Annotated in this window: 106 protein-coding genes, 1 tRNA gene, 4 pseudogenes and 2 riboswitches (2 of these 113 cut by a window edge); of the genes and pseudogenes, 56 read left to right on the forward strand and 55 right to left on the reverse strand. The window is 71.2% G+C overall.

Going from position 1 to position 110,871, the window contains the following annotated elements:
* Together J2S22_RS09330 and J2S22_RS09335 are read left to right on the forward strand one after the other, a co-directional pair.
* A protein-coding gene (locus J2S22_RS09330; protein ID WP_272779454.1) for a hypothetical protein crosses the window boundary here: on the forward strand, positions 1–181 show its 3' end. Its footprint begins 791 nt before the window's first position; 181 of the gene's 972 nt are visible here — the last part of the coding sequence; the start codon falls outside the window, past its left edge; the stop codon is at positions 179–181.
* Positions 182–280: 99 nt separating this feature from the next.
* The gene (locus J2S22_RS09335) at positions 281–697 is read left to right on the forward strand and encodes a DUF6640 family protein (protein ID WP_272779455.1); all 417 of its coding nucleotides are present in this window, start codon (positions 281–283) and stop codon (positions 695–697) included.
* Positions 698–746: 49 nt separating this feature from the next.
* On the opposite strand, the gene purH is transcribed toward J2S22_RS09335, so the two are convergent.
* The 4 genes from purH to htpX form a co-directional block, all read right to left on the reverse strand.
* On the reverse strand, positions 747–2,339 hold the full coding sequence (purH, locus tag J2S22_RS09340) for a bifunctional phosphoribosylaminoimidazolecarboxamide formyltransferase/IMP cyclohydrolase (RefSeq protein WP_272779456.1): 1,593 nt from the start codon (positions 2,337–2,339) through the stop codon (positions 747–749).
* 124 nt (positions 2,340–2,463) lie between these two features.
* Positions 2,464–4,230: a heparinase II/III family protein gene (locus J2S22_RS09345; protein ID WP_272779457.1), complete on the reverse strand. Its 1,767-nt coding sequence runs from the start codon at positions 4,228–4,230 to the stop codon at positions 2,464–2,466.
* A 104-nt stretch (positions 4,231–4,334) separates the two neighbouring features.
* Positions 4,335–5,675: an RsmB/NOP family class I SAM-dependent RNA methyltransferase gene (locus J2S22_RS09350; RefSeq protein WP_272779458.1), complete on the reverse strand. Its 1,341-nt coding sequence runs from the start codon at positions 5,673–5,675 to the stop codon at positions 4,335–4,337.
* Between the two features lie 204 nt (positions 5,676–5,879).
* The gene (gene htpX / locus J2S22_RS09355; protein WP_272779459.1) at positions 5,880–6,848 is read right to left on the reverse strand and encodes a zinc metalloprotease HtpX; all 969 of its coding nucleotides are present in this window, start codon (positions 6,846–6,848) and stop codon (positions 5,880–5,882) included.
* A 192-nt stretch (positions 6,849–7,040) separates the two neighbouring features.
* Here htpX and J2S22_RS09360 point away from each other — a divergent pair, with 192 nt between their 5' ends.
* The 3 genes from J2S22_RS09360 (at position 7,041) to J2S22_RS09370 (ending at position 8,968) form a co-directional block, all read left to right on the forward strand.
* Positions 7,041–7,265: a DUF1674 domain-containing protein gene (locus J2S22_RS09360; RefSeq protein ID WP_272779460.1), complete on the forward strand. Its 225-nt coding sequence runs from the start codon at positions 7,041–7,043 to the stop codon at positions 7,263–7,265.
* A gap of 214 nt (positions 7,266–7,479) precedes the next feature.
* The gene (locus J2S22_RS09365; protein WP_272779461.1) at positions 7,480–7,962 is read left to right on the forward strand and encodes a thermonuclease family protein; all 483 of its coding nucleotides are present in this window, start codon (positions 7,480–7,482) and stop codon (positions 7,960–7,962) included.
* Between the two features lie 289 nt (positions 7,963–8,251).
* Positions 8,252–8,968 (forward strand): OmpW/AlkL family protein, encoded by a 717-nt coding sequence (locus J2S22_RS09370; RefSeq protein WP_272779462.1) that lies wholly within the window; start codon positions 8,252–8,254, stop codon positions 8,966–8,968.
* A 197-nt stretch (positions 8,969–9,165) separates the two neighbouring features.
* Here the strand turns inward: J2S22_RS09370 and J2S22_RS09375 are convergent, their stop codons facing one another.
* Together J2S22_RS09375 and acs are read right to left on the reverse strand one after the other, a co-directional pair.
* Positions 9,166–9,669 (reverse strand): L,D-transpeptidase, encoded by a 504-nt coding sequence (locus J2S22_RS09375; RefSeq protein ID WP_272779488.1) that lies wholly within the window; start codon positions 9,667–9,669, stop codon positions 9,166–9,168.
* Positions 9,670–10,032: 363 nt separating this feature from the next.
* Positions 10,033–11,985, reverse strand: a complete 1,953-nt coding sequence (gene acs, locus J2S22_RS09380; protein WP_272779463.1) for an acetate--CoA ligase — start codon at positions 11,983–11,985, stop codon at positions 10,033–10,035.
* A 609-nt stretch (positions 11,986–12,594) separates the two neighbouring features.
* Between acs and J2S22_RS09385 the strand changes: the two genes are divergently transcribed.
* Complete coding sequence (locus J2S22_RS09385) at positions 12,595–14,334, forward strand: caspase family protein (protein WP_272779464.1); 1,740 nt, start codon at positions 12,595–12,597, stop codon at positions 14,332–14,334.
* A gap of 116 nt (positions 14,335–14,450) precedes the next feature.
* Here the strand turns inward: J2S22_RS09385 and J2S22_RS09390 are convergent, their stop codons facing one another.
* Positions 14,451–15,524: a Gfo/Idh/MocA family protein gene (locus tag J2S22_RS09390; RefSeq protein WP_272779465.1), complete on the reverse strand. Its 1,074-nt coding sequence runs from the start codon at positions 15,522–15,524 to the stop codon at positions 14,451–14,453.
* Between the two features lie 162 nt (positions 15,525–15,686).
* On the reverse strand, positions 15,687–17,108 hold the full coding sequence (locus J2S22_RS09395; RefSeq protein WP_370878193.1) for an AmpG family muropeptide MFS transporter: 1,422 nt from the start codon (positions 17,106–17,108) through the stop codon (positions 15,687–15,689).
* Positions 17,109–17,277: 169 nt separating this feature from the next.
* Between J2S22_RS09395 and def the strand changes: the two genes are divergently transcribed.
* Entirely contained in the window at positions 17,278–17,796 is a 519-nt protein-coding gene (gene def, locus J2S22_RS09400; RefSeq protein ID WP_272779466.1) for a peptide deformylase, read from the forward strand.
* A gap of 118 nt (positions 17,797–17,914) precedes the next feature.
* On the opposite strand, the gene J2S22_RS09405 is transcribed toward def, so the two are convergent.
* Positions 17,915–18,403, reverse strand: coding sequence for a pyridoxamine 5'-phosphate oxidase family protein (locus J2S22_RS09405; RefSeq protein WP_272779467.1), 489 nt, complete (start codon positions 18,401–18,403; stop codon positions 17,915–17,917).
* 96 nt (positions 18,404–18,499) lie between these two features.
* Between J2S22_RS09405 and J2S22_RS09410 the strand changes: the two genes are divergently transcribed.
* From J2S22_RS09410 to J2S22_RS09420, 3 genes are read left to right on the forward strand one after another with little or no spacing between them, the layout of a single operon-like run.
* Positions 18,500–19,726, forward strand: coding sequence for an acyl-CoA dehydrogenase (locus tag J2S22_RS09410; RefSeq protein ID WP_272779468.1), 1,227 nt, complete (start codon positions 18,500–18,502; stop codon positions 19,724–19,726).
* A gap of 38 nt (positions 19,727–19,764) precedes the next feature.
* Positions 19,765–19,914: an OadG family protein gene (locus J2S22_RS09415; protein WP_272779469.1), complete on the forward strand. Its 150-nt coding sequence runs from the start codon at positions 19,765–19,767 to the stop codon at positions 19,912–19,914.
* Between the two features lie 15 nt (positions 19,915–19,929).
* Positions 19,930–21,165 (forward strand): sodium ion-translocating decarboxylase subunit beta, encoded by a 1,236-nt coding sequence (locus J2S22_RS09420; protein ID WP_272779470.1) that lies wholly within the window; start codon positions 19,930–19,932, stop codon positions 21,163–21,165.
* Between the two features lie 152 nt (positions 21,166–21,317).
* Here the strand turns inward: J2S22_RS09420 and J2S22_RS09425 are convergent, their stop codons facing one another.
* From J2S22_RS09425 to J2S22_RS09450, 6 genes are all read right to left on the reverse strand, one after another.
* Positions 21,318–21,815, reverse strand: coding sequence for a DUF3574 domain-containing protein (locus tag J2S22_RS09425; RefSeq protein WP_272779471.1), 498 nt, complete (start codon positions 21,813–21,815; stop codon positions 21,318–21,320).
* A gap of 59 nt (positions 21,816–21,874) precedes the next feature.
* Positions 21,875–23,272 carry an NAD(P)(+) transhydrogenase (Re/Si-specific) subunit beta gene (locus tag J2S22_RS09430; protein WP_272779472.1) on the reverse strand — a complete coding sequence of 466 codons (1,398 nt, stop codon included), beginning with the start codon at positions 23,270–23,272 and terminating at the stop codon, positions 21,875–21,877.
* Between the two features lie 155 nt (positions 23,273–23,427).
* A complete protein-coding gene (locus tag J2S22_RS09435; RefSeq protein ID WP_272779473.1) occupies positions 23,428–23,751 on the reverse strand; it encodes a proton-translocating transhydrogenase family protein in 324 nt (107 codons plus the stop codon).
* Between the two features lie 74 nt (positions 23,752–23,825).
* A complete protein-coding gene (locus J2S22_RS09440) occupies positions 23,826–24,959 on the reverse strand; it encodes a Re/Si-specific NAD(P)(+) transhydrogenase subunit alpha (RefSeq protein ID WP_272779474.1) in 1,134 nt (377 codons plus the stop codon).
* 70 nt (positions 24,960–25,029) lie between these two features.
* Positions 25,030–25,182 (reverse strand): aa3-type cytochrome c oxidase subunit IV, encoded by a 153-nt coding sequence (locus tag J2S22_RS09445; protein ID WP_272779475.1) that lies wholly within the window; start codon positions 25,180–25,182, stop codon positions 25,030–25,032.
* A gap of 309 nt (positions 25,183–25,491) precedes the next feature.
* Positions 25,492–25,566, reverse strand: a tRNA-Gly gene (locus tag J2S22_RS09450).
* Positions 25,567–25,777: 211 nt separating this feature from the next.
* Between J2S22_RS09450 and J2S22_RS09455 the strand changes: the two genes are divergently transcribed.
* From J2S22_RS09455 to J2S22_RS09465, 3 genes are all read left to right on the forward strand, one after another.
* On the forward strand, positions 25,778–27,856 hold the full coding sequence (locus J2S22_RS09455) for a sensor histidine kinase (protein WP_272779476.1): 2,079 nt from the start codon (positions 25,778–25,780) through the stop codon (positions 27,854–27,856).
* Positions 27,857–28,345: 489 nt separating this feature from the next.
* Positions 28,346–29,473 (forward strand): 2-keto-3-deoxygluconate permease, encoded by a 1,128-nt coding sequence (locus J2S22_RS09460; protein ID WP_272779477.1) that lies wholly within the window; start codon positions 28,346–28,348, stop codon positions 29,471–29,473.
* Between the two features lie 232 nt (positions 29,474–29,705).
* Entirely contained in the window at positions 29,706–31,652 is a 1,947-nt protein-coding gene (locus tag J2S22_RS09465) for a sigma 54-interacting transcriptional regulator (RefSeq protein ID WP_272779478.1), read from the forward strand.
* A 3-nt stretch (positions 31,653–31,655) separates the two neighbouring features.
* Here J2S22_RS09465 and larB read toward each other — a convergent pair whose 3' ends face one another.
* The 5 genes from larB to J2S22_RS09490 form a co-directional block, all read right to left on the reverse strand.
* Positions 31,656–32,318: a nickel pincer cofactor biosynthesis protein LarB gene (larB, locus tag J2S22_RS09470; protein ID WP_272779479.1), complete on the reverse strand. Its 663-nt coding sequence runs from the start codon at positions 32,316–32,318 to the stop codon at positions 31,656–31,658.
* Positions 32,315–33,175, reverse strand: a complete 861-nt coding sequence (gene larE / locus J2S22_RS09475) for an ATP-dependent sacrificial sulfur transferase LarE (RefSeq protein ID WP_272779480.1) — start codon at positions 33,173–33,175, stop codon at positions 32,315–32,317. The genes larB and larE overlap by 4 nt, the downstream gene beginning before the upstream one ends.
* Positions 33,172–34,533, reverse strand: coding sequence for a nickel pincer cofactor biosynthesis protein LarC (larC, locus tag J2S22_RS09480; RefSeq protein WP_272779481.1), 1,362 nt, complete (start codon positions 34,531–34,533; stop codon positions 33,172–33,174). The genes larE and larC overlap by 4 nt, the downstream gene beginning before the upstream one ends.
* Positions 34,526–35,818 carry a nickel-dependent lactate racemase family protein gene (locus J2S22_RS09485; RefSeq protein WP_272779482.1) on the reverse strand — a complete coding sequence of 431 codons (1,293 nt, stop codon included), beginning with the start codon at positions 35,816–35,818 and terminating at the stop codon, positions 34,526–34,528. The genes larC and J2S22_RS09485 overlap by 8 nt, the downstream gene beginning before the upstream one ends.
* A 202-nt stretch (positions 35,819–36,020) precedes the next feature.
* Complete coding sequence (locus J2S22_RS09490; protein ID WP_370878195.1) at positions 36,021–37,127, reverse strand: 2'-deoxycytidine 5'-triphosphate deaminase; 1,107 nt, start codon at positions 37,125–37,127, stop codon at positions 36,021–36,023.
* 115 nt (positions 37,128–37,242) lie between these two features.
* Positions 37,243–37,322: riboswitch (SAM riboswitch) on the forward strand.
* A 49-nt stretch (positions 37,323–37,371) separates the two neighbouring features.
* Here J2S22_RS09490 and J2S22_RS09495 point away from each other — a divergent pair.
* Positions 37,372–38,613, forward strand: coding sequence for an O-succinylhomoserine sulfhydrylase (locus J2S22_RS09495; RefSeq protein WP_272779484.1), 1,242 nt, complete (start codon positions 37,372–37,374; stop codon positions 38,611–38,613).
* Positions 38,614–38,624: 11 nt separating this feature from the next.
* Here the strand turns inward: J2S22_RS09495 and mepA are convergent, their stop codons facing one another.
* From mepA to J2S22_RS09515, 4 genes are read right to left on the reverse strand one after another with little or no spacing between them, the layout of a single operon-like run.
* Complete coding sequence (mepA, locus tag J2S22_RS09500; protein ID WP_272840304.1) at positions 38,625–39,575, reverse strand: penicillin-insensitive murein endopeptidase; 951 nt, start codon at positions 39,573–39,575, stop codon at positions 38,625–38,627.
* 56 nt (positions 39,576–39,631) lie between these two features.
* Positions 39,632–40,528, reverse strand: a complete 897-nt coding sequence (locus J2S22_RS09505; protein ID WP_272777046.1) for an NAD-dependent epimerase/dehydratase family protein — start codon at positions 40,526–40,528, stop codon at positions 39,632–39,634.
* 7 nt (positions 40,529–40,535) lie between these two features.
* Positions 40,536–41,816, reverse strand: a complete 1,281-nt coding sequence (gene queG / locus J2S22_RS09510; protein ID WP_370878196.1) for a tRNA epoxyqueuosine(34) reductase QueG — start codon at positions 41,814–41,816, stop codon at positions 40,536–40,538.
* Complete coding sequence (locus J2S22_RS09515) at positions 41,813–42,505, reverse strand: glutathione S-transferase family protein (RefSeq protein ID WP_272777146.1); 693 nt, start codon at positions 42,503–42,505, stop codon at positions 41,813–41,815. Before J2S22_RS09515 ends, queG begins: the two co-directional genes overlap by 4 nt.
* Before the next feature lie 357 nt (positions 42,506–42,862).
* Here J2S22_RS09515 and J2S22_RS09520 point away from each other — a divergent pair, with 357 nt between their 5' ends.
* Positions 42,863–43,669, forward strand: coding sequence for an undecaprenyl-diphosphate phosphatase (locus J2S22_RS09520; protein WP_272777047.1), 807 nt, complete (start codon positions 42,863–42,865; stop codon positions 43,667–43,669).
* A gap of 116 nt (positions 43,670–43,785) precedes the next feature.
* A complete protein-coding gene (locus tag J2S22_RS09525) occupies positions 43,786–46,197 on the forward strand; it encodes a xanthine dehydrogenase family protein molybdopterin-binding subunit (RefSeq protein WP_272777048.1) in 2,412 nt (803 codons plus the stop codon).
* A 72-nt stretch (positions 46,198–46,269) separates the two neighbouring features.
* Here J2S22_RS09525 and J2S22_RS09530 read toward each other — a convergent pair whose 3' ends face one another.
* The gene (locus tag J2S22_RS09530; RefSeq protein ID WP_272777049.1) at positions 46,270–47,343 is read right to left on the reverse strand and encodes a mannonate dehydratase; all 1,074 of its coding nucleotides are present in this window, start codon (positions 47,341–47,343) and stop codon (positions 46,270–46,272) included.
* 23 nt (positions 47,344–47,366) lie between these two features.
* The gene (locus tag J2S22_RS09535; protein ID WP_272777147.1) at positions 47,367–48,059 is read right to left on the reverse strand and encodes a GntR family transcriptional regulator; all 693 of its coding nucleotides are present in this window, start codon (positions 48,057–48,059) and stop codon (positions 47,367–47,369) included.
* Positions 48,060–48,284: 225 nt separating this feature from the next.
* On the opposite strand from J2S22_RS09535, the gene J2S22_RS09540 reads away from it, so the two are divergent.
* The gene (locus J2S22_RS09540) at positions 48,285–49,277 is read left to right on the forward strand and encodes a Bug family tripartite tricarboxylate transporter substrate binding protein (protein WP_272777050.1); all 993 of its coding nucleotides are present in this window, start codon (positions 48,285–48,287) and stop codon (positions 49,275–49,277) included.
* 78 nt (positions 49,278–49,355) lie between these two features.
* On the opposite strand, the gene J2S22_RS09545 is transcribed toward J2S22_RS09540, so the two are convergent.
* The 3 genes from J2S22_RS09545 to J2S22_RS09555 all read right to left on the reverse strand — a co-directional run bounded on the left by J2S22_RS09545 (position 49,356) and on the right by J2S22_RS09555 (position 52,449).
* Positions 49,356–50,183 (reverse strand): transporter substrate-binding domain-containing protein, encoded by an 828-nt coding sequence (locus J2S22_RS09545; protein ID WP_272777051.1) that lies wholly within the window; start codon positions 50,181–50,183, stop codon positions 49,356–49,358.
* 182 nt (positions 50,184–50,365) lie between these two features.
* A complete protein-coding gene (locus J2S22_RS09550) occupies positions 50,366–51,157 on the reverse strand; it encodes an enoyl-CoA hydratase (protein WP_272777052.1) in 792 nt (263 codons plus the stop codon).
* A gap of 101 nt (positions 51,158–51,258) precedes the next feature.
* Positions 51,259–52,449 (reverse strand): CaiB/BaiF CoA transferase family protein, encoded by a 1,191-nt coding sequence (locus tag J2S22_RS09555; RefSeq protein ID WP_272777053.1) that lies wholly within the window; start codon positions 52,447–52,449, stop codon positions 51,259–51,261.
* A 296-nt stretch (positions 52,450–52,745) separates the two neighbouring features.
* Here J2S22_RS09555 and J2S22_RS09560 point away from each other — a divergent pair, with 296 nt between their 5' ends.
* The 9 genes and pseudogenes from J2S22_RS09560 to phoB all read left to right on the forward strand — a co-directional run bounded on the left by J2S22_RS09560 (position 52,746) and on the right by phoB (position 62,453).
* Positions 52,746–53,819, forward strand: a complete 1,074-nt coding sequence (locus tag J2S22_RS09560) for a lysylphosphatidylglycerol synthase domain-containing protein (RefSeq protein WP_272777054.1) — start codon at positions 52,746–52,748, stop codon at positions 53,817–53,819.
* A gap of 65 nt (positions 53,820–53,884) precedes the next feature.
* The gene (locus J2S22_RS09565; protein WP_272777055.1) at positions 53,885–55,234 is read left to right on the forward strand and encodes an ATP-binding protein; all 1,350 of its coding nucleotides are present in this window, start codon (positions 53,885–53,887) and stop codon (positions 55,232–55,234) included.
* 293 nt (positions 55,235–55,527) lie between these two features.
* On the forward strand, positions 55,528–56,583 hold the full coding sequence (locus J2S22_RS09570; RefSeq protein WP_272777056.1) for a PstS family phosphate ABC transporter substrate-binding protein: 1,056 nt from the start codon (positions 55,528–55,530) through the stop codon (positions 56,581–56,583).
* 147 nt (positions 56,584–56,730) lie between these two features.
* Positions 56,731–58,098 (forward strand): phosphate ABC transporter permease subunit PstC, encoded by a 1,368-nt coding sequence (gene pstC / locus J2S22_RS09575; RefSeq protein ID WP_272777057.1) that lies wholly within the window; start codon positions 56,731–56,733, stop codon positions 58,096–58,098.
* Positions 58,091–58,573, forward strand: a pseudogene (locus J2S22_RS09580) (DUF3333 domain-containing protein); the annotation flags it as partial. The gene pstC and the pseudogene J2S22_RS09580, both read left to right, overlap by 8 nt.
* A gap of 483 nt (positions 58,574–59,056) precedes the next feature.
* Positions 59,057–59,932 (forward strand): annotated as a pseudogene (gene pstA, locus J2S22_RS09585) (phosphate ABC transporter permease PstA); the annotation flags it as partial.
* 32 nt (positions 59,933–59,964) lie between these two features.
* Positions 59,965–60,777 (forward strand): phosphate ABC transporter ATP-binding protein PstB, encoded by an 813-nt coding sequence (gene pstB, locus J2S22_RS09590; RefSeq protein ID WP_272777148.1) that lies wholly within the window; start codon positions 59,965–59,967, stop codon positions 60,775–60,777.
* A 56-nt stretch (positions 60,778–60,833) separates the two neighbouring features.
* Positions 60,834–61,547: a phosphate signaling complex protein PhoU gene (gene phoU, locus J2S22_RS09595; protein WP_272777059.1), complete on the forward strand. Its 714-nt coding sequence runs from the start codon at positions 60,834–60,836 to the stop codon at positions 61,545–61,547.
* Positions 61,548–61,748: 201 nt separating this feature from the next.
* Positions 61,749–62,453, forward strand: a complete 705-nt coding sequence (gene phoB / locus J2S22_RS09600) for a phosphate regulon transcriptional regulator PhoB (protein WP_272777060.1) — start codon at positions 61,749–61,751, stop codon at positions 62,451–62,453.
* Positions 62,454–62,696: 243 nt separating this feature from the next.
* Here the strand turns inward: phoB and J2S22_RS09605 are convergent, their stop codons facing one another.
* A complete protein-coding gene (locus J2S22_RS09605) occupies positions 62,697–63,197 on the reverse strand; it encodes a GcrA family cell cycle regulator (RefSeq protein WP_272777061.1) in 501 nt (166 codons plus the stop codon).
* A 382-nt stretch (positions 63,198–63,579) separates the two neighbouring features.
* On the opposite strand from J2S22_RS09605, the gene J2S22_RS09610 reads away from it, so the two are divergent.
* The 3 genes from J2S22_RS09610 (at position 63,580) to J2S22_RS09620 (ending at position 66,814) form a co-directional block, all read left to right on the forward strand.
* Positions 63,580–64,800, forward strand: a complete 1,221-nt coding sequence (locus J2S22_RS09610; RefSeq protein ID WP_272777062.1) for an aspartate aminotransferase family protein — start codon at positions 63,580–63,582, stop codon at positions 64,798–64,800.
* Entirely contained in the window at positions 64,797–65,720 is a 924-nt protein-coding gene (gene argF / locus J2S22_RS09615) for an ornithine carbamoyltransferase (protein WP_272777063.1), read from the forward strand. Before J2S22_RS09610 ends, argF begins: the two co-directional genes overlap by 4 nt.
* Before the next feature lie 92 nt (positions 65,721–65,812).
* Positions 65,813–66,814, forward strand: coding sequence for an Hsp33 family molecular chaperone (locus J2S22_RS09620; RefSeq protein ID WP_272777064.1), 1,002 nt, complete (start codon positions 65,813–65,815; stop codon positions 66,812–66,814).
* A gap of 244 nt (positions 66,815–67,058) precedes the next feature.
* On the opposite strand, the gene J2S22_RS09625 is transcribed toward J2S22_RS09620, so the two are convergent.
* The 5 genes and pseudogenes from J2S22_RS09625 to J2S22_RS09645 form a co-directional block, all read right to left on the reverse strand.
* Entirely contained in the window at positions 67,059–67,286 is a 228-nt protein-coding gene (locus tag J2S22_RS09625) for a cysteine rich repeat-containing protein (RefSeq protein ID WP_272777065.1), read from the reverse strand.
* 43 nt (positions 67,287–67,329) lie between these two features.
* Entirely contained in the window at positions 67,330–67,665 is a 336-nt protein-coding gene (locus tag J2S22_RS09630) for a hypothetical protein (RefSeq protein WP_272777066.1), read from the reverse strand.
* An 82-nt stretch (positions 67,666–67,747) separates the two neighbouring features.
* Entirely contained in the window at positions 67,748–68,200 is a 453-nt protein-coding gene (locus J2S22_RS09635; protein ID WP_272777067.1) for a periplasmic heavy metal sensor, read from the reverse strand.
* Complete coding sequence (locus J2S22_RS09640) at positions 68,197–68,661, reverse strand: hypothetical protein (protein ID WP_272777068.1); 465 nt, start codon at positions 68,659–68,661, stop codon at positions 68,197–68,199. Before J2S22_RS09640 ends, J2S22_RS09635 begins: the two co-directional genes overlap by 4 nt.
* Positions 68,648–69,226, reverse strand: a pseudogene (locus tag J2S22_RS09645) (RNA polymerase sigma factor); the annotation flags it as partial. The gene J2S22_RS09640 and the pseudogene J2S22_RS09645, both read right to left, overlap by 14 nt.
* Before the next feature lie 150 nt (positions 69,227–69,376).
* On the opposite strand from J2S22_RS09645, the gene J2S22_RS09650 reads away from it, so the two are divergent.
* On the forward strand, positions 69,377–69,715 hold the full coding sequence (locus tag J2S22_RS09650) for a hypothetical protein (RefSeq protein WP_272777070.1): 339 nt from the start codon (positions 69,377–69,379) through the stop codon (positions 69,713–69,715).
* Positions 69,716–69,729: 14 nt separating this feature from the next.
* On the opposite strand, the gene J2S22_RS09655 is transcribed toward J2S22_RS09650, so the two are convergent.
* Together J2S22_RS09655 and J2S22_RS09660 are read right to left on the reverse strand one after the other, a co-directional pair.
* Entirely contained in the window at positions 69,730–70,050 is a 321-nt protein-coding gene (locus J2S22_RS09655) for a hypothetical protein (RefSeq protein ID WP_272777071.1), read from the reverse strand.
* A 130-nt stretch (positions 70,051–70,180) separates the two neighbouring features.
* A complete protein-coding gene (locus J2S22_RS09660; RefSeq protein WP_272777072.1) occupies positions 70,181–71,470 on the reverse strand; it encodes a L,D-transpeptidase family protein in 1,290 nt (429 codons plus the stop codon).
* 448 nt (positions 71,471–71,918) lie between these two features.
* On the opposite strand from J2S22_RS09660, the gene J2S22_RS09665 reads away from it, so the two are divergent.
* Positions 71,919–72,524, forward strand: coding sequence for a UbiX family flavin prenyltransferase (locus J2S22_RS09665; RefSeq protein WP_272777073.1), 606 nt, complete (start codon positions 71,919–71,921; stop codon positions 72,522–72,524).
* Between the two features lie 129 nt (positions 72,525–72,653).
* Here J2S22_RS09665 and J2S22_RS09670 read toward each other — a convergent pair whose 3' ends face one another.
* The gene (locus J2S22_RS09670; RefSeq protein WP_272777074.1) at positions 72,654–73,721 is read right to left on the reverse strand and encodes a tartrate dehydrogenase; all 1,068 of its coding nucleotides are present in this window, start codon (positions 73,719–73,721) and stop codon (positions 72,654–72,656) included.
* A 295-nt stretch (positions 73,722–74,016) separates the two neighbouring features.
* Here J2S22_RS09670 and J2S22_RS09675 point away from each other — a divergent pair, with 295 nt between their 5' ends.
* The gene (locus tag J2S22_RS09675) at positions 74,017–74,427 is read left to right on the forward strand and encodes a DUF3775 domain-containing protein (protein WP_272777075.1); all 411 of its coding nucleotides are present in this window, start codon (positions 74,017–74,019) and stop codon (positions 74,425–74,427) included.
* 99 nt (positions 74,428–74,526) lie between these two features.
* Here J2S22_RS09675 and apaG read toward each other — a convergent pair whose 3' ends face one another.
* Complete coding sequence (gene apaG / locus J2S22_RS09680; RefSeq protein WP_272777076.1) at positions 74,527–74,922, reverse strand: Co2+/Mg2+ efflux facilitator ApaG/CorD; 396 nt, start codon at positions 74,920–74,922, stop codon at positions 74,527–74,529.
* Positions 74,923–75,152: 230 nt separating this feature from the next.
* On the opposite strand from apaG, the gene J2S22_RS09685 reads away from it, so the two are divergent.
* From J2S22_RS09685 to J2S22_RS09705, 5 genes are all read left to right on the forward strand, one after another.
* Complete coding sequence (locus J2S22_RS09685; RefSeq protein ID WP_272777077.1) at positions 75,153–76,307, forward strand: OpgC domain-containing protein; 1,155 nt, start codon at positions 75,153–75,155, stop codon at positions 76,305–76,307.
* The gene (locus J2S22_RS09690) at positions 76,304–77,056 is read left to right on the forward strand and encodes an SGNH/GDSL hydrolase family protein (RefSeq protein WP_272777078.1); all 753 of its coding nucleotides are present in this window, start codon (positions 76,304–76,306) and stop codon (positions 77,054–77,056) included. The genes J2S22_RS09685 and J2S22_RS09690 overlap by 4 nt, the downstream gene beginning before the upstream one ends.
* 3 nt (positions 77,057–77,059) lie before the next feature.
* Complete coding sequence (locus J2S22_RS09695) at positions 77,060–77,881, forward strand: SGNH/GDSL hydrolase family protein (RefSeq protein WP_272777079.1); 822 nt, start codon at positions 77,060–77,062, stop codon at positions 77,879–77,881.
* Between the two features lie 149 nt (positions 77,882–78,030).
* Entirely contained in the window at positions 78,031–78,210 is a 180-nt protein-coding gene (locus J2S22_RS09700) for a hypothetical protein (protein ID WP_272777080.1), read from the forward strand.
* Between the two features lie 35 nt (positions 78,211–78,245).
* On the forward strand, positions 78,246–78,848 hold the full coding sequence (locus J2S22_RS09705; RefSeq protein ID WP_272777081.1) for an SCO family protein: 603 nt from the start codon (positions 78,246–78,248) through the stop codon (positions 78,846–78,848).
* Here J2S22_RS09705 and J2S22_RS09710 read toward each other — a convergent pair.
* The 3 genes from J2S22_RS09710 to J2S22_RS09720 all read right to left on the reverse strand — a co-directional run bounded on the left by J2S22_RS09710 (position 78,845) and on the right by J2S22_RS09720 (position 81,941).
* The gene (locus J2S22_RS09710; RefSeq protein WP_272777082.1) at positions 78,845–79,732 is read right to left on the reverse strand and encodes a sulfotransferase family protein; all 888 of its coding nucleotides are present in this window, start codon (positions 79,730–79,732) and stop codon (positions 78,845–78,847) included. The two genes, J2S22_RS09705 and J2S22_RS09710, sit on opposite strands and share 4 nt — an antisense overlap.
* Before the next feature lie 119 nt (positions 79,733–79,851).
* Positions 79,852–81,405, reverse strand: coding sequence for an NAD(P)/FAD-dependent oxidoreductase (locus J2S22_RS09715; RefSeq protein ID WP_272777083.1), 1,554 nt, complete (start codon positions 81,403–81,405; stop codon positions 79,852–79,854).
* Positions 81,402–81,941, reverse strand: coding sequence for a GtrA family protein (locus J2S22_RS09720; RefSeq protein ID WP_272777084.1), 540 nt, complete (start codon positions 81,939–81,941; stop codon positions 81,402–81,404). Before J2S22_RS09720 ends, J2S22_RS09715 begins: the two co-directional genes overlap by 4 nt.
* A 145-nt stretch (positions 81,942–82,086) precedes the next feature.
* Between J2S22_RS09720 and J2S22_RS09725 the strand changes: the two genes are divergently transcribed.
* Entirely contained in the window at positions 82,087–83,874 is a 1,788-nt protein-coding gene (locus tag J2S22_RS09725; protein ID WP_272777085.1) for a hypothetical protein, read from the forward strand.
* Here J2S22_RS09725 and J2S22_RS09730 read toward each other — a convergent pair.
* On the reverse strand, positions 83,843–85,165 hold the full coding sequence (locus J2S22_RS09730) for a glycosyltransferase family 87 protein (protein WP_272777086.1): 1,323 nt from the start codon (positions 85,163–85,165) through the stop codon (positions 83,843–83,845). The genes J2S22_RS09725 and J2S22_RS09730 overlap by 32 nt on opposite strands.
* Positions 85,166–85,565: 400 nt before the next feature.
* On the opposite strand from J2S22_RS09730, the gene dnaK reads away from it, so the two are divergent.
* From dnaK to J2S22_RS09745, 3 genes are all read left to right on the forward strand, one after another.
* Positions 85,566–87,479: a molecular chaperone DnaK gene (gene dnaK, locus J2S22_RS09735; RefSeq protein ID WP_272777087.1), complete on the forward strand. Its 1,914-nt coding sequence runs from the start codon at positions 85,566–85,568 to the stop codon at positions 87,477–87,479.
* 184 nt (positions 87,480–87,663) lie between these two features.
* Positions 87,664–88,779, forward strand: coding sequence for a molecular chaperone DnaJ (gene dnaJ / locus J2S22_RS09740; RefSeq protein ID WP_272777088.1), 1,116 nt, complete (start codon positions 87,664–87,666; stop codon positions 88,777–88,779).
* A 115-nt stretch (positions 88,780–88,894) separates the two neighbouring features.
* Positions 88,895–89,497, forward strand: a complete 603-nt coding sequence (locus tag J2S22_RS09745) for a class I SAM-dependent methyltransferase (protein ID WP_272777089.1) — start codon at positions 88,895–88,897, stop codon at positions 89,495–89,497.
* Positions 89,498–89,553: 56 nt separating this feature from the next.
* Here J2S22_RS09745 and J2S22_RS09750 read toward each other — a convergent pair whose 3' ends face one another.
* The 3 genes and pseudogenes from J2S22_RS09750 to J2S22_RS30900 all read right to left on the reverse strand — a co-directional run bounded on the left by J2S22_RS09750 (position 89,554) and on the right by J2S22_RS30900 (position 90,124).
* The gene (locus J2S22_RS09750) at positions 89,554–89,742 is read right to left on the reverse strand and encodes a DUF4926 domain-containing protein (protein WP_272777090.1); all 189 of its coding nucleotides are present in this window, start codon (positions 89,740–89,742) and stop codon (positions 89,554–89,556) included.
* Between the two features lie 47 nt (positions 89,743–89,789).
* Positions 89,790–89,900, reverse strand: a pseudogene (locus J2S22_RS30895) (DUF6883 domain-containing protein); the annotation flags it as partial.
* Positions 89,855–90,124 carry a DUF6883 domain-containing protein gene (locus J2S22_RS30900; RefSeq protein WP_367618323.1) on the reverse strand — a complete coding sequence of 90 codons (270 nt, stop codon included), beginning with the start codon at positions 90,122–90,124 and terminating at the stop codon, positions 89,855–89,857. The pseudogene J2S22_RS30895 and the gene J2S22_RS30900, both read right to left, overlap by 46 nt.
* 109 nt (positions 90,125–90,233) lie before the next feature.
* On the opposite strand from J2S22_RS30900, the gene pyrF reads away from it, so the two are divergent.
* The 3 genes from pyrF to dapB all read left to right on the forward strand — a co-directional run bounded on the left by pyrF (position 90,234) and on the right by dapB (position 92,254).
* Entirely contained in the window at positions 90,234–90,941 is a 708-nt protein-coding gene (gene pyrF / locus J2S22_RS09755) for an orotidine-5'-phosphate decarboxylase (protein WP_272777091.1), read from the forward strand.
* Between the two features lie 2 nt (positions 90,942–90,943).
* A complete protein-coding gene (locus J2S22_RS09760; RefSeq protein WP_272777092.1) occupies positions 90,944–91,246 on the forward strand; it encodes a DUF1330 domain-containing protein in 303 nt (100 codons plus the stop codon).
* A 192-nt stretch (positions 91,247–91,438) separates the two neighbouring features.
* Entirely contained in the window at positions 91,439–92,254 is an 816-nt protein-coding gene (dapB, locus tag J2S22_RS09765) for a 4-hydroxy-tetrahydrodipicolinate reductase (RefSeq protein WP_272777093.1), read from the forward strand.
* A 125-nt stretch (positions 92,255–92,379) separates the two neighbouring features.
* Here dapB and gpmI read toward each other — a convergent pair whose 3' ends face one another.
* The 3 genes from gpmI to J2S22_RS09780 all read right to left on the reverse strand — a co-directional run bounded on the left by gpmI (position 92,380) and on the right by J2S22_RS09780 (position 95,542).
* Positions 92,380–93,897, reverse strand: a complete 1,518-nt coding sequence (gpmI, locus tag J2S22_RS09770) for a 2,3-bisphosphoglycerate-independent phosphoglycerate mutase (RefSeq protein WP_272777094.1) — start codon at positions 93,895–93,897, stop codon at positions 92,380–92,382.
* Positions 93,898–94,077: 180 nt separating this feature from the next.
* On the reverse strand, positions 94,078–94,980 hold the full coding sequence (locus J2S22_RS09775; RefSeq protein WP_272777149.1) for a bifunctional helix-turn-helix domain-containing protein/methylated-DNA--[protein]-cysteine S-methyltransferase: 903 nt from the start codon (positions 94,978–94,980) through the stop codon (positions 94,078–94,080).
* A gap of 19 nt (positions 94,981–94,999) precedes the next feature.
* The gene (locus J2S22_RS09780; RefSeq protein ID WP_272777095.1) at positions 95,000–95,542 is read right to left on the reverse strand and encodes a DUF2244 domain-containing protein; all 543 of its coding nucleotides are present in this window, start codon (positions 95,540–95,542) and stop codon (positions 95,000–95,002) included.
* Between the two features lie 108 nt (positions 95,543–95,650).
* On the opposite strand from J2S22_RS09780, the gene nth reads away from it, so the two are divergent.
* The 4 genes from nth to J2S22_RS09800 all read left to right on the forward strand — a co-directional run bounded on the left by nth (position 95,651) and on the right by J2S22_RS09800 (position 98,043).
* Positions 95,651–96,439 (forward strand): endonuclease III, encoded by a 789-nt coding sequence (gene nth, locus J2S22_RS09785; protein ID WP_272777096.1) that lies wholly within the window; start codon positions 95,651–95,653, stop codon positions 96,437–96,439.
* Between the two features lie 89 nt (positions 96,440–96,528).
* A riboswitch (Fluoride riboswitch) is annotated at positions 96,529–96,600 on the forward strand.
* Between the two features lie 70 nt (positions 96,601–96,670).
* Positions 96,671–97,066, forward strand: a complete 396-nt coding sequence (crcB, locus tag J2S22_RS09790; RefSeq protein ID WP_272777097.1) for a fluoride efflux transporter CrcB — start codon at positions 96,671–96,673, stop codon at positions 97,064–97,066.
* 11 nt (positions 97,067–97,077) lie between these two features.
* Positions 97,078–97,422 (forward strand): DUF190 domain-containing protein, encoded by a 345-nt coding sequence (locus J2S22_RS09795; protein ID WP_272777098.1) that lies wholly within the window; start codon positions 97,078–97,080, stop codon positions 97,420–97,422.
* 36 nt (positions 97,423–97,458) lie between these two features.
* On the forward strand, positions 97,459–98,043 hold the full coding sequence (locus J2S22_RS09800; RefSeq protein ID WP_272777099.1) for an NAD(P)H-dependent oxidoreductase: 585 nt from the start codon (positions 97,459–97,461) through the stop codon (positions 98,041–98,043).
* A 25-nt stretch (positions 98,044–98,068) separates the two neighbouring features.
* On the opposite strand, the gene J2S22_RS09805 is transcribed toward J2S22_RS09800, so the two are convergent.
* Positions 98,069–98,386, reverse strand: coding sequence for a hypothetical protein (locus J2S22_RS09805; protein ID WP_272777100.1), 318 nt, complete (start codon positions 98,384–98,386; stop codon positions 98,069–98,071).
* A gap of 48 nt (positions 98,387–98,434) precedes the next feature.
* A complete protein-coding gene (locus J2S22_RS09810; protein WP_272777101.1) occupies positions 98,435–98,653 on the reverse strand; it encodes a hypothetical protein in 219 nt (72 codons plus the stop codon).
* A gap of 246 nt (positions 98,654–98,899) precedes the next feature.
* Here J2S22_RS09810 and J2S22_RS09815 point away from each other — a divergent pair, with 246 nt between their 5' ends.
* The gene (locus tag J2S22_RS09815) at positions 98,900–99,133 is read left to right on the forward strand and encodes a hypothetical protein (protein ID WP_272777102.1); all 234 of its coding nucleotides are present in this window, start codon (positions 98,900–98,902) and stop codon (positions 99,131–99,133) included.
* Between the two features lie 39 nt (positions 99,134–99,172).
* Here the strand turns inward: J2S22_RS09815 and J2S22_RS09820 are convergent, their stop codons facing one another.
* Both J2S22_RS09820 and J2S22_RS09825 read right to left on the reverse strand, forming a co-directional pair.
* A complete protein-coding gene (locus J2S22_RS09820) occupies positions 99,173–100,870 on the reverse strand; it encodes a formate--tetrahydrofolate ligase (RefSeq protein ID WP_272777103.1) in 1,698 nt (565 codons plus the stop codon).
* 93 nt (positions 100,871–100,963) lie between these two features.
* Positions 100,964–101,686: a GntR family transcriptional regulator gene (locus J2S22_RS09825; RefSeq protein ID WP_272777104.1), complete on the reverse strand. Its 723-nt coding sequence runs from the start codon at positions 101,684–101,686 to the stop codon at positions 100,964–100,966.
* 195 nt (positions 101,687–101,881) lie between these two features.
* Between J2S22_RS09825 and J2S22_RS09830 the strand changes: the two genes are divergently transcribed.
* From J2S22_RS09830 to J2S22_RS09860, 7 genes are read left to right on the forward strand one after another with little or no spacing between them, the layout of a single operon-like run.
* Positions 101,882–102,871: an ABC transporter substrate-binding protein gene (locus J2S22_RS09830; protein WP_272777105.1), complete on the forward strand. Its 990-nt coding sequence runs from the start codon at positions 101,882–101,884 to the stop codon at positions 102,869–102,871.
* Entirely contained in the window at positions 102,868–104,307 is a 1,440-nt protein-coding gene (gene hydA / locus J2S22_RS09835) for a dihydropyrimidinase (protein ID WP_272777106.1), read from the forward strand. Before J2S22_RS09830 ends, hydA begins: the two co-directional genes overlap by 4 nt.
* Positions 104,298–105,059 carry an SDR family oxidoreductase gene (locus J2S22_RS09840; RefSeq protein ID WP_272777107.1) on the forward strand — a complete coding sequence of 254 codons (762 nt, stop codon included), beginning with the start codon at positions 104,298–104,300 and terminating at the stop codon, positions 105,057–105,059. Before hydA ends, J2S22_RS09840 begins: the two co-directional genes overlap by 10 nt.
* The gene (locus tag J2S22_RS09845; RefSeq protein WP_272777108.1) at positions 105,052–105,858 is read left to right on the forward strand and encodes a D-glutamate cyclase family protein; all 807 of its coding nucleotides are present in this window, start codon (positions 105,052–105,054) and stop codon (positions 105,856–105,858) included. Before J2S22_RS09840 ends, J2S22_RS09845 begins: the two co-directional genes overlap by 8 nt.
* Positions 105,855–106,280, forward strand: a complete 426-nt coding sequence (locus J2S22_RS09850) for a GlcG/HbpS family heme-binding protein (protein ID WP_272777109.1) — start codon at positions 105,855–105,857, stop codon at positions 106,278–106,280. Before J2S22_RS09845 ends, J2S22_RS09850 begins: the two co-directional genes overlap by 4 nt.
* On the forward strand, positions 106,277–107,167 hold the full coding sequence (locus J2S22_RS09855) for an ABC transporter ATP-binding protein (protein WP_272777110.1): 891 nt from the start codon (positions 106,277–106,279) through the stop codon (positions 107,165–107,167). Before J2S22_RS09850 ends, J2S22_RS09855 begins: the two co-directional genes overlap by 4 nt.
* On the forward strand, positions 107,164–107,943 hold the full coding sequence (locus tag J2S22_RS09860) for an ABC transporter permease (protein WP_272777111.1): 780 nt from the start codon (positions 107,164–107,166) through the stop codon (positions 107,941–107,943). The genes J2S22_RS09855 and J2S22_RS09860 overlap by 4 nt, the downstream gene beginning before the upstream one ends.
* 70 nt (positions 107,944–108,013) lie before the next feature.
* Here the strand turns inward: J2S22_RS09860 and J2S22_RS09865 are convergent, their stop codons facing one another.
* Both J2S22_RS09865 and J2S22_RS09870 read right to left on the reverse strand, forming a co-directional pair.
* Positions 108,014–109,411 (reverse strand): alpha/beta hydrolase, encoded by a 1,398-nt coding sequence (locus tag J2S22_RS09865; RefSeq protein WP_272777112.1) that lies wholly within the window; start codon positions 109,409–109,411, stop codon positions 108,014–108,016.
* Positions 109,412–109,454: 43 nt separating this feature from the next.
* Positions 109,455–110,871 carry the 3' portion of a carboxylesterase/lipase family protein gene (locus J2S22_RS09870; RefSeq protein ID WP_307155820.1) on the reverse strand. 242 nt of this gene lie beyond the right edge of the window, so 1,417 of the gene's 1,659 nt are visible here — the last part of the coding sequence; its start codon lies beyond the right edge, outside the window — the gene reads right to left on this strand; the stop codon is at positions 109,455–109,457.

A 110,871-nucleotide genomic window follows, 5' to 3' on the forward strand; every position in this document is an offset into this window, starting at 1 on the left:
CTACCACACGCTCGAGGTCACCGGCTTCCGCGACACGCGGATGCGGCTGGTCCCCGGCGTTCAGCGTCTGCAGGTGATGGGCGAAACCGAGGTCCACGCAGTGCGCGTCATCGTCGACCCCGACATGCCCGGCGTCTTCTCCTTCGTGCCGCTGATCGTGCCGGAGAACGTGAAGCCGTAGCCGCCGCAATGGACCGCGTGGCGGGGCCGGGGCCGGGGCCGGCGATCGAAAGCACGGCCCGTGCGTTGAGGGACAGACCCTCGCACCGGGACCGCCGCCATGCTCCTCGTGTCTCGCCTGCTGATCAGCGTCGTCGCCCTGACCACGCTGTCCGGCAACATCGCCGACTGGAACACGACCCACATCTTCAGCGAGCTGTGGTCGCCGCACGCGCGCTTCCACGGCGCGTGGTTCGTGATCGCGATGACGCTCCTGTCGGCGGTCTCGCTGTGGCTGACCTGGTCGGGCCGGCGGCGCACCGAGCGGGCCGGCATCGCGATCCTGATCCAGGGCGCGATCTGGCTCGCCTTCTTCCCGGCCATGCTGGTGCCGGACACGCTGCTCGCCGATCCGGGCAAGGAGGTCCGGCTCGCCGGACTCGATCTCAACCTGCTCGGCGCGATCGTGAACATGGTTCTGCTCGCGACCGCCGGGTGGCTGCTCCGGCGCCCGCGCATGGCGGTTCGATCGCCCTGACCGAAGCGAGCCGCCCGGCCGGCGAGCCAGCTGCCGCAGGTCGTTCCGCTCAGTGCCGGAAGTGGCGCACGCCGGTGAGGACCATGGCGACGTCGTGGTCGTCGGCCGCCTTGATCACCTCCTCGTCGCGGATCGACCCGCCCGGCTGAACCACCGCGGTGGCACCGGCCCGGATCGACACCAGCAGCGCGTCCGGGAACGGATAGAAGGCGTCGGAGGCGACCACCGAGCCCTTGGTGAGCGGCTCCGGCAGCTCGAAGAAGCGCGCCGCGGCCTCGGCCTTGCGGACCGCGATCGCCGCCGAATCAACGCGGCTCATCTGGCCGGCGCCGACCCCGACGGTGGCGCGGTCCCGGGCGTAGACGACGGCGTTCGACTTGACGTGCTTGGCGACCCGGAAGGCGAACCTGAGGTCGGCGAGCTCGGCCTCGGTCGGCGCCCGCTTGGTCACCACCTTGAAGTCGAGGTCGTCGGCGACGGCGTTGTCGCGCGACTGCATCAGGAAGCCGCCCGCGACGGTCCGCATGGTGAAGCCGCGGGCGCGCGGATCCGGCAGGCCGCCCGCCAGCATCAGGCGGAGATTCTTCTTGGCACGGACGATCTCGATCGCCTCGTCGGTCGCGTCGGGGGCGATGATCACCTCGGTGAAGATCCCGGTGATCATGCGGGCCGCCTCGGCGTCGAGCGTGCGGTTCACCGCGACGATACCGCCGAAGGCGGAGTCCTGGTCGCACATCAGCGCCTTGCGATAGGCTTCGACGAGCGTCTCGGCCTCGGCGACGCCGCACGGATTGGCGTGCTTGATGATGGCGCAGGCGGCGGTGCGCCGCGGATCGAACTCGGCGACGCATTCGTAGGCCGCGTCGGTGTCGTTGATGTTGTTGTAGGAGAGCTGCTTGCCCTGCACCTGGCGGGCCGTGGCGACGCCGAAGCGCACCTCCGGCGAGCGGTAGAAGGCGGCGACCTGGTGCGGGTTCTCGCCGTACCGCATGGTCTGGATCAGCTTGCCGCCGAGCGCCCGCCAGTCCGGCGTCGGCTCGTCGAGCGTCTCGGCGAACCAGCCCGAGATCGCCGCGTCGTAGGCGGCGGTGCGCCCATAGGCCTTGGCGGCGAGGCGCTTGCGCAGCGCCAGGGTGGTCGCTCCACCGTGCTGGTCCATCTCGCCGAGCACCACCGCATAGTCCTGCGCGTCGACCACCACGGTGACGTCGGCGTGGTTCTTGGCCGCCGCGCGCACCATCGCCGGACCGCCGATGTCGATGTTCTCGATGCACTCCTCGAAGCCGGCGCCCTTCGCGACCGTCGCCTCGAACGGATAGAGATTGACGACCAGCAGATCGATCGGCGCGATGCCGTGCGCCGACATGGCGCCGACATGCTCGGCATTGTCGCGGATGGCGAGGAGACCGCCGTGCACCCTCGGGTGCATGGTCTTGATACGGCCGTCCATCATCTCCGGGAAGCCGGTGAGCTCGGAGACGTCGCGCACCGCGAGGCCGGCCTCCGCGAGCGCCTTCCTGGTGCCGCCGGTCGACACCAGCTCGACGCCGTGCCCCGCGAGGGCACGGGCGAAGTCGACGAGGCCGGACTTGTCGGAGACGGACAGGAGAGCGCGGAGAATGCGACGCGGTTGTTCGGTCATCACGTTATATCGGTCTGGTTGATGCGGGTCGGCGGCATATTGGGCCGCAGCCCCCGCCTTGGCTAGCGCATTTTCCGGGTTCGACACAGCCGCTCGCCGCCGATCCGCCGGCGCCGGCGGCGCCTCACCGCGACAGCCCGGAGGCCTGCTCGCGGCCCCCGCGCGAGGACGCGCCGGTCGGCAGCGTCTCGCTGGTCAGCGCGAAGGTCCATTCGATCCGCGGTGCCCGCCGGGCGTTGCCGTGGATGACGAGCTGCACGGTGCGGCGCGGGCCGGTGCGGCCGCCGAGAAAGACGCTCTCCTCGATGTCGACTCGGTCCTCGTGCGCCAGGAAGGTCCACACGTCCCTGTTGGCGAGCGTCAGCATCACGCCGTGGCCGTCGTCGACCGGCGAGACCCGGATGCTCGGATGCAGGTGGAAGCGCACCGCGAACTCGTCCGGCGTCTTGGCCGGCAGGGCCTCGCCGCGGGCCGGCAGGAAGATGTCCTCGCCCTCCAGCCGCCGGCCGTCGGCGGTCAACGTGACGGTGCGCTGGTGGATCACGCCGAAGCGGCCGGCATAGCCGTCGTGGCTGACGCGGACCTGCTCGGCGTGGTCGTCGGCGTCGCGGGTGGCGACGATGCGGCTCGGGCCGCCCGAGATCAGCGTCCCGAACACCCGCCGCATGAGCCGCGTGTCGTAGAAATCGCAGGACGAGGTCTGATTGAACGTGACCGTGGAATGCGCCGCCGTGGCCCGCGCCAGATGGCGCCAGTTGCCCTTGCCGGTCGCCGGCAGACCGCAGTTCACGACGATGCGCTGCTGGCGCGACGACAGCTCGAACGACAGGCAGCCGGCATGCGCGTCGGCGGACAGCGCGAGCGGCGGCGGCGCGCCCGTGTCCATCAGCACCACGGTGTCGCGCGCCTCGATGCGCTGGTAGCCCGAGTGGACCGCGTTGGCGACCGGCGTGCCGCGGGCGTCGTCGTAGGCCAGGATGGTGGCCAGCAGATCCTGGGCGGTCGGCCCCATCCCGTTGAACAGCGCGAAGGTCTTGTCGGAGTGCCGGAAGAACCGCAGCATCGGCATCATGCGGTCGACCGCATTGAGCAGCGCCGGCGGCGGCGCGACGTTGCGGGCCGTGAAGGCCTGGGCGAGCGGCAGCAGATCCGCGAGGATCTGGATCAGGGCGCCGGGATTGCGACTGACATGACCGCCGTCGGCGAGGATCTGGCGCTCGAGCTCGGCCGAGAGGCGGCGCGTCGCGCGCTTGAGGTGGCGGAGCTGCCCGGTCATGCACAGCGCCGCGTAGGTGAGCGCGATCGCAGCCTGCAGGCGCGGCACGCCGTCCTGGGCGTCGGCGGCGGTCCAGCGCAGGAACCGCACCTGCCGGCCGAGGCTGCGCAGGAAGCGGCGATAGAAGCGCACGTCGGCATCGGCCAGGATCAGGCTCGCCTGGGTCAGCCAGGAGACGATCCGGCGCGACAGGATCTCGGGCCGCCAGGCGATCCCGTGCCAGCCGCCCTGCAGGGCGATCCACTCGTCGACCAGGGCGCGGGCATTGGCGCGGGCGGCGGCCGATTCGGCGGCGCGCAGGTGGCGCAGCCAGCCGAAGCCGAGCAGCGACGCCGCCCAGTCCGCGGTCGGCGGCTCCATCTCGAAGGGCGAGCGGCCGTCGCAGATCACGATCTTGCCGGCGAGCGCGAAGCGGCCCGCATAGATCTCGCTCGCCCGGGTCGGATCGGAGGTGCGCAGCGACTGCGGCGCGATGGCGATGCGCTCGCCCCGGCCGGTCCAGCGGAACAGGTCGAGCACGCGCAACGCCGCGAGCCGGCCCGCCACATGGGCGAGACCGCGCCGCACCGCGTACCAGATCAACCTTCCGCGGTCCGCGATCGCTACGCGGGACATCGAAACCCGGGCCCCTTCCGCTGACGCGTCCCGCCGACGCGTGGCGGACACCATAACGAACGGAAATTTCAGGGCAACACTTCCGGCGGCCCGCCGGGCCCGGCTCAGCGGCGCACCAGGCGGGCCGCGAAGAAACCGTCGAGTCCGCCCATGCGGGGCTCGGGATCCGGCCACGCGGCCGGTAGCGTTCGCAGCTCGCCCGCCGGTCCGACGAGGCCGGCGAGACCGGGGATCTCGTCGTCCGAGACCGGCCTGCGGACGACCCGCGGATCGCGATCGAGCAGCGCCGCGATCTGCTGCTCGCCCTCCTCCGGCTCCAGCGAGCAGGTGCAGTAGACGAGCGTGCCGCCGTCGCGCAGCAGATCGACGGCGCGGTCGAGCAGCGCCGCCTGCAGGCCGGCGAGGGCGACGAGGTCGGCCTCGGTCTTGCGCCAGGGAATGTCGGGATGGCGCCGCATCGTGCCGGTCGACGAGCACGGCGCATCGAGCAGCACCGCGTCGAACGGCCCGGCCCGGAACTCGGTCACGTCGGCGGCCACCGTCTCGGCGGCGAGCCCGACCCGGGCGAGGTTCTCGCGCAGGCGCGCCAAGCGGGGCTCGGAACGGTCGATCGCCGTCACGCGGGCGCCGGCGGCGGCGAGCTGCAGCGTCTTGCCGCCCGGCGCGGCACAGAGATCCGCGACCGCGAGCCCGGCGACCGGCCCGAGCAGACGGGCGGGCAGCGCCGCGGCGGCGTCCTGCACCCACCACTCGCCCTCGGCATAGCCGGGAAGGCCGGACACCGGCCCGTGCGGCACCAGCCGGACCGATCCGGTCGGCAGCACCTTGCCGCGCAGCCGCGCGGCCCAGGCTTCGGGATCGCTCTTCACGGTGAGGTCGAGGGCCGGCTCGCCGGCATGCGCGGCGGCGATCGCCCGGGCCGTCTCGGCGCCGTAGCTGCGGCTCCAGCGGTCGAGCAGCCAGGCGGGCGTGTCGAGCGTCACCGGATCGCGGTCGGCCATCAGCTCGGCGCCGCTGCGGGCGATCCGGCGCAGCACCGCGTTGACGAGCCCGGCATAGCGGGCGGACCGGCGGTCGGCCTGGACGAGCCGGACCGAGAGGTCGACGGCGGCGTGGTCCGGAATGTCGAGGACGTGGATCTGGGCGGCGCCGACCAGCAGGGCGCTCTCCAGCCGCGCCGCCTCGGCCGGCAGGCCGCGGTCGAGGCAGCTCGTCACCAGGTGGCGCAGGGTGCCGAGCCGGCGCAGCGTGGTCCCGACGATGCGGCGGACCAGCGCGCGGTCGCGGTCGGAGAGGAGCCCCAGCCCCTGGTTGGCGGTCGCACCGTCGAGCTGCTCGTCGAGCGAGCGGCCGCGATGGAGCACCCCCTCGACGATCTCGGCGGCGACCCGCCGTGCGGCGAAGCCGGGCGCTTGGGAGGGCGGCGAATAGGCGGGACGTGGCATGTGCTTCGGGGCTCCGACCGGACGACGGGCGCGGACCGGCGCGGGCCGCACCGGGGTTCCCCGGTAACGCGAACGAGAACACGCCGGTTCGGCGACCGGCAGGAGCCTAATAACAGATTGCGAGCGGCCGAAGGCAACCCGCCTCCGACCGCGTCGCGGACCCGGTATGCCCGCACCCGGTACGACGATGGTGTCGGCGCCGCATCAGCCCCACGGGCCGCGGCGCGCTCCGCCGCTCCACGGACCGGAGCTCGGGCGGCTGCCGGCCGGCCGGGCGGCCGGGCGGGCGGAGCCGCCGCCGAAGCCGCCACCGAAACCGCCGCCCATCTCGGCGGCGAACCGCTGCAGCGCCGCGATGCGGTTCTCGGTCGCCGGGTGGGTGGTGAACAGGTTGTCCATCCGGGCCCCCGACAGCGGGTTGATGATGAACATGTGGGCCACGGCCGGGTTGCGCTCGGCCGCCTCGTTGGGGATCTGGTGGGCGGCGTTGTCGATCTTGGCGAGCGCCGAGGCGAGCCAGTCGGGACGGCCGCAGATCTGGGCGCCCATGCGGTCCGCCGCGTATTCGCGGGTCCGGCTGATCGCCATCTGCACCAGCATGGCGGCGATCGGGGCGAGGATCACCATCGCCAGCGTGCCGACGATGCCGAGCCCGCCGCCGTTGTTGTCGCGGTTGCCGCCGCCGAAGAACAGGCCGAACTGCGCCAGCATCGAGATCGCGCCCGCGATCGTCGCCGTGATCGTCATGATCAGGGTGTCGTGGTTCTTCACGTGGGCGAGCTCGTGCGCCATCACGCCCGCCACCTCCTCGCGCGACAGCATGTTCAGGAGGCCCGTGGTCGCCGCCACGGCGGCGTTCTGCGGGTTCCGGCCGGTCGCGAAGGCGTTGGGCTGCGGGTCGTCGATCAGATAGACGCGCGGCATCGGCAGCCCGGCGCGCTGCGACAGCTCGTGCACCATGGCGTACAGCTCGGGCGCGGTGCGCGCGTCGACCTCGTGGGCGCCGGTCATCGACAGCACCATCCGGTCGGCGTTCCAGTAGCTGAACAGGTTCATGCCGGCGGCCACCAGGAATGCGATGGTCGCACCAGCCTGGCCGCCGATCAGGTAACCGACGCCCATGAACAGGGCGGTCAGCCCCGCCAGCAGGATCGCGGTCTTCAGGTAGTTCATCTTAGCCCTCGTCGCGGGCCGCCCGTCGCGGGCGGCCGTGTCGCCTCCGATATGGGAAAGGCGGAAAATCCCGACAAGCATACCGCGCGCCCGCCCACCGCGGCCGAGCGTCGCGCTTCTTTCCCGGCCGCGGCCGCCGGCGGCAGGTCGCCGGGGGTTGACGTCGGCGCCGGCCGGGCTTCTCTAGCGGACATGAGCGACAAGAACGCCCCGACCACCGACGACACCGTCCCGACCGAGCCGCCGGCCAGGCTGCTGAGCCCGGCCGCCCAGCGGGCGCTCGCCGAGGCGGCCGCCCGCCGCGCCGAGATCGACCAGCGGACCGCCGGCCGGCCGAAGGAGCTCCGCGGCCGCGGCGGCCTCGAGCCCGACCGCTACGGCGACTGGGAAGTGAAGGGCATCGCCAGCGATTTCTGACCCGGCTCGTCTCGGACGCGTCGGTGCGACAGGGATCCGCCGCCTTCGACCCTCATGGTGAGGAGCGCTCGCGGAGCGCGTCCCGCACCATCAGGACCGGGTCGCGCCTCGCGGTCGCCGCCGCATTGCCGGTCCCCCGGCGAATCGCTACCCTGGGACTATGATCCGAGGCGCCAGAAGATATTCCGTAAAGCGCTCGCCCGCCGACCGGCTGGTGGTCAGCGTGCTGGTCGCGTTCGCCGTGCTCGGCCTCGCCGCCCTGAAGTCGTGGTGGGACGGCGAGCCGCTGATCCGCGGGCGGGCGCCGGCCCCGCATGCCGACCTGCGCGGCGCTCCGGCCCGCATGGCCGTGGACGTCGTCTACGTGGTCGACGGCGACACCTTCGACGCCCGGATCCATGTCCGCGACGACCGGACCGTCACCGGCCGGGTGCGGCTGCGCGGCGTCGACACCCCGGAGCTGCACGGCCAGTGCGAGGCCGAGCGGGTGAAGGCCGAGGAGGCCCGGGCGGTGCTGCGCCGGCTGCTGGCGGAGGGCGAGGTGGCGATCTCGGCCGCCGGCGAGGAGAAGTACGGCCGGGTGCTGGCCGACGTGGCGACGCGAAAGACCCCGAACGTCGCCGCCGCCCTGATCGCCGCCGGCGTCGCCCGCCCCTATGGCGGCGGCCACCGCTTCGGCTGGTGCGGCCGCGGGTGACGGCCGGACGCGACCGGGACGCGTGCCGTTTTCCACGGCAAAGTGTAAGCCGCCCCTGACATCCACCGTAAATATATTCACATTTTTGTATCCCTGACGCCACGAGGCGCCGCTCTCGCGCAACTTCCACGATCCGGACGGTAGGTCCCTACTGGCCGAACGCCGCGCGATCGGCTTAGCTCCGGTCACCCCCGGTTGAACTCGTCCTGCTCGAAATCACCGCGCTCCGAACCACCGCGCCGCGAGCCGTCGTGCGCACGCGCCATGTCGCTTGCCTGAAGGGGGACTCATGCACGCTCGAACCACAGCCCGGACCACCGTCGTTCTGCTCGCCGCCGCCTCCGCCGCCGCCCTCGCGGCCGGCACCGCCGCGGCCGCCGACCTGTCCGCCAGGCCGGTCTACAAGGCGCCGCCCGTCATCGAGGCGCCGAGCCCGTGGCAGATCCGCCTGCGCGCGCTCGGCGTGATCACCAACGACGGCGGCACCGTCGACCAGGTCCCCGGCTCGGACCTCAAGACCTCCGACACGGTCGTGCCGGAGCTCGACATCACCTACTACTTCACCCCGAACATCGCGGCCGAGCTGATCCTCGGCGTGACCCGCCACCACGTCACCGGGACCGGCACCATCGACAGCCTCGACGTCGGCAAGGCGTGGCTGCTGCCGCCGACCCTGACGCTGCAGTACCACTTCACCCAGTTCGGCGCGTTCAAGCCCTATATCGGCCTCGGCGTGAACTACACGGTGTTCTTCAATCAGGATGCCGGCAACACCTGGCTGAACGGCGTCGCCGTCACCGAGAGCAAGCTCAAGAACACGTTCGGCGTCGCCGGCCAGATCGGCTTCGACTACATGATCGACCGCCACTGGGGCGTGAACTTCGACGTCAAGAAGCTCTATCTGCGGCCCGAATGGGAGGGCACGCTCAACTACGTCGTCCCGGTCACCGGCAAGGTCGAGCTGGACCCCTGGCTGATCGCCGGCGGCGTGACCTACCGGTTCTGACCGGTTCCGACCGGCGGCTTCGGCCGCCGGTCCGGCGCGCGCCGGCAGCCCCCGACCCTCCGCGAGCGCGAGCCAGCGGGCGCCCCAGGGCGCCCGCTTCGCGTTTCCGACCTGCCGGCGCGCGCGGCCGCGAAACGAAACGGGCGCCCGCGGGCGCCCGTGGAACCCGTCCGGCGATCCGAGGCCGGTCGCGGCGGTCAGCGCGTGACCACCACGGTGGTGCCGACCGTGACGCGGCCGTAGAGGTCGGTGATGTCCTCGTTGAACATGCGGATGCAGCCGTAGGACACGAATCCGCCGATCGAGCGCGGCACGTTGGTGCCGTGGATCGCGTACTCGCCGCCCGACAGCGTCATGGCCGCGACCCCCATCGGGTTCTGCGGCGTGCCGCCCTTGATCAGGTCCGGGATGCGCGGGTTGTCGCGCTTCACCTCGGCGGGCGGCGCCCAGTCCGGCTTGACGTACTTGCCGGTGATGCGGCTCACCCCGCTCCACTGCTTGCCGGCCTTGCCGACCCCGACCGGATAGCGCAGCGCGGTGCCGTCGCCCAGCACCAGATAGAGCCGGCGCTCCTTGGTCTTCACCACGATCGTGCCGGCCTCGTAGCCGGCATCCCGGAACGCGACCTGCTCGCGCGCCGAGGCGCTCTGCGGTGCCGCCAGTGCGACCACCATGCCGGCCGCGACCGCGACGGCGGCCATCCGTGACCCGATGCGTGCCATGGTTCCCCCTGCGAAAATGCCAGACGATGTCGACGTCCACACCGTGGCCCGTCGTCCACGGATCAGACGACGTCACCATTTGATATTCGGTGAGTTCGGGGCAACCCCTTCAAAGCGTTCGTGATCGAAGTAAACGACAGGTGCAGCAGAAACGTCACAGTTGCTGTGGCGGATTTACCCGGAGTGGCTACGACAATGCTGTCGGCGGGTCTGAAAGCGCGTGCAACGGCTCGAGAGTCGCGCGGATCGTGATCACGCGCCGTCCGTAAACCGGGCCATGACGACGACGCCCCCGCCGGCAGGCCGGCGAGGGCGTCACGTCCTTCGAAACGGCGAAGCGCGTCAGGCGGCGCCGCGCTGGGAGGCCTGGCGGTTGTTGACCAGATCGTCGACCACGGTCGGGTCGGCGAGCGTCGAGGTGTCGCCGAGATTGCCGAACTCGTTCTCGGCGATCTTGCGCAGGATGCGGCGCATGATCTTGCCGGAGCGGGTCTTGGGCAGGCTCGGGGCGAACTGGATCACGTCGGGCGAGGCGATCGGGCCGATCTCCTTGCGCACCCAGGCGACCAGCTCGGCGCGCAGCTCCTCGCTCGGCTGCTGGCCCGTCATCAGCGTGACGTAGGCGTAGATGCCCTGCCCCTTGATGTCGTGCGGATAGCCGACCACGGCGGCCTCCGAGACCTTGGGATGGGCGACCAGCGCCGACTCCACCTCGGCGGTGCCGAGCCGGTGACCGGCGACGTTGATCACGTCGTCGACGCGGCCGGTGATCCAGTAGTAGCCGTCCTCGTCACGGCGGCAGCCGTCGCCGGTGAAGTAGCGGCCCACATAGGTCGAGAAATAGGTCTGCACGAAGCGCTCGTGGTCGCCGAACACGGTGCGCATCTGGCCCGGCCACGAGTCGGCGATGCACAGGCTGCCCTCGCACGGGCCCTCGAGCGGGTTGCCGGCCGGATCGACGATCTGCGGCACGACGCCGAAGAACGGCCGCGTCGCCGAGCCGGGCTTGAGCTTCGTCGCGCCGGGCAGCGGCGTGATCAGGATGCCGCCCGTCTCGGTCTGCCACCACGTATCGACGATCGGGCAGCGGTCGTCGCCGACGACGCGGTGATACCACTCCCACGCCTCCGGATTGATCGGCTCGCCGACCGAGCCCAGGAGCCGCAGGCTCTTGCGCGAGGTCTTCTTTACCGGCTCGTCGCCGGCCTGCATCAGCGCCCGGATGGCGGTCGGCGCCGTGTAGAAGATGTCGACCTTGTGCTTGTCGATCACCTCCCAGAAGCGCGAGTTCGACGGGTAGTTCGGCACGCCCTCGAACATCAGCGTGGTGGCGCCGTTGGCGAGCGGGCCGTAGACGATGTAGCTGTGGCCCGTCACCCAGCCGACGTCGGCCGTGCACCAGTAGATGTCGCCGTCGTGATAGTCGAAGACGTACTGGTGGGTGATCGCGGTGTAGACCAGATAGCCGCCGGTCGTGTGCAGCACGCCCTTCGGCCGGCCGGTCGAGCCCGAGGTGTACAGGATGAACAGCGGATCCTCCGCCCCCATCTCCTCGCACGGGCAGTCGGCCGAGACGGTCTTGGCGATCTCGTCGTAATAGACGTCGCGGCCTGCCTGCATGGGCACGGCCGCGTTGGTGCGGCGGACCACCAGGATGGTGTCGACGCCGCCGGCGCGCGTCGCCGCCGCGTCGGCATTGGCCTTCAGCGGCACCTTGCGGCCGCCACGCACGCCCTCGTCCGCCGTGATCACCACCGAGGACTTCGCATCCTCGATGCGCCCGGCGAGCGAATCCGGCGAGAAGCCGCCGAACACGACCGAGTGGACGGCCCCGATGCGGGCGCAGGCCAGCATCGCCACCGCGGCCTCGGGGATCATCGGCAGGTAGATGGTGACGCGGTCGCCCTTCTTGACGCCGCGCGCCTTAAGCACGTTGGCGAAGCGCGACACCTCGGCGTGCAGCTCCCTGTAGGTGATCTTGCGATCGTCCTTGGGATCGTCACCCTCCCAGATGATCGCGACCTGATCGCCGCGGGTGGCGAGATGACGGTCGATGCAGTTGTGGGCGACGTTGGTGGTGCCGTCCTCGAACCACTTGATCGAGACGTTGTGCGGGTCGTAGGAGGTGTTCTTCACCTTGGTGAAGGGCTTGAACCAGTCGATCCGCTTCCCGTGCTCGGCCCAGAAGCCGTTCGGGTCGGAGATCGACCGCTGGTACATCTCCTGATACGCGGCGTCGTCGAGATAGGCACGCTTCGACCAGTCGCCCGGAACCTCGTACACTTTTCCCGTCATCTGCTGCTCCCTCCGCGGCGCCGTTGATTGCGGGGCCTCGCCCCGACCGCGCCGTTCCGTTTCCTCGTTCCACAATCAATAGGCTGTGTGGGGCGGGCGCCACAAGACGGGCGCTCCTCACACTTTGGTCGACACGTCCGTCTCGCGGTCGGCGCAGGGCGGTGCCGCGGCATGGTGCAGCGGCGCCGGCACGCATCGGCGACGCGCCGGTGTCCGCCGGAGCGGGCCACGGGACGCAGCATCCGGAGCCGTCTCGTCTATCTGGCAAGCCTCCCGCAATCGCGCCGGCTTGGCAACTGGCGGCGACGCCGCGCCGGGAGACCGGCGCCCGACGGCCCCGGAGAAAGAGGAACTGTCGTTACCTGGGAATTCCGTGCTGCGGCGCAGCGCGGCGACGCAGCCAGCCGTGATCACGTCCGTCTCACGCCCGCGTGAGACGGCGCGCTCGTGTGAGGCCTCTCACAGTGTCGACCGGTCCCGAGCGGTCACCTTGGCGCCGCGATGCGAACCGTGGGCTTCCGGGCGGACCCAACCGCCGGAGCAGCACCGGGCCCGCCGGCTCCGCCGGGGCGCCCATCGGGGAGAACGACGATGTCACGAGGTGCGGTCATGTCCTGTCGGTCGGTTCTGTTCGCGGGCGCCGTGGCGCTCCTGTCCTGCACGGCGCTCGGCGGCGCGCTCGCCGAGAGCCGCGTCGCGCTGGTGATCGGCAACGCGTCCTACAAGGCCGTCCCGGTGCTGGACAACCCGGCGAACGACTCGAAGGCGATGGCCGACCTGCTGCGCTCGGCCGACTTCGAGGTGATCACGGCGCGCGACCTCGGCCAGACCGAGATGCGCCGCGCCATCGGCGACTTCGCCCGCACAGTCCAGGCCAAGGGCTCCGACACGGTCGCGCTCGTCTACTACGCGGGCCACGGCCTCCAGGTGGACGGCGACAACTATCTGGTCCCGGTCGACGCCCAGATCCGCCAGGAGACCGACGTGCCGCTGGAGACGGTGCGGCTCGCCGATCTCATGAACGCGCTCGCCGCCGTGCCGGTGAAGACCCGCATCGTGATGCTCGACGCCTGCCGCAACAATCCGTTCTCGGCGGTCGGCCGGAGCGGCGGCCGCGGGCTGGCCATCGTCGACGCGCCGAACGGCACCATCGTCTCCTATGCGACGGCGCCAGGCTCCGAGGCCGAGGACGGCGATGGCCGCAACAGCCCCTACACGGCCGCCTTCCTGAGGGTGGCGAAGGAGCCCGGCCTGCCGATCGAGCAGGCGTTCAAGCGGGTGCGCTACGCCGTCCACCAGGAGACCGACGGGCGCCAGACGCCGTGGGAGAGCTCGTCGCTGACCGGCGACTTCTCGTTCTTCAAGGGCCCGGCCGAGACCACCGGGGTGGCCGACGCCGCCACCGGCCCGACCGGCGGCGCCGGCGGCCCGACCGGCGGCGCCGGCGGCGGAACCGCCGCGGCCGGGACCCAGGTCGCCTCCCTCGGCGGCGCCCCGCTGACCCGCTCGGCCGACGGCTGGCGCTCCGAGCTGCAGCCGAAGTCGGCCCGCGAGGCCTACGAGATCGTCATCCGCGAGGACCGGCTCGAGGCCTACCAGGCCTATCTCGACCTGTTCCCGGCCGAGAGCTACGCGCCGCGGGTGCGCGGCCTGCTCGACCGCCGGCAGGAGCTGGTCGCCTGGCACGAGGCCGCGACCATCAACACGCCGGCGGCCTACCGGGCCTTCCTGGCCGAGTTCCCGACCAGCGACTACGCGAAGACGGCCCAGCGCCTGCTCGAGCGCACCGGCCGCTCGGCCGGCGCCGAGGCGCGCGACCGCGCCTGCGGCACGCCGACCATCCGGCGCCGCACCGACCTCGCGGGTCCGACCCGCCATGCGCTGGCCGACCCCGGCCCGGCCGGGCCGGCCCTGGTGGCCCCGGTGATCTCCGCCCCCGGGATCGTCGACCGCCCGCTCGACCGTCCGTTCTTGGGCCGGCCGCATTTCGGCCACCGCCCGCTGCCGCCGATCGGCGGCAAGCCCCACAACGGCAAGCCGCATGACGGCAAGCCCGGCGGCGACAAGCCGGTGATCGGCCGGCCGGGCAAGCCCGTGATCGACAAGCCGATCGTCGGCCGTCCGGTGATCGACAAGCCGAAGCCGGTCGTCCGTCCGATCGTCGGCAAGCCGGTGATCGGAAAGCCCGTGGTCGGAAAGCCGATCATGACCCGGCCGGTCGTCGGCAAGCCCGTCATGGGTCCGCGCCCGATGATCGGGCGCCCGGCGGGCGGCATGGGCGGCGGCATGAAGATGGGCGGCGGTGGCGGCATGCGGTTCGGCGGCGGCGGCTTCGGCCGGTTCCGCTGATCCCCGGGCCACGGAGCACAAACCAGAACGGCCGGGCGTCACGTCCGGCCGTTTCGGTTTCTCCTCGGTCCGGGGCGGCGGGCCTCACGGTCCCGCGCCCCGGAACGGCTCGGCAGTCACCGTCGCCGGTCCCACTCGGCGATGCGGGCCAGCGCCTCGTTGTCCAGCGGCATGTTCACCGGCTCGTTGCGCTCCGCCGACAGGTCGGCGGCCGTGTAGGTCTCCATCACCATGCGGGCGTGGACGGGCTGCACCATCACGGGCCGGTCGAGCAGGCAGCATTCGAGGAAGTGGATGGTCTCCGGCCCGAGCTGGCCCGCATACATGTGGTCGACCTGCTCGCCCGGCATGGTCGACATGGGATAGCGGGTGCCGCCCTCGACCGTGTTGAGCCAGTTGTCCCGGTAGGTGCCGTCCAGGATGAGAGCGCCCTCGGTTCCGGTGATCTCGATCCAGGTGGACGAGTAGTTCGGGTAGCCGGGCGGCAGGTTCCAGCCGCCCCCGACCACCACGACGGCGCCGTTGTCCATGGTGACCGTGTTCCACATGCAGTCGAAGGAGCCGTTGAGCGGCTTCATCACGCCGTAGGCGCCCTGCGAGTAGACCCGCACCGGCTTGGCCGGCTCCAGCATCCAGAACACGAAGTCGAGGTCGTGGGTCGATTCCATGGCGGCGGGCGACAGCTTCGTCCGGTTGGCGATCTTCTTGCCCAGGCTGCGCGACAGGTGGCGGCTGACCATCACGGAGACGATGTCGCCGAGCTTGCCTTCGCGGATCTGCTTCTTGGCGTAGGCGATCTTCGAATTGAAGCGCTGCGAGTAGCCGATCGTGAACTTGACGCCGTTGCGCTTGGCGAGCTCGATCAGCTCGTCGGCCTCCCAGAACTCCAGGGCGATCGGCTTCTCCAGCAGCACGTGCTTGCCGGCCTTCAGGCAGTCGCGGGCGATCGGGAAATGGGTCGGCTCCGGCGCCGTGCAGACATAGACGATCGAGATGTTCTCGTTCCTGATGATGTCCTGATAGTCGAGCGTCGCCGTCGCCGGCTTCGTGATCTGCTTCATCTCGGCGAGGCGGTCGGGACGGATCTCGCAGATGTGGAGCTTGTCGACGAGCGCCGAGCGCGACAGCGTCTCGGCCCGCATGCCGCCGATCCAGCCCGTACCGATGACTGCGACTTCGACCTGCTTCACGGAACATCTCCCCCGTTTGATTGTCTTGTTTGGCGGTCCGGCGACCGGGCCGGTCGCGCGGCGACGCGTGCCGACGGTGCGGACACGGATCGCGCGCACGGCGGATTCGGGTAAATCACGAAGCCTGCGGGTTGGAAAGCCGGGCGGAACCGCCCCGGACGCCTAGGTGTTCTGCGCGGAACGCTTGGCCGCGGAACTCTCGGCGAGCGCGGCGAAATGGCCCCGGCGCTGCAGCCAGACGAGCAGGACGAAGCTCGGGATCGCCGCGATGGCGCTCGACAGGAAGAACGTCACCCAGCCGGTCGCCTCCGCGACGAAGCCGGCGCCGGAGGAGAGATAGGTGCGCCCGATGGCGGCGAGCGCCGTGAGCAGCGCATATTGCGTCGCGGTATGGAGCGGGCTGTTGCACAGCGCCGAGAGGTAGGCGACGAAGACGACCGTCCCGATCGCGCCGGTGAAGTTCTCGACGATGATCGACACGGTCAGGGCCCAGAGATTCACCCCGACCACGGCCTGCCAGGCGAACACCATGTTGGAGAGGCTCTGCAGGAGCGCCCCGATCCACAGCGCCGTCACCAGCGGATAGGCACGCGCGAGCGTGCCGCCGGCGAAGCCGCCGATCAGGGTGGCGGCGAGGCCGACGCCCTTGACGATCGCCGCGTAGTCGTTGCGGGAGAAGCCGAGATCGATGACGAAGGGCGCCGTCATGGCACCCGCGAAGGCGTCGCAGAACTTGAAGAAGATCACGAAGGCGAGGACCAGGACGGCGTTCTCGCGGGTCAGGAACTCGGAGAAGGCGCCGACCGCCGCGACCATCACGCGGCGCGCCGGGTTCTCGATCCGGTGCGCCGCGTCGTGCAGGGCCCGATCGGACGCCGCCGGCTCGGTCGCCAGCAGCGTCGTCACGATCCCGATCACGACCATGGCGGCCATGGTCACGTAGCCCCACATCCAGGCCTCGCCCTTGGGAAGACCCGCCGCCTCGAAGCCGCTGACCATGAACAGGGCGCCGGCCGTCGAAGCCAGCATGCCGATCCGGTAGGCGGCGACATAGGAGGCCATGCCGGCGGCCTGCTCGTTCTCGGGCAGACTCTCGACCCGGAAGGCATCGATGACGATGTCCTGGGTGGCCGAGGCGGCGGCGACCATCAGGGCGCCGACCGCGACCAGCCACGGGGTCTTGGCCGGGTCGCACAGGCCGAGCAGCACGATGGCGGCGATCAGCAGGATCTGGGTCAGCACCAGCCAGCCGCGGCGGCGGCCGAGCAGGCGGGACAGGACCGGCACGTCGAGGGCGTCGACGATCGGGGCCCAGGCGAACTTCAGGGTGTAGGGGGTGCCGACCAGGGCGAACAGCCCGATGGTGCCGAGGTCGACCCCGGTCTCGCGCATCCACACCAGCAGGGTCGAGCCGGACAGCGCCAGCGGCAGGCCCGACGAGAAGCCCAGGAACATGACGATGAGCACCCGCGGCCGCAGATAGACCGTGAAGGTCTCGGCCAGCGACGGCCGGGCGGGCGCCTCGGCCGGGGCGGGGCCGGCCGGAGCGGCGGGGGCAGGCGTGGTCGGCGTCGTCGTGGTCATGGTCCCGGTATGGGTGACGGCGGGATTCGGCACAAGCCTGCAGGGCGATCGGGTTCTTTTTGGGTCGGGCGCAGGCGGAGCCCCGCCGCCGTGCCGGCCGGTGGCCCTCCCGGCCCGGTCGTAGCAGACCGGATTTGACGCCTCGCGAGGGATTCCTTACATCGCGGCCATGGCGATCCGTGACATCATCATCCTACCCGACAAGCGCCTCCGGCTGGTCTCCGAGCCGGTGACGGCGATCGACGACGCGATCCGCACCCTGGTCGCCGACATGTTCGAGACCATGTACGACGCCCCCGGCATCGGGCTCGCGGCCATCCAGGTGGCCGTGCCGAAGCGGGTCGTCACCATGGACCTCTCCCGCAAGGACGAGGAGAAGCAGCCCCGCGTCTTCATCAATCCGGAGATCGTGTGGACCTCCGAGGAGGCCAACCTCTACGAGGAGGGCTGCCTGTCGATCCCGGAGGTGCACGAGGACGTCGAGCGCCCGGAGCGGGTGCGGGTCCGCTGGACGGACCTCGACGGCCAGACCCGGGAGGAGACGGCGGACGGCCTGTTCGCCACCTGCATCCAGCACGAGATCGACCACCTCAACGGCGTCCTGTTCATCGACCACATCTCGCGCCTGAAGCGGCACTTCATCACCAAGAAGTTCACCAAGATGGCCGCCCGCCGCGCGGCGGAGTGAACGGCCGGCGCAGCCCGACGGGCGAAGCGGCATCCCCGTCTCTCGGCCGCGTGCCCCGGACGAGGCGCATGGGGCCGGAGACCCGCGGCGCCGCAGAGCCGGGCCCCGGCGCGCCCGCCTAGTCGCTGCGCCGCAGCACCAGCGTCTCCTTGTGGCCGAAGCCCCTCGCATTGTCGATCAGCACCGCCTCGTCGGGATCGAGCCGGTAGACGGCGACGCGGGCGACCGCCTCGCGCAGCCTGTCGGGTAGCGCCTCGAGCCGCTGCAGGAACGGGTAGCGCGCGGCGAGCAGGCCGCGCAGCCGCGCAGCCTCGTCCGGATCGTCGACCCGGACCGCCCGGCCGTGCATCTGGACCCCCCGCACCGCGGCGAAGTCGGCCGTGTCGGCCGCCACCGTCGCGGCGACCGCGGGCGAAGCCGCGAGCTCGCGCGAGTGGCGTGTCCCCTCCTCCGAGACCCAGACCAGCCCCAGCCCGCCGCCGGCCGATCCGTCGCGAGCATAGAACAGCGTCGCCGCGTGCGGCCCCGACGGTCCCGCCGTCGCGAGCGACATCACGTGATGCAAATCCAGAAATGCAGCCACGCGGTCGGAAAGCAAAGCGGACATGGGGTTTTCACTGTTCCTGACGCCTATTCGGCTGCGTTATCATCGAACAGCACGCGGGATATTGGTTTCGGGCCGTCCGGACAAGGGGACGTTGCGATGAGCATTGCCGAGCACGACCCCGCCCCGCAGGCTCCGGAGCCGCTGGGCGGCTCCTTTCGATGGGACGACCCGTTCGGGCTCGACGACCAGCTCACCGACGAGGAGCGGCTGATTCGCGACACCGCACGGGCCTACGCGCAGGACCGCCTGATGCCGCGCGTGGTGCGCGACTATCTCGACGAGACCACGGACCGGGCGATCTTTCGCGAGATGGGCGAGCTCGGCCTGCTCGGCGTCACGCTGCCCGAGGCGCAGGGCGGCGCCGGCGCCAGCCATGTCGGCTACGGCCTCGTGTCGCGCGAGCTCGATCGCGTCGATTCCGGATTCCGAACGCTGATGAGCGTGCAGTCGTCGCTGGTCGCCTGGCCGATCTTCCACTACGGCTCCGACCACCAGCGCTCCGCCTTCCTGCCCGGCCTGGTGAGCGGCGAGCGGATCGGCTGCTTCGGCCTGACCGAGCCCGACGCGGGCTCCGACCCGGCCGGCATGCGGACGCGGGCCGACAAGGTCGCGGGCGGCTGGCGCCTCACCGGCGAGAAGACCTGGATCACCAACGCGCCGATCGCCGACGTCTTCCTGGTGTGGGCGCGCTCGGCCGCCCACGACGGCACGCTGCGCGCCTTCCTGATCGAGCGCGGCGCCACCGGGCTCTCCACCGGCAAGATCGCGGGCAAGCTGTCGCTGCGCACCTCGATCACCGGAACCGTGGTGCTGGACGACGTCTTCGTGCCCGAGGACGCGCTGCTGCCGGGGGTCGCCGGCATGGCCGGCGCCTCGCGCTGCCTGGCGCCGGCCCGCTACGGCATCGCCTTCGGGGTGATGGGCGCGGCCGAGGACTGCTGGTTCCGGGCGCGCGACTACGTGCTCGCCCGCAAGCAGTTCGGCCGGCCGCTCGCCGCCGCCCAGATCGTCCAGAAGAAGCTCGCCGACATGCAGACGGAGATCGCGCTCGGCCTGCAGGGCGCGCTGCGGCTCGGACGGCTGATGGACGAGGGACGCGCCTCGCTCGAGCTCGTCTCCCTGATGAAGCGCAACAACTGCGGCAAGGCGCTCGACATCGCCCGCGCCGCCCGCGACCTGCACGGCGGCAACGGCATTCAGGTCGAGTATCACGTCATGCGTCACGCTCAGAATCTCGAGACCGTGAACACCTACGAAGGGACGCACGACATCCACGCCCTGGTTCTCGGCCGGGCGCAGACTGGCATCAAGGCCTTCGGCTGAACGGGGTGTTACGGACCGCCACAATCACGGGGAACAGCATGGACAAAGCGACCTTCGGACTAACCATGATGGTGGTGGGCATAGGGGGAACGTTTCTCACCCTGGCGATCCTCATCTGGTCCATCCAGCTCCTGAAGAAGATCTTTCCGCTCTCGGCCGAGGACGGAAGCAAGGCCAACCGCGGCTAGACGGGAACATCCACGATGATCGAGGGCATTTTCACCGGCCTCCTGGGCCTGACCGACGGCGTCCAGGCGCTGGTCACGCTCGCCGGCCTCAAACAGATCGTCATGCTGGCGATCGGCGGCACGCTGATCTTCCTCGGCGTCAAGAAGGACGTCGAGCCGCTGCTCCTGGTGCCGATCGGCTTCGGCTGCCTGCTCGTCAACATTCCGGGCAGCGAGCTGATGCACCAGGGCATCGACATCGGTGCCAAGCAGGTGCTCGAGGCCATGGGCCCGGCCGCGCCCGAAGCCCTCAAGGCGATGGCCAAGGACGACACCGGCTTCATCCGCAGCATCTACAACATGGGCATCGCCAACGAGCTGTTCCCCCTGTTGATCTTCATCGGCATCGGCGCCATGACGGACTTCGGCCCGCTGCTGGAAAACCCGAAGATCCTGCTGTTCGGCGCCGCCGGACAGTGCGGCATCTTCCTGACGCTGCTGCTGGCGCTCGCGCTCGGCTTCCCGCATCTCGAGGCGGTCTCGATCGCCGTGATCGGCGCCTGCGACGGCCCGACCGCCATCTACGTGGCCTCGCAATACGCGCCGCAGCTGCTCGGGCCGATCTCGGTCGCCGCCTACTCCTACATGGCGCTTGTGCCGATCATCCAGCCGCCGATCATGAAGGCGCTCACCACCGAGAAGGAGCGCACGACGACCATGCCGGTCGTCAAGCGCAGCGTCTCGGCCAACACCAAGCTGCTGTTCCCGATCGTCGTGACCGTCGTCACCGGCCTGATCGCCCCGAAGGGCCTGCCCCTGATGGCGTCGATCATGCTCGGCAACTTCATGCGCGAATGCGGCGCCGTCACCCGGCTCACCAAGGCATCGGAGAACGAGATCGCCAACATCGCGACCCTGTTCCTCGGCATCGCCATCGGCGCCACCATGGCGGCGGAGGACTTCCTGAAGCCGACGACGCTCGCCATCTTCGCCCTCGGCTTCGTGGCGATCTGCCTCGACACCGTGGTCGGCGTCGGGTTCGGCAAGCTCTGGTACGTGCTGTCGGGCGGGCGGATGAACCCGCTGATCGGCGCCGCCGGCATCTCGGCCTTCCCGATGGCGGCGCGCGTCGTGCAGGCGCAGGGCCAGCGCTACAACAAGAAGAACTTCCTGCTGATGCACGCGATGGGCGCCAACTGTGGCGGTCAGATCGGCTCGGTGGCGGCCGCGGCCGTGATGCTGTCGGTGCTCAAGGGGCTGGGGCTGATCTGAAGCCCGTCAGGCGCGCCGGTCCGCCGGCGCCTCCGTCACGACCCAGGCGCGGGCTCCGGCCCGCGTCTTCTTGTTTCCCCGAGCGCGGGCTCGGCCCGGCGTCGCACTCTTTCGGACGCGAAGGGAACGGCCGGCGTGCGGTGGCCGTCCCGTCAGAACCGGGCGCAGGCGGAGCGGGTCAGGACCAGCACGGATTTCTGGCGGAAGCGGCGCTTGTAGGCATCGACGATCGCCGCGACGCGATCCTCGCGGCGCGGGCCGGCGAGCACCGACGCGGCCGCGGTCGCCCCGGCGGTCGCGACCGAAGTGCCGGCGACCGCCGCCCCGGGGGCGGCCGGCGCCGCGGCATCGGCCGGCGTCACCAGGAGCAGAACCTTGGTCGCCTCGCGGGCGAGCCGGCCCTTGGCATCGCGCCACTGGCCGCGCGCGTCGTAGACGGTCAGGCCGTCGGGAAAGCGGGGCGTCACCTCGCGGGCCAGGAAGTCGGCCCAGTCCGCCTCGGAGACGACGCGGCGCCCGTCGGCGTCGCGTCCGAAGAACAGCTCGGTGACGACCGACACGGTCTCGTCCGCCGGACAGCCGAGCGTCTCGGCGCCGGCCTCCGGAGCGGCGAGGCCGGCGAGCGACGCCGCCAGGACGACGCACAGCAAAAGGGCACGGCCTGCGAAAGGCCGTGCCCGATCCGTCGTCGCGATGTCGCGCGGTGCGATCACCCGAGCGCCTTCACGATCTCCTCGGTCATCTTCTTGGCGTCGCCGAGCAGCATCATGGTGTTGTCGCGATAGAACAGCGTGTTGTCGATGCCGGCATAGCCCGAGGCCAGCGAGCGCTTCGAGAACATCACGGTGCCGGCCTTCCACACCTGCAGGACCGGCATGCCGAAGATCGGCGACTTGGGGTCCTCCTCGGCGGCCGGGTTGGTGACGTCGTTGGCGCCGATCACGAACGCCACGTCGGCCTGGGCGAACTCCGAGTTGATGTCCTCGAGCTCGAAGACCTCGTCGTAGGGCACGTTGGCCTCGGCGAGCAGCACGTTCATGTGGCCGGGCATGCGGCCGGCGACCGGGTGGATCGCGTACTTCACCTCGACGCCTTCGGCCTTCAGCTTGTCGGCCAGCTCGCGCAGCGCGTGCTGGGCCTGCGCCACCGCCATGCCGTAGCCCGGCACGATGATGACCTTGCCGGAGTTCTTCATGATGAAGGCCGCGTCGTCGGCCGAGCCGAGCTTCACGGGGCGCGCCTCGGCGCCCGCCGCCGGGCCCGCGACCTCGCCGCCGAAGCCGCCCAGGATCACCGAGATGAACGAGCGGTTCATGCCCTTGCACATGATGTAGGACAGGATCGCGCCCGACGAGCCGACCAGCGCGCCCGTGATGATCAGGGCCGAGTTGCCGAGCGTGAAGCCGATGCCGGCGGCCGCCCACCCCGAATAGGAGTTCAGCATCGAGATGACGACCGGCATGTCGGCGCCGCCGATCGGGATGATGATCAGCACGCCGAACAGGAACGAGGCCAGCGTCAGGGCCCAGAAGGCCGTGTAGCTCTCGGTCTGCGCGAACACCACGACCAGGGCGACGATGGCGGCGAACAGCGCGATGTTGATGACGTGGCGGCCGGGCAGCATGATCGGCGCGCCGCTCATCCGCCCCGACAGCTTGGCGAAGGCGATCACCGAGCCCGTGAACGTGATGGCGCCGATGGCCACGCCGAGCGACATCTCGATCAGGCTGGCGCCGTGGATGTGGCCGACCGTGCCGATGTCGAAGGCGGCCGGGGCGTAGAGAGCACCGGCGGCGACCAGCACGGCGGCCATGCCGACCAGCGAGTGGAAGGCGGCGACCAGCTCCGGCATCATCGTCATCGGCACGCGCCGCGCGATCACGGCACCGATGCCGCCGCCGATGGCGATGCCGGCCCCGACCAGGATCCAGGCGCCCATGCCGGCCGGCGGATGCGCCGCCAGCGTGGTGGCGACGGCGATCAGCATGCCGATCATGCCGAAGTAGTTGCCGCGGCGGCTCGATTCGGGGCTGGACAGCCCGCGCAGAGCCAGGATGAACAGCACTCCTGCCACAAGGTACAGAAGCGCGGCGATATTCGCGTTCATGTCACATCGTCCTCATTCAGCGCTGCGCAGCGCGACCGCCGTCGACCCGAGGCGGAACGAACGGCCGGATGAGGGAGGCTGCGAGAACCCTGTGCGGCGATCCGGCCCCCCTCGCCCGGAGTCGCCCGTCATGCCACGAGCGGCGAACGCCGCGCTCACTTCTTCTTCTTCGTGTACATCGCCAGCATGCGCTGGGTGACCAGGAAGCCGCCGAAGATGTTCACCGAGGCGAAAACGAGCGCGATGAACCCGAGCACACGGGCGAGCAGCGGGCCGTTGTCGTCACCGACCAGGGCGACGCCCACCGCGAGCAGCGCGCCGACCACGATCACGGACGAGATCGCGTTGGTCACCGACATCAGCGGCGTGTGCAGGGCCGGCGTGACGGCCCACACGACGTAGTATCCGACGAACACCGCCAGCACGAAGATCGACAGCCGGAAGATGAACGGGTCGATCGCACTTGCCACATGCTCCATCGCAAATCTCCTTGAACCGGGCGACCTTTCCGCGGCCGGAAAGGCCCGTTGTTGCGGTGCGGGCCGCGGCGGCGTCAGGCTGCCGTCTTCGGCGCGAAATTCGGGTGGACGACGGCGCCGTCCCGGGTGAGGCAGGTCGCCTTGAGGATCTCGTCCTCCCAGTTGAGGGCGAGCTCCTTGGTCTTCTTGTCGATCAGCACCTCGAGGAAGGCGTAGAGGTTCTTGGCGTAGAGCGCCGACGAGGACGCGGCGAGGCGGCCGGCCACGTTGAGGTGGCCGACGATCTTGACGCCGTTCACCTCGACGACCTCGCCCGGCTTGACGCCCTCGACATTGCCGCCGCGCTCGACCGCCAGGTCGACGATCACCGAGCCCGGCTTCATCGAGGCGACCATCTCGGCGGTGATCAGCCGCGGCGCCGGACGGCCCGGGATCAGCGCCGTCGTGATCACGATGTCCTGCTTCTTGACGTGGTCGGCGACGAGCGCCGCCTGCTTCGCCTGGTACTCCTTGGACATCTCCTTGGCGTAGCCGCCGGCGGTCTCGGCCTGCTTGAACTCCTCGTCCTCGACGGCGATGAACTTCGCCCCGAGGCTCGCCACCTGCTCCTTCACGGCGGGGCGGACGTCGGTCGCCGTCACGATGGCGCCGAGACGGCGGGCCGTGGCGATCGCCTGCAGGCCGGCGACGCCGACGCCCATGATGAAGGCCTTGGCGGCCGGCACGGTGCCGGCCGGGGTCATCATCATCGGGAAGGCGCGGCCGTACTCGGCGGACGCGTCGATGACGGCGCGGTAGCCGGCGAGGTTCGCCTGGCTCGACAGCACGTCCATCACCTGGGCCCGGGTGATGCGCGGCATCAGCTCCATGGCGAAGGCGGTCACGCCGGCGCGGGCGAGCGCGGCGAGCGCGGCCTCGTGCCCGTACGGGTCCATGATGGCGACGACGAGGGCGCCCTTCTTATAGCCGGTGAGCTCCATCTCGTTGGGACGGCGCACCTTCAGGACGATGTCGGCGTCGCGCGCGGCGTCGCGCGAGATCGTCGCGCCGGCGGCCTCGTAGTCGGCGTCGAGAATGCCCGACTTCAGGCCCGCACCCGGCTCGACCGCGACGTCGGCGCCGAGCGCCTTCATCTTCTTGACGGTTTCCGGCGTCCCGGCGACCCGCGGTTCGGCAGCGTCGGCCTCGGCACAAATCGCGATCTTCATGGTGTCTCCTGCACAGGCATGACCGGACGGGCGCGGCGACCGTCGCGTGCGGCGCCGTCCGGAATGGTCGTCAGACCAGGAAAATGGCCATCAGGACGAGGACGAGGGCGGTGGAGCCGACGCCCCATTTCACGAGTTGCAGGAAGCCCCGATAGGTCGCTTCGTGCTGGGCGAGGTCGTTGCCCGGCGCAGTCTCGTAAACCACGGTGGCGTGATCGGCCATCCGTCCCTCCAGGTCACGAATTTCCCGAGTGGGCGGCTTAGCGCAATTAACGCATCAGGGCAATGGAGTGGCGGTTTCCGGGCGGCACCCGAGCGGCCGCGCCGCGGCCCGCGGCGGGCGCCGGAAATCGCGGTGCCGCAGGCATTTGTGGGCTCCGCGCCGCGCGCGCGCACGACCCGGATGGCGGCGCGCCGCGGGTCCGTAGAATCCCGACGCCGCGCATGGCAGCCCGGCGCCGAACACGCGACTGCGGGCCGGCGCGGGAGACCCGCGGCGGGTCGACGGACGGATCGCGATCAGGAGGGGCGCTGGAGCGGGCGATGGGAATCGAACCCACGACATACAGCTTGGGAAGCTGTCGTTCTACCACTGAACTACGCCCGCGCGGCGGAGAGATTACCCGGGGCGACCGGGGCGCCGCAAGGGGCGATGCGCCACCCGACCGCAGGTCGGCCCCGCGCCGGCGGGCGGCCCGCGCCGGTGGCCGCGGCGGTCGCTGATGTCACGGTAATTGCCTCCGATGTGAAAGCTCCATACATTTGCGAACGGTTCGCGGGGCAACGAGGGGTCGTCGGCGGGCCGGTGGGGAGCGCGTTTGAGTCGAGACACGGCAGGACTGCCGGACCCGAACGGCTGGACCCTTTCGCGCGCCCCCACGATCCGCACGCGGCTGATGGTGCTGGTGGCGGCGACGCTGCTGCCCGTGCTGGTGTTCGCCGGCGCCGTGATCGTCGAGCAGGCCCGCAACGAGCGCGCCGAGCTGGAGCGCCGCTCCGAGGAGATCGCGGCGGCGACCAACCGGCTGATCGACGCGCATGTGCTGGCGACCGAGCAGGCGCTGCGGGTGCTCGCCGGCCTCGTGCCGGAGGCCGCCGACGGGCGCGCCGAGTTCCACCGTCACGCCGCCGAGACCGCCGCCCGCCTCGGCAAGGCGATCGTGCTGCTCGACCGCGACGGCCGGCACCTGGTGAGCACCCGGGCGGGCGCCGACACCGGGCCGCCGGGCCGCACCGACATGGCGCCGCTCGCCTCCGCCTTCGCCGCCGACCGCCTGGTCGTCACCGACCTGATCGGCGGGACCTCGACCAGCGGGCCGGTCGCGCTCGTCGCCGTCCCGGTCCGGCGGAGCGGCCGGACCGACATGGTGCTGGCGGCCCACATGCCTCCGACCGACCTCGACGACGTGCTGCGCGAGGCGGGGCTGCCGCAGCCGTGGATCGCCGCCGTGGTCGACCGCCAGGGCATCTTCGTCGCCCGCTCGCACGAGCCCGAGATCTTCCTCGGCACCCCGGCGCGGCCCGAGCTGGTCGCGGCGGCGGCCGGCGAACGCATGGAGGGCCGCTTCGACAACGTCACCTGGGAGGGCGTGGCGCAGACCAACGCGTTCCGGCGCTCGGCCGTGACGGGCTGGACCGCCGTGATCGGCATTCCGCACGAGGTGATCGCGGCACCGCAGCGCCGCGCCTGGGCGCTGCTCGCGACCGGCGCCGCCTTCGCCGGGCTGGCGCTCGCCTTGGCGGCGTTCTTCGCCAACCGCATCGCCCGCCCGGTGCGGGCCCTGCAGGGCGCGGCCCTGGCGCTCGCCCACGGCGAGCCGCCGCCGCCGGAGCCGCCGCGCATCCGCGAGCTCGTCGAGGTCCGGCAGGCGTTCGAGACCGCCGCCGCCATCGTGCGGGAGCGCAACGCCGCCCAGGCGGAGCTCGAGCGCACCACGGCGCTGCTCGCCGCGGTCAGCGCCTCGACGCCGGACCTGATCTACGCCAAGGACCGCGAGAGCCGGATCCTGATCGCCAACGAGGCGGTCCTGGCGGTGATCGGCAAGCCGCTGGACGCCGTGAAGGGCAGCAACGACTTCTACGGCGATCCGGCGCAGGCGGCGGCGATCCGGGCCAACGACCGCGCCGTGATGGAGAGCGGCGAGACGCAGAAGCTGGAGGAGACCTTCACCAGCCCGGACGGCACCACCCGGGTCTTCCTGTCGACCAAGTCGCCGATGCGCGACGCGTCGGGCGCCGTCGTCGGCCTCGTCGGCGTGTCGACAGACATCACCGCGCGCAAGCGGCGGGAGGAGCATGTCGAGCTCCTGATGCACGAGCTCTCCCACCGCACCAAGAACCTGCTCGCCGTGATCCAGGCCCTCGCCCGGCAGCTGATGCGGGCGAGCAGCGACCCGGCCGACTTCGAGCAGAAGTTCATGGCCCGCATCCAGGCGCTGGCGCGCGCCCACGACCTCCTGGTGCAGCAGCACTGGCAGGGCGCCCAGCTCGCCGACGTGGTCGGGGCGCAGCTCTACCCGTTCGTCGGCGGCGAGGGCGACCGCGGCCGCGTCGCCCTCGACGGGCCGCCCCTGATGCTGCGGCTCGAGGCGGTGCAGAACCTCTCGCTGGTGCTGCACGAGCTCGCCACCAACGCCTCCAAGTACGGCGCCCTCTCGGTGCCGACCGGCACCATCGCGATCGCTTGGCGGATCGACGGCGATGCGCTCGTGTTCGAGTGGCGCGAGGCGGGCGGCCCGCCCGTGACTCCGCCGACGCGGCGCGGCTTCGGCCATACCATCATCGAGCGCATGCTGGCGCAGGGGCTCGAGTCCGAGGTGTCGCTGGAGTATCCGCCGGAGGGCGCCCGCGCCACGCTGCGCATACCCAGGGCCCAGGTCGCGACGGACACGACCTGACGGGAACCGGTGGAGGCGCGCTGCCCGGCGCCCCGGTCCGGACGCTGGCCGTTTGCCGCAAAGGTGTGGCATTTTGCATCAGAAGGCGCGGTCGGCTGGTCGCTTACTGATTGTAAATCAAGTGTTTGCGCGATGGCACAGCGATTGCTGAAAAGGCGACGTCACCGCCTCTCGTCGCCTCCTGGTCATCTCCTGGTCACGCGTATTGTCCCGATGACGCCTGGACGTCCCAGCCGATCCCCCAATGTCCCGTGGTCCGCGACGCCGCGCCGCTGCGGCGGTCCGCCGCCTCGGCGGCAGCGAGAATGCACCGGCCCCGGCCCGGGCGATCGCGCTCCACGGACGTCCGGCACACTCCTTCCGCCCCCGCCGCTTCGACGGCCTCCGGTTCCCGCCAGGGACCGGCCGCCGTCCCCCGCTCGATCGACCCCACCCGCCGAGGGCCGCTGACCGAGTGCCCCGGTCCACGATTTCAGAACGGAGGACGTCATGCCAATCCTGAGAACGATCCAGAGGGTCCCGGGCGGCCTGATGGTGGTGCCGCTGCTGCTCGGCACGCTTCTCAACACGATCGACCAGATGCACCTCGGCGTCGTCCAGGACCTGCTGGGCTGGCTGGGCGCGCCGAAGACGGCGAGCGGCCATTACGAGTTCCTGCGGATCGGCGGCTTCTCCGAGCAGCTGTTCAAGACCAGCGCGCTCACCCTGATCGCCCTGTTCCTGTTCTGCTCGGGCAGCCAGATGAACCTGCGGGTCGGCGGCCGGGCGATGAAGAAGGGCGTCATCCTCACCACCGCCAAGTACCTGACGGGCCTCGCCGTCGGCGTCCTGGTCGGCTGGACGCTGGATCCGTGGACCGGCCTGTTCGGGCTCTCCACCATGGCGATCATCGCGGCCATGACCAACGGCAACGGCGGCATGTACGCGGCGCTGACCAGCCAGTACGGCAACCGCTCCGACACCGCGGCCGTGGCGGTGCTGTCTCTCAACGACGGCCCGTTCTTCACGCTGATGTCGCTCGGCCTGCTCGGCTCGCACTTCCCGTTCATCGCCTTCGTCGCGGTGCTGCTGCCGATCGCGCTCGGCATGCTGCTCGGCAATCTCGATCACGAGATGCGGGCCTTCCTCAAGCAGGGCGAGATCCTGCCGGTGCCGTTCTTCGCCTTCGCGCTCGGCGCCAACATGAACCTCGCCGTGTTCTTCAATCCGACCGTGGTGGGCGCCGGCCTACTGCTCGGCGTGATGACCACGGTGCTCACGGCACTGGCCGGCATCCTGGCGTTCAAGCTGTTCCGTGAGAAGAGCGTCATCGCGCCGGTCGCCGAGGCGACCACGGCCGGCAACGCGGTCGGCACCCCGGCGGCGATCGCCGCCGCCGCGTCGGTCGCCGCCGCCTCCGGCATGATGAGCGCCGCCGAGGCGCAGGCCTATCAGGCCCTGGTCCCGATCGCGACGCTGCAGATCTCGATCTCGACCATCTCGACCGCCATCATGGGCCCGCTCGCCGTGATCCTGGTCGACCGCTGGCAGCGCAGCCGCGGCATCGACGGCCGGCTCGAGGACGACGCGCCGGAGATGGTCGCGGCGGCCGAGACGGCGCCGGTCGCGCACGGCTGACCGGCCCGGTCCGGCGCCCGCGCGGGCGCCGGCTACCGCCGGACCGTGCACGCCACGTGAGATCGGGGTCCGCCGCACCGGCCGGTGCGGCGGACCTCGTCGCATCCGGCAATCCGGCCTCCCGGCAGCGAGGCTTCTCGCGGCGGAGACGACGGCCTATGGTCGGCGGATCCCGCGGGGGCCCCGTCCCGGGTGCCCGCGCGGCCGCCCCCGCGAGGAGTACGGCCCGACGATGGCCCGCCGGATCTGCCTGGTCGCCCCCTACAAGGATCTGTCCGAGGTCGCGCGCTCCTGCGGCGAGATGCTCGGCTGTGGCTTCGAGGTCGAGACCGCCAATCTCGAGGACGCGGTGGCACGCCTGCCCGCGCTCGAGGCGCGCGGCTACCGGGTGCTGATCAGCCGCGGCCGCACCGCGCAGCTGCTCCGCCGCAACTCGACGCTGCCCGTCATCGACATCCGGATCAACAGCTACGACGTGCTGAACGCGCTGCGCGACCTGGTCGGCACGCCGCGCCGGGTCGCCTTCGTCGGCCATGCCAGCGTGATGCGCGACTGCAAGAAGATCGCCGACCTGCTCGGCATCGCCTCGTGGGCGATCCTGTTCGACGACGATGCGCCCGACTACGAGGTGCTGCAGGAGGCGGTGCGCAAGCGGCTGGAGCGCGACCCGATCGACGTGATGATCGGCGACACCATCCCGCAGAGCCGCTTCGCCCATCTGTGCGACGAGTTCCGCCTCGTTTCCTCCGGCCCCGAGGGCGTGCAGGAGGCGGTGGAGCGGGCGACCGCGCTGGTCGACGCGCTGGAGCGCGAGCGGGTCACCCGCGACCACCTCTCGACCGTGCTCGACATGTTCGAGAAGGCGGTGTTCTCGCTCGATCACGCCGGCCGCGTCACCCACGCGAACCGCGCCGCCGCGACTATGTTCCAGAAGAGCCGCACCGAGATGATGGGTATGCCCATCGAGGCGATCGACCCGGCCCTGGTGATCGCCCAGGGGGCCATCGCGGACGGCATCTGGGAGGTCGGCCAGGTGGTCGAGACGCGGCACGGCCGCATGCTCTGCTACCTCTACCCGATCGACGGCGGCACCGGCCCGCGCAGCATGGTGTTCGCGCTGGAGACCGTCGACCGCCTCTACACGATCGAGCAGAAGGTCCGCTCGCAGGAGCGGCTCGACAGCCGCTTCGTCGCCCGCCAGCGGCTGGAGGACTACGTCACTTACGATGCCCGCGTGAAGGCACAGCTCGGCTTCGCGCGGCGCTACGCCGAGACCGACGCGACCGTGCTGATCGTCGGCGAGAGCGGCACCGGCAAGGAGCTGCTGGCCCAGGGCGTCCACCACGCGAGCCCGCGCGCGAACGGCGCCTTCGTCGCCGTCAACTGCGGCGCGCTGCCGCCGACGCTGCTGGAGAGCGAGCTGTTCGGCTATGTCGAGGGCGCCTTCACGGGCGCCTCGCGCAAGGGCAAGAAGGGCCTGTTCGAGCTCGCCCATCGCGGCACGCTGTTTCTCGACGAGGTGAGCGAGCTCGACGTCTCGCTGCAGGCGCGGCTCCTGCGCGTCATCCAGGAGCGGCAGCTGATGCGGCTCGGCTCCGAGCACCAGATCCCGGTCGACGTCCGCATCGTCGCGGCGACCAACCAGGATCTGGAGGAGATGGTCGAGCTCGGCACCTTCCGGCAGGATCTGTTCTACCGGTTGAACGTGCTGAAGCTGGAGACGCTGCCGCTGCGCCTGCGGCCGAAGGACATCGTGCCGAGCGCGCTGCTGCTCCTGCGCAAGCACGCCCGCGCCCACGGCACCGCCGTGGTCGACCTCGACGCCGATCTCCGCCAGGTCCTGATGGACTACGACTGGCCCGGCAACTTCCGCCAGCTCGGCAACATCATGGAGCGCATCGCCGTGACCGCGCAGGAGCCGACGGCCCGGCTGGCGAACGTCGAGTTCGCGATGCGCGACCTGCGCCGGCCGGCGCGGCGGCGCAAGCCGGCGGGCGGCGATCACGAGTTCATCACCGGCAGCATGGACGAGATCCGGCTTCGCGTGGTCGCCCGCGTGCTGGAGGAGGAGAACAACTCCAAGACCCGCGCGGCGCGCCGGCTCGGCGTCGACCGCACCACCCTGAACCGCTGGCTCAAGGAGATGTCGGGCCGGCCCGGCGAGGGCGGCCGCGCCTGACGCTCAGCCCGGCGCGTCCGACGCGGCCATGCGGTTGAGGATGCGCAGCGCCGCGCAGGCGGCGCCGAAGCCGTTGTCGATGTTGACGGCCGTGATCCCGGTGGCGCAGGAGGCGAGCGCGCTGTGCAGCGCCGTGGTGCCGCCGGTCGCCACCCCGTAGCCGACCGACACCGGCACGGCGATCACGGGCGCCGCGACCAAGCCGGCGATCACGCTGAACAGCGCCCCCTCCATGCCGGCGACCGCGATCACCACCGGGAAGGCGCGGATCTCGTCGATCCGCCGCATCAGCCGCCACAGGCCGGCGACTCCGACATCGGCCACGACGGTCGAGCACCGGCCCGAGAACGCCAGCGTGCGGGCCGCCTCGCGGACGACCGGCATGTCCGAGGTGCCGGCGCAGACGATGCAGGGCCCCGGCAGGGTCGGCGCCTCGACCGCCCCGTGGAACGCAGTGGCGGACAGCGGGTCGTGGTCGAGCGCGGCGCGATGGCGGGCGGCGAGCCGGGAGAGCTTGTCCGCGTCGAGGCGGGTCAGCAGCAGACGGCGGTCGTCGGCGGCGTCCAGGATGGCGTCGATCTGGGCCGGCGACTTCGACCCGCACAGCACGGCCTCGGGGATGCCGATGCGGGCCTCGCGCTGCCAGTCGAGCTCGAACTCGGTCATTCGGCGGCCGATCGCAGGAAGGCGGCGCCGCGCCGATACGGCCGCAGCCCGGCGAAGCGGCGGCCACGGCCTTCGCAGAACGCCGCAGCCCAGGCTTCCAGGCGCGTGCGCGCGGCGCCCTCGGGCAGCGTGCCGCATTCGATGCGCACGCCGTCGCGGGTGATGCGGCAGCGCAGCGCCGGCTCGTCCGGCATCAGCGCGGCGAGCGCCGCCTCGGCCGCCTCGACGAAGGCGAGCGCCGTCTCCTCCACGCCGATGCCGGTCTCGATGCGGCTCGCGAGACAGGGCTGGGCCGGCAGGGCGGCGAGGTCGTCGAGCCCGTGGAGGCGGGCGAGCGCGTAGATGTCGGCCTTGGCGAGACCGGCCTCGACGAACGGGTGGACGACGTCGTGGCGGCGCGCCGCCTCGAGGCCGGGCCGGTAGTCGCCGAGATCGTCGAGATTGGTGCCGGAGGCGATCGGCAGCCCGGTGACGGCGCGGATGCGGCCGTAGAGATTGGTCTTGCAATAGTAGCAGCGGTCGACCGGATTGGCCCGGTAGCTCGGATCGGCGAGCTCGCCGGCGTCGATCAGCTGCAGGCGCCAGCCGTGGCGGCGGGCATGCGCCTCGACCCGCGCCGTCGCGACCGCCGGCACCGCCGGCGACACCGCGTGCACGGCCGTGACGGCGGCGCGGGACCAGCGATGCGCCACATAGGCCAGCACCATGCTGTCGACGCCGCCGCTGACCGCGATGGCGAGCGCGTCGTGGCGGTCCAGCACGGCGACCAGGCCGGCCTGCCGCGTGGCGGACTCGTCGTCGTCCGCCCGGCCCGTTCCGGCCCGACCGATGTCCGCCTGCCACATGTCGGGGGTCATGCGTCGTCTCCCTGCTCGCCGCGGGTCTTCATGGCACGGCGCGCGACGAGACCGTCCAGCCCGGTGAGGTCGTCGCTCTCCACCTTCACCGAATCGCCGCCGGGCCGCATCGCCCGCTTGCGGCGCAGTGTCGTGCCGTCGACCACGACGGTCTCGGCGCGGCGCGGCAGGCACAGGCGCTGCTCGCGCCGGAAGCGCAGCCCGATGGTCGAGGTCTCGGCGAAGCAGGCGGCCGCGACGGCCTCGAAGGCGGCGGGCCGCACCAGCAGGCGGACGTCCGCGGCGCTGCGACCCTTCTTGCCGGCCCGGCTGCCGATCGTCAGATCGATCACGCCGGCGGTCGCCCGCAGCCGGTCGGCCGCCACCGCGATCTCCTCGCCGGTCATGTCGTCGAGGTCGAAGCACAGCACCACGACCTCGTCGGCCGCGGCCGACGAGGTCGACGCCTCGGCAGCGCCGGTGTCGAGCACCAGGGCGCGAAGGATGTTCGGCATGCCGGGCAGGTCGCGGGTGCCGGCGCCGGAGCCGCTCGCCACCAGCACGCCGGCCGGTGCCGGCGCGCCGCAGACCGCCGCATCGACCAGATGCGCCACGATCGCGGCGCCGGTCGGGGTGACGCGCTCGCCGGCGATGCCGTCGTCGCGCCAGCGGAAGCCGCGCAGGATCTCGGCGGTCGCCGGCGCCGGCACCGGCAGCAGGCCGTGCTGGGTGCGCACCAGCCCCTGCCCCTTCGGCAGGTCCGAGACGCTCCAGGTCGCGCCGTCGAGCGCCGCCGCGATGCTGCCGGCCGCCACCACGTCCATCAGCGAATCCCAGTCGGCGAGCTCGTGGAAATGCACCGCGTCGAGCGGAACGCGGTGCATGCGGCTCTCCGCCTCGGCGATCCGCCGCAGGATCGCCACCGCCTGCCCGGCCGTGCCGGGTGACAGGTCCGCGGCCTCGATCATCCGCACCAGATCGCGGAAATGCGCCGGCGCGCCGTCGTGGTGGTGGTGATCGTGGTGATGGTCGAGGTGGTGATCGTGATCAGAATGGTGGTGATGAGAATGGTCGTGATTGTGGTGATGGTGGTGATGGTGCCCGTGGTGATCGTGCGAATGGGCATGTGACGACGCTGGCCCGTGGTCACGATGACCGGGCGCCGCCGCGCCGTCCTCGAGGCCGAAGCGCAGCACCGCGATGCCGCCGCTCAGCCCCTCGCGCAGCAGCGGCCGGCCGCAATCGGCCGGCAGCACGGCGGCGAGGTCGGCCATCACGCGCGGGCGCAGATCCGGCAGGGCGTCGAGCAGCGCGGCGACGAACATGTCGCCCGCCACGCCGCCGACCGCGTCGAGATGAAGGTGACGGCGCTCAGCCATGGGCGCCGAGCACCGGGACCACATAGGGCCCCTCCGGGATCACGGCGAGCGACGGATCGCCGTGCCGGTGGAGGCTCGCCGCCACGGCGGCGTCGACCGACGCGACGATCTCGACCCCGGTGACGCGCCGCTCCTCGGCATCGAGTCCGGTGGTGTAGAGCTGGACGCGGCTCATCCGCATCGGCTTCATCTGCATCTCGGTCTGCCACTCGTCGATCTCGGCGAAGGACTTCGCCTTCAGGGTGGCGAGGAACCGCTCCGGCCCCATCTCGACCATGCGGCGCTGGGCGTCGAAGAACTCGGGCGAGCCGAAGCCCTCGGAGCATTCGGACGCGATGATCAGCGTGCCGCCGGGCTCCAGGATGTCCATCGGCGTCACCATGCCCTTGACGGTCTGGTAGTAGGTCTTGTCGAGCGGATAGCCGGCCGACGAGGTGACCACCGTCTTGAACCGGCGCGGGTACTTGATGACGGTCGAGTCGGTGACGAAGTCGACCGCCGCCGCGTGGCTCGCCACCACCTCGCCGAAATTGACGAAGACGAGGTCGCGCTCCTCGTCGATGATGGTGTTGACGGCGTAGACCTCGCCGATCTTCTTCACGATCGCGAGCTGCTCCTCGTGCAGCGGATTGCCGACCAGGTTGCACTGGATGGCGAGCGGATCCTCCATGAAGCGGGCATTGTGGAAGGTCCGGATGGTCTCGTGATGGGCGACGCCCGGCGAGATCACCTTGCGGCCGCCCGACCAGCCCGCCATGAAGTGCGGCTCGATCAGGCCCGAGACGATGCGCAGATCGGCGTCGACGAAGCGGCGGTCGATCTTCACCGGGGTGCCGCGCGCGGTCGGGCCGAGATCGACATGATCCTCGTCGTTGCGGGCGTAGTGGTTCTCGACCCGAACCGTCTGCAGCACCCACGGGTCGCCGACCAGCTCCTCGAGCTCGGCGCCCTCGTTGGCGCGGTGCAGGCCGGTGGCGACGACGATGCGGATCTGCTCGGCCGGCATGCCGGCGGCCATCAGCCCCTCGACCAGCGGGCGCAGGAACAGCCGGTTCGGCACCGGCCGGGTGATGTCGCAGATCAGGATGCAGGCGCTGCGGCGGTTCTTCACCAGCTCGGCATAGGGCGGGGCGGCGACCGGGGCCTGCAGCGCGGCCAGGACGGCCGCCCGCGGGTCGGCAATCTTCGGCAACGGCGTCTTGCGGATGATGGTCGGCTCGGCGGCGGCCGGGAGCGTCACGGTCAGCTGGCCGCGCCCGAAGGCGAGCTCGACGGTCTTGCTCATCGCATGTCCTCCTGGCGCGACACCGGCGCCGCTGCGAACGCCCCAGGGACGTCCGCGACCCAATGCCGTCGGATTTTGCAAGCGATATGCCACGCCCCAAGGCTCTGGCCAGCAAAGAATTTTCATGCCGGCCCGGCGCCCGGGCGATGCAGGGCGCCGCGGTCGCGAGGCAAATTGCCGCGAGCCGGCCGCAGCCCCGCCCTCACGCCCGGAAGTGCTTGGAGAGCTTGAGGCCCTGGGCCTGGTAGTTGGAGCCGATGCCTTCGCCGTACAGCTGGTCGGGCTGCGCCAGCATGTGCTCGTAGACCAGCCGGCCGACCGTCTGGCCGTGCTCCAGGATGAACGGCACCTCGTGCGACCGCACCTCCAGCACGGCGCGCGAGCCGTGGCCGCCGGCCTCGTCGCAGCCGAAGCCGGGATCGAAGAAGCCGGCGTAGTGGACCCGGAACTCGCCGACCAGCGGATCGAACGGCACCATCTCGGCGGCGAAGTCGGGCGGCACCGTCACGGCCTGCTTGGAGGCCAGGATGTAGAACTCGTCCGGATCGAGGATCAGGGTCCGGCCGCGATTGGCGTGCAGCGGCTCCCAGTACTCGGCGACATCGTAGCGGGCGCGGCGGTCGACGTCGATCAGGCCGGTGTGGCGCTTGGCCCGGTAGCCGATCAGCCCGTCCGGGCCGAAACCGGCGAGGTCGACCCCGACGGCGACGCCCTCGGCGAGGTCGGCACCCTCCTCGTCGACCAGCATCTCGCGCGCCTGCAGGTCGACGAGGTCGTCGCCCGTGACCAGCACGCGGCTGCGGTGGAACCGCATCTGCGACAGCCGCGAGCCCTCGCGCACCAGCACCGGGAAGGTGCGCGGGCTGATCTCGAGATAGAGCGGGCCGTGATAACCCGGCTCGATGCGGTCGAAGCCGCGCGCCGCGTCGGCGATCACCCGGGTGAAGACGTCGAGCCGTCCGGTCGAGCTCTTCGGGTTGGCGGCGGCGCCGAGATCGGCCGGCAGCGCCAGGCTCTCGAGCAGCGGCACGATGTAGACGCAGCCGGTCTCCAGCACGGCGCCGTCGCCGAGCGCGATCTCGTGCAGCTTCAGGAGATCGATGCGCTCCGCCACGGTGGCGCGCGGCCCGGGCAGGAAGCTCGCCCGCACCCGGTAGGCGACCTCGCCGAGCCGGAGGTCGAGGCTGGCCGGCTGGATCTGGTCGTCGGCGAGCGGCACGGCCGTGATGATCCCGCCCGACGAGGTCAGCGCGGCGATCATCCGGTCGGGCAGGATGCCCCGGTCGGTGGGGCCGAAGGCGAGCGGCACGGGCCCTCCTCGTACGCTCGCCGGCGAGATGCCGGCGCTACTCGAAAACATGCGTAATCTTCGGTCTGTAGCCGATGCCCGCCTTGACGGAAAGGCCGCCCGTCGCTAAGAGCCCGCGTTATCCCGTGGTCATTTGAGCCGGCCGGCTTGCCGCCACGTTAAACAAGGTTGCTAAAAGGCCGGGGACGCGCGCGCCCGGCCTGGACCTGTCCGGCCGGGTTTTTTGCGCCCAGGAGGCCGCGTCATGCCTGCGTCCGACCCTACCGACGATCGTCCCGCCACCGACGGGCCCGCCGCCGATTGCCCCACCGGCACCGGCTGGCGCCCCGAGACCCGGCTCGTCCATGCCGGCACGCTGCGCTCGCCCTTCGGCGAGGCCTCGGAGGCGATGTTTCTCACCCAGGGCTTCGTCTACGGCAGCGCCGAAGAGTGCGAGGCGCGCTTCGCCGGGCCCGCCGGCGGGTTCCTCTACTCGCGCTTCTCCAATCCGACCGTGGCGATGTTCGAGGCCCGGATGGCGGCCTTCGAGGGCGCCGCGGCGGCGCGCGCCACGGCGAGCGGCATGGCGGCCGTCACGGCCGCGCTGGTCGGCCCGGTGAAGGCGGGCGACCACGTGGTGGCGGCCAAGCAGTTGTTCGGCTCCTGCCGCTGGATTCTCGAGGACTACCTGCCGCGCTTCGGCGTCGCCTCGACGCTGGTCGACGGCCGCGACCTCGACCAGTGGCGCGCCGCGGTGCGGCCGAACACGCGGCTGTTCTTCCTCGAAAGCCCGACCAATCCCACCCTTGAGGTGATCGACATCGCCGCCGTCGCCGCGATCGCGCATGCGGCCGGCGCCGTGCTGGTGGTCGACAACGTGTTCGCCACCGCGGTGTGGCAGCGCCCGCTGGCGCTCGGCGCCGACTGCGTCGTCTACTCGGCGACCAAGCACATCGACGGCCAGGGCCGCTGCATGGGCGGCGTCATCCTGGCGTCCGAGCAGTTCATCCAGGATCACGTGCACATGCTGCTGCGACAGACCGGGCCGTGCCTGTCGCCGTTCAACGCCTGGGTGATGCTGAAGGGCCTGGAGACGCTGTCGCTGCGCATCGAGCGCCAGACCGCCACGGCGGCCGCGGTGGCGGACGCCCTCGCCGGGCACCCGAAGATCGAGCGGCTCACCTATCCGGGCCGCGCCGACCACCCGCAGGCCGACGTGGCGAGGACGCAGATGCGCGCCGGCTCGACACTCGTCGCCTTCGACGTCGCCGGCGGCAAGGCCGGCTCGTTCCGCTTCATGAACGCCCTGAAGCTCGCCGCCATCACCAACAATCTCGGCGACTCCAAGAGCCTGGTGACGCATCCGGCGATCACCACGCACCAGCGCCTCACCGCGGCCGAGCGCGCCGAGCTCGGCATCGGCGACGGCCTGATCCGCTTCTCGGCCGGGCTCGAGCACCAGGACGACGTGGTGGAGGATCTCCTGCAGGCGCTCGAGGCGGTGTGACGAACCCGACCTCACGGCTCCTGCAGCACCACCCGGCAGGCGGGCGGGAGGTCGGCCATGGTGAGGGGCGGCCGCGGCTTGGGCGGCTCCTTGGGCGGCGGCGGGTGGAGGACCGAGTCCTGGAACCACCAGTCGAGCTCGTTGCAGCCGTCGCCGGCCGGCACCGGCGGCTGCGGCTTGCAGCCGCCGTCGCCGGCCGGGCAGACGATGCGGATGTGGAAGTGGTAGTCGTGCCCCCAATAGGGCCGCACCTTGTTGAGCCAGCCGCGGTCGGCGCCGGGGTCGCGGCACAGCGCCTTCTTGATCGCCGCGTTGACGAAGATGCGCTCGACCTCCGGGCGCTTCGCCGCGGTGCGGATGACGGCGACATGGCCCGGCGTCCACACCGCCGGGTCGACATCCTTGCGGTCGCGCGCGACCACCATGGTGGCCGACATCTCCTCGCGCTCCCTGCGGGTCAGCTCGCGGTCCGGCATCGGGGTGAGCCAGATGTCGGCGTCGAGGCCGACCTGGTGGCTGGCATGGCCGGTGAGCATCGGGCCGCCGCGCGGCTGCGACAGGTCGCCGACCAGGAGGCCCGGCCAGCCGACCTTGCGGGCGTCGACCGCCAGCCGTTCCAGCATCGCGACGAGGTTCGGGTGACCCCAGTTGCGGTTGCGGGACAGGCGCATGACCTGCCAGGCCGGCCCGTTGACCGGCAGCGCGATGCCACCGGCCAGACAGCCCTTGGAGTAGAAGCCGATCGACCGCGCCTCCATGGACGACGGCGTCGCCTTGCGCCCGAACAGCGCCTTGGCCGGCGTCTTCGGGTCGTCCGGATGGGCGAGCGGCGGCAACGGCTTCGGGTCGACGGTGCCGCGGTCCTGCGCCGCCGCCGGGGCGGCGGCCAGGACCGGAACCAGGACCAGCACCGCGGCGGCCAGCGCGGCCGCTGATGCGGCGATGATGCGATTCGGCGTCATGCCCCTGGTTTTACCGCATCCGGGTTGCAGCCGAAACGGGTCCGGCCGGCCGTGCCTCACCCTGCCGGCTGGCGGGCCGCCAGGTCGGCCTTCAGCCCCTCCCGATAGGTCGGGTGGCGGAGCGTGACGCCGAGCTCGCGCTTGAGCTTGTCGTTCCTGGCCCGCTTGCACTCGGCGTAGAAGCTCGCGGCCATCGGGGGGAGATGCTTGACGGCCTCCTCGAACGGCCATTCGGGCGGCGGCTCGCGGCCCAGCAGGCCGGCGGCGAAGACGATCGGGTCGCCCGGCGGGGTCGGCTCGTCGTCGGCGACGTTGAAGACGCCCGCCGCGCGCTTGTCGAAGGCCGCCTCGATCGCCTGGGCGATGTCGGCGACATGGATGCGGTTGAACACCTGGCCCGGCTTGACGATCCGCCAGGCGCGGCCGCGCTCCAGATTGGCGATGGCGTCCTGGCCGGGCCCGTAGATGCCGGCGAGCCGCAGCACCGCCACCGGCACGCCGGTGCGGGCACCGAGCGCCGCCCAGGCGGCCTCGGCCTCGACACGGGCGCGGTTGCGCTCGCCGACCGGACGCAGCTCCGCCGTCTCGTCGACCCAGGCGCCGCCGTGGTCGCCATAGACGCCGAGCGTGGACAGCAGCACGACGCTCCGCAGCGCGGACGACCTGGCGATCTCGTCGCCGAGCGCGGCGAGGACCGGATCACCGGCGTCGCCGGGCGGGGTCGAGATCAGCAAAGCGTCGGCCTCGCGCACCGCGGCGATCAGCTCGGGCGACGGCGCCGTGCCGTCGAACACCAGCATCTCGACCGTGCGTCCGCCGTAGCGGCGGGCTTCGTGATCGGCGGCGCTCTCGGCCGTGCGGGTGGTCCCGACGATGCGGTCGAAGCGGGCGCCGCAGGCGGCCACCCAGTGCTGCGCGCAATAGCCGAAGCCGAAGCAGATCAGCGTGGTCATGTCCTTCTCACACCCCTTCGTCATTCCGGCGCGCGGGCCGACCGGCCCGCGAACCCGCAATCCAATCCCGACCACCGACATCGCGGCTGGATTCCGGGTTCGCCGCGTAGCCTGTCGTCGGGCCGGCCGAAGGCCGGACCCGATGGCGGCGCCCCGGAATGACCGCTTCGGCGGCCGTCCATTCCTCCCGCACCTGCGGGTCGGATTCGTCGGGCAGATGTCGCGCGGCGAGCGCCGCGACGTCGTCCGGCGGCAGCAGCCGCGACAGGGCCCATACGGCGGCGCCGCGCACCAGGGGCGAGGCGTCGTCGAGGCGCGCCTCCGCCGCGCTCGCGAGCGACGCCTCGCCGCTGTTGCCGATGGCGATCACCACGTTGCGCACCACCCTGTCGCGGCCGGTGCGCTTGATCGCGGTCTTGCGGAACAGCGCACGGAACGCCGCGTCGTCGAGCGCCGCGAGGCCGGCGAGCGACGGCGCGTTCAGGGCGTCGCGGGCGGCGAGCTTCGCGTCGTGCCCGGCCTGCGCGTACTTGTTCCAAGGGCAGGCGGCAAGGCAGTCGTCGCAGCCGTAGATGCGGTTGCCGAGCTTCTCCCGGAGCTCGCGCGGGATCGGGCCCTTGTGCTCGATCGTCAGGTAGGAGACGCAGCGGCGTGGATCGAGCCGGTAGGGCGCCACGAACGCCGCGGTGGGGCAGGCGTCGAGGCAGGCCCGGCAGGAGCCGCAGCGGTCGCGGGCCGGCGCGTCGGGCGGCAGCGGCAGAGTCGTGAACAGGGCGCCGAGGAACAGCCAGGAGCCGAGCTCGCGCGAGACCAGATTGGTGTGCTTGCCCTGCCAGCCGAGCCCGCCCGCCGCGGCGAGCGGCTTCTCCATCACGGCGGCCGTGTCGACGAACACCTTCACGTCGCCACCCCCGGCCGCCACCAGCCAGCGGGCCAAGGTCTTCAGGCGCGGCTTGATCACCTCGTGGTAGTCGTCGCCGCGGGCATAGACCGAGATCGCCCCGCGGTCGGGCTGCGCGAGCACGGCGCGCGGATCGGCCGCCGGGCCGTAATTGACGCCGAGCATGATCACGGTCCGCACCTCGGGCCACAGGTTCCGCGGATCGGCCCGCCGCTCCGGCCGGTCGGCGAGCCAGTCCATGTCGCCGTGCAGCCCGGCGGCCAGGAACTCCCGGAAGCGCGCGCCGGCCGGCCTGATCCCGTCGGGCGGCGCGATCGCCACCGCGTCGAAGCCGAGCGTCGCGGCCTCGTCGCGCAGCGCTGCGGCCAGGGCGGACGGGTCGGTCAGAAGTCGAGGTCGGCGTAGGTCTTGGACGGAGCGATGCCGGCGTGCATCTCCACCAGGAGCGGCCGGAACGAGGGGCGCGACTTCACCCGCGCGTACCAGGTCTTCGCCGATTCGTCCTCGTGCCACGGCACATCGCCCAGGTAGTCGACCGACGAGAGATGCGCGGCGGCCGCGAGATCCGCATAGGTCATGCGCGGACCGGCCAGCCAGTCGCGGGTCCGCACCAGCCAGCCGATATAGGCCAGATGATAGCGGATGTTGGACAGCGCCGCACGGATCGAGTCGATGTCGGGCGAGCCGCCGCCCTGCTTCACGGTCATGTGGCGCTTGAAGACGCGCTCCAGCACCAGCGGCCCCGACACCTCGGCGTGGAACTTCTCCAGGAACCACATGGTCAGCCGGCGCACCTCGATGCGGGCGGCCATCTCCTGCGGCAGCAGCCGGTGCTCGCCGAGCTCGCTGCCGCGGGTCTCGTCGAGATACTCGGCGATCATGGCCGGGTGCGATACCGGCGGGCGGCCGTCCTCGACCAGCACCGGGGTGGTGCCGGCCGGGTTGAGCACCAGGAACTCCTGCCGGCGATCCCACGGCCGCTCGTCCGCCAGATGCGGGGTCACGCCGTATTCGCCGAGGGCGACCCGGACGAATCGGGATTGCGGGCACAAGGGCTGATGGAACAGCGTCAACATCATGGATTGAAAGAGCCAATGACGACCGGCGGCGGGGCCCGGCCCGGCCGGCCGTGCCGTCCCGGATCACCCGCGCGCTTCCCGGGCGACCTTGCCGCCGGCACCGCCCGCCGGCAAGCCCCGCCCGGGATATTCCCGGCACGGGAGTTAACCGGCGGCCGGCCCTCCGGCCGGCCGGGCAGGCGATAACCTGCTATGATGCCGCGCCAATGCGGTGAAATCCGGGCATGCCGCCGGCGCAACCCCGGATTCCGCGGCCGGGCCGGACCGGCGCCGGCGCCCTTGCCGGCCGGGGCCGGTTTCTGCGACAAGCGCGCAGCCGGGCGGGTGGCGCCCGCCGTCCGTCCGGAGCCTTCCATGCTGCTCGATCTGTTCAAGGCCGCCTTCCTGGGCTTGGTGGAGGGGCTGACCGAATACCTGCCCGTGTCGTCGACCGGGCACCTGCTGCTGATCGAGCACTTCTTCGGCTTCGACGACGAGGATTTCGGCAAGACCTTCGCGGTGCTGATCCAGCTCGGCGCCATCGCGGCGCTCCTGTCGATCTACTTCCGCAAGATCCTGCTGCTCGCCACCCACTTCTTCACCGATCAGTACGCTCGCCGCTTCGTGCTCGGCGTGCTGATCGCCTTCCTGCCGGCCGCGATCGTCGGGGCGATCGCCCACGGCTTCATCAAGTCGGTGCTGTTCAACCCCTGGATCATCTGCTTCTCGCTGATCGCCGGGGCCGCGGTGCTGTATCTGGTCGACCACCTCGACCTGAAGCCGCGCTACGACGAGGCGACCGAGTTCTCGCTGAAGATGTGCCTCGGCATCGGGCTGATCCAGTGCGTCTCGATGATCCCGGGTGTGTCGCGGGCCGGCGCCACCATCGTCGGCGCCATGCTGCTCGGCGCCGACCGGCGCTCCGCCGCCGAGTTCTCGTTCTGGCTCGCAATGCCCACCATGGTGGGGGCCTTCGCCTACGACCTCTACAAGGGCGGCGGCCAGATGAGCACCAGCAACCTGATCCTGGTGGCGGTCGGCTTCGTCGCCTCCTTCGTGTTCGGCTGGATCGTGGTGAAGACCTTCCTCGGCTTCGTCGCCCGCCACGGCTTCGGCCTGTTCGTGTGGTGGCGCGTGATCGTCGGCACGCTCGGCCTGATCGGCCTCGCGCTCGTCGGCTGAACCGCGTTCCGTCCCCGGCGTCGTCGCCGGGCTTGACCCGGCGCCCCGTCGTCCCTCGAATTGAGCGGTTTTGCGATCCGGATGGATGCGCGGGTCGAGCCCGCGCGTGACCGATCATGGGCGCGACCCGCGTCGCGTCGAGCGACACGGGGAGCGGCGAGAAGCACGAGAAGGCACCCCCGATGGACGACACGACGGCGAGCGCCGCTGCATTCCGGTACCGCGTCGAGGACGCGCCGCTGCTGCGCGGCGCCGGCCGCTTCATGGCGGACGTGCCGCTGCCCGGACAGGCCTGCGGGGTGTTCGTCCGCTCGCCGCACGCCCATGCGGTGGTCACCGGCATCGACAGCACGGCGGCGCTGGCCGTGCCGGGCGTGCTCGCGGTGCTGACCGCCGCCGACATGGCGGAGGCCGGGGTCGGCAGCATCGCGTTCCACGCGCCGATGCGCGGCGCCAACGGCGCGCTCGCGATGCCGTTCCGCCCGGCGCTCGCCGAGACGGTGATGCATGCCGGCGAGCCGGTCGCCCTCGTCGTCGCCGAGACGGCGCTCGCCGCCCAGGACGCCGCCGACCTCGTCGAGGTGTCGTACGCGGAGCGGACACCGGTCGTCGACGTGCAGCGCGCCGTGCGGGCCGATGCGCCGCAGCTGTGGCCGGAGGCGCCCGGCAACCTCGCCCTCGACTGGCATTTTCCGACCGCTGCCGAGGGCGGCGACCCGGCCGCCGTGGACGCGGCGATCGCCGGCGCCGTGCATGTCGCCCGCGTCAGCCACGTCAACCAGCGCATCATGGTCGCCAGCATGGAGCCGCGCGGCGCCACGGCCTCCTACGACGCGGCGACCGGAAGCTACGCACTGCGGGTCTGCTCGCAGGGCGCCATCGCGATCCGCGACCACATGGCCCGCATCCTCGGGGTCGACACGGCGAAGGTGCGGGTGACCACCGACGACGTCGGCGGCGCCTTCGGCATGAAGAGCTCGCCCTACCCCGAATACCCGGCGCTGTGCGTGGCGGCGAGGCGGACTGGCCGGCCCGTGCACTGGATGTCGACCCGCTCGGAGGCCTTCCTGACCGACGCGCATGCGCGCGACTCGATCCTCGAAGGCGAGCTCGCGGTCGACCGCCGCGGCCGGTTCCTGGCGCTGCGCCTGCGCACGCTGGTCAATCTCGGCGCCTATGTGGGGCAGGTCGGCGCCTTCCTGGCCACCGTCAACTTCGCCCGCTGCGTGCCCGGCATGTACCTGATCCCGAAGGTCGACATGGCGGTGCGCTGCGTCTTCACCAACACCACGCCGACGGCGCCCTATCGCGGCGCCGGGCGGCCGGAGGCGAACTACCTGATCGAGCGGCTGGTCGACGAGGCGGCCCGCCTCACCGGGATCGCGCCGGACGAGATCCGCCGTCGCAACCTGGTCCCGGCGGGACAGATCCCGTGGCGGACGCCGGTCGGCACCGTCTACGACAGCGGCGACTTCCCGGCCGTGTTCGAGACGGCGGTGGCGCTGGCCGACGTCGCCGGCGTCAAGGCGCGCAAGCGCGAGGCGAAGAGGAACGGCCGGCTGCGCGGCCTCGGCCTGTCCTGCATGGTCGAGCACGCCGGCGGCGTGCCGACCGAGGGCGCCGGCCTGTTCTTCCCGGGCGACGGCACCGTGGTGCTGGCGCTCGGCGCCCACGCCACGGGCCAGGGCCATGCGACGGTCTTCCCGCGGGTGCTGAGCGAAAGGCTCGGCGTGCCGCTGGAGACGATCAGGTTCGTCGAGGGCGACAGCGGCAACGAGGTGATCAGCAACTCGACGGTCGCGTCGCGCACCACGAGCGCGGCCGGCGCCGCCATCGTGAAGGCCGTGGCGGTGGTGCTGGAGAAGGGCCGGCGGCTCGCGGCCGACGCGTTGGAGACGGCCGAGGCCGACATCGTCTACGAGGGCGGCGTGTTCACGATCGCCGGGACGGACCGGCGCATCTCGCTGTTCGAGGTGGCGGACGCGGCGAAGCGGAGGAAGGCGGCGGGCGAGGTCGCGGAGGATCTCGACACCCGGGTCGTCACCGACACGCCGCAGACCTTTCCGAACGGCTGCCACGTCGCCGAGGTCGAGATCGATCCGGAGACCGGCGGGCTGACGCTCGTGCGCTACACGGCCGTCGACGACTGCGGCGTCGTGCTCGATCACACTCTGGTCGAGGGCCAGCTGCACGGCGCGCTGGCCCAGGGGCTCGGCCAGGCCGTGATGGAGCGCGCCGTCTACGATCTCGACTCGGGCCAGCTCGTCACCGGCTCGTTCCAGGACTACGCGATGCCGCGCGCCGCCGACATGCCGCCGGTCGTCTCGGCCGAGGAGAACACGCCGGCGACGACCAATCCGCTCGGCGTCAAGGGCGTCGGCGAGGCCGGCACGACGGGCTCGCTCGCCGCCGTGATGAACGCGATCGCCGACGCGATCCCGACCCCCGCCGGCATCCGCATGGACATGCCGGCGACCCCGGAGAAGATCTGGGCGGCCTGCAAGAGCTTGGCAGAATTCAAGAAGTAGAGCCGCAGGAGCCCCTTCTCGGACCTCTCCCCGCACCGCGGGGAGAGGCGAAGAGGCGCCTCGCCGGTCCGCTCACGCCGCCTGCAGGAGGCCCCGGGTGTAGCCGAGCGCGAAGGAGAAGAAGCGCTCGCGGCCGGGATCGACGTCGGACAGCGGCACGTGGTCGGGGCAGAGGATGCCGTCGTAGCCGACCTCGCGATAGGCGCGGATGCAGGCCGCCATGTCGACCGTGCCCTCGTCCGGCATCGCCTCGCGGAAATCGAGATAGCCGCCCGCGATGTTACGGAAGTGGACCATGAAGATGCGCTTCTGCGGCCCGAAGGTGCGGATCGCCTCCAGCACGGTCGCTGTCGGGTCGGTCGACATCTCGGCGATGGTGCCCTGGCAGAAGTTGAAGCCGTGATACGGGCTCGCCGGCGCGAGCGCCACGAAGCGCCGCAGGCCGTCGAGCGAGCCGAGCACGTGATGGACGCCGTTGAGGCCGCCCGGCGGATAGGCGGGATCGTGCGGATGGCAGGCGAGCCGCACGCCGGCCTGCTCGGCCGTCGGCAGCAGCTCGGAGACCAGGAACGCGATCGCCCGCCAGCCGTCGGCCTCGCTGATCGCCCCGGCCTCGCTCGCCATCACCTGGCCGCAGGTCTCCGGCGCCCCCTTCCGGTCGAGCGGAGACGCACCGCCGGCCCCATCCTCCGGCAGCACCGTGCCCCAGTAGGAAAAGCGCGCGTCGGCGTCGGGCCGGTAGTCGGCGGCCCGGAACGCGCTGCACTGCATGCCGCCGCGCCCCTCGACCACGCCGGTGCGGGTGATGCCGACCATCGCCACCGTGTATTTGAGCATCGGCACGCCACCCTCGGCGGCCGCCCGGATGTGCTGGCGCAGCCGCGCCGTCGTCGCCTTGGCCCGCTCGGGGTGCCGCAGGCTGTCGAGCAGCAGCGAGCCGACGTCGAGCGCCATGCCGTCGAGCCGCATGCCGAAGCCCTCGACGCGGCGGCGCAGCGCCGCCACCCGGCCGGCGTTCCAGGAGCCGTCCTCCTCGATCACCTCGCGGGCCGGGCGGGTGTCGATGACGATGCCGCGGCAGCCGAGCTGGGCGGAGAGGCGCAGCCGCGCGTCGGTCGGTTCGATCAGCTGCTCGCCGATATACATGGACGGCCTCGTCGGTCGGGTGGTCAGTCGCGGAAGTAGCCCGGATGGGCGGCCCGCAGCGTCTCGACATAGGCGAGCGAGCGGGCGAGATGGTCGCGCACCCGCGCCTGCGCCTTGACGGCATTGCCGGCGACGATCGCCTTGAGGATGCGGGCGTGATCGCGCACCACCTCCTCGGCCTTGCCGCGCACCGGCAGGTGCAGGCGGCGGATGCGGTCGATGTGGCCGCAGCGTGCCCGCACCAGCGCGTGGAGGTCGGGCGCGCCGGCGAGCTCGAGCAGGCGGCGGTGGAAGGCGCGGTCGAGCGCGTCGAAGCCCTCGACGTCGCCGGCGGCGGCGCGCAGCGTCTGGGCGTCGAGGAGGTCGCGCAGCTCCGGCTCGAAGTCCTTGTCGGGCAGCGCGGCGACCAGGCGCACCGCCTCCTGCTCGACGGCGCGGCGGAGGAACTGGGCCTGGCGGGCGGCCGCGATGTCGATCAGGCTCACCCGGGTGCCGCTCTGCGGCACGATCTCGACCAGCCCCTCCTCGCCGAGCCGGGTCAGCGCGTCGCGCACCGGCGTCGAGGAGAGCCCGAAGGTCGCCTGCAGCTCGGCCCGGTTGATCGCGGTTCCCGGCGCCAGCGTCAGCGTGACGATCAGGTGGCGCAGCCGATCGTAGACCGACTCGCCCGCCGCCGTCCGCGGCGCCCCGTCCCGGGCCGTGCTCGCCTCGACCATGCTCACCTGGATCTCGCCTCCCGGTCCGCCGCTCCGGCCGGCGACGCGGATACGCCGTACCACAGCTCGCCTCTTAGGCACTGATGCATCAACCTGTCAATCTGATGCATTACCGATTGACCCCTGGTGGTGCCGGTCCTAGGAGGGCGACCATGGCCGCCTGACGGCCGCAACGAGCCGCCGCCACGGCGGCCGACCCTCGGGGGAACGTAATGGAGACATCGCATGCGTAAGCTGTTCGCCGCCGTCGCGGCGGTGCTGCTCGCCGGGACCGCGACGGCGGCCGCCCAGTCGCCGGCCGCCCAGCCGGGACCGCCGGCCGCCTGGCCGACCCGGCAGGTGACCATCGTGGTGCCGTTCACGGCCGGCGGCACGACCGACATGTTCGCCCGCATCTTCGCCAATGCGATGCAGCAGAAGACGGGCACGCCGTTCGTGGTGGAGAACCGCGCCGGCGCCGGCGGCAACATCGGCTCGACCGTGGTCGCCCGCGCCCCCAAGGACGGCTACACGCTCCTCGTCGGCACGGTGTCGACCCACGCGATCAACGCGTTCGTCTACAAGTCCATGCCGCACGACGTGGAGAAGGACTTCCAGCCGGTGTCGCTGTTCGCCCGGCTGCCGAACCTGCTCGTCGTCAATCCCAAGCTGCCGGTGAAGACGGTCGCCGAGCTGACCGACTATCTGAAGAAGAACCCGGACAAGCTGGTGTTCGGCTCCTCGGGCGTCGGCGCCTCCAACCACCTCGCCGGCGAGCTGTTCAAGATCCGCACCGGCACGACGATGACGCACGTGCCCTATCGCAGCTCCAACGAGATCATGAACAACCTGATCGGCGGCCACATCGATCTCGCCTTCGACAACATGACGCTCGCCTGGCCGCAGGCGAAGTCCGGCACGGTCCGGGCGATCGCCGTGACCAGCCTGGAGCGCAGCCCGGTCGCCCCCGACGTGCCGACCATCGCCGAGACCCTGCCGGGCTTCGACGCCACCTCCTGGCACGGGCTGTTCGTGCCGGCCGGTACGCCGCGCCCCGTCGTCGACCGGCTCGCCGCCGAGACGAAGGCGATCTTCTCGACCCCGGAGGTGCAGAAGATGCTGGCCGACGTGGGTGCCGTCGCGGCGCCCAACACGCCGGAGGCGTTCGCGACCTTCCTGGCCGCCGAGCGCAAGAAGTGGCAGGAGGTCGTCAAGGCCGCCGGCGTCCAGCAGCCTTAGGGCCTAGGCTCCGCGTCTTGCCTCTCCCCGCTTGCGGGGAGAGGCAAGGATGCGCTGCACTCGACCGCGAAACCCGTCCTACTTCATCTCCGACACCTGCGCGCCGCGCAGGCCGGCACGCTCGACCGCGCCGGCGACCAGCCCGTTCGCCTTCACCTCGGCCGTGAAGGACCGGACGAAGGGCAGGCCGGCGTCGCGGCCCTTGGGGATCGCGACGGCGTGGCGCTCCATGCCCCAGCGGCCGTCCAGGACCTTGGAGCCCGGCACCTTGTCGGACATCTCGAACAGCGTCGCCTTGTTGGTGGCGAACGCGTCGATCTTGCCCTCCTTCAGCATCTCGGCGGCGAGCCCGACGGTCTCGGCCCGCACCACCTCGGCGTTCTTCAGGTCGCGGGACAGCACGCCGTCGGAGGACGAGCCCTTGGTGACCCCGATCTTGGTGCCCTTCTGGTCGACGGTGTCGACCGACGCGACCGGCGAGCCGGCACGCACCAGATAGCCGAGCTCGATGTCGAGATAGGCCGGAGCGAAGTCCATCACCTTGGCGCGCGCCACCGAGGCGTTGGTGAAGGCGACGTCGACGGCGCCGCTCTGCACCGCCTCCAGGACCTCGGCGTTCTTCTTGAACACCACCGGCTCGTAGGGAACGCCGAGCTTCTCGGCCAGCGCCTTGCCGAGCTCGTAGCCGACGCCGCGCGGCGTCCCCCCGTCCCGGCCGGCCAGATAGGAGGTCGGCGTCCCGGGATAGAGGCCGGCGCGCAGCTTGCCCGACGGCGCCAGGATCGACGCCGGGCTGGAGGCCGGGCCGGGCTTGGCGTCCGGCTCGGCGGTGGCGATGCCGCAGGGCACGAGAAGCGCGGCAGCGAACGCGAAGGACGCGAACAGACGGCGGTCGATGGAGACCATGGGCTCACCCGGATGACGTGCGGAGGCGCTGAGGAGGGACGCGGAGTGTTGGCCATCCCGCGTCCCGCCGCAAGAGGCGGCACGCATGGCACCTCGACGGAATATGACATGCTCGCTTCCGGGTGCCGCCCGACCGTGGAGGGGGCGTCACCGGCAGCCGGCGGGCGGCGGGCGGCTCGCCCCTACCGTCCTTCGAAGGCCGGCTTGCGCTTCTCCATGAAGGCGCGGCGGCCCTCGACATAGTCGCGGCTCTCGAAGCAGGCCTGCACCATCGCGTCGCAGCGGGCCATGTCGCGGGCCGACTCGTCCTCCAGGAGCTCGCCGATCGCCACCTTGGCGGCCGCGATGGTGAGCGGCGCGTTGCCCGCGATGGTCGTGGCGTAGTCGCGCACATAGGCGTCGAGCTCGGCCTCCGGCAGCACCCGGTTGACGAGCCCCATCTGGTGCGCCTCGGCGGCCGTGAACTGCCGGGCCGTGAAGAAGATCTCCTTGGTGAAGGCCGGCCCGACCAGGTCGACCACCCGCTTCAGCCCCTTGGGCGCGTAGCCGAGGCCGAGCCTGGCGGCCGGCACGGCGAAGCGGGAACCGTCCGAGCAGATGCGCAGGTCGCAGCAGGTGGCGAGGCCGACCCCGCCGCCCAGGCACCAGCCGCGGATCATCGCGATGGTCGGCTTGGGGTGCTCGGCGAGACGCGTCGAGGCGCGGTCGACGGCGGCGTTGTAGCGGTTGTAGGCCTCCTCGCTCGCCCGCTCGTCCTCGAACTTCGAGATGTCGGCGCCCGACACGAAGGCCTTGCCGCCGGCGCCGGTGAGCACCACGACCCGCACCGCGGGATCGTTCGCGAAGTCGTCCAGGATGGCGGCCGCCGCCTCCCACATCTCCAGCGAGACGGCGTTGTGGCGCTCGGGATTGTTGAACGTCATGGTGCCGATGCCCTCCTCGACCCGGGCCAGCATCTTGTCGGTCTGCTTCATGATCTCCCCCCGTCCGGGCGACCGCGGCGGCCGCCCCGAAATCCGATGGCTCGCTCACCTCTCCGCCGCGTGCGGAGAGAGGAAGAATGGGCGCCCTGCCCTCAGATCGCCCCGGCGTCGCGCAGGGCCGCGATCTCGTCGGCCGCGAAGCCGAACTCCGCCAGCACGGCCTCGGTGTGCTGGCCGCGGCCGGGCGGCGGCGCGGCCAGCCGGCTCGGCGTTCGCGACAGGCCGAACGGCTGGCCCACCAGGGTCAGGGGCGGCTCGCTCCCCTCCACGTCCTGCGCGAGGCCGAGATGCCGCACCTGCGGGTCGGCGAAGACCTTGTCGATGCTCAGGATGGGACCGCACGGCACGCCGGCGGCATTGAGCCGCTCGACCCAGGCGGCGCTCGTCTCGGTGCGGGTGCGCGCCGCGATCGCGGCGTTGAGGGCCTTGCGGTTGGCCGAGCGCGCCGCGCCGGTGGCGTAGTCCGGGCTCTCCAGCAGCTCCGGCGCCCCGATCTCCCGGCACAGGCGCTCCCACACGGCGTGTCCCGCCGTGGCGATGTTGATGTGGCCGTCGGCGGTCGGGAAGACGCCGGTCGGGATGGTGGTCGGATGGTCGTTGCCGGCCTGGGCGGCGACCTCGCCCTTGACCAGGAAGCGGGCCGCCTGGAAGTCGAGCATGAAGACCTGGGCCTGCAGCAGCGAGGTCTCGACGCACTGCCCCTCGCCCGACACCTCCCGCTCCAGCAGCGCCACCAGGATCCCCATGGCGCAGAACAGGCCGGCGGTGAGGTCGGCGAGCGGGATGCCGGCCCGCACCGGCCCCTGCCCGGGCAGGCCCGTGATCGACATCAGCCCGCCGAGCCCCTGGGCGATCTGGTCGAAGCCGGGGCGGCCCGCATAGGGCCCGGTCTGGCCGAATCCCGAGATGCTGGCATAGACGAGCCGCGGGTTGAGGGCCCGCAGGGTCGGATAGTCGATGCCCAGCCGCGCCTTCACGTCCGGCCGGAAGTTCTCGACCACCACGTCGGCCCGCGCCGCCATCCGGCGGAACGCGGCGAGCCCGGCCGGCGCCTTGAGGTCGAGCGTGACGGCCCGCTTGTTGCGGTGCAGGTTCTTGAAGTCCGGCCCGTCGCGCGGCCCGCCCATCTCCTCGCCGCCGGCCCGATGGGCCGGGGTCTCGATCTTGATGACGTCGGCGCCCCAGTCGGCGAGCTGGCGGACCGCGGTCGGCCCCGAGCGGACCCGCGTCAGGTCCAGCACCGTGAACCGGGACAGGGCCGGAGAGGCCTGGTCATGCGGCATTCGCCGTCGCTCCGTACAGTCGCACCGGATCGCGGGGAGTGGGGGGCGGTCGCGCGCCGCGGGCTCTGCGGCAGCGCAGCACGCCGACCATCACCGATGCGGCGGCTCTTGTCCACCCGGTCCGCGGGCGTGCAGCCGGAGCATACCGGCCCTGCCGCCGGAGCGGTGCCGCGGAGCGGGAACAGGTCGCAGTTCCCCGCGCTCGCCTTCGGGACGGGCATCTGTTAGACGCGAACGGCGCGTCGGCCGGGGCGCGCGCCCCCGCCGACCCTCGCCAGGAGCGCCAGGACCTCACAATGTACGATCGCCTGCGCGCGGCCTCGGAGGCCTTCGACCGAAAGATCGGCTGGCACCGGGTCGGCTTCCTGGTCAGCCTCGCCGTCATCGCGGTCGCCGCCGTGGTGCTCTGGCGGATGCTGCACGGCATCGACGTGCACGAGGTGATCGGCGCGCTGAAGTCGTTCTCGCGGACCGACATCCTGCTCGCCGGCGCGTTCGTCGCCGCCGGCTACTTCACGCTGACCTTCTACGACCTCTTCGCCCTCTACACGATCGGCCGCCGCGACGTGCCCTACCGGATCGCGGCGCTGGCCGGCTTCACCAGCTACGCGGTCGGCCACAATGTCGGGGCGAGCGCCTTCACGGGCGGCGCGGTGCGCTACCGCATCTACTCGCGGCACGGGCTGTCGGCCATCGAGGTGGCCAAGGTGTGCTTCGTCGCCGGCTTCACCTTCTGGCTCGGCAACGCCACCGTGCTGGGGCTCGGCATCGCCCATGCGCCCGAGGCCGCCTCGGCCATCAACCACGTGCCGGACTGGATCAACCGCGCCCTGGCGATCGTCACCCTGATGGCGCTCGCCACCTATGTGGGCTGGGTGTGGCAGACGCCGCGGGTGATCGGCCGCAGCAACTGGGAGGTGACGCTGCCGGGCGGGCCGCTGACGCTCCTGCAGATCGGCATCGGCATCGTCGACCTCGGCTGCTGCGCGGCCGCCATGTACATGCTGGTGCCGCACGATCCCTATATCGGTTTCACCACGGTGGCGGTGATCTTCGTCGCCGCCACCCTGCTGGGCTTCGCCAGCCACTCGCCGGGCGGGCTCGGGGTGTTCGACGCGGCCATGCTGGTGGCGCTGTGGCAGTACGACAAGGAGCAGCTCCTCGCCGGGCTGCTGCTGTTCCGTCTGCTGTACTATCTGGTGCCGTTCGCGCTGGCGTTGCTGGTCCTCGGGTCCCGCGAGCTGTGGCTCGGGGTCGAGCGCAGCCGGCACGCCGCGGCCGGACCGGCCGCGGAGTTGGACGCACCGGCAGCCGGGGCACCGGCGGCCGGCGCACGGGCGACGGCCGGCGAGGACCGGCGGACCGGCTGACCGCCGCGGCGACCGCGCGGATCGGTCGGGTGGATCGGCCGGGCGGGAAACCGGGGACGACGGCCATGGCCTTGGCGAACCGGCAGGAGCGTTTCGGGCGGCTGCGCAGCCTCGCGGCGGCGGCGACGACCGAGCTCACCCGCGTCCGGGCCGTGGTCACGGCGACGGCCGGCGGGCTCGGTCTCGCGGTGCTGACCGGCGCCCTGCCGCCGCTGGCGGCCGCGCTGCTGTTCGCCGCCGTGATGCTCGCCCTGACGCTCGACCTGCGCCGCGCGGCGCGCGCCCGTGCCGCCGCCGCCGAGGAGAGCGGCCGCGGCACCGACGCCGGGGACCTCGCGATCGACGCCACCCTGGCGGGCTTTCCCGATCCGGTGATCGTGCTGGAGCGCGGCGGCCTGGTGCGGGCCTTCAACCGCCGCGCCATCGAGGTGGCGCCGGCGCTCGCCACCGCCCGCCCGCTGTCCTTCGCGCTGCGCCATCCCGGCGTCCTCGACGCGGTCCGGCGGGCCGCCGAGGAGGCCGGCACGGTCAGGACCGAGATGGCCCAGCGGGTGCCGACCGAGCGCTGGTGGGAGGCCGTGATCGCTCCGGTGCGGCTGCCGCCTCCCCCCGGCCAGAGCGCCGGCGAGCGCCTCCTGATGGTGAGCTTCCACGACCTCACCCCGCTGCGCCGCGCCGAGCAGATGCGGGCCGACTTCATCGCCAATGCGAGCCACGAGCTGCGCACGCCGCTCGCCTCGCTGTCCGGCTTCATCGACACCCTGCAGGGCCCGGCCCGGGCCGACACGGCGGCGCGCGAGAAGTTCCTCGGCGTCATGAAGGCGCAGGCGAGCCGCATGGCGCGGCTGATCGACGACCTCCTGTCGCTGTCGCGCATCGAGCTGAAGGCGCATGTGCGGCCGGAGACGCCGGTCGATCTCGTGCTGCTGCTCCGCCAAGTGGTGGAGGGCCTGCAGCCGCTCGCCGGCGAGCGCGGCGTCACGATCGCGTTCGAGCCGCCGCCCGGCGCCGTGACGGTGGCCGGCGACCGTGACGAGCTCCTGCGCGCCTTCGAGAACCTGGTCGAGAACGCCCTGAAATACGGCGCCAGCGGCGGCCGCGTCGATCTCGCGCTCGCCCGCGAGAGCGGGCCGCAGGGCGACGAGATCGCGGTCGCCGTGAAGGACTACGGCCCCGGCATCGCACCCGAGCACCTGCCGCGGCTGACCGAGCGGTTCTACCGGGCCGACGTCGCCGACAGCCGCGCCCAGGGCGGCACCGGACTCGGGCTCGCGCTGGTCAAGCACATCATGCAGCGCCATCGCGGCCGACTCGGCATCGACAGCACGCTCGGCGCCGGCGCCACCTTCACGGTGCGGCTGCCGGCGCTGCCGGCACGGCCGCAGGAGCACGACACCGCCCGCGCCGCGGGCTGACCGGACGAATTGCGACAGTCGACCGGTCGATGACGTATTTGTGAATTCTTTCAGAGATTTACACTGTCATGTAAGCGTCATCGAGAGGGCCTAGAAGTGGCTCGGGCCCGGCAGCGACGGGCCGTGTTCTGGACCGCCCGCAGGCGTGCCTCGCGTAGAGTCGATCGCGGCGGTCCGCAGACGTCAACCGGGAAACGACGAACGTCCCAGAAGTTCAGACGCGATCGATCTCCCCGTGATGCGGAGCCTCCTCCGCGTCGATCGATGGGCGTTTGCCAGCAGGAGAGAGCCCCGTGAAGCTTTACCGTTCCTTCATCGCGGCCGGCGCCATCGCGGCGACCGGCCTCGCGCTGACCGGCGCCGCCGAGGCCCGTGACCAGATCCGCATCGTCGGGTCATCGACCGTCTATCCGTTCACCACCGCGGTGGCGGAGCAGCTCGGCAAGACCGGCGGCGTCAAGACCCCGGTCGTCGAGTCGACCGGCACGGGCGGCGGCATGAAGCTGTTCTGCGCCGGCGTCGGCGTCGACCATCCGGACGCGACCAACGCCTCGCGCCGGATGAAGAAGTCCGAGTTCGAGCAGTGCCAGAAGAACGGCGTCAAGGACATCGTCGAGCTGACCGTCGGCTTCGACGGCATCAGCGTCGCCCAGTCGAAGGCCGGCACGCCCCTGAAGCTCACCCTCGGCCAGCTCTTCCTCGCCCTCGCCAAGGAAGTGCCCGGCCCCGACGGCAAGCTCGTCGCCAACCCGAACAAGACCTGGTCCGACATCGACAAGTCGCTGCCGAACATCAAGATCGAGGTGCTCGGCCCGCCCCCGACCTCGGGCACCCGTGACGCCCTCCACGAGCTGCTGCTCGAGCCGGGCGCGCTGTCGCTGCCGGCCATGCAGGCGATCAAGAAGGCCGACGCCAAGGCGTTCGACAAGGCCTGGAAGTCGCTCCGCGAGGACGGCGCCTATGTCGAGGCCGGCGAGAACGACAACGTGATCGTGCAGAAGCTCGAGGCGAACAAGAACGCCTTCGGCATCTTCGGCTACTCCTTCCTTGAGGAGAACGCCGCCAAGCTGCGCGGCGCGCCGCTCAACGGCGTCGAGCCGACCTACGACAACATCGCCGGCGGCAAGTATCCGGGCTCGCGCCTGCTCTACGTCTACCTCAAGAAGCAGCACGTCGGCGTCATCCCGGGCCTCGACAAGTTCGCCGCCGAGTACGTCTCCAACAAGGCGATCGGCGAGGACGGCTACCTCGCCAAGAAGGGCCTCGTGACCCTGCCGAAGGCCAAGGCCGACGCGGTCCGCAAGGACATCGAGTCGATGAAGCCCCTCACGGCCGATCCGCTGTCGTGATAAGCTGATCGATATCGCCTTCCGGCGGCTGCGTCCCCGCGACGCAGCCGCCGTTCTGCTGGCCGGCCGTCTCCCTGTCCCGCCGCTCCGCGCGCCGGCCGCCTGTGCCTAGCCGTCCGTGTTCGCGTCTTCGGGGGATCGAGGGACATGTCGCTGATCTATTTCACCGGCCTCGCGGCCCTCGCGGTCGCCGGATTCCTGCTCGGGCGCAACCGGGCCGCGGTCGCCAACCGCACCGAAACCTTCCACTCGCGTCCGTCCTACCACGGCGCCTACGTCGTCGTGAGCGTGCTGCTGCCGATGCTGCTGGTGTTCGCGGTCGGCGTGCCGGTCGCCCACCATCTGGTCGAGACCCAGGCGCTCACGGTGTTCGACCCCTCCGTGCTCGACGACGAGCTGCGGCGCGGCGCCGCGCTGCGCGACATCGTGGCGGTGGCCACCGGGCGCCATACCGGCGACGCGACGCCGGCGCTGGTGCGCGCCGCCGAGACGTGGTCGTCGCTGCGGGCCTGGACCGACAACCTCATCCTGGCGGGCGGCGGCATCGTCGGCCTGCTCGGCGCCGCCTACGGGCTGCGCGCGATCTCGGCGACCTTCCGGGCCCGCAACCGGGTCGAGCGCGTCGTCAAGGTGGTGCTGTTCGGCTGCGCCAGCGTCGCCGTGCTCACCACGGTCGGCATCGTCTTCTCGGTGCTGCTGGAGACCGTGCACTTCTTCCAGAAGGTGTCGCCTCTCGACTTCCTGTTCGGCCTCGAATGGAGCCCGCAGACCGCGATCCGCGCCGACCAGGTCGGCTCGTCCGGCGCCTTCGGCATCGCGCCGCTGGTGGTCGGCACCCTGCTGATCACGACGATCGCCATGCTGGTCGCCGGCCCGATCGGACTGTTCGCCGCCATCTACCTGGCCGAGTACGCGTCCCCGCGGGTACGCGCCGTCGCCAAGCCGCTGCTGGAGATCCTCGCCGGCATCCCGACCGTGGTGCTGGGCTTCTTCGCCGCCCTGTCGCTCGCCCCCTGGCTGCGCGAGCTCGGCCAGTCGCTCGGCCTCAACGTCGCCTCCGAGAGCGCGCTGGCCGCCGGCCTGGTGATGGGGATGATGATCATCCCGTTCGTCTCCTCTCTCTCCGACGACGTGATCAACGCGGTGCCGCAGTCGCTGCGCGACGGCTCCTACGGCATGGGCGCGACCAAGTCGGAGACGATCAAGCGGGTGGTGCTTCCGGCGGCGTTCTCCGGCATCGTCTCCGCCATGATGCTGGCCATCAGCCGCGCCGTCGGCGAGACCATGATCGTGGTGATGGCCGCCGGCCTCGCCGCCAACCTGTCGTTCAATCCGCTCGATGCCGTGACCACCTTCACGGTGCAGATCAAGACCATCCTGGTCGGCGACCAGGAGTTCGACAGCGCCAAGACGCTCTCCGCCTTCGCGCTCGGCTTCGTGCTGTTCTTTTTCACGCTGACGCTCAACGTCATCGCGATGCAGATCGTCAAACGGTACCGAGAGCAATATGACTGACGTAGCGCTTCCGAGAGTCCGTTCCGTCGACATCACGTCGGATGCCGCCAAGGCCCGAATCCGGGCCCGCTACCGGGCCGAGGCGCGATTCCGCGCCTACGGGGTCGCCGCGATCGCGCTGACCGCGGTGTTCCTGCTGGTGGTCCTGTCCGACATCGTCTCGAAGGGCCTGCCGGCCTTCACCCAGCACGTGCTGAGCATGGAGGTCCTGGTCGACAAGGCCGAGATCGACCCACAGGGCACCGCCGATCCCGCCGTGATCCGCGCCGGCGACTTCCAGCTGCTGGTGCGCAACGCGCTGCGGGCCCAGTTCCCGGACGTGACGAGCCGGCTCGGCCGCCGCGCGCTCGACGGCATCCTCTCCTCCGGCGCCGCCGACGAGCTGCGCCGCCGGGTGGTCGCCGATCCGTCGCTGATCGGCCGCACCGTCAAGGTGCCGGTGCTGATATCCGACGACGCCGATCTCTACTTCAAGGGGACCGGCACGAAGATCGAGCGCGAGCCGGGCCGCGGCACCCTGACGGTCGGCGGCACCTCGGGCGAGGTGACGCTGAGCTCGACGGCCGGCGACTTCGCCGAGGACCTCGCCGTGGTGAAGCGCGCCCTCTCGGCCCAGGCCCGGGCGGCCCGCACCGAGGCGACCCGCCTGCGCACCATCGTCCAGTCGATCCAGGCGAGCCGGGCTGCGGCCGAGCGCGAGCTCGCCACCGCGCGCGCCGCCGGCAACGCCGTGCAGATCGCCGCCGCCGAGCGCCGGCTGGCCGCCGTCACGGAGGAGGAGACCGGCCTCTCGACCCGAATGAACGAGCTCTCCGAGACCGCCGCCGCCCTGCAGGCGCGCTTCGAGGCGCCCGCCGCCGAGGAGCCGGTCGACGCCTCGTTCCCGAGCCTGCTGGTCGCGGTCAACGGCGGCCTCGTCAAGCTGACCCGGATCGGCGGCAGCGCCGCCACCGGCGAGGTGCTGCTGCCGCTGTCCTCCGACGCGGCGGCGCAGCCCGGCACCTGGCAGCGCGTCACCTACCAGACGCCGGCCACCAACCGGCGCGTCACCGACCAGGAGGTCGCCTGGCTCGAGGCGCTGCGCGACCGCGGGGTGGTCGAGAGCCGGTTCAACACGGCGTTCTTCACCTCCGGCGACAGCCGCGAGCCGGAGCTCGCCGGCATCCGCGGCGCCCTGGTCGGCTCCGCCCTGACCCTGCTGGTGACGCTGGTGCTGTGCCTGCCGATCGGCGTCGCCGCCGCCATCTATCTCGAGGAGTTCGCGCCGAAGAACCGGCTGACCGAGGTCATCGAGGTCAACATCAACAATCTGGCGGCGGTGCCGTCGATCGTGTTCGGCCTGCTCGGCCTCGCGGTGTTCCTCAGCTTCTTCGGCCTGCCGCGCTCGGCCCCGCTGGTCGGCGGCCTGGTGCTGGCGCTCCTGGTGCTGCCGACCATCATCATCGCGTCGCGCGCCGCCATCAAGGCGGTGCCGCCGTCGATCAAGGAGGCGGCGCTGGGCGTCGGCGCGTCGCATCAGCAGGCCGTGTTCCACCACGTCCTGCCGCTCGCCATGCCGGGCATCATGACCGGCACCATCATCGGCATGGCGCACGCGCTCGGCGAGACGGCGCCGCTGCTGATGATCGGCATGGTCGCCTTCATCGTCGAGCCGGCGACCAGCATCACCGACGCGGCGACGGTCCTGCCGGTCCAGATCTATCTGTGGTCCGACCTGCCCGAGATCGCCTTCCAGGCGAAGACGGCGGCCGCCATCATGGTCCTGCTCGTGTTCCTGTTCGTCATGAACGGAACGGCCATCCTGCTCCGCAAGCGGTTCGAGCGCCGCTGGTGATCCGATCAGAGGAGTTCCGCTCGATGAACAGCATGGTCCAGGTCGATTCGGCGAGCGCGATCGCGGCGGCAGCCGCCGTGGCCGGCAACCCGGTCAAGATCGTGGCGCAGGGCGTCAACGTCTACTACGGCGAGAAGCACGCGCTGCGCGACGTCGATCTCGACATCCAGGAGCGCGCCGTGACGGCGCTGATCGGCCCCTCCGGCTGCGGCAAGTCGACCTTCCTGCGCTGCCTCAACCGCATGAACGACACCATCGTGGGCTGCCGGGTGACCGGCAAGATCACCATGGACGACCAGGACATCTACGATCCGCAGCTCGACGTCGTGCAGCTGCGCGCCCGCGTCGGAATGGTGTTCCAGAAGCCGAATCCGTTCCCGAAGTCGATCTTCGAGAACGTCGCCTACGGCCCGCGCATCCACGGGCTCGCCCGCAACAAGGCCGAGCTCGAGGAGATCGTCGTCACCAGCCTGAAGCGCGCCGGCCTCTACGAGGAGGTGAAGGACCGGCTCGGCGATTCCGGCACCAGCCTGTCGGGTGGCCAGCAGCAGCGCCTGTGCATCGCCCGCGCCATCGCGGTGAGCCCCGAGGTCATCCTGATGGACGAGCCGTGCTCGGCCCTCGATCCGATCGCCACCGCGAAGATCGAGGAGCTGATGGACGAGCTGCGCGAGAACTACACGATCGTCATCGTCACCCACTCGATGCAGCAGGCCGCCCGCGTGTCGCAGCGCACCGCCTTCTTCCATCTCGGCGTCCTCGTCGAGGTGGGCGTGACGGGCGAGATCTTCACCACCCCCAGGGACCGCCGCACCCAGGACTACATCACGGGCCGCTTCGGGTGATGGCGATGACGACCGGCGAAGACACACGAACGAACGACGTTCCGGAGAACCCCCTGATGGGCGAACACACGCACAAGGCCTTCGACACCGACCTGCAGGATCTCGCCCGCATGGTCGCCGAGATGGGCGGGATGGCCGAGCAGCAGATCTCGGACGCCACCGACGCGCTCGACCGCCGCGACATCGCGGCGGCGCAGCTCGTCGTCGCCGGCGACGCCCGCATCGACGCGCTGCAGCGCGAGGTCGAGGCGAAGGCCGTCATGACCATCACGCGACGCCAGCCGATGGCGGTCGACCTGCGCGACATCGTCGCGGCGATGCGCATCTCCAACGACATCGAGCGGATCGGCGATCTCGCCAAGAACATCGCCAAGCGTGTCGTGGTGATCGATCACGAGTTCCGCGCCCAGCAGGTGATGCGCGGCGTCCAGCACATGACCGAGCTGGTGCTGTCGCAGATCAAGGACGTGCTCGACGCCTATGCCCGGCGCGACCTGCAGAAGGCCGTGGCGGTGTGGCGGGCCGACGAGGAGATCGACGCCGTCAACAACTCGCTGTTCCGCGAGCTCCTCACCTACATGATGGAGGATCCGCGCAACATCGGCATCTGCATCCATCTGCTGTTCTGCGCCAAGAACATCGAGCGGATGGGCGATCACGCCACCAACATCGCCGAGTCGGTCTACTTCATGATCGAGGGCAAGCCGCTCATCGACGAGCGGCCGAAGAGCGACACCACCTCGAGCACCGTGGTTCCGTTCGACGCCTGAGTCGACTGGAGCGCGCTCTGGTGAACACGAGCCGACCCTCGTTTCCGGTCGTCCCCGCGAAGGCGGGGACCCAGGGCCGCACGCCGTGCCGCCCCTGGATGCCCGCCTGCGCGGGCACGAGCGGAGTGTGCGGCTGACTCGGCGAACACAGCGCTCCAGAGACATCGGCACGAGCCCGACGCGACACGAGAGAGATACCGGATGGCCGCCCGCATACTGATCGTCGAGGACGAAGAGCCCCTGACGCTGCTGCTGCGCTACAACCTCGAAGCCGAGGGCTACGCGGTCGACGCCGCCGGCCGCGGCGACGACGCCGACCTGCGGCTCAAGGAGAGCCCGCCCGACCTCGCCATCGTCGACTGGATGCTGCCGGGCCTGTCCGGCATCGAGCTGATCCGGCGGCTGCGCGCCCGCACCGAGACGCAGCAGCTCCCGGTGATCATGCTGACGGCGCGCGGCGAGGAAGGCGAGCGGGTGCGCGGCCTCGCCACCGGTGCCGACGACTACATCGTCAAGCCGTTCTCGGTGCCGGAGCTGCTCGCCCGCATCCGGGCGCTGCTGCGCCGCACCAAGCCGGAGCGCGTCGCCGCCGTGCTCACCGCCGGCGACATCGAGCTCAACCGCGAGAAGAAGCGGGTCGCCCGCGGCGGCCGCGACGTGCCGCTCGGTCCGACCGAGTTCCGCCTGCTCGAGTTCCTGATGGAGAATCCCGGCCGGGTGTTCTCGCGCGAGCAACTGCTCGACCGGGTGTGGGGGCGCGACGTCTATATCGACGAGCGCACCGTCGACGTTCATGTCGGCCGGCTGCGCAAGGCACTCAACCGCGGCCAGCGCTCCGATCCGATCCGCACCGTGCGCGGTGCCGGCTACGCCCTCAACGACCGCTACGGCGCCGCCGAGGCCTAGGTCGCCCCTGGGGTCACCGCCTTCGGGAACGAGCGGGCCCCCGGGACTTGGTCTCCGAGACTGCTAAAACTTCCGCTCATCCCCGCGCAAGCGGGGATCCAGGCCGCTCGCTGTGTGGCGGCCTTGGCGGCGGCGGCCTCGTGCCGTGCCTCCTCGTGTCCCCGCCTTCGCGGGGACGAGCGGAACTCGGGACGTGTTTTCCGAGTCCGCCGAAACCTCAGCCGTTCGGCGGGCGCCCGTCGGTCAGACCCGCCCGAGCCGCTTGTCGCGGCGCCGGTCGACCGGCTGGTAGGCGATCCGCGCATGGTAGCTGCAGTAGGGCAGCCCGTCGCTGGTGCGCCCACCGCAGAAGAAGAAGTCGGTCGAGCCGGGATCGCCCACCGGCCAGCGGCACTTGCCCTCCCCGAGCTCGAGCAGCGTGCAGCGCTGGCCCATCGGCACCACGTTGGCGACCGCCTCGACCTCCTGCTCGTACTCGACCTCGTAGACGGGGGCCCGTGCCAGCGCCGTGTTGCCGCGCATCGCCGGCCGTGCGACCCGCAGGATCGGCGCCGCCGCCCGCGGCTTACGCTGCCGCGGAACCGCCGCCGCGGGACTCTTGGCCCGGCCCGACAGGCCCAGCCGGTGAACCTTCCCGATCACCGCGTTGCGGGTGATCCCACCGAGCTCGACGGCGATCTGACTCGCGGAAAGACCGTCGTTCCAAAGCTTCTTGAGAAGTTCCACGCGCTCGTCGGTCCACATGTGTTCCTCTTCGCCTCGTGGCGCGGGACGGTCTCACGGAATCCACCAACGCCGCGCGGCGGTGCCTCTCCACCGGCGGGTACGCATGAACAGATGTGAAACTTTGAGAACAGTCCGCCGCACGAGATGTCGTATGATAGCGAAGAAAACGCTACTATATCGCGCGAGTCCCCCGCAAGAGTCCCCAGTATTGCATCCACAATTCATGGCCGTTTCGAGTCCGTACGTGTCTTGACGTATGGGCTCGGCGCGGTTGACAGGGCAGCCGCCCACCTTAGAATGCCGCCGCCGTGCCGCCCAGGAGGCGGCACGATTCATTTCATGAGCCGCCGGGCGTTCGGTCGCTGCTGGACGCTCGTGAGCCGCCAGAAGCCACCAGGCCATGTCGCATCTCCTGCCGACCTACGCGCGCGCCGACCTCGCCTTCGAGCGAGGAGAAGGCGCCTGGCTCGTCTCCACCACGGGCGAGCGTTATCTCGATTGTCACTGCGGCGTCGCCGTCAACGCCCTCGGCCACGCCCATCCGGCCCTGGTCGCCGCGCTGCGCGAGCAGGCCGAGAAGGTGTGGCACGTCTCCAACCTGTTCCGCGTTCCCGCGGCCGAGCGCCTCGCGGCGCGGCTCTGCGAGGCGAGCTTCGCGGACCTGGTGTTCTTCTGCAATTCCGGCGCCGAGGCCATGGAAGGCGCCATCAAGGTGGCGCGCAAGTACCACGCCGCGAACGGTGCGCCCGAGCGCGTCCGCATCGTCACGTTCGAGGGCGCCTTCCACGGCCGCACCCTGGCGACGCTCGCAGCCGGCGGTCAGAAGAAGTACATGGAAGGCTTCGGCCCGCCGGTCGAAGGCTTCGACCAGGTGCCCTACGGCGATCTCGACGCGGTGAAGAAGGCGATCGGCCCGCAGACCGCGGCGATCCTGGTCGAGGCCGTGCAGGGCGAGGGCGGCGTCCGCGTCGGCACCCCGCAGTTCCTGCGCGGCCTTCGCGAGATCTGCGACGCCAACGGCCTGCTCCTGGTGTTCGACGAGGTGCAGACCGGCATGGGCCGCACCGGCACCCTGTTCGCGCACCAGCACGCCGGCATCACGCCGGACGTGATGGGGCTCGCCAAGGCGCTGGGCGGCGGCTTCCCGATCGGCGCCGTGCTGTGCACGGCCGAGGCCGGCAAGGGCATGACGCTCGGCACCCACGGCTCGACCTTCGGCGGCAACCCGCTCGCCGTGGCGGCCGGCAACGCCGTGCTCGACGTGATGCTGGCCCCCGGCTTTCTCGACGAGGTGAAGCGCAAGGCGCTGCTGTTCAAGCAGCGCCTCGCCGAGGTGACGGACCGGCACCCGGGCGTCATCCGCGAGGTGCGCGGCGAAGGCCTGCTGCTCGGCCTCGCCTGCGTGGTGCCCAACGACCAGATGATCACGGCCCTGCGCGAGGAGAAGCTGCTCGCGGTGGCGGCCGGTGACAACGTGGTCCGCATCCTGCCGCCCCTGATCGTCGCCGAGAGCGAGATCGCCGAGGCGGTGGATCGGATCGACCGGGCCGCGACCCGTCTCGAGCGCGCCGCCGGGGCCGCGCAACAGGCCGCACCCAAGCTCGAAGGAATCAAGGGGTGAGCGGAGTTCGTCATTTCCTCGACCTGATCGACATCCCGGCCGCGGAGCTGCGCCGGATGCTCGACGCCAGCCTGGCCATGAAGGCGGCGCAGAAGTCCAACGGCCACGCCGCGCCGCTCGCCGGCAAGATGCTGGCCATGATCTTCGACCGGCCGTCGACCCGCACCCGGGTGTCGTTCGACGTCGCCATGCGCCAGCTCGGCGGCCAGACCATCGTGCTCAACGGCAGCGAGCTGCAGATCGGCCGCGGCGAGACCATCGGCGACACCGCCAAGGTGCTGTCGCGCTACGTCGACGCCATCATGATCCGCACCCTCGATCACGAGAAGGTGCAGGAGCTCGCCCGCGAGGCGTCCATCCCGGTGATCAACGGCCTCACCAAGATCTCGCATCCCTGCCAGGTGATGGCCGACGTGATGACGTTCGAGGAGCACCGCGGCCCGATCCGCGGCAAGCGGGTCGCCTGGACGGGCGACGCCTCCAACGTGCTGACCTCGTGGATGCACGCCGCCGAGCGCTTCGACTTCGAGCTGGCCGTCGCGACCCCGCCGGAGCTCGCCCCCAAGCCGGCCCTGGTCGACTGGGCGAAGACCTCGGGCGCCGCCATCCGGATCGGCACCGATCCGGACGAGGCGGTCGCCGGCGCCGAATGCGTGCTCACCGACATGTGGGTGTCGATGGGCGACGAGGACGGCGCGCGCCGCCACAACCTGCTCAAGCCCTACCAGGTCAACGAGCGGCTGATGGCCAGGGCCGCGCCCGGGGCGGTGTTCATGCACTGCCTGCCCGCCCATCGCGGCGAGGAGGTCACGGCCGGCGTCATGGACGGCCCCCAGTCGGTGGTGTTCGACGAGGCCGAGAACCGCCTGCACGCCCAGAAGGGCATCCTGGCCTGGTGCTTCCAAGCCGCCGCCCAGTGACTATCTAGGGCGGATGTGGGCTTCGACCGGCCGGCGGCCCCCCGCCGGCCGTCGTCGTGCGTTCGCATGTGACATATCCGCCAGGAAGCCCGATGAGCCAGATCAGCATCCCGTCCCGCGCGCCCGGCGAGGTTCCGCTCGACGACGCCGTCGTCCCGTTCGAGGTGGCGGCGCTCGACGTGCGCGGCCGCACCGTGCGGCTCGGCCCGATGGTCGACGAGATCCTCTCCCGCCACGCCTATCCGACCGCGGTGTCGCGGCTGCTCGGCGAGGCGATCGTGCTGACCGTGCTGCTCGGCTCGTCGCTGAAGTTCGAGGGCCGCTTCATCCTGCAGACCCAGACCGACGGCCCGGTGCGCATGCTGGTGGTGGACTGGCGCAGCCCCGGCCGCGTGCGCGCCTATGCCCAGTTCGACGCCGACGCGGTGGCGGCCCTGACGGCGCCGGGCGACGGCGACCTGCTCGGCCGCGGCCATCTCGCCATGACGATCGACCAGGGCGCCGACATGAACCGCTACCAGGGCCTCGTCGCCCTCGGTGGCGGCACCCTGGAGGAGGCCGCGCACGAGTACTTCCTGCGGTCCGAGCAGATCCCGACCCGGGTCAGGCTCGCGGTGGCGGAAGAGTTCTCGGCCGCCGCCGGCGGCGCGCAGCGCCGGTGGCGCGCCGGCGGCCTGATGCTGCAGTTCCTGCCCAAGTCGGAGGAGCGCCGCCGGGTCCCCGACCTCGATCCGGGCGACGCGCCGGAGGGTACCGAGCCGCATGTCGTGCCGGAGGACGATGCCTGGGTCGAGGGCCAGGCGCTGGTCGAGACCATCGAGGACGTCGAGCTGCTCGACCCGGCGCTGTCCACCGAGCGGCTGCTGTTCCGGCTGTTCCACGAGCACGGCGTGCGGGTGTTCCGCGCCGTCGACGTCGAGGCCCGATGCTCCTGCTCGCGCGAGCGCGTCCAGGGCATCCTGGAGAGCTTCCCGGTCGACGACCGCGTCGCCATGATCGAGGACGGCCGCATCTCGGTGACGTGCGAGTTCTGCAACACCCGCTACGAGTTCGACCCGACGACCGTGATCCGGCCGGACGATGCCGAGGGGTGAGGTCGCGCGGGCGGCCGGCGCCATCCTGATGGATGGAGGCGGTGGTTCACGTTCTCGCCGCGTGCTCCGGACAAGGCGCGTCAGGCCGCAGGCCTGATGCGCCGCAGAGCCGGGGCCCAGGGGCCGCGCGGCGAGCGCACAGCCTGATCACCCCCGGGGCCCGGTTCGCGGCGCGTTGCGCCGCGCCCGGGACACGAGGCCTCCCCCGCAGGGGAGAGCCGAAGAACGAGACGCGGCCTCCTGATCACTTCCGCGCCGACAGCGCCGTCTTGCAGGCGGGCGTGAGCTTGTCGCCCTGGTCCTGCAGGCACTTGATGATGCGGCCGCCGCCCGGCTGCACGCCCTGGCAGAGACGCTGATAGTCCCCCTTGCAGGCGTCGCGCAGCACGTTCTGGTCCTGCGCGGCGGCGGGGGTGTGGGTGGCGGCGGCGAGCACGAGGGCGAGGCCGGAGGCGGCGAGGATGGATCGCATCGGAGGTCTCCTTGGTGATGAAGGCGAGAGGACGAGGCGGCGCTCAGCAGACGCGGACGCGGCGCATCACGTAGCGGCCGCCGACCCACACCCGGGTGGTGCGCCAGGTGCAGTTCGGCCCGCGCACCACGGTGCGGCTGACGCCGGCGGTCGGCACGTAGGCGGGGCGCGGCCCCCAGTATCCGCCGTAATAATAGGGACCGGCGACCACCACGGGCGGCGGCGGGGCCGGCACGACGACGGGCGGCGGGGGCGGCGGCGCCACCACGACGTAGCGGCCGTTCTGGACGATCACGTCGGCAGCTTGCGCCGGCGGCACGGCGATCCCGAGCAGCGCGGTGGGGAGGACAGCGAGCAACGACGAGCGGAGCGGCGTCATGAGGGTCTCCGTGGCTGGAACGGCGAGCGCCGTTTTCCCTGCTACGGCGCGGCCGGCCGATTCCTTCGCCCGGCCCCGGCGTTCAGCGCTGGCGCAGCCGGCCGACCAGGGCGGCGCGCGTTTCGGGCGGAATCTCCGCGGCGGCCTCCACCACCGCGTCGATGACGATGTCGCCGATGGCGACGCGCCGGTCGCGTGCCTCCATCACGGCGGCCCGGAACGCGGCCGTGTCGAGCTGCGGCTCGGCGAGCATCAGGATCGCCCGCCGCAGCGCCTGCTCGTAGGCCTGCTGGGCCTCGACCACGCTCGGCTTCCTGCTGTCGTAGATGCGGCGCAGCCGCGCCGCGTCGTCGGCCGGCAGGCGGTCGGCGATGTTGTCGATCAGCCGCATCGGCGCGCCCGCCGCCGTGGCGATCAGCGGCCGCGGCGCGAGCCACTGGGCCGCGACATAGCTGCCGAGCACCACGTTGAGGCAGAGCGAGACGAGCAGCGCGACGTGCAGCCTGGTGATCCGGATGCGCGACAGGATCGTCATGGCAGTCCCCAGTCGTTCGGGATCGCTCCGAGGTCGATCGTCATGGCGATGATGGTCGCCGCCGGCGACGGACCGGAGCCGAAGGGAAGCTCGCGCGCCAGCGAGACGCCGAGCAGCACCGAGCAGGCGAGGCTCGCCGCCGGCAGCAGCCAGCGCAGCCAGTTCCGCAGCGGCGCCGGGCGCGGTCGCGTCGAGGGCCGCTCCCCCACCCGCTGCATCAGGGTCGCGGCCGGCTCCTCGGCGAGCCGCTGCATCACCCGCCAGGCGAGGTCGTCGGCGCGCCGTCGCGTCACCACGGGCGCCTCCGCGAGGACGAGGTCGAGCCGGCGCTCCGCCGCCAGCACCGCGGCACCGTCCGGCGTACGGGCGACCGCGCGCGCCGCGGCGCGGACCTGCTCGGGCCAGCGCTCGACGTCGCCGCCCCAGGTCTCGGCCAGACGGTGGAACTCAGCGGGCGTCACGTGCTCCTCCAACCGTTTCGTCGCGCGCCCGGCAGGCCGCCTTGACGGCGGCGCGGCCGCGGATCAGCAGGGACTCGAAGGCCTTTTCGGAGAGCTCCAGCACGGCGGCCGCCTCGCGGCCGCTCAGGCCCTCCATGTGGAACAGCACCACGGCGGCGCGCTGGCGTGCCGGCAACGACGCGATCGCCGCGTCGACGGCCCGGCGCTGCTCGCGCGCCTCGATCTGCGACAGCGGGCCGGGACCGCCGTCGGCCACCTCGGCGGCGGCGTCGATGTCGGCATGGAGGGGGCGGCGGCGCTGGTCGATCGCGAGATTGGTGACGATCCGGTAGAGCCAGGTGGTGAAGCGCGCCCGGGCGGGATCGAACGAGCCGGCCCGCGTCCACACCCGCAGGAAGGCCTCCTGGGCGATGTCGTCGGCGTCGGCGGTGTTGCCGGTCACCCGCTGGGCGACCCGGATCGCGAGAGGCATGTGGCGCTCCATCAGGCAGCGAAACGACCGCCGGTCGCCTGCGGCGACCTGCGCGACGAGGTTCTCGTCGGTGTCGTTCTCCATCCGCCTCCCGGCCCCCTGATCGGCCGCACTCGCTGCATCATACGGCGGGGATGCGGCTTTCCTTCGCCCCTCCGCCGGACGCGTGGCGCGCCCGCGAAGGAAAGCGCGGCGCGCCGGCGTAGCAGGCTCGCCGGAGCACGATCAGGACGGGAGGCAGGCATGGTCGGACCGAGGATCGGCATCGCGGTTCTGCTCGGGCTGGCGCTGCCGGCGGCCGCCGGGACGAGCGCCGCCCAGCCGGCATCGCCGGACTTTTCCGTCCTGGCGGAGACGCCGGGCGGCGCCGGGGACCGTGCGCGGCCCGCCGAAGGAGCGTCCGGCCCGGCCCGCAAGCGGCGCCTGCATGTCGAGGGGTTCGGGGTCGGCTGGGACGTCGACGACAGGCTGACCGTGAGAGGGGGGCTGCGGCCCGGCGGCCGTACCGACGAGAGCGGCGCCTCGGCCGGCGGGGCGTCGGGCGTCTATCTCGGGATCCGCCGGTCTCTCGGACGGCAGTGACGGCGGCCGGCGGCTCAGAACGGCCGGGTCGGGCCGGGTCCGAGATGCCAGTCGCGCTTGAACCCGGTCAGCCGGCCGTTGCGGAACTGCAGCCAGACGACGCCGTCGACCGGGGTGAGGCCCGGGGTCGCGGCCGGCCGGCGGGCCACGAAGGTCCTCGATCCGCCCTTCCCGGCGACCGGCTCCAGCGGCACGCCGAGCGCCATCGCGGCGGCCTCGGGCGTCATGCCGAGCTCCAGCGGCGCGGTGTTCGGGGCCGTGGTCGACGTCGTCACGCAGCCGGCGAGGGCGGCCGCAGACGTCAGCACGGCGAGGCCGACGATCGCACGTCTCATGATCCGTTCCCCCTCGCCGCGATGGTGGGGCGACGGCCCCACGCGGTCAACCACGGCGCCCCGGATCCCCGATACGAAAACGGCCGGGCGATCCCCCGGCCGTCCTCCCACGTGTCCGCGCGCGGGAACGTCAGCGGATCACCTGCGGCAGGCCGGCGGCGCGCGGCCGCTGCTGCGCGGGCACCTGCACGGCGCCCGACGAGGCCTTCGGCTTCACCACAACCCGGGTGCCGACGCCGACGCGGCGATAGAGGTCCTCGATGTCCTCGTTGACGAGCCGGATGCAGCCCGAGGACACGAAGGTGCCGATGGTCGACGGCTGGTTGGTGCCGTGGATGCGGTAGATGGTCTTGCCGAGATAGAGGGCGCGGGCCCCCATCGGATTGCTCTCGCCGCCCGCCATGAAGCGAGGCAGGTAGGGCTGCCGCTCGATCATCTCGGCCGGCGGATGCCAGTCCGGCCACTCCGCCATGCGGGAGACGCGCTCGACTCCCGCCCAGGTGAAGCCCTCGCGGCCGACGCCGATGCCGTAGCGCATCGCCTTGCCGTTGCCGAGCACCAGGTAGAGGAAGGTGTTCGGGGTGTCGACGATGATGGTGCCGGGCGGCTCGGTGGTGACGTAGTCCACGACCTGGCGCTTGAACTGCGGCGCCAGTTCCTTGCGCTCGGTCTCGGGCAGGTAGTCGGGCGGCAGCGACGCGTAGGTCTGGTTGCCCACCCCGCCGCCGGGCGGGATGGTGCCGACCGGCGCACGGTCGGCCTCCTGCGGGCGGCCCCCGTAGGCCGGGGTCCCGTAGCCGGGCTGCGCCCCGTAGGCCGGCTGCGTGCCGTAGCCCGGGGCCGGGGTGCCGTAACCGGGCTGCGCCGCGACCGGCGGAGCGCCGTAGCCCGGGGCCGCCGTGGCATAGCCCTGGCCGCCGACGGCCGGTTGGCCGGCACTGATGTCACCGGGCGGACGGAGCGGTGCGTCGCCGGCCGCGGGGGCGGCGTAGCGCGGCGCGGACGCGGGCGGCGCGAAGGTGTCACGATAGGGCGCCGGCGGCGGGGGCTCGCGGTAGATCGTGGTCGGCGGCTCGCGATAGGGCGTCCCGTCGCGGTAGGTCGGCGCGGCGCTGCGCGAATAGTCCGCCGGGCCGGGCGGCGGCAGCGGCTGCGACTCGAACGGCACCGGGGCGGCCGCGGGATGGCCGCTCAGATCGCTGCCGCCATAGGGGCGCTGCGCCGGCGTGCTCGGATAGGTGGCGACCTCCTCGTCGTCCTCGTCCATGACGGGCGCGCTGCCATACGGGCTGGGCGCCGCGTATGTGCCGGGCGAGCGATAGGAGCCGGGATAGGTCTGGGCCGTGGCCTCGCCTGCGGAGGCGACGATCGCGGGCACGGCGAGGCCGGCGGCCAGCAGGATCAGACAGGATGCGCGCAAAAGACTCGTCCCCCTCGAATTCAAGCCGGATTGTGCCGATCATCTGGGAAGAAGTTAGGGCAGCATGAAGGCGGAAACCGCGTCCGCCCGATCCGACACTGCATCTCGACCATGAGAATTTGGTAAAGGAACGGCAAATCGGGCCTGCCGTGTCGTGCCTGCATCGGTTGCGCCGTCGCCGCCGCTCCGGTCGTGCCGCTTCGTATGCACACCGGCGCCGCCGGCGAGACGGTCGCACGGCGGCACGCCTCGCCACCATAACGCCGCGCTCGCGATTCGGGTGATGAATCCGGGATGAATTTGCGCTAGCTGTCGGGCGTCCCGGGGCGGGCCGCCGGGCCCGCATCCGCGCCCGACCCACCCGAGCCCCGACCAGGATTCCCGCGACCGTGGATCTCGAGAGCCGCCGTTCGCCGTCCTGCCGCGCGGCCTGCGACAGGAGACGAGCATGACCCCGACGCCGCGCCGCCTGATCGTCGGGATCAGCGGTGCCTCCGGCATCGTCTACGGGCTGCGGCTGCTGGAGATCCTCCGCTCGGTCGAGATCGAGACCCATGTGGTGGTCTCGAACGCCGCAAAGGTGACGCTGGCGCTGGAGACCGACCGCAAGCTCGCCGACCTGCAGGCGCTCGCCGACGTCTGGTACCAGACCAACGACATCGGCGCGGCGATCTCGTCGGGCTCGTTCCGCACCGAGGGCATGATCGTCTGCCCGTGCTCGATGCGCACGCTGGCCGAGATCGCCAACGGCATCACCGGCTCGCTGCTGCCGCGCGCCGCCGACGTGGTGCTGAAGGAGCGCCGCCGCCTGGTGCTGGTGGCGCGCGAGACGCCGCTGCATCTCGGCCACATCCGCAACATGGCGGCCGTCACCGAGATGGGCGCCATCGTCTATCCGCCGGTGCCGGCCATGTATGCGAGGCCGGCCTCGATCGACGAGATGATCGACCACACGGTCGGCCGCGTGCTCGACCTGTTCGGCATCGACGCCGGCGTGGTGCGCCGCTGGCGCGAGGCCCCCGACGAGCCCGGCGGCGAGCCGAACGGGGTGTGAGGGGAGCCCCACACTCCGTTCATTCCCGCGAAAGCGGGAATCCAGAGCCACGCGTCGCATCGCCCCTGGTTCCCCGCCTTCGCGGGGACGAGCGGATCGATTGCGACGAGCGCCCCGGGATGACGGCGATCAGATCATCTCGGCGATCGCCTTGCCGCAGGCGACCGTGTCGGCGTTGCCGCCGAGGTCGCGGGTGCGCAGCGTCTTCTCGGCCAGCACCGTCTCGATCGCCTTCAGCACCGCCGCCGCCGCCTCGCCCTCGCCGAGATGGTCGAGCATCATGGCGCCCGACCAGATCTGGCCGATCGGATTGGCGATGCCCTGGCCCGCGATGTCGGGCGCCGAGCCGTGCACGGGCTCGAACACCGACGGCCAGGTGCGCTCCGGATTGATGTTGGCGGCCGCCGCAATGCCGATCGTGCCAGCGCAGGCCGGGCCGAGATCCGACAGGATGTCGCCGAACAGGTTGGAGCCGACGACCACGTCGAACCAGTCCGGATGCAGCACGAAGTTCGCCGTGAGAATGTCGATGTGGTACTTGTCCCAGCGCACGTCCGGATAGGCCTTGGCCATCTCCTCGACGCGCTCGTCCCAGTACGGCATGGTGATCGAGATGCCGTTGGACTTGGTCGCCGAGGTGAGGTGACGCTTGGGCCGCTTGCGGGCGAGTTCGAAGGCGTATTTCAGCACCCGGTCGATGCCGGTGCGGGTCATCACCGTCTCCTGCACGACGAACTCGCGCTCGGTGCCGGGGAACATCTTGCCGCCGATCGACGAGTACTCGCCCTCGGTGTTCTCGCGCACCACCATGAAGTCGATGTCGCCCGGCTGGCGCCCCGCGAGCGGGCACGGCACGCCGGGCAGGAGCTTCACCGGGCGCAGGTTGACGTACTGATCGAAGTCGCGCCGGAACAGGAGCAGCGAGCCCCACAGCGAGACGTGGTCCGGCACCGCCTTGGGCCAGCCGACGGCGCCGAAGAAGATCGCGTCGTGGCCGCCGATCTGCGCCTTCCAGTCCTCCGGCATCATGCGGCCGTGCTTGAGGTAATAGTCGCAGGACGAGAAGTCGTACCAGTCGAGCTTCAGCGTGATGCCGTGGCGCTTGGCGACCTTCTCGAGGACGCGGACACCTTCCGGCACCACCTCCTTGCCGATGCCGTCGCCCGGGATCACGGCCACCCGATAGGTTCTGGTCATTCCTCGCCTCCGGCGGCGGCGCGCCGCTCGTGCCTGTGCTGCTGTGGACGTCGTCCGCGGTCGGGGACATCGCGCGTCGAGAGCCGCGAGGGTGACGGGAGTCCCGAGACCGCGTCAATCCCCGGCCGAGACAGGCCCGGGCCACGCCGGGCGCTTGACTCAAATCAAGGCCCGCGTGGGCCCTGGACATAAGCTTTCCACAGGTTGCAAGCGGTCGGTGCCAGTCGACGAAGCAGACGGAGGGTGAGGGCCGGTTTCGACGTCGGCACGGTCTGGCCGCCAGAGGATGCCAGCCATGATCACCGTTCCTGCCCTGACCATCTCGCCCGAGAAAGTCTGCTACGTCATCATGAAGGCGCGCGAGTTCGAGGTGCAGGACGTCGCCACCGACGGGGACGACACCGCGGACGAGAGCGGCTGGTCGGCCCTCGACGCCCGCCGCGACGACCCGACCTATCGCGAGCTCAAGGCGTTCATCCGCTCCCTCAACCAGGACGAACAGGTGGATCTGGTGGCGCTCACCTGGCTCGGGCGCGGCGACGGCTCGATCGACGACTGGGAGGATCTGCGCGCCGAGGCCGCCCGCGCCCACAACAAGCGGACCGCCGACTACCTGCTCGCCAAGCCGCTGCTGCCCGACCATCTCGAGGACGCCCTCGACCAGTTCGGCTGCTCCTGCGACGACTACGACCTCGGGCATTTCTGAACCGGAGGCGCCGGCGACGCGGCGGATCCATCGGTCCAGGGCGCGCGGCGGCGAGAGCCCGGACTCTGCGCGCGTGCGCGGCCCCCGGCGACCAGCCCGTCAATTCACCACCCGGGGCGCCGCCTGCGGCGAGTCGAGCGAGAAGGTCGGAATGGCGATCTCGAAGCGCTCGCCGGTCTCCGAGGCCATTGTGTAAGTGCCAGTCATGAAACCGGAATCGGTCGTGAGCGGGACCCCGCTGGTGTATTCGAAGCTGGCGCCCGGCACCAGCACGGGCTGCTCGCCGACGACGCCGGCGCCGCGCACCTCCTGCAGCCGGCCGAGCGCATCGGTGATCCGCCAGTGGCGGCTCTCGAGCTGCACGGTCTCGACGCCGTGGTTGGTGATCTCGATCGTGTAGGACCAGAAGAAGTACCGCTTGTCGGCGGACGAGCGCTCCGGCAGGAAGCGCGGCGTCACCTTCACCTCGATGTCGCGGGTCCGTGCTGTGAACATGGGCTCCTCGGGGACGGGCGCCGGCCCCGACGCGGGGCCGACCCGACTTATACCCGTTCGCGCCGACGGAACGAACCGTCGCGCCGGCGGGGCGCGGCGCGCGGCACGGCGCCACGGCCGGCGGCCGTCCTCGCTTCGCCTCATTGCGTCGCAATATCCCGGGCGCTCGTGCTATGCGGACGGTCCGGCCGCGCTGCGCCGCCGGACCGTCGTCGATCCGGGACCGACCCATGACGGCTGCCAGTGGACGCGATCTGCGCCTCGACCTGTTCCGGGGGCTCGCGCTCTGGCTGATCTTCCTCGACCACATCCCGTCGAACGTGGTGAGCTGGATCACCATCCGGAACTACGGGTTCAGCGACGCCACCGAGATCTTCGTCTTCATTTCCGGCTACACGGCCGCCTTCGTCTACGGGGCGACCATGCAGGAGCGCGGCTTCGTCGTCGCCTCGGCCCGCATCCTGCGCCGCGCCTGGCAGGTCTACGTCGCCCACATCTTCCTGTTCACCATCTACATGGCCGAGATCGCCTATGTCTCGGCGAGCTTCGAGAACCCGCTCTACGCCGAGGAAATGGGCGTGTTCGAGTTCCTGCGGCAGCCGGACGTGACCCTCGTCCAGGCCCTGCTGCTGAAGTTCAAGCCGGCCAACATGGACGTGCTGCCGCTCTACATCGCGCTGCTGGCGGTGTTCCCGCCCTATGTCTGGCTGGTGCTGCGGGCGCCGACCGTCGCCCTGTTCGTGACCGTCGCCGTCTACGCGCTCGCCTGGGAGTTCGGGCTCAACCTGCCCGCCTATCCGAGCGGCCACTGGGTGTTCAATCCGTTCGCCTGGCAGCTCCTGTTCTGCTTCGGGGCATGGTGCGCGCTCGGCGGCATGGAGCGCATCGGCGGCTTCATCCGCTCGCCCTGGCTGGTCGCCCTCGCGGTCGTCTATCTGGTCGTCTCCTTCGCCATCGTGCTCACCTGGTACGTGCCGCCGTGGACCCGCTTCGTCCCGAAAGCATTGGCCGAGTGGATGTACCCGATCGACAAGACCAACCTGGACGTCCTGCGGGTCGCCCACTTCTTCGCCCTCGCGGTGCTGGCGGTGCGCTTCGTCCCGGCCGACTGGCCGGCCCTGAAGTCGCGCTGGCTGCAGCCGGCCGTGATCTGCGGCCAGCACTCGCTGGAGATCTTCTGCCTCGGCGTGTTCCTTGCTTTCGCGGCACACTTCGCCATGGCGGAAATCTCGGACGGCATCCCGATGCAGGTCATTGTCAGTCTTCTCGGCGTTGTGGTTATGATTGCTGCGGCGGCCCTTATGTCCTGGTACAAGCAGATCGAGGGTCGCCACGCCGGATCGCGCGCCCAACCGAGCGCCGGGCCGGCCGGGAGTTCGCCATGACCCGCGCGGTCCTCGCCCTCGTCGGACTGCTGCTGTTCGCCGCCACCGCGCGCGCCGAGCCGGACGCGGCATGCCAGGTTCCCGAGGGCCTGGTCCAGGCCGACTTCCCGATGCCCCGGGTGGCCGAGGCGATCGCCGCCAAGACGCTCGAGATCGCCGTGATCGGCAGCGCCTCGTCGGCGCTCGCCGGACCGGGCGGCGCCGGCAAGGCCTATCCGGGACGGCTCGAGGCCGAGCTCGGGGCCGAGTTGCCGGGCGTCACGGTCCGGGTCAGCACCTTCGCCAAGCCGCGCCAGAGCGCGGCCGAGATGCAGGCCGTCATTCCCGAGATCCTCGCCACCAAGAAGCCCGCCCTGGTCGTCTGGCAGTCCGGCACCGCCGACGCGATCCGCGGGGTCGATCCCGAGGACTTCAGGTTCGCGCTCGAGGAGGGGGTCGAGGCACTGCACAAGGGCGGCGCCGACGTCGTGCTGATGAACATGCAGTTCAGCCCGCGGACGGAATCGATGATCGCGCTCAACGCCTATGCGGACGCGATGCGATTTGTGGCGCTGCAGCAATCGGTCAATCTGTTCGACCGCTTCTCGGTGATGAAGCACTGGAACGAGGCCGGGGTGTTCGACCTGACCGTCGCCACCAAGAAGATGGACATGGCCGAGCGCGTGCATGCGTGCTTCGCCAAGCTGCTCGCAAGGCTGATCGTCGATTCCGTCGCCTTGACAAGGCAGGAGCAGAAAGCAAACGATTGAAATATGACGTTTTCGCTCCTCGGCCGGCTGCGCGGCCCGCTCCTCGCCGCGCTCCTTCTCCCCGCCTTCGGCATCAGCGTACCGGCCTCCGCCTCCGACACGGCGCCGCCGTGTCGCCCGCAGGCGGACCTGACGCGTTTCGCCGACCGCCTGCCCCGCACGGCGGAACGGATCGCCAGGCATCAGCCGCTCACCATCGTGGCGCTGGGCTCGTCGTCGACGGCCGGCGCCGGGGCGAGCTCGCCCGACGCGTCCTATCCGAGCCGGATGGCGGCGCGGCTGCGCGAGACGCTGCCGGGCCAACACGTCACGGTGCTCAACCGCGGCGTCAACGGCGAGGACGCCCAGGACATGCTGGCCCGCCTCGAGGCCGGCGTGCTGGCCGAGAGGCCCGACCTGGTGCTGTGGCAGATCGGCACCAATGCGCTGCTGCGCGGCCATTCGCTCGACGGCGTGCGCACCATGGTGGCGGACGGCATCGCCCGGATCCGGCGCCAGGGCATCGACGTGGTGCTGATCGACCCGCAATACGCCCCGTCGGTGCTGGCCAAGCCGCAGGCGGCCGAGATGCTGGCGCTGCTCGCCCGGATGGCCCGGGAGGGCCATGCCGACCTGTTCCCCCGCTTCGCGGTGATGAAGCGCTGGCACGAGACCGAGCGGATTCCGATCGAGACGTTCATCGATCCGGACGGGCTCCACATGAACGACTGGAGCTACGCCTGCTTCGGCCGGCTGATGGCCGACGCCATCACCGAGGCGGCGACCCGGCCCGCCACCGTGGCGGCCGTCCCGCCGGTGCGGCCGGCCTCGCGGCCGCTGCCCTGACCGCGTCGACGGCGGACACGGGCCCGGGCCATCGCGTCCGGGCTTGGCGGCGCCCGCCATCGGACCTATGTCAACGACGGCACCGCCGGCGCGACGCAGGCTGGCGGCATGGCATCCGTCCGCGGATGCCGCCTCGACAGGAGCGCCCGATGTCCGATACCAGCACGGCCGGCGTCTCGGGCCGGGCCGGCGCACTGCGCCGCCCGGTGGTCGTGGCGATCGCCGGCGTCGCCGCCGTGCTGATCGGCGCGACCCTCGCCCTCTGGGCCCTGCTGGGCCCGGCCGTGTTCTACGAGGTCATCCTGGCCGGCATCGCGGCCTGCTTCTGACCTTCCGCTGTCCTTCCGCTTTCGAGGAGACGATCGTGTCCCAACGCGCCACGCGCCTCGCCCTCCTGGCCGGGGCTTTCGCGATCGGGCTGCTGCTCTGCCTCGGTCTCGTGCTGGTCGCCACCGGCCGGCTCGGCGGCGGCAGCCAGGTCGCCACCGCCGCGGCGGTCGGCGGCCCGTTCCGGCTGACCGACCAGGACGGCAAGCCGATCGCGGACACGGATCTGCGCGGAAAGCCGTTCCTGATGTTCTTCGGCTTCACGCACTGCCCGGATGTCTGCCCGACCGCGCTGTTCGAGGCGTCGGAGCTGCTGCGGGCGCTGGGGCCGGACGCGGGCCGCACCGCCGTGCTGTTCGTGTCGGTCGACCCCGAGCGCGACAGCCCGGCCGTGCTGAAGGACTATCTTTCCAGCTTCGATCCCAATCTGCGCGGCGTCACCGGCACGCCGGAGGAGATCGCGGCGGTCGCCAAGAGCTTCCGGGTCTACTACCGCAAGGTCCCGCTGGAGGCCGGCGACTACACCATGGACCACACCGCCATCGTCTATCTGATGGACAAGCAGGGCAAGTTCGTCGCCCCCTTCAACATCAAGCGGGCCCCCGAGGACGCCGCGGCGGACCTGCGGAAATACTTCTAGGGCGTTCCCCGCACCCGCGAGACCCAGCGTGCGACGCGCCCGGGCTGCGCGGACGATGTCTCCGCGCCACCCCCATCGCCCGGCGACGGGTGGTCGCCGTGGTCCCCGGCGTCCGCCCGGCCGGGCATCCGCAGGGCCGCGTCGAAGCGGTGCAGCGCTTGGTGGTACAGGGCCCAGTCGACCTCGATCAGCGGCGCCAGGGCGGCCAGATCCTCGGCCGACAGCGTCAGCGCATCGATCTGCCGCCCGGTCGCGACGTTGAGCGAAGGCGCCCGCTCCGGCGGGCTCACCTGCAGGACGCCCGCCAGCCGCGCCAGCGAGTCCTCCATCCGCTCGGTGATGCCGACGACGCAGCACCGCGTCAGGTAGTCCTGGGCCACCGCCAACGCGGTCCGGTCGTCGAAGCCGAGGTCGGCGGTCTCCAGCGCGCGCTCCAGGTCGTGGACGCCGCGACGGGCCGGAAGCCGCGCGTCGAGCGCCACCGGATCGACGGCGTTGCACAACGAGCGCACCTGATAGTTCTCGATGACCCGCCGGGTCGTCTCGTCCTCAAGGAAGGCCCGGAAGCTCCCCTGCGCGACGACGCGGTCGTGGAAATAGTGGTCGGGGCTGCGCCGGATGTGCTCCCAGTGGGAGATCGACCGGTCGATCGGGTTGCGCAGGAACACGAAGGGCGTGAGCGGCACGTCGAGATAGCGGTGCAAGCCGCGGTAGAAGTGACCGCGGAACAGGTCGTAGTCGGCGAGCTCCGCCCGCGGCCAGGCGAGGAGCCGGCTCCACAGATGCTCCGGGAACACCGTGAAGCGGCCGCACTGCTCCAGCCAGGCCGTCACCGAGGTGCCGGCCGTCTTGGGAATATGAAAGAAATAGTAGCGTGTCGGCATCACCGGGGCTCGTGGCGCGCGACGGGGTCGCGCCGCCCCGGCAGTCTATCGCCCGATGCGGCCGGTTGACCACCGGCCGCCCCGCGACCGGCCGCCCGGCCCGCGCCCGCGGGTCGCGGTCACGCCGCCCGGCCGGCCTTGCGCGGCACCGGCCGCTCGCTCGCCAGCGCCGCCCGCACGCCGTCGCGGGAGAGCTCGCGCCCGGCCTCGTGATACTCGGCGTCTTCGTTGACGTTCCACACGTCCCACCGGCGCTCGCCGGCGAGGATGTTCTCGGCGGTGAGCATCGCCGTCATCATCGCGTGGTCCTGGTTGTTGTACTTGTGCATGCCGTTGCGGCCGACGACGTGCAGGTTCGGGCAGCCGAGCTCGAGGTCGCGTCGGATCGTCGCGACGTTCTCCCGGTAGGCGTCGTCGTAGACCGGATAGGCCTTGGGCTGGCGCACCACGCAGCCGCCCGTCACGTCCGCCGCCGCGACCAGGCCGATCTGCGCCACCTCGCGGGTGGCGAGCGCGATCAGCTCCTCGTCCGGCGCGGCCCACAGGCCGTCGCCCTCGAAGCAGAAATACTCGAGCCCGAGGCAGGTCTTGCCGCTCGGCACCATCTCGGGCGACCAGGAGCGGAAGTTCTGCACCCGGCCGACCTGCACGGACGGATCGTGGATGTAGATCCAGTTGTCCGGGAAGAGGTCGGGCTTGTCGACCATCAGGGCGACGGTGAGGAAGTCGCGGTAGCGCAGGGAGCGGGCGTGGAAGGTGGAGATCGGCCGCGGCCGGATTTTCTCCACCAGCTCGGCGAGCGGGGCGGAGCTGATCACGTGCCAGGCCGTGTAGCGCTCGGGCCCGTCGGCGGTCGCGACCTCGATGTCCCACAATTCGCGTCTCTCGTCGTAGGCGAGCGAGACGAGATCGCGGCCCATCAGCACCCTGGCGCCGCGCTCCTCGATCTTGCGCGCCGCCGCCTCCCACATCATGCCGGGGCCTTTTCGGGGGTAGCGGAAAGTCTCGATCAGCGTCTTCACCACCGGCTCGCCGGGCACCGGCGGCTTCGGCGTCTTCGTCCCGAAGGAGCGGCGAAGCGCGTTCGTCACGGCGACCTTGAGGTCGAGCCCCTTGATGCGCTGGGCGGCCCAGTCGGACGAGATCGCGTCGCACGACATGCCCCACACCTTCTCGGTGTAGGTCTTGAAGAAGATGGAAAACAGCCGCTCGCCGAACTGGTTGCGCACCCACTCGTGGAACGTGGCTGGGGCGGCGATCGGGGTGGCGCGCGCCTTCAGGTAGGACAGGACGCAGGCCGCGCTCTCGACCAGCCCGAGATTGCGCAGCGCCTCCATGGCGTCGAGCGGATAGGAGTAGAACTTGCCGCCGTAGAAGATGCGCGACAGGCGCGGCCGGTCGACGAAGTCGTCGGGCAGGATCTCGTTCCAGAGGTCGACCACCTCCTTCGACTTCGAGAAGAAGCGATGGCCGCCGATGTCGAACAGGAAGCCGTCATGGGCCACGGTGCGGCTGATGCCGCCGACATGCACCGGGTCCTTCTCGATCACCACGACCGACGGCGTGTGCTTGCTGAGGCAGTAGGCGGCGGTGAGCCCGGCCGGCCCGGCGCCGATCACGAACACGTCGGTGTGGCCGCCGGCCGTGCGGGACGTCGTGGGTCGAGAGGTCATGGCTCGATCACTCCGGAGCGAGTCGCGGCGGTCGGCGCGAAGGCGTAGAGCCGATGCCCGTTGTAGGAGACGATGGCGGCGATCGCCGCCCCGATCACGGTGGCGGCCTGCGGCAGGAAGCCGAGGACGGTGAGAACCAGCACGGCGAAGACGGCGTAGCTCGTGCCCTGCGCGACGGCCGTGACGACGGCGTAGCGCATCGCCTCCGCATGCACGCGGCGGCCGCTTCGCGCGAACGTCACGGCACGGTTGAGCTGCCAGGTGACGAGCGTCGCCACCGCCAGGGAGACGAGCCGCACCGCGAGCGGATGGTCGAGATGCTGCGGGATCGCGGTGAACACCGCGAGATCGGTGGCGAGACCGATGCCGCCGACGCCGAGGAAGCGCAGCGGCCGCGGCAGCCGCTCGACGAGACGCCGGACGCGCCCGGGCACGCCGAGCGCACCCGCGTCGAGCTCGTTGCCTGCCGCCGACATCACCACCCCGCCCCCACGCACTGGCGATCCGGCGGCCGCGACGGGGCGGACCTCCGGCATCGAGGCCTCCAGTTTTCGCCGGCGATCCTTAATGGCCGGAGTCCGGAACCGGCGGAGTTTCCGGCGATTTCGGGGAGGCTTAATGGATCGTCAACGGCCCCGCGGCAGTACTGACGCCAGCCCCGTCGTCCCTCCGCGAGCCGCCATGCCGGACGCACCGCCCCTCGTCCGACGCGTCGCGGTCCTGACCGGGCTCGTCTGGCTCGCCGTCGCGGCCCAGCTCCTGGTGCTGTACTGGGCCGGCACGGCCGACGTCCTGTCGGACACCGACGACGCGATGCGGCTGGTCGAGGTCCGCGCCTTCCTGGCCGGCCAGGGCTGGTTCGACCTGCACGAGCCGCGGATGAATCCGCCGGCCGGCTACGATACCCACTGGTCGCGGCTGATCGATGCCGGCCTCGCCGGCCTGTACGGCCTGGTCTCGCTGGCCACGGCGCCGGCCCTGGCCGAGCGGCTGATGCGCACCGTCTGGCCGCTCCTGTGGCTGATCCCGGCCATGGCGGCGGTCCTGATCACATCGGCGCGGCTCGCCGGGACCGCCGCGCTCGCGCCCGCCGCCCTGCTGCTGGTGCTCGGCCTGCCGGCCTTCCAGCAGTTCGTGCCGGGCCGCATCGACCACCACAACGTCCAGATCGCCCTCGCCGTCATGGTGCTCGCCGCCGTGGTCGCGTCCGACCGGCGGCGATGGGGCCGCGCGGCCGCCGCCGGCGGCCTTACCGCGGTGGCGCTGGCGATCGGCTTCGAGAGCCTCGCCTTCCTGGCCCTGTGCGGGGTCGCGCCGGCGTTGCGCTTCGCCGCCGACCGCGCCACCGGCCCGGCGCTCGCCGCCTACGGGCTCGCACTGGCGGCCGGCACGGCGGCGGTGTTTCTCGGAACGGTCGTGCCGGCGCGCTGGCTGTTCACGCAGTGCGACGCCCTCACCGTGAACACGGCCGCGCCCGTGGTGATCGCCGGGCTGGGGCTCGCGGCGCTGGGCCGGCTCGCGCCGGAGCGCCGGAGCACCCGGCTGCTCGGGCTGGCGCTCCTGGCCGCCGTGGCGGCCGCCCTGTCGCTGGCGATCGAACCGGACTGCCGGCGTGGCCCCTTCGCCCTGATGGACCCGGCGGTGGGGCCGCTCTGGCTCGACCAAGTGCGGGAGAGCCAGCCGCTCCTGACCGTGGCGCGGGCGAGCCCGGCCGTCGCCGCGACGGTGGCGGCCTTCCCGCTGATCGCCCTCGCCGCCGCCGGCCTGCTGCTGCGCGATCCGGTCCGCCGGACGGACTTCGCCTGCCTCACGGTCGCGGCAGCGGTCGCCGCGGCCGGGCTGCTCACCCTCGGCAACGCCAAGTTCTACGCCTATGCGACGTGGTTCGGCCTGCCGGTCGTGGCCGCCGTCCTGGCCCGGCTCGCCGGCGCCCGCCCGGCGCTCCGGGTGGCCGCCGCCGTGCTGGTCGCCCCGGCGGTCGCCGGCGCCCTCGCCGCCGCCGCGGTCCGGATTCTGGCCGGGCCCGGACCGGGCGACCTGCCCGCCGCCGATGCCGCGGCGCGCGCCTGCCTGACCGAGGCGAGCCACCGGACGCTCGCCGCCTTGCCGCCCGGGCTGGTGGTGGCGCCGATCGATCATGGGCCGCCGATCCTGGCGACGACGCCGCACCGGGTGATCGGCGGCCCCTATCACCGGCTGTCGGCCGCGATCCTCGCGACCGACCGCGTCTTCCGCTCCGCTCCCGAGGAGGCCCGGCCCCAGCTCGAGCGATGGGCCGCGCTCTCGCCCCACGTCTACGTGGCGGTGTGCCGGGCTGTGCCGGTTGTTCCCACGGCAGCCCCGGGCGGACTCGCGGCACGCCTCGCCGCCGGCGATCCGCCGGCCTGGCTGACGCCGGTCGCGGCCGTGCCGGACGAGGCGCTCGCCATCTACCGGTTCACGCCGGACGCGGCCGCGCCGCCGCCGTGACGGCGCCCCGGCCGACGATCCGGCACACCAGGCCGAGCAGGACGACCAGGGCGATCCCGCCGCCGGAGACCGGCATGTCGCCGAAGGGCGGATCCGGCACCGGTCCGAGGCCGAGCGCCACGAGGCTCGACTGGGCGAGCCCGAAAACGCCGGCGACCAGGCACATGAGATAGACGACGGCGCGCTCCGGCGGGCGCCCGAGCCTGATCAGGTCGGGCAGCAGGAGGGCGATGCCGACCGCCACGATCGTCAGGTCGTAGTCGTAGGCGTAAGGGCTGACCAGCAGCGCCGCGACCGCGGTGATGCCGAGGGCCGGCCGGATCGGCAGCCGGCGGACCGCCCAGCCGACCGCGGCGAGCGCCGCGACCGCCACGGCGATCTGCACCGCCATCGCCGCGGACGGACCGGCGCCCATCGTGTGGAGCGCCGCATAGGGCGAGACCATCCGGTACAGCGGATACCAGCCCTCGGACAGGAAGACCTTCGCCTCCTGGACGCCGCCCGCGAAGGCGACCCAGACGCCGGGCCCGAGCACCAGCGTGGCGACCGCCGACACCGCGGCCGCCGTTCCGACGGCGACCGCTGCGACGCCCCAGCGCCCGCCCAGCACCACGTAGACCGCGAAGGCGGCAGCGAGATGCGGCTTGATCACCATCAGGCCGAGCGGGACCCCGGCCCAGGCCTGCGCGAAAGCGGCCTCGGCGACCGCGGCCCCGCCGGGCGTGGCCCGGCCGGTCTCGGCCCGGCTGGTTTCGGCTCGCCCGGCCAGGAGCCCGGCGCAGGTCCAGGCGATCAGGGCACCGGTCAGCAGCCCGTTCTGACCGCAGCGGATGGTCATCAGGACGGACGGGGCGAACAGGATCAGGGCCGGCACGGCGCTTTCGGGGGCGAGGCGCCGCAGCGCCGCGAGGTAGGCCACGAGCGTACCGGCCATCGCCGCCGGATAGGCGAGCCAGACCGGCACCAGGGCCAGCGGCGCGACCAGCAGGTCGAAGGGCGGCGGATAGGTCCAGGGCAGGAACTGCCTGCCGCCGAACTGTGCTCTCAGCAGCGCACCGAAATCGGCGAACCGGTAGGCGAGGTCGACCCGGCCGTTCAGGACGAGGTCGCCGGCGAGCCGGAAGGCGTCGAAGTCGACCGGGATGCGGGCCGTCGGGCCCGGCGGCAGCAGGGCGAAGCGCATCGTCGTGAGCGCCAGCACGAGGCCGAACAGCGCGACCAGCGCGCGCAGATACGTGGTCCGGCGGCCGGCCGACGCCGGCAACGCCTCGACGACCTCGAGCAGTCTCATGTCGGCCCCGCGCTCTGCCACCTCGGCCACGCCCGATCCGCCCGGGACAGCTGCCCCCCGGCGTGACCGGCCCGCCGCCCATGCTCGCAGCACACGATTGCAGGCGGGTTAATTCACGCCCGGTTGCGGGCCGGCCGGGGCCGGGCCCGCCGGCCGGGGCCCGGCACCGGCGGGCGGGCGGCCCCGGGTCCAGGCCCGGAACCGAGGCCGGATTTGCAGAACGTCCGCCTTGCGGCCTATGAGGGCCCTCCTATATGACCTTTCGAACCCGCCCCGCAGGGGCGGATGCCGTTATTTCCAAGGGGCCGGACCCAAGGCATCAGTGCAGGCGCGAGGCCTGCGGACGCTTCCGGGTGCTGTTCAGGCTCGGCCGGCCTGCTGCGAAGAAAGGACAGAGACAATGGGCAAGGTCATCGGCATCGACCTCGGCACGACCAACTCTTGCGTCGCCGTGATGGAAGGCAAGACGCCGAAGGTCATCGAGAACTCGGAAGGCAAGAACACCACCCCGTCGATCGTCGCCTTCACGGACGACGGCGAGCGGCTGGTCGGCCAGCCGGCGAAGCGCCAGGCGGTCACCAATCCGGAGCGGACGTTCTTCGCCGTCAAGCGCCTCATCGGGCGCCGCTACGACGACCCGATGGTGGAGAAGGACAAGAAGCTCGTCCCCTACAAGATCGTGCGCGCCTCGAACGGCGACGCCTGGGTCGAGGCGGACGGCAAGACCTACTCGCCCTCGCAGATCTCCGCCTTCACGCTGCAGAAGATGAAGGAGACGGCCGAGTCGTATCTCGGCCAGAAGGTCACCCAGGCCGTCATCACGGTCCCGGCCTACTTCAACGACGCCCAGCGCCAGGCCACCAAGGACGCCGGTCGCATCGCCGGCCTCGAGGTGCTGCGCATCATCAACGAGCCGACCGCGGCGGCGCTCGCCTACGGCCTCGACAAGCAGAAGCAGGGCGTCATCGCGGTCTACGACCTCGGCGGCGGCACCTTCGACATCTCGATCCTGGAGATCGGCGACGGCGTCTTCGAGGTGAAGTCGACCAACGGCGACACCTTCCTCGGCGGCGAAGACTTCGACATGAGGCTGGTCAACTACCTGGCCGACGAGTTCCAGAAGGAGCAGGGCATCGACCTGCGCCGCGACAAGCTCGCGCTGCAGCGCCTGAAGGAGGCCGCCGAGGCCGCCAAGATCGAGCTCTCCTCGACCTCGCAGACCGAGATCAACCTGCCCTACATCACGGCCGACGCCTCCGGCCCGAAGCACCTCACGATGAAGCTCACCCGCGCCAAGTTCGAAGCGCTGGTCGACGACCTGATCCAGAAGACCGTCGAGCCGTGCCGGCTGGCGCTCAAGGACGCCGGCCTGTCCGCCGGCGAGGTCAACGAGGTGGTGCTGGTCGGCGGCATGACCCGCATGCCGAAGGTGCAGGAGGTGGTGCGCCAGTTCTTCGGCCGCGAGCCCCACAAGGGCGTCAACCCGGACGAGGTGGTGGCGATCGGCGCCTCGATCCAGGCCGGCGTGCTGCAGGGCGACGTCAAGGACGTGCTGCTGCTCGACGTGACCCCGCTGTCGCTCGGCATCGAGACGCTGGGCGGCGTGTTCACCCGCATCATCGACCGCAACACCACGATCCCGACCAAGAAGAGCCAGGTGTTCTCGACGGCGGAAGACAACCAGAACGCCGTCACCATCCGGGTCTTCCAGGGCGAGCGCGAGATGGCGGCCGACAACAAGCTGCTCGGCCAGTTCGACCTGATGGGCATCCCGCCGGCGCCGCGCGGCGTGCCGCAGATCGAGGTGTCGTTCGACATCGACGCCAACGGCATCGTCAACGTCTCGGCCAAGGACAAGGCGACCGCCAAGGAGCAGCAGATCCGCATCCAGGCGTCGGGCGGCCTGTCGCAGTCCGACATCGAGCGCATGGTGAAGGACGCCGAGGCGCACTCGGAGGACGACAAGAAGCGCAAGGCCGCCGTCGAGGCCAAGAACCACGCCGAGGCGCTGGTCCACTCGACCGAGAAGGCGCTCGCCGAGCACGGCTCCAAGGTCGGCGACAACGAGCGTCGCATGATCGAGGATGCCCTCTCCGATCTGCGCGAGGCCCTCAAGGGTGACGACGCCGAGGCGATCAAGGCCAAGACCAACACGCTGGCTCAGGCCTCGATGAAGCTCGGCGAGGCGATGTACAAGCAGTCGCAGGACGACGGCGGCGGCGACGCCGGCGCCACCGGCGGCAAGAAGGAAGACGTCGTCGACGCGGAGTTCACCGAGGTCGACGACGACAAGAAGAACAAGAAGTCGGCGTGATGCCTCGGGGCGGCGTTCGGGCGCGAGGCGCCCGGACGCCGGGCGGGAAGTCCATCCTGTTCGTCGAACGTTTCTCGTTTTCTCGATGTCGAGCGCCACCCCTCACCCGCCTCGCTCGCTGACATTGGCTCTGCACCCTCTCCCGGACGGGGAGAGGGTTTTTCGTGCGTGGGGAACCGGCTGAATGTCCAAGCGCGACTATTACGAGGTGCTCGGAGTCCAGCGCGGCGCCAGCGAGTCCGACCTCAAGACCGCCTATCGCAAGCTCGCCATGAAGTATCACCCGGACCGCAACCCGGGCGACGGCGAGTGCGAGCACAAGTTCAAGGAGGTCAACGAGGCCTACGAGGTCCTGAAGGACGCCGACAAGCGGGCCGCCTACGACCGCTTCGGTCACGCCGCCTTCGAGCAGGGCGCCGGCGGGCCCGGCTTCGGGGCCGACTTCGCCTCGACCTTCGCCGACATCTTCGACGACTTCTTCGGCATGCGCGGGCGGGCCCGCGGCTCCGGCCGCGAGCGCGGCGCCGATCTCCGCTACAACATGGAGATCACGCTGGAGGAGGCCTATCACGGCAAGGTCGCGCCGGTCCGCATCCCGACCTCGGTCACCTGCGAGGTCTGCTCCGGCACCGGCGCCAAGGCCGGCACCAAGCCGAAGACCTGCACGACCTGCGGCGGCCACGGCAAGATCCGCCACGCCCAGGGCTTCTTCACGCTGGAACGGACCTGCCCGGCCTGCCACGGCCGCGGCCAGGTGATCGACGACCCCTGCCCGGCCTGCGCCGGCGCCGGTCGCGTCACCCGCGAGCGCACCCTGTCGGTCAACATCCCGCCCGGCGTCGAGGACGGCACCCGCATCCGGCTCGCCAGCGAGGGCGAGGCGGGCGTGCGCGGCGGCCCGGCCGGCGACCTCTACATCTTCCTGTCGATCACGCCGCACGCCTTCTTCCAGCGCGACGGCGCCGACCTGCACTGCCGGGTGCCGATCTCGATGGTGACGGCGGCGCTGGGCGGCGACTTCGAGGTGCCGACCATCGACGGCGGCAAGACCAAGGTGAAGGTGCCGGACGGCACCCAGTCCGGCCGGCGGTTCCGCCTGTCCGGCAAGGGGATGCCGGTGCTGCGCTCGAAACAGATGGGCGACATGTACGTCCAGGTGGTGGTCGAGACGCCGCAGAGCCTCACCAAGCGGCAGCGCGAGCTGCTGGTGGAGTTCGAGAAGCTGTCGTCGACCGCGACGCATCCGGAGTCGGCCGGCTTCTTCGGCAAGGTCAAGGAGTTCTTCGGAAACAAGGGCTAGGGCCGGCCCGGAGCGCCCCCCGCTCGTGATCGGGGTTGACCCGGAGGCGTTAGACCTTTACCCGTGACGGTTCCGTGACGGAGCAATTTGCCGCGTCGCAGCCACGTTGTTCACCATGCCGTTTCAGTCCGCTGTGGGCACTGCCAGGAAGGGCCTTCGCATCGACGACGATGTAAGGTTCATCCGGTCGTGGATCGAGAAGCCTCTGGCGATCGGCGCCGTCATGCCGTCGAGCAAGCCGCTCGCCCGCGCCATGGCGAGCTATGTCGATCCCAAGGCCGACGGCAAGGTGATCGAGCTCGGCCCCGGCACCGGCGCCATCACGGAGGCGCTGGTCGAGCACGGCGTCGACGAATCCCGCCTCGTGCTGGTCGAGTTCAACTCCAACTTCTGCCGCCTGCTGCGCGCTCGCTACCCGGCCGCGACCGTCATCCAGGGCGACGCCTACCGGCTGCGCGGCCTGTTCGGCGACTTCCTGCGCGGCGAGGTGTCGGCCGTCGTCTCCGGCCTGCCGCTGATGACCAAGCCGCTGCGCGCCCGCCTGCGCCTGCTCAACGAGGCCTTCGGCCTCCTGCAGCCCGGCGGCCCGTTCATCCAGTTCACCTATTCGGTGGTGTCGCCGATCCCGCGCTCGCTCGCCCGCGTGCGCACCGAGGCGTCCGAGCGCATCTGGCTCAACCTGCCGCCCGCCCGGGTCTTCGTCTATCGGCGGGGATGAGCCTACGGCGCCCGTCGCTCACGACACAGGCCCGGACGAGCGCGCAGCTGCGGCGGTCAAGCCGTCTCCGGCTGGTAATGCAGGGTCAACAGGTCGTTTCGTGAAAACGGCTCCAGCGCATAGGCGCGGCCCTGGTCGTCACTGAACTCCACCAGCACGGTCCGCGCGTCGAGATGCTCGACGATCGTGCCGACCTGGCCGCGGACAAGCCCCCGCGCGGGACGGTCGGCGAGAAGCGCGACCACGCCCAGAAGCTCGGGCGTATATTGGTTGCCCTATGCTCGATCTGTCATCACGGCACCCAGCAGCTGACGAATCTCGGAACGTCCTCGTCGGCCCGTACGATCCACATGCTTCTTACCACGGCACGCTTTTCGTGTCGCTCGACGACGACGTCGAGGCGCCACTGCGTCCCTCACGCATCGGCGGCGACCTGCGACGCCGACCCGGAGTGCGCGGTCTCGAGCAGAATATCCGTAACCATTTCGAGTCGTCGCGCTGCAGCCCGAGCCGCACGCGGAACACTCGAGCCTTGTGGCGCCCCCGTGAATGCGCAGGACTGAGGCAATAGTCCTCGATCTTGCGGAGATCGACGATCGCCCGATCGCCGTGCGGCAAACCTGCCATCGTCGCACCCCGGCCCGCAAAATTCGCTTCCGTCCAGCCGGCCTTTGGCCAAAATGGCGGCGCGAATCCGGTCCCAGGGTCTCATGACCGGCCGACAAGGGGAACTGCCGTGGAACACCCGCGCGATCGTCTGATCGTCGCCCTCGACCTGCCGAGCGTCGACGCCGCCGAGGCCGTGATCGACCGGCTCGGCGAGGGCGTCACCTTCTACAAGATCGGCTACCAGCTCGCCTTCGCGGGCGGGCTCGCGCTCGCCGAGAAGCTGATCTTCACCGGGCGGCGCGTCTTCGTCGACCTCAAGCTGCACGACATCGGCAACACGGTCGAGAAGGGCGTCGAGAGCATCGCCCGCACGGGCGCGACGTTCCTCACCGTGCACGCCTATCCGCAGACCATGAAGGCCGCCGTGGTCGGCCGCGGCGACTCCAACCTGCGCATCCTCGCCGTCACGGTGCTGACCTCCTACGACGACGCCGACCTCGCCGCCGCCGGCTACGACTTCACGGTGCCGGAGCTGGTCGCCGAGCGCGCCGCGCAGGCGCACGACATCGGCGTCGACGGCCTCGTCTGCTCGGCCGAGGAGGCCGCGATGCTGCGCCCGCGGATCGGCCACGGCATGGTGCTGGTGACGCCCGGCATCCGCCCGAGCGGCGCGGAGGTCGGCGACCAGAAGCGGGTGAAGACGCCGCGCGACGCGATCCTGGCCGGTGCCGACTACCTGGTTGTCGGACGGCCGATCGTCGCGGCGCCGAACCCCCGCGCCGCCGCCGACGCGATCGTGGCCGAGATCGAAGCCGCTGCGAACGAGCAGGTGTAGCCATGGCCAAGGCATATTGGGTCGCCCGCGTCGACGTCGCCGATCCCGAGGCCTACAAGGCCTATGTGGCCGCCAACGCTGCGGCGTTCTCCAAGTTCGGCGCGCGATTCCTGGTGCGGGCCGGCCGCTTCGAGGCCCCCGAGGGCACGGCGCGCTCGCGCCAGGTGGTGATCGAGTTCCCCGACTACGAGACGGCGCTCGCCTGCTATCGCTCGCCCGAATACCAGGCCGCCAAGGCTCTGCGCACCGCCACCTCGATCGGCGATCTCGTCATCGTCGAAGGCTACGACGGCCCGCAGCCGTAGCGCTCATCGGTCTGCCCGCACAGCCCGCTCGTTCCCGCGCAAGCGGGACTCCGGGGCCGCTCCGCCGTGCCGCCCCTGCGTCCCCGCCTTCGCGGGGACGAGCGGCGGCCGACCGCGTTCGGATGTCGTCTCGACCCTGCTGTACGCCTTCGCACCCCTCCTCTATACCGGCCGGACAGGCAGGAGGGCGTGATGAGCGATGTTCGACTGATCGTGGCGGGGGCCGGCGGCCGGATGGGCCGCACGCTGGTGAAGGCGATCGCCGAGACGAAAGGCGCCGTGCTGGCCGGCGCGATCGACGCCCCGGCCTCGCCGCTGGTCGGGCGCGACACCGGCGAGCTGTCCGGGATCGGCGCCAACGGCATTGCGGTGACGGGCGACCTCGCCGCGCTCGCCGGCCAGGCGGACGGCGTGATCGACTTCACCATCCCGGCGGCCTCGGTGGCGCTCGCCGGGCAGGCCGCGGCGGCGGGGCTGTTCCACGTCGTCGGCACCACCGGCTTCTCGGCCGCCGACGAGCAGGCGATCGCCGCGGCCGCGACGTCGATCCCGATCGTGAAGTCCGGCAACATGAGCCTCGGGGTCAATCTCCTGGCGGCGCTGGCAAAGCGGGTCGCGGCGACGCTCGACGAGGAGTTCGACATCGAGATCCTCGAGATGCACCACAACAAGAAGATCGACGCGCCGTCCGGCACCGCGCTGCTGCTCGGCGAGGCGGCGGCGCAGGGCCGCGGCGTCGACCTCGCCGCCCGCTCCGACCGCGGCCGCGACGGCCACACCGGCGCCCGCAGGCCGGGCGACATCGGCTTCGCGTCGCTGCGCGGCGGCACCGTGGTGGGCGAGCACTGGGCGATCTTCGCCGGGCCGGCCGAGCGCATCGAGCTCGTCCACAAGGCCGAGGACCGGATGATCTTCGCGCGCGGCGCCGTCAAGGCGGCGCTGTGGGCGAAGGGCCGCGCGCCGGGCCTGTACTCGATGATGGACGTGCTCGGGCTGAAGGATTTTTGAGCTTCAATCCGATCATTCCGGGGCGCCGCGCAGCGGCGAACCCGGAATCCAACCAAGCACACCGAGTTCGCGTCTGGATTCCGGGTTCGCGGCTTCGCCGCGCCCCGGAATGACGAGAGCAGAACTCACCGCATCAGCGACTTGCCCGTCATCTCCTTGGGCTGCGGCAGCTCCATCAGGGCCAGCAGGGTCGGCGCGAGGTCGGCGAGGCGGCCGTCGGCGAGGCTCTTGGCGTCGCTGCCGAAAAGCATCACGGGCACCGGGTTCGTCGTGTGGGCCGTGTGCGGACCGCCCGTCACCGGATCGCGCATCAGCTCGCAATTGCCGTGGTCGGCGGTGACGAGGAGCGCCCCGCCCATGTCCCCGATCGCCTCGACGATGCGGCCGAGCCCGGTGTCGGCCGTCTCCACCGCCTTGACGGCGGCCGAGAGAATCCCGGTATGGCCGACCATGTCGGGGTTGGCGAAGTTCAGCACGATCAGGTCGTACTTGCCGGACCGAATCGCCGCGACCGCCTTGTCGGTCAGCTCCGGCGCCGACATCTCGGGCTGCAGGTCGTAGGTCGCGACCTTGGGGGACGGGACCATGATGCGATCCTCGCCCGGAAACTGCTTCTCCTCGCCGCCGTTGAGGAAATACGTGACGTGCGGGTACTTCTCGGTCTCGGCCATGCGCAGCTGGGTGCGGCCGGCGGCGGCCGTCACCTGGCCGAGCCCGTTGGCCAGGCTCTCGGGCGGGAAGATCGTGCCCATCAGGGCGTCGAGCGCCTCGCTGTACTGGGTCATGCCGGCCGCCACGGCCACCTTGGGCGTGCGCGGCCGCGGGAAGCCGGAGAAGCCCGGGTCGAGCAGCGCGCCGAGGATCTCGCGCACCCGGTCGGCCCGGAAGTTGAAGCACAGCACGCCGTCGCCGTCCTTCATGCCGGCATAGTCGCCGATCACGGCCGGGACGATGAACTCGTCGCCGACATTCGCCGCATAGGAGGCCGCGATGGCGGCGGCAGCGTCCTCGTGCCGGGCGCCCTGCGCCTCGACGATCGCGGCCCAGGCCTTCTCGACCCGGTCCCAGCGCTTGTCGCGGTCCATGGCGTAGTAGCGGCCGTCGACGGTGGCGATCGGCACGGTCGACGGCAGGTCGGCGACGAGCTTCTCGACATACTCGGCGGCCGAGCGCGGGGGCGTGTCGCGGCCGTCGGTGAAGACGTGCATGACGGTCGGGATGCCGGCGAGCGCCAGGATGCCCGCCACCGCGGCGCCGTGGTCCTGGTGCGAGTGGACGCCGCCCGGCGAGACGAGGCCCATCAGGTGGCAGGTGCCGCCGGTCTCGCGCAGCGTGTCGATCAGGCCGACCAGCGCCGGCGCCTTCTCGATCGCCCCGGTGGCGATGGCGTCGGTGATGCGCGGCAGGTCCTGCATGACCACCCGGCCGGCGCCGATGTTGAGGTGCCCGACCTCGGAATTGCCCATCTGCCCGTCGGGCAGGCCGACGTCCTTGCCGGAGGTGCGCAGGAAGGCATGCGGGCAGGTCGCCCACAGCCTGTCGAATGTCGGCGTTTTCGCCTGCCGGACGGCGTTGTCGGCGGCGTCCTCGCGCCACCCCCATCCGTCCAGAATGACCAGCATGACGGGACGACGCGTCTGCATGTCGGTGATCTCCCTGCCCGCGCCGAAATCGGCCCCAGGGCGCGGTCCCCCGACTAATGGGACGCCCCACCCGCCGCGTCAACGGCCGGTGAGGCGATACCGGAACGGGAATGGGAGGCGCGACGCCGCCGCGGCCTCGAACCCTCTCCCGCGAGGAAAGAGGGCTGAAAGCCGACTGGCTCACCCTCCGCGCTGGCCGGTCTCCCAGCCGATCATGGCGCGCTTGCGGGTCAGCCCCCAGTGGTAGCCGGTGAGATCGCCGCTTTTCCCTACGACGCGATGGCACGGGACGACGAAGCACAACGGATTGCGGCCGACCGCGGCGCCGACCGCCCGCGCGGCCTTGGGCGAGTGGAGCGTTCCGGCGACCGTAGAGTAGGTGGTGAGATGCCCGAGCGGGACGCGCAGCAGCGTCTCCCATACCCGCACCTCGAAATCCGTGCCGATCAGCACGATGCGCAGCGGCCGGTCGGGCCGCCAGGTGGCGGGATCGAACACCCGGCGGGCGAGCGCCGCCGTGCCGGCCTGATCGCGCACGTAAGTCGCGTTCGGCCAGCGCGCCTGCATGTCGGCCAGCGTCGCCGCCTCGCCGCCCTGGTCCGCGAAGGCGATGCCGGCGAGCCCGCGGCTCGTCCCCATGATCAGGGCGGTGCCGAAGGGCGAGGGATGGAAGCCGTAGTCCAGCACCAGGCCGGCCCCGCCCGCCTTCCATTCGCCCGGCGACATCGCCTCGTGGGTGACGAACAGGTCGTGCAGCCGCCCCGGGCCGGACAGCCCGACCTCGTAGGCGGCGTCGAGCACGCTCGCCGACTCGCGCAGCAGCTTTCGGGCGTAATCGAGCGTGAGCGCCTGGAGAAAGGCCTTCGGTGTCAGCCCGGCCCAGCGGCGGAACAGCGCAGTGAGGCCATCGGTCGACAGGCCGGCCGCGTGCGCCACCGCCTCGATGTCCGGCTGCTGTCTCCAGTTCTCCGACAGGAACGCGATCGCGCGGCGCACGCGGTCGTAATCCTCGGCGGCGCGCGCCAGCGTGGCGCTCTGGGTGCGAACCGGCGGCCGCACCTCGACGGGATCGGTCAGGATCATGGTGCTCATGATGCCGAGCCTACGGCCCGGGCGCAGGGGGATCCACCCGATTTCCGGGCGATGCGGCGGGCGTGCGGGTCGGCCCCCGCCGCGCCTCGCCCAGCGCCGCGGCCAGCGCCGCGGCGAAGCTCTCGCGCTCGGCCGGGGACAGCCAGGCGCCGACCACGAGCCGGCGCCCGTGCGACACCAGGGCGATCCGCATCAGGCCGAAGTCCGGATCGACCTCGCGATCGAGCCGCACCCACACCGGGTTGAGGGTCCATTCGGCGATCGCACCGGTGTGGTCGACCCGCCGGACCGCCAGCACCGAAGGCGTCACCAGGACGTGCTCGCAGGCGACGGCGCGGCGGCGGTTGATCCGGAAGGCCCAATAGACGAGCGCGACGTCGAGCCCTAGAAAGCCGGTGACGGGCCACGCGCCCGCCGCCACGAAGACCAGCCCGAGCGCCCCGCTCGCCGCGGCGAGCAGCAGGATCACGGTCCGTACGCCGGCCCGGTCGAGCGAGCGGTGCGGAGTCACGACGGCCGAGAAGAGGGGCGGCTCGGACGAGGAGGAAGCCATGGGGACCGGGGGTTCGGGCACCGGGGGTTCGGACGCCGACGGTTCGGCGATCGGGGGTCGGCCGCTCCTGGCCGGACGACCTGTCGTGACAACACGGGTGACGCGACGATGATCCGCAAGCCGAAGGCCGGCGGCCCCGAAGCAAGCCGCAAGCCGAAGGCCGCGGTCAAGAGGGCTGCGCGGGTGGCGTCGCCCACGCCGGTGGGCGAGCGGGCGACGCCACCGAAGCGGGCCGCCGCGCCCGGACGCCTGACCGCGGCGGACATCGAGGAGATCTTTCGCCGCTTCCAGGCAAAAAATCCGCAGCCGAAGGGCGAGCTCGAGCACGTCAACCCGTTCACGCTGCTGGTCGCCGTGGTGCTCTCGGCGCAGGCGACCGACGCCGGCGTCAACAAGGCGACCCGCGGCCTGTTCGCGGTCGCCGACACGCCGGAGAAGATGGTCGCGCTCGGCGAGGCGAAGGTCCGCGACTTCATCAAGACGATCGGCCTGTTCAACACCAAGGCCAAGAACGTCATCGCGCTCTCGCAGCAGCTGATCGCCGAGCACGGCGGCGCCGTGCCGGCGACCCGCGAGGCGCTGGAGACGCTGCCGGGCGTCGGCCGCAAGACCGCCAACGTGGTGCTCAACATCGCCTACGGGCAGGAGACCATGGCGGTCGACACCCACATCTTCCGGGTCGGCAACCGCACCGGGCTGGCGCCCGGCAAGACGCCGCTCGAGGTCGAGGCCCGGCTCGAGGCGGTGGTGCCGAAGCCGTACCGGCTGCACGCCCACCACTGGCTGATCCTGCACGGCCGCTACACCTGCACGGCGCTCAGGCCGCGCTGCCCGCTCTGCCCGATCGCCGACCTGTGCCGCTGGCCCGAGAAGACGGCGTCGGTACCGCCGCCGTGAACGCACACGCGTCGTTCCCGGCGCGAACCGTCGCGCCGGCGAGCCCGGGACCATACCCCGTTGCCCCGTGCCCGAAGCGGCGCTAGGGTCGTCGCGATGGGGATGGAGTCCCCCGAAACCGCCCCGGGTCGATCCCGCCGGCTGATGACTCCTGCCGCACCGCGCGGCGGGACTCCGTCCGAGCCGCTCGCGTGCGGATCCGTGAAGGCGAGATTCGGTTCGGGACGACAGATGGCTTATCTCTGGATCGCGATCGGCAGCGCGCTCGGCGGCATGGCGCGCTTCTGGTGCTCGGGCGTGACGGCACGCCTGATCGGCGAAACCTTCCCCTGGGGCACCCTGACCGTGAACGTGGTCGGCTCCTTCGTGATCGGCTTCGTCGCCGTGATCACCGGGCCGGACGGCCGCGTCCTGGTCGGCACGCCGGTGCGCCAGTTCGTCATGCTCGGCGTCTGCGGCGGGTTCACGACGTTCTCGTCGTTCAGCATCCAGACGCTCGAGCTGATGCGCGACGGCCAGTGGCTGGAGGCCGGCGGCAACGTCGTCGGCTCGGTGGCGCTGTGCCTGATCGCCGTGTGGGCGGGCGCCGCCCTCGCCACCGCGTTCAACACGATGCGCTGGGTGTGAGGAGAATCCTTATGAGAGTCCCGCGCGACGCCGTTCTCCTGAGAATCTTCGTGGGCGAGGACGACAAGCTCGACCGCACGCCCCTCTACGAGGCGATCGTGCTGAAGGCGCGCGAGCAGAAGCTCGCCGGCGCCACGGTGCTGCGCGGCCCGCTCGGCTTCGGCCATTCGTCGACGCTGCACACGACGAAGATCCTGCGGCTCTCGGCGGATCTGCCGATCGTCGTCGAGATCGTCGACGCGCCCGAGAAGATCGAGGCCTTCCTGCCGCTGCTCGACGCCATGATGCCGTCGGGCCTCGTCACCATCGAGAAGGTCCAGGTGCTGCAATACGGCGAGCAGCGAAACGGGAAATGAGGGGCCGCGCCTCCGCGCCGCCCTGGACGACATGACATGCGCGTGCTGGTGATCTACTCCCATCCGGTCGAGACGAGCTTCAACGCCGCGGTCCATGCCCGCGTGGTCGACACCCTCCGCAAGGCCGGCCACACGGTCGACGACTGCGACCTCCACGCCGAGGGGTTCAGCCCGGTGCTGACCCGCGAGGAGCGGCTGACCTATCACGACACCGCGATCAATCAGGGGCCGGTCCAGGGCTACGTCGACCGGCTCCTGGCGGCCGACGCGCTGGTGCTGGTCTTCCCGGTGTGGTGCTTCGGCCTGCCGGCGATGCTGAAAGGCTGGTTCGACCGCGTGCTGATGCCGGGCGTCGCCTTCGACATCAGCGATCCGGCCAACGTGAAGCCGGCCCTGACCCATCTTAAGCGGATCGCCGCGGTGACGACCTACGGCCGGCCGCGCTGGACCGCGTTTCTCATGGGCGACCCGCCCCGGAAAGTGATCACGCGCTATCTGCGCGTGCTGTCCGGCGGGCGCGCCAAGATCACCTACACGGCGCATTATCACATGAACGTCTCGACGAACGCGACCCGGGCGGCGCATCTGGAGAAGGTGGCGAAGGTGATGAGGGGGTTGTGAGCGTCACGCCTCCGGCCGCTATTGATCACTTCCGCTTCGCCGTCATCTGTCCGAGCACGAACGAGACGGAGCCGGCGAACAACGCCGAGAGCGTCGTTTGCGCCCACCGCCGGGTGTCGGCGGATGCGGCCGCATCGAACACCGCTTCGTAGGCGCATAGCCCACCGATCAACACCAGAGCCAGCACGATCAGCCCGAAAACGATCATTCCCTTGACGTGCTCGATGCGGTGCTCGCGGTCGTCCTTCCCCAGCCGGACCGTCCGCTCCTCGGCAGTTTCCTCGGGCGCTATGGTGATCGAGGCGCGGGCGAACATATCGTTGACGTCGAGCTCCTGGGACATGCCCTCTCTCCCGAGGATCTGCGCCCGGCGAGCCGGGCGCAGTCCGGCTCACAGCAATCCTACGATCTCGGTCTCCAGCTTCTCCGGGTCGGAGACTAGGCCGATGTGCTTGCCGCGGCGCTTGGCATCGTGCGCCACCTTCATCAAGGCAAGCGCCTGACGGATCACGTCGCTGCGCTGCGTGCCGGTGTCGTCCGCGATGGTTTCGAGCATCTGGTTCAACTCGCTCGACACCTGCAAATTGAGCCGGACCTTGTCCTGCGCCATCTCGTCCTCCATGTCGGCCGTTGGCCCTTGCTGCGCACCTAACCACTCCCGCGCGCAAAATCAACGCCGAAAATATGCGTATCAGACGCTAATGTGGCGTAAAAAAATCGTCAAGATTGCGCTTGAACTACGTACTTTCAGACATATATCGGATTTGGCGCGACCCGAACTGTGAGGGAGGCCGCGTTGCCTTGGAGGTCCCGCGGTATCGAGTTAATGCCGACCGTCCAGCATCGGTTGAGCCGCATGGCCGCCGAAGACAGGGTGGCGTTGCGGGTTGCGCTGGATGACGCCGTCAGAAATCCACACAAAGTCGGAGATCTCAAGTTACGATTCCTGCGCATTCCCGTCACGGACGAGCACGTCGTCGAGTATCGGTTTAGATTTGGATATGCCAACTACGTCATATTCGAGGTACGTGGCACATTTTTTCTTTATGATGCGTGGCTCGATGACGATCTCTACTTTGCTGCCGAGTGACCCGATCTCCCCTACAGCCAAAACGTCCCGCCAGCACTTTCAAAACAGCCCGATAATCCGCCCGTCCGGCGTGACGTCGATGTTGACGGCGGCGGGGATCCGCGGGAGGCCCGGCATGGTCATGACGTCGCCGCAGATGGCGACCACGAAGCCGGCGCCGGCGGCGAGGCGCACCTCGCGCACATGGACGATGTGGCCGGTCGGCGCGCCCTTGATCTCGTGATTGGTCGAGAAGCTGTACTGGGTCTTGGCGATGCACACCGGCAGGCTGCCGTAGCCGGCCGCCTGGAAGGCGGCGAGCTGCTCGGCGACCGGCGCGTCGAGCGCGATGTCCTTGGCCTGGTAGATCTGCTGCGCCACCGTGCGGATCTTTTCCACCAGCGGCATGTCGTCGGGATATAGCAGATTCAGGCGGCTCTTCCCGCTCTCCGCCGCCCGCACCACCGCGCGGGCGACGTCCACGGCGCCTGCACCGCCCTCCGCCCAGTGGTCGGCCACGCAGGCCTCGACGCCCAGGGCCGCGCAGGCGTCGCGGACGAGTGCGATCTCGGCCACGGTGTCGGCCGAGAAGCGATTGATCGACACCACCGGCACCAGCCCGAATTTTTTCACGTTCTCCACGTGACGGCGCAGATTGGAGAGCCCCTCCTCCAGCGCCTCGAGGTTCTCCGCGAAAAGATCCTCCTTGCGGACGCCGCCGTGCATCTTGAGCGCCCGGATGGTGGCGACCAGGACGACGCAGTCGGGCGACAGGCCGGTCTTGCGGCACTTGATGTCGAGGAACTTCTCCGCCCCGAGATCGGCGCCGAAGCCGGCCTCGGTCACCACCCAGTCGGCGAGCTTCAGGGCCGTGCGGGTGGCGATCACCGAGTTGCAGCCGTGCGCAATGTTGGCGAACGGCCCGCCATGCACGAAGGCCGGCGTGCCTTCCAGCGTCTGCACCAGGTTCGGGGCCAGCGCCTCCTTGAGGAGCGCCGCCATGGCGCCGTTGGCGGCGAGGTCGCGCGCCCGGATCGGCGCCTTGTCGCGGGTCTGGGCGACGACGATGTCGCCGAGCCGTTCCTTCAGGTCGGCGAGATTCTCGGCGAGGCAGAAGATCGCCATCACCTCGGAGGCGACCGTGATGTCGAACCCGGCCTCGCGCGGAAACCCGTTCACGGCACCGCCGAGCGAGCAGACGATCTCGCGCAGCGCCCGGTCGTTCATGTCGACGACCCGCCGCCACGTCACCCGCCGGGTGTCGATGCCGAGCGCGTTGCCCCAGTAGACGTGGTTGTCGACCATGGCGGCGAGCAGGTTGTGGGCCGCCCCGATGGCATGGAAGTCGCCGGTGAAATGGAGGTTGATGTCCTCCATCGGCACCACCTGGGCATAGCCGCCGCCGGCCGCCCCGCCCTTCTGGCCGAAGGAGGGGCCGAGGCTCGGCTCGCGCAGACACAGCATCGCCTTCTTGCCGATGTGGACGAGCGCGTCGGTGAGCCCGACCGTGGTGGTGGTCTTGCCCTCGCCGGCCGGCGTCGGCGTGATGGCCGAGACCAGGATCAGCCGCCCGGACGGCCGGTCCTTCAGGGTCTCGACGAAGTCGAGCGACACCTTGGCCTTGTAGCGCCCGTAGGGCTCGAGCTCGTCCGCCGCGATCCCGAGCTTTTCGCGCGCCAGCTCCACGATGGGCCGCTTGGGCGCGTCCTGCGAGATGGCGATGTCGGATTTCGGCGAGACGTGTTGCGAGGCGGGCATTCGAGGCTCGGCTTCGGGACGGCGGGCCCCGATACGTACAGGAACTCGGAGCGCTCGTCGAAGCCTGGCGTCGCGACGCCGGTGGACGGCCTCTCAGTCGCGGGCGAACACGTCGACCATGTCGAAGGCGACCGGCCGGCGGCGGTCGAGCGCCAGGGCGTCCTGCAGCTCGGTGATGTGAGCCCGCATCAGCGCCACGGCCTGCTCGACCTCGCCGGCGGCACAGTGGCGGATGAGGTCGTCGTGGTGGTCGTGCCAGCCGGCGAGGCCGGCCTGGTTGTCGAACAGGTTGACGATCAGGCTGGTGCGGGCGACCAGCAGCCGGACCTGCTCGGCCAGCGTCCGGTTTCCCGAGAGCTCGGCCATCAGCACGTGGAAGCCGCCCGACAGATGGATGGCCTCGCGCAGATGGCCCTGCCTGCGCAGCGCCCGCTCCTGGTCGAGGTTGTCCTGCAGCTTGGCGATGGCGGCCGGATCGGCGGCACGCGCCACCGCCTCGGTGGTGCCGGCCTCGATGGCGACCCGGGCCGCGAACACGTCGCGCGCCTCGGCAGCGTCCGGTGCCGCGACGAAGGCGCCGCGCTTCGGGAAGAACACCACGAGCTTCTCCCAGGTCAGCCGCTGCAGGGCCGTCCCGATCGCCCGCCGCCCCAGGCCGAAGGCCTCGACCAGGGCCATCTCGGTGAGCTTGGTGCCAGGCAGGAGCCGCTGGTCGACGATCGCGGCGAACAGATGCCGGTAGGCGTCGCCCGCGTCCTCGACGCGGGGGCGGTTGCGGTCGTTCATGACGCCGACCAGGCGCCGGGGCTGCTTCATTGTTGTTCGCGACGTCCGGACCGAGCACACAGGATTGCGCGCAATTCATAGCGCAACATTGTTTTTGTTCAAGTTCGCAATCGGCACGCCGATTGCTGAGGTCCCGTCGGGCCTTCTCGCCTCGACTCCGCACCAGGAAAGGGACACGACGTGGTGACCTCCGCACCTTCCCGACGCACGCTCCTACAAGCGGCCGTGGCCGCGCCATTCGTCCTGGGGGCCCGCCCGGCCCGCGCCGCGACGACGGTCCGCTTCTCGCTGGCGGCGCCGTTCGACGGCTCCAACGCGGCGTTCTTCCTGGCGCAGCAGAACGGCTGGTTCAAGGAGGCCGGCCTGGAGTGCCAGCTCGACGCCGGCGCCGGCTCGGGCGAGGCGGTGTCGCGGGTCGGCTCCGGCGTCTACGACGCCGGCATCGCCGACATCAATTCGATGGCCGAGTTCAACGTCCGCAACGCGGCCGCGGCGATCCGCTGCGTCTACATGGTCTATTTCCGCAGCCCGCTGTGCGTCGCGGCGCTGACCAGGTCGGGCATCACCAAGCCGGCCGACCTCGCCGGCAAGACCATCGGAGCCGCGGCGCCTGACGGCGCCTATCGCCTGTTCACCACCTATGCCAAGGCGGCGTCGCTCGATCCGGCCTCGGTCAAATGGAACATGGTCGGCCTGCAGCTGCGCGAGGCCGTGCTGGCCGGCGGCAACGCCGACGCCATCCTGGGCTTCGACTCGACCATGTATTTCGGCCTGGTGAAGGCCGGCCTCGCTCCGGCGGACATCCGCTTCCTCTACTATTCCGAGGTCGGGCTCGACCTCTACGGCAACGGCATCATCCTGTCCCAAAAGTTCCGCACCGAGCAGCCGAACGCCGCCAGGGCGCTGGTCGCCGTGGCGGCACGCGCCTGGCAGGCGGCCGCCGCCGATCCGAAGGCGGCCATCGCGGCCCTCAAGGCGCACGCGCCGCTGATCAACGCCGCGCTCGAGGAAGAGAAGCTGCGCTGGCTGATCAAGAATCAGATGACGACGCCGGAATCGACCGCGAAGGGCCTCGGGGCCGTCGATCCGGCGCGACTGACGAAGAGCATGGAGGCGGTCGCGGCTGGCTTCGGGCTCGCCGCCGTGCCGACGCCGGCCGACCTGTTCGATCCCGCCTTCCTGCCGGCCGCCGCCGTGCGGAAGCTGCCCGCATGAGCTTCGACACGGTGATCCGCGGCGGCACCATCGCGACCGCTGCGGACGTCTTCGCGGCCGATCTCGGGATCCGGGACGGCCGCATCACGGCGATCGCGGAGCGTCTCGGCGACGCCGACACCGTGATCGACGCGACCGGGCGGCTGGTGCTGCCCGGCGGCATCGACGCGCATTGCCATCTCGACCAGCCGCAGGCGCCCGGGCTCGCCGCCAAGGGCGCCCGGATGGCGGACGGCTTCCGATCCGGCAGCATCAGCGCCGCCTTCGGCGGGACCACGACGATCGTGCCGTTCTGTGTGCAGCACCGCGGCGAATCGCTCGCCGCCGCGGTCGCCGACTATCACGGCCGCGCCGAGGGCCACGCCGTCACCGACTACGCCTTCCATCTGATCGTCAGCGACCCGACGCCGGCCGTGCTCGGCCAGGAGCTCCCGGCCCTGATCCGCCGCGGCCACACCAGCCTCAAGGTCTACATGACCTACGAGGCCATGCGGCTCTCCGACCGCCAGATCCTCGACGTGTTCGAGACCGCGCGGCAGGAGAGGGCCGTGGTGCTGATCCACGCCGAGAATCACGAGATCATCGGCTGGCTCGCCGACCGGCTGGAGCGCGCCGGGCGCACGCGGCCGCACGAGCACGCGACGTCGCGCCCGCTGCCGGTCGAGCGCGAGGCGACCCACCGGGCCGTCACGCTCGCCGAAATCGCCGGCGTGCCGCTCGTCGTCGTGCACATCACGGGGGGCGAGCCGCTCGACGAGATCCGCCGCGCCCGCGCCCGCGGCCATGTCGTGATCGCCGAGACCTGCCCCCAGTATCTGGTGCTGACCGCCGACGATCTCGACATGCCGGATCTGCTCGGCGCCAAGGCGATGTGCAGCCCACCGCCGCGCGACCGCACGGCTCAGGCCGCCCTCTGGCAGGGCATCGAGGACGGCACCATCGACATCATCAATTCCGACCACGCGCCGTACCGGTTCGACGCCGAGGGCAAGCTGAAGGCCGGCCCGCGGGCGCCGTTCCGGGCCATCGCCAACGGGATTCCGGGCATCGAGACGCGGCTGCCGATCCTGTTCAGCGAAAGCGTCGTGAAGGGCCGCATCGACATCCAGCGCTTCGTCGCGCTGACCGCGACCAACAACGCCAGGCTCTACGGCCTGCATCCGCGCAAGGGCACGATCGCGGTCGGCAGCGACGCCGATCTGGTGCTGTGGGATCCCGAGAGGCGCGTGACCATCACCAACGCGCTGCTGCACCACAATGTCGATTACACGCCCTACGAGGGTCTGGAGGTGCAGGGCTGGCCCGAGACCGTGATGAGCCGCGGCGAGATCGTGGTCGAGCGCGGCGAGCTCAAGGGATCGCCCGGACGTGGCCGGTTTCTGGTGCGCGACGTCTCGTCGGCCTGGAAGACGCGGGAGATCGCGGCATGGATCTGAGGATCGCCGGAAAACGCGCGCTCGTGCTCGGCGGCAATCGCGGCATGGGCCTCGCCGTCGCCACGGCGCTGGCGCGCGAAGGCGCCCGCCTCGTGCTCGCGGCCCGCGACCAGGACGCGCTCGCCGAGGCGGCCGAGCGGATCGGCGGCGCCGACACCGTCCCGCTCGATCTCGCCGACACGAAGAGCCTCGACGGCTTCGCCCGCGCGGTCGGCGACGTCGACATCCTGATCGCCAACACGGGCGGGCCGCCCTATGGCGGCGCGCTCCTGCGCGATCCCGCAGACTGGGAGGAGAGCTTTCGCGCCATGACGCTGTCGGTGATCCGGCTGACCGACCTGTTTCTTCCGGCGATGCGCCGGGCCGGCTGGGGCCGCATCGTGACCATCGTCAGCACCGGCGCCGTGCAGCCGATCCCGGTGCTCGGCATCTCCAACACGCTGCGGGCCGCGCTGCTCGCCTGGTCGAAGTCGCTGGCACCGGAGATCGCCCGCGACGGCGTCACCATCAACGTGCTGATGCCGGGCCGCGTCGGCACCGAGCGGGTGCACATGACCGACGCAGCGACCGCGGCCCGCGAGGGCATCGATGTCGAGACGGTGCGGCAGCGCTCTTGCGCGCAGATCCCGATGGGTCGCTACGGCGAGCCCGACGAGATCGCCGCCGTGGCCGCCTTCCTGTGCAGCGGACCGGCCTCCTATGTCACGGGCAGCGTCTACCGCGCCGACGGCGGGATCGTGCGGCATGTCTAGACCCGCCACCGTCACGCTGACCGAGATGGCCGAGAGCGAGACCGGCCTCGCGGTGCGCCGGGCGACACGCGTCGGCTGGGACGGCCTCACGGTCGGCCGCGCGCCCGGACACGTGCAGGCGAATCTGGTCGTGCTGCCGGAGCGCTTCGCCGACGATTTCGCAGCGTTCTGCACCGCCAATCCGGCCGCCTGCCCGCTGCTGGCACGCGGCACGCCGGGCGCCGTGGCGCTGCCGACGCTCGCCCAAGACCTCGATCTGCGCAGCGACCTGCCGGCCTATCTGGTGCACGAGAACGGCTGCGCACGGCGCGTCGGGGATCTCCGCTCCGTGTGGCGTGGCGACCTTGTCGCCTTCGCGATCGGCTGCTGGTTCGGCGCCGAGGCGGCGCTGCGGGCGGCCGGCATCCGGCTGAGACACGTGGAACTCGGCATCCAGGGGCCGCTGTTCCGCACCGATCGCCGCACGGTCGCGTGCGGACCCTTCGCCGGGCCGCTGGTCGTCTCGATGCGGCCGTTCGCCACCGCCGACGTAGAGACCGTCGCCGCGATCACGGCCGCCCTGCCGCGCAGCCACGGCGCGCCGATCCATGCCGGCGATCCGGCGGCGCTCGGCATCATGCACCCCGATATGCCGGACTGGGGCGAGCCGCTGCGGCCCGAGCCCGGCGAGACCGCGCTGTTCTGGCCGTGCGGCCTCACCGCGCTGGCCGCGGTCGAGGCGGCACGCGTGCCGTTCTTCATCACCCACGCGCCGGGCGCCATGCTGGTGACGGATCTGCTCGAAGGAGACATTCGGTGACCCTGCTGCGGCCGAGCACGAAGCTCACTCACACGGGCGCCCTCTTGGTTCTCGCCGCCGCCGAGGAGGCGGCGCGGGCGATGGGCGTGCCGCAATGCATCGCCGTCGTCGACGAGGGCTGCAACCTCCTGGCCTTCCTGCGCATGGACGGCGCCCGCGTGCTGTCGATCGAGAGCGCCACCCGGAAGGCGATGACGGCCGCGGTGACCGGCACGCCGACCGGCGGCATCGCGCCCGACAAGGCGCTGCTGCTGGCCGAGGCGACCTCGGGCCGGATGACCAATCTGCTCGGCGGCGTTCCGCTGGTCGCGGGCGGCCAGGTGGTCGGCGGCATCGGCGTCGGTTCCGGCACGGGCGAGCAGGATCTCGAGGTCGCGCAGGCCGCCGTCGCCGCCTTCATGCGGGCCCAGGAGCAGCCATGACGGACGCCGTGCCGCTGCCCGCCCTGCCCGTCACCGAGACGCCGCCGCTGCTCGACCGGATCGTCCAGCTCGAGAACGTGCGGGTGCGGTTCGGCACCGGGGACGCTTCCCTCCTGGCGCTCGACCGCACCAGCCTGACGGTGCGTCCGGGTGACTTCGTCGCCATGGTCGGCCCGTCGGGCTGCGGCAAGTCGACGATCCTCAAGCTGGTCGCCGGACTGCTGCGCCCGACCGAAGGCAACGTGTTCGTCGCCGGCCGCGAGGTCGGCGCCGAGCGCATCGGGATCGGCATGGCGTTCCAGAACCCGACCCTGCTGCCGTGGCTGAGCATCCGGCAGAACATCATGCTGCCGCTCAAGATCGTGAAGCCCTATGCCGACACGTATCGGCGCGACCGGGAGACGGTGTTCCGCGACCGGGCCGAGGCGCTGCTGGCGCGAGTCGGCCTCGCCGGCTTCGGTGACCGCAAGCCGTGGGAGCTGTCGGGCGGGATGCTGCAGCGGGCCAATCTCTGCCGCGCCCTGATCCACGCGCCGAAGCTCCTGATGCTGGACGAGCCGTTCGGCGCGCTCGACCAGTTCACCCGCGAGGAGCTGTGGTCGGTGCTGCAGGACCTGTATCTCGAGACACGGCCGACCGTCTTTCTCGTGACCCACGACCTGCGCGAGGCGGCCTTCCTGGCGAGCCGCATCCTGGTGATGAGCGCGCGGCCCGGCCGCGTCGTGGAGGACCGCGCCGTCGACTTCGCCCGGCCGCGGACGCTCGAGACCACCTTCGCGGACGCCTTCGGCGCCCTCACTAACGAGCTGCGGCGGCTGATCTTCCAGGCCCGGCAAGACCAGGCGGCGATCGCACCGGCGACGGCGACACAGGAGACGGCGGCATGAAGCTCACCCGTCGCGCCCGCGACCACATCAAGTCGGCGGCCTGCATCGTGGCGCTGTTCGTCGCCTGGGAGCTCGCCTGCGTGGCGTTCAGGATCAGCCCGATCGTGCTGCCGCGGCCGACCGCCGTGATCTCGACCCTGATCGTGCAGATGCCGGCGCTGTGGCCGCACATCCTGCAGACGCTCGCCACCACGATGCTGGGATTCCTGCTCGGCACCTTGATCGGGGTGGCGCTCGGCGCCTTCGTCGGGGTCTCGCGCTCCGCCTACAACACCGCCTATCCCCTGCTGGTCGGCTTCTCGTCGATCCCGAAGGTGGCCGTGGTGCCGATCTTCGTCCTGTGGTTCGGCTCCGGCACGGTGCCGGCCGTGCTGACCGCGATGACCACCTGCATCTTCCCGATCGTCGTCAACGTGGCGACCGGGCTCGCCACCACCGAGCCCGAGATGGAGGACGTGCTCAAGGCGCTCGGCGCCAGCCGACGGCAGGTGCTGTGGAACGTCAGCCTGCCGCGGGCCATGCCCTACTTCTTCGCCTCGCTGAAGGTCGCCGTGACGCTCGCCTTCGTCGGCACGGTGCTGTCCGAGACGGTGGCGGCGAATCGGGGCATCGGCACCGTGATGATGATGGCGACGGCAAGCTTCGACGTGCCGCTGGTCTTCGCCGGCCTGTTCGCCCTCGCCCTGCTCGGCATCCTGCTCTACGTCGTCTTCGCCGGCATCGAGCAGCGGGTCTGCGGCTGGGCCACCCGCAAGCAGGACCTCGCGGTGGCGTGACGGACCGACCGGCCCCGGACATCGAACGGACCGAGCCTCCCTCCCAGCATCTCGGCCGGGCCCGCATCGCTCAGTCGCGGGCGGGTAGGACCTCTGCCGGCCGCCGGCTCGATGCGGCCGCCGGCGCTCGCAGCCCCTTCGACGGAACGCCGGCTCCGGCACCCGCGAAGGTCTCGTCCAGCCAGTCGAAGACCTCTTGAGCCATCAGGCTCCGGTTCTCCATGACGACATGGTTGGCGGCGCCTTCGGCCTCCGAGGTGACGACGAGAGACTTGCGGGGATTGGCGAGACCGTCGAGACAGATTCGATTCTGGCGCTGGATCTCCGCGCTCTTCATCTCGCCGCCGGCGACCAGAACGAGGGCGGGGCTCGTCACCGCGGCCGGGTCGAAGCGAAAATACCGGTTGGCCGCCACCAGTCCGGGCAGGTCGTTCATGTCGACCCCGAAGCGCCACGCGATCAGCCGGTTGGCGATCTGCTCGAACGAGGACCAGCCGGCGACGATGTCGGGGGTCGCGGTCGCCACCGCCATCCTGGCGACGCCGGCGCCGGCGTCGACGACGCAGTTGTTCATGACGATCGCGGAGATCCGGTGGTCGTGCGCCGCCGCCTGGGGCACGAAGCCGCCGCCGCTGCTGATGCCGTAGACCGCCAGCCGATCGCGGTCGACGTCCCGGCGCGCCAGTGCATAGTCGACGACAGCCTCGAGCGGCACCTCGATGTCGGCGCGGAAGACGCGGCCCTCGCGCGGCAGCAGCCCCTGGCCGGGCAGATCGACGGTGAGAAAGTTGTAGCCGCGATCGAACGCCTGCGGCGCGACATAGAAGTACTGGTCCTCGGCGAAGGTTTCCGCGCCACCGATCACGATCAGCGTCTTCGCCGGCCGGTCGCCCGCTGCGGCCTTGCGGAAATAGCCGGGCAGCACCGTGCCGTCGAAGGGGATCTCCACGTATTCGAGCTTCGGTTCGAGCAGCTCGCCGGCCCGTCTCATCAACGTTCGGCTCTTGCGGGCGGTCTCGAGAAAGAGCGGATCGTCAGGCGTCATCGCCACCAGGGCGATCCGGTAGGCATAGCCGGCACGCATGAACTGGTCGCGGGCGCTGACGCGATGGTGTCCGGCGAGCGAGCGCTCGCCGCGGGCTTCGAGGAGAGGGGCGGTGCGCAGCCAGGCCGCCCGCCAGTTCGCCGCATCGCCGTCGACGATGGCCCGTGCCGTGGCGAACGCCTCGCCGATCTCGCTGCCGTGGTTCACCGCAGCGCCGAGCACCAGCGAGCCGAAGACGAAATCCATCGTCCGGTCGCGAAACCGGAATCCGAGATGGGCGGCATGCGGGTCGAGCGGCGCCTCGACAGCCGGCCGATCCGGCGGCCCGGCCACGACGACACTGCCGCCGACGATTACGGCCGCGAACAGGCCCGAGAGCGACGCGACGGACCGCAGCAGAGCCGACCTGTTCGACGTGGTCACGGCCTCCGGTCTCCTCGATCTTGCCCGTCCCCGGCGAGACGACTCATCGCGTCAGTCCGAACCGTGACGCCCGGTCGATGAAGTCGCTCTCCGCCCGGAACAGGCCGCTCTCGCGGCGAACCGTGTCGGCGAAGTCCAGGTTCTCGTCGGTGACGGCGCGATAGACGGGCCATTCCGGCAGCCCCGGCCCGTTCGGATTTCCGGTCGTGGCGAAGTTCACCCAATAGGCCATCACCTGTCGCGAGAGGGCGCGATCGAGCTCCGTGTAGCCGTCGGCGTCCGTCGTGTTGCCGAACACGTAGGCGAGGTCGACGCCGTGAAAGGCGCCGAGATCGCGCGCCCGCGCCGTGTTGGGCCGGCGGGTGAAGCGGTAGAGATAGGCCTTGCTGCCGGCCCGTTCCGACGACCTGGCCATGAACCGCGCCGGCTGGGCATTGACCGCCACGGTGATGAACCGGTCGATGGCGCGCGGCACGTCGGCGTCGCTGGCGGCCGGAAAGATCGCCAACGCCTGATCCTTCGCTGCACCGAATCGGGCGGCCATGAAGGCGTCGTACGTCCGAAGCGTCAGGCCGCCGACCCCGCGCAGATAGGTGGTGCCTTCGTTGCCGGTGCTGCCGACGATCATCGGCACCCGAGCCCGCGTACCGTTCAGCGCGGCCGCGACCGGATCGCGCGGCAGCACGGTGCCGTCGAGGACCGGCGCGAAGAACAGGCCGTCCTCGAACAGGCCGGTCCTGCAGTCGGCCGCCTTCACCACCTCCATCGCCGTCTTGGCACGCAGACAGGAAATCTCGTCGGCGACACCAGCGCAGCCGAGCCTGACCGCGAGCCGATCGCTCATCGTCGCGACGGCCGTGCCGTCCCCGTCGAAGGCGGGCGTGAGGTATTCCGAGCCGACGACAGGCCCGCCGCTTTCGGCGATGGCGCGATGGAAGAGTCCCTCGCCGAGTGGACTGAGGGTGAGGAGCGACACCGAGCGGGATCCGGCCGACTGGCCGAAGAGAGTGACGTTGCCGGGATCGCCGCCGAACACCGCGACGTTGCGCCGGACCCATGTCAGGGCCGCGATCTGATCGAGCAGGCCGAAGTTGCCGGACGCCGCCGGCCCGGGCTCGCCGGCGAGCCGCCGATGCGGGAAGAACCCCAGCGGGCCGAGGCGATAGTTGAGCGTCACCACCACCACGCCCTGCCGAGCGAGCGTGGCGCCGTCGTATTCCGGTTGCGAGGAGGCGCCGAAATTGAATCCGCCGCCGTGGATCCACACCATCACGGGCCGCTTGTCCGCACTCGCGGCGGCGGGTGCCCAGACGTTCAGGGTGAGACAGTCCTCGCTGGCGGTCGCCTCCAGCAGCCCCGTCTGCGGGCAGGCCGGGCCGTAGGCGGTCGCATCGCGGATCCCAGTCCATCCGGCGGGCTCCCGCGGTGGCGCCCAGCGCAGCTCTCCGGTGGGCGGGGCC

Origin of the sequence: Rhodoplanes tepidamans, from assembly GCF_030813915.1 — a bacterium.
Classification (GTDB): Bacteria; Pseudomonadota; Alphaproteobacteria; order Rhizobiales; family Xanthobacteraceae; genus Rhodoplanes; species Rhodoplanes tepidamans.

Excerpts from the sequence above, each read along its gene's own strand:
- J2S22_RS09465 (WP_272779478.1), top strand. The coding sequence starts at position 29,706 with ATGGCCCGCCGGATCTGCCTGGTCGCCCCCTACAAGGATCTGTCCGAG.
- J2S22_RS09670 (WP_272777074.1), bottom strand. The coding sequence starts at position 73,721 with ATGACCAGAACCTATCGGGTGGCCGTGATCCCGGGCGACGGCATCGGC.
- J2S22_RS09820 (WP_272777103.1), bottom strand. The coding sequence starts at position 100,870 with ATGCCCGCCTCGCAACACGTCTCGCCGAAATCCGACATCGCCATCTCG.
- J2S22_RS09805 (WP_272777100.1), bottom strand. The coding sequence starts at position 98,386 with ATGTCCCAGGAGCTCGACGTCAACGATATGTTCGCCCGCGCCTCGATC.
- J2S22_RS09775 (WP_272777149.1), bottom strand. The coding sequence starts at position 94,980 with ATGATCCTGACCGATCCCGTCGAGGTGCGGCCGCCGGTTCGCACCCAG.
- J2S22_RS09535 (WP_272777147.1), bottom strand. The coding sequence starts at position 48,059 with ATGGTCGAGGCGAGCACGGCCCGGGACGGGGCGCCGCGGACGGCGGCG.
- J2S22_RS09665 (WP_272777073.1), top strand. The coding sequence starts at position 71,919 with ATGACCCCGACGCCGCGCCGCCTGATCGTCGGGATCAGCGGTGCCTCC.
- J2S22_RS09700 (WP_272777080.1), top strand. The coding sequence starts at position 78,031 with ATGTCCGATACCAGCACGGCCGGCGTCTCGGGCCGGGCCGGCGCACTG.
- J2S22_RS09690 (WP_272777078.1), top strand. The coding sequence starts at position 76,304 with ATGACCCGCGCGGTCCTCGCCCTCGTCGGACTGCTGCTGTTCGCCGCC.
- J2S22_RS09840 (WP_272777107.1), top strand. The coding sequence starts at position 104,298 with ATGGATCTGAGGATCGCCGGAAAACGCGCGCTCGTGCTCGGCGGCAAT.
- J2S22_RS09725 (WP_272777085.1), top strand. The coding sequence starts at position 82,087 with ATGCCGGACGCACCGCCCCTCGTCCGACGCGTCGCGGTCCTGACCGGG.
- J2S22_RS09505 (WP_272777046.1), bottom strand. The coding sequence starts at position 40,528 with ATGACCACGCTGATCTGCTTCGGCTTCGGCTATTGCGCGCAGCACTGG.
- J2S22_RS09560 (WP_272777054.1), top strand. The coding sequence starts at position 52,746 with ATGTACGATCGCCTGCGCGCGGCCTCGGAGGCCTTCGACCGAAAGATC.
- gpmI (WP_272777094.1), bottom strand. The coding sequence starts at position 93,897 with ATGCAGACGCGTCGTCCCGTCATGCTGGTCATTCTGGACGGATGGGGG.
- J2S22_RS09605 (WP_272777061.1), bottom strand. The coding sequence starts at position 63,197 with ATGTGGACCGACGAGCGCGTGGAACTTCTCAAGAAGCTTTGGAACGAC.
- J2S22_RS09515 (WP_272777146.1), bottom strand. The coding sequence starts at position 42,505 with ATGTTGACGCTGTTCCATCAGCCCTTGTGCCCGCAATCCCGATTCGTC.
- J2S22_RS09520 (WP_272777047.1), top strand. The coding sequence starts at position 42,863 with ATGCTGCTCGATCTGTTCAAGGCCGCCTTCCTGGGCTTGGTGGAGGGG.
- J2S22_RS09800 (WP_272777099.1), top strand. The coding sequence starts at position 97,459 with ATGCGCGTGCTGGTGATCTACTCCCATCCGGTCGAGACGAGCTTCAAC.
- J2S22_RS09745 (WP_272777089.1), top strand. The coding sequence starts at position 88,895 with ATGCCGTTTCAGTCCGCTGTGGGCACTGCCAGGAAGGGCCTTCGCATC.
- J2S22_RS09435 (WP_272779473.1), bottom strand. The coding sequence starts at position 23,751 with ATGGAGCATGTGGCAAGTGCGATCGACCCGTTCATCTTCCGGCTGTCG.
- J2S22_RS09675 (WP_272777075.1), top strand. The coding sequence starts at position 74,017 with ATGATCACCGTTCCTGCCCTGACCATCTCGCCCGAGAAAGTCTGCTAC.
- J2S22_RS09375 (WP_272779488.1), bottom strand. The coding sequence starts at position 9,669 with ATGGCCGCCGTCGCGGTCGCGGCCGGCATGGTGGTCGCACTGGCGGCA.
- dnaJ (WP_272777088.1), top strand. The coding sequence starts at position 87,664 with ATGTCCAAGCGCGACTATTACGAGGTGCTCGGAGTCCAGCGCGGCGCC.
- J2S22_RS30900 (WP_367618323.1), bottom strand. The coding sequence starts at position 90,124 with ATGGCAGGTTTGCCGCACGGCGATCGGGCGATCGTCGATCTCCGCAAG.
- J2S22_RS09545 (WP_272777051.1), bottom strand. The coding sequence starts at position 50,183 with ATGGTCTCCATCGACCGCCGTCTGTTCGCGTCCTTCGCGTTCGCTGCC.
- J2S22_RS09730 (WP_272777086.1), bottom strand. The coding sequence starts at position 85,165 with ATGAGACTGCTCGAGGTCGTCGAGGCGTTGCCGGCGTCGGCCGGCCGC.
- J2S22_RS09720 (WP_272777084.1), bottom strand. The coding sequence starts at position 81,941 with ATGCCGGAGGTCCGCCCCGTCGCGGCCGCCGGATCGCCAGTGCGTGGG.
- J2S22_RS09350 (WP_272779458.1), bottom strand. The coding sequence starts at position 5,675 with ATGCCACGTCCCGCCTATTCGCCGCCCTCCCAAGCGCCCGGCTTCGCC.
- J2S22_RS09385 (WP_272779464.1), top strand. The coding sequence starts at position 12,595 with ATGTCCTGTCGGTCGGTTCTGTTCGCGGGCGCCGTGGCGCTCCTGTCC.
- J2S22_RS09565 (WP_272777055.1), top strand. The coding sequence starts at position 53,885 with ATGGCCTTGGCGAACCGGCAGGAGCGTTTCGGGCGGCTGCGCAGCCTC.
- J2S22_RS09650 (WP_272777070.1), top strand. The coding sequence starts at position 69,377 with ATGGTCGGACCGAGGATCGGCATCGCGGTTCTGCTCGGGCTGGCGCTG.
- J2S22_RS09855 (WP_272777110.1), top strand. The coding sequence starts at position 106,277 with ATGACGGACGCCGTGCCGCTGCCCGCCCTGCCCGTCACCGAGACGCCG.
- J2S22_RS09410 (WP_272779468.1), top strand. The coding sequence starts at position 18,500 with ATGAGCATTGCCGAGCACGACCCCGCCCCGCAGGCTCCGGAGCCGCTG.
- J2S22_RS09710 (WP_272777082.1), bottom strand. The coding sequence starts at position 79,732 with ATGCCGACACGCTACTATTTCTTTCATATTCCCAAGACGGCCGGCACC.
- acs (WP_272779463.1), bottom strand. The coding sequence starts at position 11,985 with ATGACGGGAAAAGTGTACGAGGTTCCGGGCGACTGGTCGAAGCGTGCC.
- J2S22_RS09460 (WP_272779477.1), top strand. The coding sequence starts at position 28,346 with ATGCCAATCCTGAGAACGATCCAGAGGGTCCCGGGCGGCCTGATGGTG.
- phoB (WP_272777060.1), top strand. The coding sequence starts at position 61,749 with ATGGCCGCCCGCATACTGATCGTCGAGGACGAAGAGCCCCTGACGCTG.
- J2S22_RS09780 (WP_272777095.1), bottom strand. The coding sequence starts at position 95,542 with ATGGCTTCCTCCTCGTCCGAGCCGCCCCTCTTCTCGGCCGTCGTGACT.
- J2S22_RS09345 (WP_272779457.1), bottom strand. The coding sequence starts at position 4,230 with ATGTCCCGCGTAGCGATCGCGGACCGCGGAAGGTTGATCTGGTACGCG.
- J2S22_RS09685 (WP_272777077.1), top strand. The coding sequence starts at position 75,153 with ATGACGGCTGCCAGTGGACGCGATCTGCGCCTCGACCTGTTCCGGGGG.
- J2S22_RS09335 (WP_272779455.1), top strand. The coding sequence starts at position 281 with ATGCTCCTCGTGTCTCGCCTGCTGATCAGCGTCGTCGCCCTGACCACG.
- dnaK (WP_272777087.1), top strand. The coding sequence starts at position 85,566 with ATGGGCAAGGTCATCGGCATCGACCTCGGCACGACCAACTCTTGCGTC.
- J2S22_RS09795 (WP_272777098.1), top strand. The coding sequence starts at position 97,078 with ATGAGAGTCCCGCGCGACGCCGTTCTCCTGAGAATCTTCGTGGGCGAG.
- apaG (WP_272777076.1), bottom strand. The coding sequence starts at position 74,922 with ATGTTCACAGCACGGACCCGCGACATCGAGGTGAAGGTGACGCCGCGC.
- crcB (WP_272777097.1), top strand. The coding sequence starts at position 96,671 with ATGGCTTATCTCTGGATCGCGATCGGCAGCGCGCTCGGCGGCATGGCG.
- J2S22_RS09815 (WP_272777102.1), top strand. The coding sequence starts at position 98,900 with ATGGCCGCCGAAGACAGGGTGGCGTTGCGGGTTGCGCTGGATGACGCC.
- J2S22_RS09715 (WP_272777083.1), bottom strand. The coding sequence starts at position 81,405 with ATGACCTCTCGACCCACGACGTCCCGCACGGCCGGCGGCCACACCGAC.
- J2S22_RS09625 (WP_272777065.1), bottom strand. The coding sequence starts at position 67,286 with ATGCGATCCATCCTCGCCGCCTCCGGCCTCGCCCTCGTGCTCGCCGCC.
- larE (WP_272779480.1), bottom strand. The coding sequence starts at position 33,175 with ATGACCCCCGACATGTGGCAGGCGGACATCGGTCGGGCCGGAACGGGC.
- J2S22_RS09555 (WP_272777053.1), bottom strand. The coding sequence starts at position 52,449 with ATGCCGCATGACCAGGCCTCTCCGGCCCTGTCCCGGTTCACGGTGCTG.
- J2S22_RS09810 (WP_272777101.1), bottom strand. The coding sequence starts at position 98,653 with ATGGCGCAGGACAAGGTCCGGCTCAATTTGCAGGTGTCGAGCGAGTTG.
- phoU (WP_272777059.1), top strand. The coding sequence starts at position 60,834 with ATGGGCGAACACACGCACAAGGCCTTCGACACCGACCTGCAGGATCTC.
- J2S22_RS09430 (WP_272779472.1), bottom strand. The coding sequence starts at position 23,272 with ATGAACGCGAATATCGCCGCGCTTCTGTACCTTGTGGCAGGAGTGCTG.
- hydA (WP_272777106.1), top strand. The coding sequence starts at position 102,868 with ATGAGCTTCGACACGGTGATCCGCGGCGGCACCATCGCGACCGCTGCG.
- J2S22_RS09635 (WP_272777067.1), bottom strand. The coding sequence starts at position 68,200 with ATGACGATCCTGTCGCGCATCCGGATCACCAGGCTGCACGTCGCGCTG.
- J2S22_RS09630 (WP_272777066.1), bottom strand. The coding sequence starts at position 67,665 with ATGACGCCGCTCCGCTCGTCGTTGCTCGCTGTCCTCCCCACCGCGCTG.
- J2S22_RS09550 (WP_272777052.1), bottom strand. The coding sequence starts at position 51,157 with ATGAAGCAGACCGACAAGATGCTGGCCCGGGTCGAGGAGGGCATCGGC.
- J2S22_RS09370 (WP_272779462.1), top strand. The coding sequence starts at position 8,252 with ATGCACGCTCGAACCACAGCCCGGACCACCGTCGTTCTGCTCGCCGCC.
- J2S22_RS09620 (WP_272777064.1), top strand. The coding sequence starts at position 65,813 with ATGAGCCAGATCAGCATCCCGTCCCGCGCGCCCGGCGAGGTTCCGCTC.
- purH (WP_272779456.1), bottom strand. The coding sequence starts at position 2,339 with ATGACCGAACAACCGCGTCGCATTCTCCGCGCTCTCCTGTCCGTCTCC.
- J2S22_RS09860 (WP_272777111.1), top strand. The coding sequence starts at position 107,164 with ATGAAGCTCACCCGTCGCGCCCGCGACCACATCAAGTCGGCGGCCTGC.
- J2S22_RS09695 (WP_272777079.1), top strand. The coding sequence starts at position 77,060 with ATGACGTTTTCGCTCCTCGGCCGGCTGCGCGGCCCGCTCCTCGCCGCG.
- larB (WP_272779479.1), bottom strand. The coding sequence starts at position 32,318 with ATGACCGAGTTCGAGCTCGACTGGCAGCGCGAGGCCCGCATCGGCATC.
- mepA (WP_272840304.1), bottom strand. The coding sequence starts at position 39,575 with ATGACGCCGAATCGCATCATCGCCGCATCAGCGGCCGCGCTGGCCGCC.
- J2S22_RS09530 (WP_272777049.1), bottom strand. The coding sequence starts at position 47,343 with ATGTATATCGGCGAGCAGCTGATCGAACCGACCGACGCGCGGCTGCGC.
- J2S22_RS09420 (WP_272779470.1), top strand. The coding sequence starts at position 19,930 with ATGATCGAGGGCATTTTCACCGGCCTCCTGGGCCTGACCGACGGCGTC.
- J2S22_RS09540 (WP_272777050.1), top strand. The coding sequence starts at position 48,285 with ATGCGTAAGCTGTTCGCCGCCGTCGCGGCGGTGCTGCTCGCCGGGACC.
- J2S22_RS09655 (WP_272777071.1), bottom strand. The coding sequence starts at position 70,050 with ATGAGACGTGCGATCGTCGGCCTCGCCGTGCTGACGTCTGCGGCCGCC.
- J2S22_RS09845 (WP_272777108.1), top strand. The coding sequence starts at position 105,052 with ATGTCTAGACCCGCCACCGTCACGCTGACCGAGATGGCCGAGAGCGAG.
- larC (WP_272779481.1), bottom strand. The coding sequence starts at position 34,533 with ATGGCTGAGCGCCGTCACCTTCATCTCGACGCGGTCGGCGGCGTGGCG.
- J2S22_RS09525 (WP_272777048.1), top strand. The coding sequence starts at position 43,786 with ATGGGCGCGACCCGCGTCGCGTCGAGCGACACGGGGAGCGGCGAGAAG.
- J2S22_RS09495 (WP_272779484.1), top strand. The coding sequence starts at position 37,372 with ATGCCTGCGTCCGACCCTACCGACGATCGTCCCGCCACCGACGGGCCC.
- def (WP_272779466.1), top strand. The coding sequence starts at position 17,278 with ATGGCGATCCGTGACATCATCATCCTACCCGACAAGCGCCTCCGGCTG.
- J2S22_RS09360 (WP_272779460.1), top strand. The coding sequence starts at position 7,041 with ATGAGCGACAAGAACGCCCCGACCACCGACGACACCGTCCCGACCGAG.
- J2S22_RS09405 (WP_272779467.1), bottom strand. The coding sequence starts at position 18,403 with ATGTCCGCTTTGCTTTCCGACCGCGTGGCTGCATTTCTGGATTTGCAT.
- J2S22_RS09610 (WP_272777062.1), top strand. The coding sequence starts at position 63,580 with ATGTCGCATCTCCTGCCGACCTACGCGCGCGCCGACCTCGCCTTCGAG.
- J2S22_RS09440 (WP_272779474.1), bottom strand. The coding sequence starts at position 24,959 with ATGAAGATCGCGATTTGTGCCGAGGCCGACGCTGCCGAACCGCGGGTC.
- J2S22_RS09760 (WP_272777092.1), top strand. The coding sequence starts at position 90,944 with ATGGCCAAGGCATATTGGGTCGCCCGCGTCGACGTCGCCGATCCCGAG.
- J2S22_RS09825 (WP_272777104.1), bottom strand. The coding sequence starts at position 101,686 with ATGAAGCAGCCCCGGCGCCTGGTCGGCGTCATGAACGACCGCAACCGC.
- nth (WP_272777096.1), top strand. The coding sequence starts at position 95,651 with ATGATCCGCAAGCCGAAGGCCGGCGGCCCCGAAGCAAGCCGCAAGCCG.
- J2S22_RS09395 (WP_370878193.1), bottom strand. The coding sequence starts at position 17,108 with ATGACCACGACGACGCCGACCACGCCTGCCCCCGCCGCTCCGGCCGGC.
- J2S22_RS09415 (WP_272779469.1), top strand. The coding sequence starts at position 19,765 with ATGGACAAAGCGACCTTCGGACTAACCATGATGGTGGTGGGCATAGGG.
- J2S22_RS09445 (WP_272779475.1), bottom strand. The coding sequence starts at position 25,182 with ATGGCCGATCACGCCACCGTGGTTTACGAGACTGCGCCGGGCAACGAC.
- J2S22_RS09485 (WP_272779482.1), bottom strand. The coding sequence starts at position 35,818 with ATGAGCAAGACCGTCGAGCTCGCCTTCGGGCGCGGCCAGCTGACCGTG.
- htpX (WP_272779459.1), bottom strand. The coding sequence starts at position 6,848 with ATGAACTACCTGAAGACCGCGATCCTGCTGGCGGGGCTGACCGCCCTG.
- dapB (WP_272777093.1), top strand. The coding sequence starts at position 91,439 with ATGAGCGATGTTCGACTGATCGTGGCGGGGGCCGGCGGCCGGATGGGC.
- pstB (WP_272777148.1), top strand. The coding sequence starts at position 59,965 with ATGGTCCAGGTCGATTCGGCGAGCGCGATCGCGGCGGCAGCCGCCGTG.
- pstC (WP_272777057.1), top strand. The coding sequence starts at position 56,731 with ATGTCGCTGATCTATTTCACCGGCCTCGCGGCCCTCGCGGTCGCCGGA.